Origin of the sequence: Mycobacterium sp. IS-1496 (assembly GCF_001499995.1) — a bacterium.
GTDB lineage: Bacteria > Actinomycetota > Actinomycetes > Mycobacteriales > Mycobacteriaceae > Mycobacterium.
Genome location: NZ_LQIU01000016.1, coordinates 1 through 85,982 on the forward strand (window position 1 = coordinate 1; position 85,982 = coordinate 85,982).

The 85,982-nt window shown below is 68.8% G+C and carries 76 protein-coding genes and 1 pseudogene; 29 read left to right on the forward strand and 48 right to left on the reverse strand.

Features of this window, described 5'->3' with window-relative positions; translation table 11 throughout:
• A partial coding sequence (locus AU195_RS10605; protein ID WP_157531103.1) for a maleylpyruvate isomerase family mycothiol-dependent enzyme occupies positions 1-352 on the reverse strand: 352 nt, incomplete at its 3' end.
• A 10-nt stretch (positions 353-362) separates the two neighbouring features.
• Positions 363-1,643, reverse strand: coding sequence for an MFS transporter (locus AU195_RS10610; RefSeq protein ID WP_059159032.1), 1,281 nt, complete (start codon positions 1,641-1,643; stop codon positions 363-365).
• A gap of 127 nt (positions 1,644-1,770) precedes the next feature.
• Between AU195_RS10610 and AU195_RS10615 the strand changes: the two genes are divergently transcribed.
• Positions 1,771-2,385: a YqgE/AlgH family protein gene (locus AU195_RS10615; RefSeq protein ID WP_172800542.1), complete on the forward strand. Its 615-nt coding sequence runs from the start codon at positions 1,771-1,773 to the stop codon at positions 2,383-2,385.
• 1 nt (position 2,386) lies between these two features.
• Here AU195_RS10615 and AU195_RS10620 read toward each other — a convergent pair whose 3' ends face one another.
• Both AU195_RS10620 and AU195_RS10625 read right to left on the reverse strand, forming a co-directional pair.
• Positions 2,387-2,737 (reverse strand): hypothetical protein, encoded by a 351-nt coding sequence (locus AU195_RS10620; RefSeq protein WP_059159033.1) that lies wholly within the window; start codon positions 2,735-2,737, stop codon positions 2,387-2,389.
• 70 nt (positions 2,738-2,807) lie between these two features.
• Positions 2,808-3,710 (reverse strand): LpqN/LpqT family lipoprotein, encoded by a 903-nt coding sequence (locus AU195_RS10625; RefSeq protein ID WP_059159034.1) that lies wholly within the window; start codon positions 3,708-3,710, stop codon positions 2,808-2,810.
• A gap of 221 nt (positions 3,711-3,931) precedes the next feature.
• Between AU195_RS10625 and leuS the strand changes: the two genes are divergently transcribed.
• Positions 3,932-6,796, forward strand: coding sequence for a leucine--tRNA ligase (gene leuS, locus AU195_RS10630; protein WP_059159035.1), 2,865 nt, complete (start codon positions 3,932-3,934; stop codon positions 6,794-6,796).
• A gap of 54 nt (positions 6,797-6,850) precedes the next feature.
• Here the strand turns inward: leuS and AU195_RS10635 are convergent, their stop codons facing one another.
• Positions 6,851-7,516, reverse strand: coding sequence for an SDR family oxidoreductase (locus AU195_RS10635; RefSeq protein WP_059159036.1), 666 nt, complete (start codon positions 7,514-7,516; stop codon positions 6,851-6,853).
• Between the two features lie 54 nt (positions 7,517-7,570).
• On the opposite strand from AU195_RS10635, the gene ggh reads away from it, so the two are divergent.
• Complete coding sequence (gene ggh / locus AU195_RS10640; RefSeq protein WP_059159037.1) at positions 7,571-8,911, forward strand: glucosylglycerate hydrolase; 1,341 nt, start codon at positions 7,571-7,573, stop codon at positions 8,909-8,911.
• Positions 8,912-8,914: 3 nt separating this feature from the next.
• On the opposite strand, the gene AU195_RS10645 is transcribed toward ggh, so the two are convergent.
• From AU195_RS10645 to AU195_RS10675, 7 genes are read right to left on the reverse strand one after another with little or no spacing between them, the layout of a single operon-like run.
• Complete coding sequence (locus AU195_RS10645) at positions 8,915-9,373, reverse strand: MarR family winged helix-turn-helix transcriptional regulator (RefSeq protein ID WP_059159038.1); 459 nt, start codon at positions 9,371-9,373, stop codon at positions 8,915-8,917.
• Positions 9,374-9,425: 52 nt separating this feature from the next.
• Positions 9,426-10,169 carry an amino acid ABC transporter ATP-binding protein gene (locus tag AU195_RS10650; RefSeq protein WP_059159039.1) on the reverse strand — a complete coding sequence of 248 codons (744 nt, stop codon included), beginning with the start codon at positions 10,167-10,169 and terminating at the stop codon, positions 9,426-9,428.
• Positions 10,169-11,944, reverse strand: coding sequence for an ABC transporter substrate-binding protein/permease (locus AU195_RS10655; protein WP_059159040.1), 1,776 nt, complete (start codon positions 11,942-11,944; stop codon positions 10,169-10,171). The genes AU195_RS10650 and AU195_RS10655 overlap by 1 nt, the downstream gene beginning before the upstream one ends.
• A 10-nt stretch (positions 11,945-11,954) precedes the next feature.
• Positions 11,955-12,617 carry a GntR family transcriptional regulator gene (locus AU195_RS10660; protein WP_059159041.1) on the reverse strand — a complete coding sequence of 221 codons (663 nt, stop codon included), beginning with the start codon at positions 12,615-12,617 and terminating at the stop codon, positions 11,955-11,957.
• Positions 12,618-12,633: 16 nt separating this feature from the next.
• Entirely contained in the window at positions 12,634-13,431 is a 798-nt protein-coding gene (locus tag AU195_RS10665) for an LLM class F420-dependent oxidoreductase (protein ID WP_059159042.1), read from the reverse strand.
• A gap of 44 nt (positions 13,432-13,475) precedes the next feature.
• Entirely contained in the window at positions 13,476-14,552 is a 1,077-nt protein-coding gene (locus AU195_RS10670) for a hypothetical protein (protein WP_059159043.1), read from the reverse strand.
• A 25-nt stretch (positions 14,553-14,577) separates the two neighbouring features.
• Positions 14,578-16,677 (reverse strand): PhoX family protein, encoded by a 2,100-nt coding sequence (locus AU195_RS10675; RefSeq protein WP_059159044.1) that lies wholly within the window; start codon positions 16,675-16,677, stop codon positions 14,578-14,580.
• Positions 16,678-16,885: 208 nt separating this feature from the next.
• Between AU195_RS10675 and AU195_RS10680 the strand changes: the two genes are divergently transcribed.
• The gene (locus AU195_RS10680; RefSeq protein ID WP_059159045.1) at positions 16,886-18,631 is read left to right on the forward strand and encodes a cadherin-like domain-containing protein; all 1,746 of its coding nucleotides are present in this window, start codon (positions 16,886-16,888) and stop codon (positions 18,629-18,631) included.
• Here AU195_RS10680 and AU195_RS10685 read toward each other — a convergent pair.
• The 4 genes from AU195_RS10685 to AU195_RS10700 all read right to left on the reverse strand — a co-directional run bounded on the left by AU195_RS10685 (position 18,622) and on the right by AU195_RS10700 (position 22,327).
• Positions 18,622-19,518, reverse strand: coding sequence for an Rv0045c family esterase (locus AU195_RS10685; protein WP_059159046.1), 897 nt, complete (start codon positions 19,516-19,518; stop codon positions 18,622-18,624). The two genes, AU195_RS10680 and AU195_RS10685, sit on opposite strands and share 10 nt — an antisense overlap.
• Before the next feature lie 98 nt (positions 19,519-19,616).
• Complete coding sequence (locus AU195_RS10690) at positions 19,617-20,696, reverse strand: inositol-3-phosphate synthase (protein WP_059159047.1); 1,080 nt, start codon at positions 20,694-20,696, stop codon at positions 19,617-19,619.
• Positions 20,697-20,765: 69 nt separating this feature from the next.
• A complete protein-coding gene (locus tag AU195_RS10695) occupies positions 20,766-21,311 on the reverse strand; it encodes a PadR family transcriptional regulator (RefSeq protein ID WP_059159093.1) in 546 nt (181 codons plus the stop codon).
• A gap of 134 nt (positions 21,312-21,445) precedes the next feature.
• Positions 21,446-22,327, reverse strand: coding sequence for a DUF1707 SHOCT-like domain-containing protein (locus tag AU195_RS10700; RefSeq protein ID WP_059159048.1), 882 nt, complete (start codon positions 22,325-22,327; stop codon positions 21,446-21,448).
• Positions 22,328-22,438: 111 nt separating this feature from the next.
• On the opposite strand from AU195_RS10700, the gene AU195_RS10705 reads away from it, so the two are divergent.
• The 8 genes from AU195_RS10705 to dnaB all read left to right on the forward strand — a co-directional run bounded on the left by AU195_RS10705 (position 22,439) and on the right by dnaB (position 31,935).
• On the forward strand, positions 22,439-22,864 hold the full coding sequence (locus AU195_RS10705) for a DUF5318 domain-containing protein (RefSeq protein ID WP_011562743.1): 426 nt from the start codon (positions 22,439-22,441) through the stop codon (positions 22,862-22,864).
• A gap of 151 nt (positions 22,865-23,015) precedes the next feature.
• Entirely contained in the window at positions 23,016-25,451 is a 2,436-nt protein-coding gene (locus tag AU195_RS10710) for a transglycosylase domain-containing protein (protein ID WP_059159049.1), read from the forward strand.
• A gap of 38 nt (positions 25,452-25,489) precedes the next feature.
• Positions 25,490-27,106, forward strand: coding sequence for a glycosyltransferase family 87 protein (locus tag AU195_RS10715; protein WP_059159094.1), 1,617 nt, complete (start codon positions 25,490-25,492; stop codon positions 27,104-27,106).
• 129 nt (positions 27,107-27,235) lie between these two features.
• Complete coding sequence (gene rpsF / locus AU195_RS10720; RefSeq protein ID WP_011562740.1) at positions 27,236-27,526, forward strand: 30S ribosomal protein S6; 291 nt, start codon at positions 27,236-27,238, stop codon at positions 27,524-27,526.
• 75 nt (positions 27,527-27,601) lie between these two features.
• On the forward strand, positions 27,602-28,093 hold the full coding sequence (locus AU195_RS10725) for a single-stranded DNA-binding protein (RefSeq protein WP_059159050.1): 492 nt from the start codon (positions 27,602-27,604) through the stop codon (positions 28,091-28,093).
• 48 nt (positions 28,094-28,141) lie between these two features.
• Positions 28,142-28,402: a 30S ribosomal protein S18 gene (rpsR, locus tag AU195_RS10730; RefSeq protein WP_059159051.1), complete on the forward strand. Its 261-nt coding sequence runs from the start codon at positions 28,142-28,144 to the stop codon at positions 28,400-28,402.
• Between the two features lie 29 nt (positions 28,403-28,431).
• The gene (gene rplI, locus AU195_RS10735) at positions 28,432-28,890 is read left to right on the forward strand and encodes a 50S ribosomal protein L9 (protein WP_059159052.1); all 459 of its coding nucleotides are present in this window, start codon (positions 28,432-28,434) and stop codon (positions 28,888-28,890) included.
• A 450-nt stretch (positions 28,891-29,340) separates the two neighbouring features.
• Positions 29,341-31,935 (forward strand): replicative DNA helicase, encoded by a 2,595-nt coding sequence (dnaB, locus tag AU195_RS10740; protein WP_059159053.1) that lies wholly within the window; start codon positions 29,341-29,343, stop codon positions 31,933-31,935.
• 279 nt (positions 31,936-32,214) lie between these two features.
• Here dnaB and AU195_RS10745 read toward each other — a convergent pair whose 3' ends face one another.
• The 9 genes and pseudogenes from AU195_RS10745 to AU195_RS10785 all read right to left on the reverse strand — a co-directional run bounded on the left by AU195_RS10745 (position 32,215) and on the right by AU195_RS10785 (position 45,827).
• Positions 32,215-32,901 carry a TetR/AcrR family transcriptional regulator gene (locus AU195_RS10745; RefSeq protein WP_059159054.1) on the reverse strand — a complete coding sequence of 229 codons (687 nt, stop codon included), beginning with the start codon at positions 32,899-32,901 and terminating at the stop codon, positions 32,215-32,217.
• A gap of 62 nt (positions 32,902-32,963) precedes the next feature.
• Positions 32,964-34,451, reverse strand: a complete 1,488-nt coding sequence (locus tag AU195_RS10750) for a sodium:solute symporter family transporter (protein ID WP_059159095.1) — start codon at positions 34,449-34,451, stop codon at positions 32,964-32,966.
• Between the two features lie 88 nt (positions 34,452-34,539).
• Complete coding sequence (locus AU195_RS10755; RefSeq protein WP_059159055.1) at positions 34,540-35,568, reverse strand: isopenicillin N synthase family dioxygenase; 1,029 nt, start codon at positions 35,566-35,568, stop codon at positions 34,540-34,542.
• 2 nt (positions 35,569-35,570) lie between these two features.
• Entirely contained in the window at positions 35,571-38,027 is a 2,457-nt protein-coding gene (gene atzF, locus AU195_RS10760) for an allophanate hydrolase (RefSeq protein ID WP_059159056.1), read from the reverse strand.
• Complete coding sequence (gene uca / locus AU195_RS10765) at positions 38,024-41,614, reverse strand: urea carboxylase (RefSeq protein ID WP_059159057.1); 3,591 nt, start codon at positions 41,612-41,614, stop codon at positions 38,024-38,026. Before uca ends, atzF begins: the two co-directional genes overlap by 4 nt.
• Complete coding sequence (locus AU195_RS10770; RefSeq protein WP_059159058.1) at positions 41,611-42,261, reverse strand: urea amidolyase associated protein UAAP2; 651 nt, start codon at positions 42,259-42,261, stop codon at positions 41,611-41,613. Before AU195_RS10770 ends, uca begins: the two co-directional genes overlap by 4 nt.
• On the reverse strand, positions 42,258-43,145 hold the full coding sequence (locus AU195_RS10775) for an urea amidolyase associated protein UAAP1 (RefSeq protein ID WP_059159059.1): 888 nt from the start codon (positions 43,143-43,145) through the stop codon (positions 42,258-42,260). Before AU195_RS10775 ends, AU195_RS10770 begins: the two co-directional genes overlap by 4 nt.
• A gap of 169 nt (positions 43,146-43,314) precedes the next feature.
• Positions 43,315-43,743, reverse strand: a pseudogene (locus AU195_RS10780) (leucine zipper domain-containing protein); the annotation flags it as partial.
• A gap of 470 nt (positions 43,744-44,213) precedes the next feature.
• Complete coding sequence (locus tag AU195_RS10785; RefSeq protein ID WP_059159060.1) at positions 44,214-45,827, reverse strand: HNH endonuclease signature motif containing protein; 1,614 nt, start codon at positions 45,825-45,827, stop codon at positions 44,214-44,216.
• 681 nt (positions 45,828-46,508) lie between these two features.
• Between AU195_RS10785 and AU195_RS10790 the strand changes: the two genes are divergently transcribed.
• Together AU195_RS10790 and AU195_RS10795 are read left to right on the forward strand one after the other, a co-directional pair.
• Positions 46,509-46,979, forward strand: coding sequence for a hypothetical protein (locus AU195_RS10790; protein WP_286149217.1), 471 nt, complete (start codon positions 46,509-46,511; stop codon positions 46,977-46,979).
• 93 nt (positions 46,980-47,072) lie between these two features.
• The gene (locus AU195_RS10795; RefSeq protein WP_059159062.1) at positions 47,073-48,173 is read left to right on the forward strand and encodes a coiled-coil domain-containing protein; all 1,101 of its coding nucleotides are present in this window, start codon (positions 47,073-47,075) and stop codon (positions 48,171-48,173) included.
• Here AU195_RS10795 and surE read toward each other — a convergent pair.
• From surE to AU195_RS10810, 3 genes are all read right to left on the reverse strand, one after another.
• Positions 48,151-48,930: a 5'/3'-nucleotidase SurE gene (surE, locus tag AU195_RS10800; protein WP_059159063.1), complete on the reverse strand. Its 780-nt coding sequence runs from the start codon at positions 48,928-48,930 to the stop codon at positions 48,151-48,153. The two genes, AU195_RS10795 and surE, sit on opposite strands and share 23 nt — an antisense overlap.
• A gap of 19 nt (positions 48,931-48,949) precedes the next feature.
• Positions 48,950-49,942: a 1-phosphofructokinase family hexose kinase gene (locus AU195_RS10805; protein ID WP_059159064.1), complete on the reverse strand. Its 993-nt coding sequence runs from the start codon at positions 49,940-49,942 to the stop codon at positions 48,950-48,952.
• An 83-nt stretch (positions 49,943-50,025) separates the two neighbouring features.
• A complete protein-coding gene (locus AU195_RS10810) occupies positions 50,026-50,733 on the reverse strand; it encodes a DUF1906 domain-containing protein (protein ID WP_082703031.1) in 708 nt (235 codons plus the stop codon).
• Positions 50,734-51,097: 364 nt separating this feature from the next.
• On the opposite strand from AU195_RS10810, the gene AU195_RS10815 reads away from it, so the two are divergent.
• Complete coding sequence (locus AU195_RS10815; protein WP_059159096.1) at positions 51,098-51,535, forward strand: hypothetical protein; 438 nt, start codon at positions 51,098-51,100, stop codon at positions 51,533-51,535.
• 754 nt (positions 51,536-52,289) lie between these two features.
• Positions 52,290-53,774, forward strand: a complete 1,485-nt coding sequence (locus AU195_RS10820) for a hypothetical protein (protein ID WP_082703032.1) — start codon at positions 52,290-52,292, stop codon at positions 53,772-53,774.
• Between the two features lie 24 nt (positions 53,775-53,798).
• On the opposite strand, the gene AU195_RS10825 is transcribed toward AU195_RS10820, so the two are convergent.
• From AU195_RS10825 to AU195_RS10845, 5 genes are all read right to left on the reverse strand, one after another.
• Complete coding sequence (locus AU195_RS10825) at positions 53,799-55,289, reverse strand: flavin-containing monooxygenase (protein ID WP_059159067.1); 1,491 nt, start codon at positions 55,287-55,289, stop codon at positions 53,799-53,801.
• Between the two features lie 73 nt (positions 55,290-55,362).
• Positions 55,363-56,280: an NADP-dependent oxidoreductase gene (locus tag AU195_RS10830; RefSeq protein WP_059159068.1), complete on the reverse strand. Its 918-nt coding sequence runs from the start codon at positions 56,278-56,280 to the stop codon at positions 55,363-55,365.
• A gap of 58 nt (positions 56,281-56,338) precedes the next feature.
• Positions 56,339-57,034 (reverse strand): DNA alkylation repair protein, encoded by a 696-nt coding sequence (locus AU195_RS10835; RefSeq protein ID WP_059159069.1) that lies wholly within the window; start codon positions 57,032-57,034, stop codon positions 56,339-56,341.
• A 1-nt stretch (position 57,035) separates the two neighbouring features.
• Positions 57,036-58,460 (reverse strand): GntP family permease, encoded by a 1,425-nt coding sequence (locus AU195_RS10840; RefSeq protein ID WP_059159070.1) that lies wholly within the window; start codon positions 58,458-58,460, stop codon positions 57,036-57,038.
• Between the two features lie 36 nt (positions 58,461-58,496).
• Positions 58,497-59,012 (reverse strand): gluconokinase, encoded by a 516-nt coding sequence (locus AU195_RS10845; RefSeq protein ID WP_059159097.1) that lies wholly within the window; start codon positions 59,010-59,012, stop codon positions 58,497-58,499.
• 124 nt (positions 59,013-59,136) lie between these two features.
• Between AU195_RS10845 and AU195_RS10850 the strand changes: the two genes are divergently transcribed.
• Both AU195_RS10850 and AU195_RS10855 read left to right on the forward strand, forming a co-directional pair.
• Positions 59,137-59,844, forward strand: coding sequence for a FadR/GntR family transcriptional regulator (locus AU195_RS10850; RefSeq protein WP_059159071.1), 708 nt, complete (start codon positions 59,137-59,139; stop codon positions 59,842-59,844).
• Between the two features lie 89 nt (positions 59,845-59,933).
• Positions 59,934-61,070 carry a glycoside hydrolase 5 family protein gene (locus AU195_RS10855; protein WP_059159098.1) on the forward strand — a complete coding sequence of 379 codons (1,137 nt, stop codon included), beginning with the start codon at positions 59,934-59,936 and terminating at the stop codon, positions 61,068-61,070.
• A gap of 10 nt (positions 61,071-61,080) precedes the next feature.
• Here AU195_RS10855 and AU195_RS10860 read toward each other — a convergent pair whose 3' ends face one another.
• Together AU195_RS10860 and AU195_RS10865 are read right to left on the reverse strand one after the other, a co-directional pair.
• Positions 61,081-62,112: a fused (3R)-hydroxyacyl-ACP dehydratase subunits HadA/HadB gene (locus AU195_RS10860; RefSeq protein WP_059159072.1), complete on the reverse strand. Its 1,032-nt coding sequence runs from the start codon at positions 62,110-62,112 to the stop codon at positions 61,081-61,083.
• A gap of 90 nt (positions 62,113-62,202) precedes the next feature.
• A complete protein-coding gene (locus tag AU195_RS10865; RefSeq protein ID WP_059159073.1) occupies positions 62,203-62,631 on the reverse strand; it encodes a MarR family winged helix-turn-helix transcriptional regulator in 429 nt (142 codons plus the stop codon).
• A gap of 91 nt (positions 62,632-62,722) precedes the next feature.
• Between AU195_RS10865 and AU195_RS10870 the strand changes: the two genes are divergently transcribed.
• Positions 62,723-63,580 carry an oxidoreductase gene (locus tag AU195_RS10870; protein WP_082703030.1) on the forward strand — a complete coding sequence of 286 codons (858 nt, stop codon included), beginning with the start codon at positions 62,723-62,725 and terminating at the stop codon, positions 63,578-63,580.
• Between the two features lie 3 nt (positions 63,581-63,583).
• Here AU195_RS10870 and AU195_RS10875 read toward each other — a convergent pair whose 3' ends face one another.
• Positions 63,584-64,696 carry a YVTN family beta-propeller repeat protein gene (locus AU195_RS10875; RefSeq protein ID WP_059159074.1) on the reverse strand — a complete coding sequence of 371 codons (1,113 nt, stop codon included), beginning with the start codon at positions 64,694-64,696 and terminating at the stop codon, positions 63,584-63,586.
• 19 nt (positions 64,697-64,715) lie between these two features.
• On the reverse strand, positions 64,716-65,396 hold the full coding sequence (locus AU195_RS10880) for a DUF305 domain-containing protein (RefSeq protein ID WP_059159075.1): 681 nt from the start codon (positions 65,394-65,396) through the stop codon (positions 64,716-64,718).
• Positions 65,397-65,567: 171 nt separating this feature from the next.
• Between AU195_RS10880 and AU195_RS10885 the strand changes: the two genes are divergently transcribed.
• Positions 65,568-67,637, forward strand: a complete 2,070-nt coding sequence (locus AU195_RS10885; protein WP_059159100.1) for a heavy metal translocating P-type ATPase — start codon at positions 65,568-65,570, stop codon at positions 67,635-67,637.
• 11 nt (positions 67,638-67,648) lie between these two features.
• On the opposite strand, the gene AU195_RS10890 is transcribed toward AU195_RS10885, so the two are convergent.
• Genes AU195_RS10890 through AU195_RS10905 form a run of 4 tightly spaced genes read right to left on the reverse strand, consistent with a single transcriptional unit; the run spans position 67,649 to position 70,180 of the window.
• Positions 67,649-68,392, reverse strand: coding sequence for a hypothetical protein (locus AU195_RS10890; RefSeq protein WP_059159076.1), 744 nt, complete (start codon positions 68,390-68,392; stop codon positions 67,649-67,651).
• A 37-nt stretch (positions 68,393-68,429) separates the two neighbouring features.
• The gene (locus tag AU195_RS10895; RefSeq protein WP_059159101.1) at positions 68,430-68,699 is read right to left on the reverse strand and encodes a metal-sensitive transcriptional regulator; all 270 of its coding nucleotides are present in this window, start codon (positions 68,697-68,699) and stop codon (positions 68,430-68,432) included.
• A 5-nt stretch (positions 68,700-68,704) separates the two neighbouring features.
• Positions 68,705-69,580, reverse strand: coding sequence for a sulfite exporter TauE/SafE family protein (locus tag AU195_RS10900; RefSeq protein WP_059159077.1), 876 nt, complete (start codon positions 69,578-69,580; stop codon positions 68,705-68,707).
• A 6-nt stretch (positions 69,581-69,586) separates the two neighbouring features.
• Positions 69,587-70,180 (reverse strand): rhodanese-like domain-containing protein, encoded by a 594-nt coding sequence (locus AU195_RS10905; RefSeq protein WP_059159078.1) that lies wholly within the window; start codon positions 70,178-70,180, stop codon positions 69,587-69,589.
• A gap of 201 nt (positions 70,181-70,381) precedes the next feature.
• Between AU195_RS10905 and AU195_RS10910 the strand changes: the two genes are divergently transcribed.
• Together AU195_RS10910 and AU195_RS10915 are read left to right on the forward strand one after the other, a co-directional pair.
• Complete coding sequence (locus tag AU195_RS10910) at positions 70,382-71,761, forward strand: MBL fold metallo-hydrolase (RefSeq protein ID WP_059159079.1); 1,380 nt, start codon at positions 70,382-70,384, stop codon at positions 71,759-71,761.
• Positions 71,762-71,775: 14 nt separating this feature from the next.
• The gene (locus tag AU195_RS10915; RefSeq protein WP_059159080.1) at positions 71,776-72,972 is read left to right on the forward strand and encodes an NAD(P)/FAD-dependent oxidoreductase; all 1,197 of its coding nucleotides are present in this window, start codon (positions 71,776-71,778) and stop codon (positions 72,970-72,972) included.
• 15 nt (positions 72,973-72,987) lie between these two features.
• On the opposite strand, the gene AU195_RS10920 is transcribed toward AU195_RS10915, so the two are convergent.
• Positions 72,988-73,422 (reverse strand): EVE domain-containing protein, encoded by a 435-nt coding sequence (locus AU195_RS10920; protein ID WP_059159102.1) that lies wholly within the window; start codon positions 73,420-73,422, stop codon positions 72,988-72,990.
• 253 nt (positions 73,423-73,675) lie between these two features.
• On the opposite strand from AU195_RS10920, the gene AU195_RS10925 reads away from it, so the two are divergent.
• Both AU195_RS10925 and AU195_RS10930 read left to right on the forward strand, forming a co-directional pair.
• Positions 73,676-74,434 carry an SCO6745 family protein gene (locus tag AU195_RS10925; RefSeq protein ID WP_059159081.1) on the forward strand — a complete coding sequence of 253 codons (759 nt, stop codon included), beginning with the start codon at positions 73,676-73,678 and terminating at the stop codon, positions 74,432-74,434.
• A 1-nt stretch (position 74,435) separates the two neighbouring features.
• Positions 74,436-75,092, forward strand: a complete 657-nt coding sequence (locus tag AU195_RS10930; protein ID WP_059159082.1) for a biliverdin-producing heme oxygenase — start codon at positions 74,436-74,438, stop codon at positions 75,090-75,092.
• On the opposite strand, the gene AU195_RS10935 is transcribed toward AU195_RS10930, so the two are convergent.
• Positions 75,041-75,883: a TspO-related membrane protein gene (locus tag AU195_RS10935; RefSeq protein ID WP_059159083.1), complete on the reverse strand. Its 843-nt coding sequence runs from the start codon at positions 75,881-75,883 to the stop codon at positions 75,041-75,043. The two genes, AU195_RS10930 and AU195_RS10935, sit on opposite strands and share 52 nt — an antisense overlap.
• A 26-nt stretch (positions 75,884-75,909) precedes the next feature.
• Positions 75,910-76,506, reverse strand: coding sequence for a TetR/AcrR family transcriptional regulator (locus AU195_RS10940; RefSeq protein WP_059159103.1), 597 nt, complete (start codon positions 76,504-76,506; stop codon positions 75,910-75,912).
• A 78-nt stretch (positions 76,507-76,584) separates the two neighbouring features.
• Here AU195_RS10940 and AU195_RS10945 point away from each other — a divergent pair, with 78 nt between their 5' ends.
• Positions 76,585-77,409, forward strand: coding sequence for an alpha/beta fold hydrolase (locus AU195_RS10945; RefSeq protein WP_059159084.1), 825 nt, complete (start codon positions 76,585-76,587; stop codon positions 77,407-77,409).
• A gap of 28 nt (positions 77,410-77,437) precedes the next feature.
• Here AU195_RS10945 and AU195_RS10950 read toward each other — a convergent pair whose 3' ends face one another.
• Both AU195_RS10950 and AU195_RS10955 read right to left on the reverse strand, forming a co-directional pair.
• Complete coding sequence (locus AU195_RS10950) at positions 77,438-78,265, reverse strand: MOSC domain-containing protein (protein WP_059159085.1); 828 nt, start codon at positions 78,263-78,265, stop codon at positions 77,438-77,440.
• A gap of 75 nt (positions 78,266-78,340) precedes the next feature.
• Complete coding sequence (locus AU195_RS10955) at positions 78,341-79,294, reverse strand: pirin family protein (RefSeq protein ID WP_502687331.1); 954 nt, start codon at positions 79,292-79,294, stop codon at positions 78,341-78,343.
• Positions 79,295-79,351: 57 nt separating this feature from the next.
• On the opposite strand from AU195_RS10955, the gene AU195_RS10960 reads away from it, so the two are divergent.
• Positions 79,352-80,344: a glycoside hydrolase family 6 protein gene (locus tag AU195_RS10960; RefSeq protein WP_059159087.1), complete on the forward strand. Its 993-nt coding sequence runs from the start codon at positions 79,352-79,354 to the stop codon at positions 80,342-80,344.
• Positions 80,345-80,356: 12 nt separating this feature from the next.
• Here AU195_RS10960 and AU195_RS10965 read toward each other — a convergent pair whose 3' ends face one another.
• Positions 80,357-81,040 carry a cutinase family protein gene (locus AU195_RS10965; RefSeq protein ID WP_059159088.1) on the reverse strand — a complete coding sequence of 228 codons (684 nt, stop codon included), beginning with the start codon at positions 81,038-81,040 and terminating at the stop codon, positions 80,357-80,359.
• Between the two features lie 129 nt (positions 81,041-81,169).
• Between AU195_RS10965 and abc-f the strand changes: the two genes are divergently transcribed.
• From abc-f to AU195_RS10980, 3 genes are all read left to right on the forward strand, one after another.
• Positions 81,170-82,831, forward strand: coding sequence for a ribosomal protection-like ABC-F family protein (gene abc-f / locus AU195_RS10970; protein ID WP_059159104.1), 1,662 nt, complete (start codon positions 81,170-81,172; stop codon positions 82,829-82,831).
• A 121-nt stretch (positions 82,832-82,952) separates the two neighbouring features.
• Complete coding sequence (locus tag AU195_RS10975) at positions 82,953-83,687, forward strand: GAF and ANTAR domain-containing protein (RefSeq protein ID WP_059159089.1); 735 nt, start codon at positions 82,953-82,955, stop codon at positions 83,685-83,687.
• Positions 83,688-83,957: 270 nt separating this feature from the next.
• A complete protein-coding gene (locus AU195_RS10980) occupies positions 83,958-84,311 on the forward strand; it encodes a hypothetical protein (RefSeq protein ID WP_059159090.1) in 354 nt (117 codons plus the stop codon).
• Between the two features lie 38 nt (positions 84,312-84,349).
• Here the strand turns inward: AU195_RS10980 and AU195_RS10985 are convergent, their stop codons facing one another.
• Entirely contained in the window at positions 84,350-85,903 is a 1,554-nt protein-coding gene (locus tag AU195_RS10985; RefSeq protein ID WP_059159091.1) for an FAD-dependent monooxygenase, read from the reverse strand.
• Positions 85,904-85,982: the final 79 nt, after the last annotated feature.

The following is an 85,982-nucleotide window of genomic DNA, read 5'->3' on the forward strand; positions in this document are numbered from 1 at the left end:
TGCGACCGTCGGCGACGGTGAGCAGGGCGTCGTGCAGCAGACCGCGGGTGACCCGCCAGTCCGCCAGGAGTTCCGCCGGCGGCGTGGTCGCCAGGTCTTCGGCGGCGCGGTCGACGAATCCGGAGGGATCCTCGGCGGCCTCACCGAGTACGACGTTGAAGCCGGCTTCGTCACGCACCGACAACAGCGCTACGCGGTCGGTCCACAGCAGGTGGGCGATCTGATGGGCGATGGTCCACCCCGGCGCCGGGGTCATCGTCGACCACGCCGAGTCGGGGAGGCCGGCGACCAGCGCGTCGAGGTCGTCGCTCTCGGCCCGCAGGTCGGCGACGATGGAGTCAGCGGCGGCCATGGAGTGCAGACTAATTGCGCGGCGTCTGTCGGCCCAGTGCGGCGTGCAGCGCCAGTCCGGCGAGGTAGACGCCCGCCCCGGCGGCGGCCAGGCCGGGGGCGTGCCCGTCGGGCGGGATGATCCCCGCCGCGGCGGCGATGGCGCCGATGAACGCGATCCAGAACAGCGAATCCTGAACGGTGAAGACGTGCCCGCGCAGGGCGTCGTCGACGTCGATCTGCATCGCGGTGTCCGCGCAGAGTTTGACGACCTGCCCGGCCGCGCCGAGCAGCGATCCGCAGATCACCATCACGGGTAGGTGCAGTCCGACCGCGGCCAACTGGATGGCGGCCGCGGCGACGAGCGCGCCGTTGGCGGTGCGGTATCGGCCCCATCGGGTGATCAGCGACGGCGTCGCGATCGTGGCGAGGAACGAGCCGGCACCCGTGGCGGCGACGAACAGCACCGCGGTGCCGAGACCGGCGACGGCTGTGGTGTCACTGTGCCGCACGATCACCAGCACCAGCAGCGTGTTGATCCCGAACACCACGCGGTGGGCGCCGAGTCCGGACAGTGTGGCCGCGACCGTGGGCACCGACAGCACGGTCCGCAGACCGTGCACCCATCCCGTCGCGACCGCGTAGACGACCGAACCGTGCACGGCGCGCACGCTGTCGTCCGGGCCTAGCACGTGCGAGCCGATGCGCACCGACAGCAGCAGCGCCAGCGCCACCGGCAGCGCGACGATCAGGATGATCACCGAGGCACCGGTGTCGTCGTCGCCGAACACCCAGCGGGGCAACAGCATGAAGTTCGCGCCGAGGAACGCCGCGACCGCGCCGGTGGCGGCCGCGACGGAGTTCATCGCCACCACCTGCTCGCGCGGCACGACATGCGGTAGCGCCGCCGACAGCCCCGAGGACACGAAGCGGGTGAAACCGTTGACGATCAAGGCGCCCAACAGGATCGGAAGGTCACCGACCCGGGCGGCGAGTAAGCCGGCCACCCCCAGGACCAGGATCAGCCGCGCCGAGTTCGCCCCGATCAGAACGAGCCGCCGGTCCCACCGGTCGAGCAGCGCGCCGGCGAACGGCCCCAGCAGTGAGTACGGCAGGAACAGCACCGCGAACGATCCGGCGATCGCCCACGGCCCGGCCGCGCGGTCGGGGTTGAACAGGATGGCCCCGGCCAGACCGGCCTGGAACAACCCGTCCCCGAACTGGCTGACGGCCCGCAGTTCGAGCAGCCGCCGGAATTCGGTGAGTCCACGCACCGACCGCCAGACCGCGACGAGTGCGCGAGCGTCAGCCACGAGAGATCACGTCCTGTTCCGGCGGAATGGATGCCCGAGGCGCTGAGGTGCGCGGCACCGCATCCACAGTACAAATGTCTGCGCGGGCCTGGCTTGTCCGCCACATCGGCACCGAGCCGGTGACATGATGGTGAACGTGGCGCAGTCAGAGGATCCCGAGGACTTCATCGCCCCCGCGGCACAGCGGGTGCGGGCGGGAACGCTGCTGCTCGCCAACACCGATCTCCTCGAGCCGACGTTCCGGCGCAGCGTCATCTACATCGTCGAACACAACGACGGCGGAACCCTCGGAGTGGTCCTGAACCGGCCGAGCGAGACCGCGGTCTACAACGTGCTGCCGCAGTGGGCGAAACTGGCCGCCAAACCCAAGACGATGTTCATCGGCGGGCCGGTGAAACGCGACGCCGCGCTGTGCCTGGCCACGTTGCGCGCCGGCGTGGCGGCCACCGGTGTGCCGGGCCTGCGGCACGTGCAGGGCCGCATGGTGATGGTCGACCTCGACGCGGACCCCGAACCGCTGGCGCCGGTGCTCGAGGGAGTGCGGATCTTCGCCGGGTACTCCGGCTGGACCATCGGCCAACTCGAGGGTGAGATCGAGCGCGACGACTGGATCGTGTTGTCGGCGTTGCCTTCTGACGTGCTCATCGAATCCCGGGTGGATCTCTGGGCGCGCGTGTTGCGCCGTCAGCCGCTACCGCTGTCGCTGTTGGCGACCCATCCGATCGACGTCAGCCGCAACTAGCTCACCGGCAGGACAGCACGCAACTGGCGCACGAGCCGGCGCAGTCCGCGTCGGCGGCCACCGCGGCTTCACTGCGGGCGACCACCTTCGCGCTCTGCCAGCAGCCGGCGGCGACCGTCGCGACGGCCCCGACACCGCAGGCGGCCACCGCGAGCACACCCGTCTCGGACGGAGCGGCCAGCGCCACCACGCCACCGGCCGCCAGCATCACCGCTGCCGCGAGTTGAGTGGGGGCCACCGCCCGCAGGATCTGCTGACGGGGATCGGCCGAACGCGGCCGCGTCAGCAGCCACATCCCGAGGGCGCCGACCGCGACGGCGGCACACAGGCACAGCACCGCTACGAAGACCATGGGTCACAAGAATACGAGGCGCGGTTATTGGGCGCCCCCCGGGCGCCAGGCACGCCCGGGGGACGTCGTATCAGGGCAGCCCGAGGGGCTGCGGCAGCGGTGCCAACCCGGGTGCCGGCGGCGCCGCGGGTGCCGGCGGGGGCGGTGCGACCGCGGGCTGCGCGGTGGGTGAGGTCACCTTGAACCCGGTCACGATCGCGTCGGTGGCGTCCGCGGCCGGGACGGCCTGGTCGACGGTGGTGGTGACCGCCAGGGACACCAGGTAGCGGTCCGGCCCGGACGACGCGATCAGGTGCCTGCGCGAGGTGTTGAGCGTCATCGAGTTCTCGCGGTAGGTGCCCTCGATCAGCGAGGACGGCATCCCGTTGTAGGGCGCCAGCGACGCATCGGTGGACCGCCACGCCGGCAGCATCTGGCTGTCGATGAAGCCGTGGCTGATCGCCTCGTCGGGGTTGAAGGCGCCGATCAGCTTGTATACCTTGAGCTGCGCGTTCGACGAGTACAGCCCATCACCACCGACACGGTCGGCGATCACCGCGAACGCCTCGGGGACGTTGGGGTCCGGGATGTAGGCCCAGCCCCGGGGCATCGGCAGCGTGATGTTGAGCGCGTTGAAGTCGCGCGCCACCTGCGGCTGCATGGCGACGCCCTTGGCGCGGAAGAACTCGGCGATCGTGCCGGACGAGGCGGGCAGGATGGCCGGGGCCGGCGGCGCGACGCCCGCGGGCGCCGTGCCCGCGCTGGGGCTGATCACCGCACCGGTGAGGCCGGGGAGCGTCGCCGACTCCGGCACCGCGGCGGGCGCCGCGGCAGGGGCGGCGGGGGCGGCGCCCACCACGGCGGGGCCGGGTACCGGGGGTTGGGGGAAGACGGGTTCTGCCGTGGCGGTTGCACCGGCGAAGCCGACCAGTCCGGCCACGCCCGCAGCCACACCTCCTGCCAGAACCCGCCAGTGGCGGGCTTTCTCGATCATCGACGCTGTCCTTCTGCCGTGGTGGTCGGGCTCGTCACGCCCTGAGGTCAGGCGCCGACTGTAACCACGGGCCGATGGCGCTCACCAGGGCTGGAACCGACCTGGGATCAACCCCTGACTTCGCCGCAACGGAACCGATACCGAGACGTGTCCTGCGTGGGCGTTCACCGCGGTCACGTGGGCCCGCATGGGCGGCAGAACTCTCCTTATACCCTGGTGAGGTGACCGAAACCCCGACCGCCCGGCCCGACCGGGCCGCTGATGTCGACCTCCCGCAGCACCGCTACACCGCTGAGCTCGCGGGGCGGATCGAGGACGCGTGGCAGCAGACGTGGGCGGCCCAGGGCACCTTCAACGTGCCGAACCCGGTCGGTGAGCTGGCCCCGCCGGACGGCGCGGTGCCCGCCGACAAGATGTTCGTCCAGGACATGTTCCCGTACCCGTCGGGTGAGGGGCTGCACGTCGGACATCCGCTGGGCTACATCGCCACCGACGTGTACGCGCGGTACTACCGGATGACGGGCCGCAACGTGCTGCACGCCTTGGGTTTCGACGCGTTCGGTCTGCCCGCCGAGCAGTACGCCGTCCAGACCGGCACCCATCCGCGGATCCGCACCGAGGCCAACATCGTCAACTTCCGTCGCCAGCTGGGTCGGCTCGGGCTGGGTCACGACACCCGGCGCAGCTTCTCCACCACCGACGTCGACTTCTACACCTGGACGCAGTGGATCTTCCTGCAGATCTACAACGCCTGGTTCGACCGCGACGCCAACAAGGCGCGCCCGATCGCCGAGCTGATCGGTGAGTTCTCCTCCGGCGCCCGCGCACTCGACGACGGCAGGCAGTGGGCGGACCTGAGCGCCGGCGAGCGCGCCGACGTGGTCGACTCCCACCGGCTGGTCTACCGCGCCGACTCGGTGGTCAACTGGTGCCCCGGGCTGGGCACCGTGCTGGCCAACGAAGAGGTCACCGCCGACGGGCGCAGCGACCGCGGCAACTTCCCGGTGTTCCGGAAACGGTTGCGGCAGTGGATGATGCGCATCACCGCCTACTCCGACCGCCTGCTCGAGGACCTGGACGTCCTCGACTGGCCGGACAAGGTGAAGACGATGCAGCGCAACTGGATCGGCCGCTCCACCGGCGCGGAGGTCCTCTTCGGCACCGACGCCGGCGACATCGAGGTGTTCACCACCCGTCCCGACACGCTGTTCGGCGCGACGTATCTGGTGTTGGCGCCCGAGCATCCGCTGGTCGAGCAGTTGACGGCCGCCCAGTGGCCCGACGGGGTGGACGACCGCTGGACGTTCGGGGCGGCGACACCGGGGGAGGCGGTCGCCGCCTACCGCGCGTCGATCGCCGCCAAGAGCGATCTGGAGCGCCAGGAGAACAAGACCAAGACCGGCGCGTTCCTGGGCGCATACGCGACGAATCCGGCCAACGGGCAACAGGTTCCGATCTTCATCGCCGACTACGTGCTGATCGGATACGGCACCGGCGCCATCATGGCGGTGCCCAGCGGCGACCAGCGGGACTGGGAGTTCGCGACCGAGTTCGGGCTGCCCATCGTCGAGGTGGTCGCCGGCGGCGACATCACCCAGGCCGCCTACAGCGGTGACGGCACGATGGTGAACTCCGACTATCTCGACGGGATGGACGTGGCGACCGCGAAGGCGGCCATCACCGAACGGCTGGTCGCCGACGGCCACGGCCGGGCCCGCGTCGAATACAAGCTGCGCGACTGGCTTTTCGCGCGCCAGCGGTACTGGGGTGAGCCGTTCCCGATCGTCTACGACAGCGACGGCCGTGCCCACCCGCTGCCGGAATCCGCCCTGCCGGTGGAGCTTCCGGACGTCCCGGACTACTCGCCGGTGCTGTTCGACCCGGACGACGCGGACAGCGAACCGAATCCGCCGCTGAACAAGGCCACCGACTGGGTGCACGTCGAACTCGACCTCGGCGACGGTCTGCAGACCTACACCCGCGACACCAACGTCATGCCACAGTGGGCGGGCAGCTCCTGGTACGAGCTGCGCTACACCGATCCGCTGAACAAAGAGGCGTTGTGCGCCAAGGAGAACGAGGCGTACTGGATGGGTCCGCGGCCGGACCTCCACGGGCCGCAGGACCCCGGCGGGGTCGACCTCTACGTCGGCGGCGTCGAGCACGCCGTGCTGCACCTGCTGTACTCGCGGTTCTGGCACAAGGTGCTCTACGACCTGGGCCACGTGAGTTCGCGGGAGCCCTACCGAAGGCTGGTCAACCAGGGCTACATCCAGGCGTTCGCCTACACCGACTCGCGCGGGTCCTACGTCCCGGCCGCCGACGTCGTCGAGCGCGACGGCAAGTTCTGGTACTCCGCCCCAGAGGGCGAAATGGAGGTCTTCCAGGAGTTCGGCAAGATCGGCAAGAGCCTGAAGAACTCGGTGTCGCCGGACGAGATCTGCGACAACTACGGCGCCGACACGCTTCGCGTCTACGAGATGTCGATGGGTCCGCTGGAGGCCTCGCGGCCGTGGGCGACCAAGGACGTCGTGGGGGCGCACCGGTTCCTGCAGCGCGTGTGGCGGCTGGTGGTCGACGAGCAGACCGGCGCGGTCCGGGTGGCCAACCACGAGGCGCTCGACACCGACACGCTGAGAGTCCTGCACCGCACGGTCGCCGGCGTGTCGGAAGACTATGCGGCGCTTCGCAACAACACCGCGGCGGCCAAGCTGATCGAGTACACCAACCACCTCACGAAGGAGGGGGTGACCGCACGGGCGGCCATCGAACCGCTGGTGTTGATGGTCGCGCCGCTGGCGCCGCATCTGGCCGAGGAGCTGTGGCGGCGGATGGGCAACGACACGTCGCTGGCGCACGGTCCGTTCCCGGTGGCCGATCCGCAGTATCTGGTCACCGACACGGTCGAATACCCGGTGCAGGTCAACGGCAAGGTGCGCAGCCGGATCACCGTCGAGGCCGACGCCGGTAGGGACACGCTCGAGGCGGCGGCGCTGGCCGACGAGAAGGTGCTGGCGTTCCTCGACGGCGCGACGCCGAAGAAGGTGATCGTGGTCCCCGGCCGCCTGGTCAACCTCGTCCTGTGATTTCGGCGCGCAAACGTACGCTCACCGCACGTGTGCGCACCGAAATCGCGGAACTCAGCGGGGACGGACGATCACCTCGTGGATGTGCGCATCGGCAGGCGCGGTGATCGCGTCCGCCGTCACCCGGGCGACGGTCTCCGCGCTGAGGAAGTCGGCCGGGTCGTAGTCGCGGCCCTCGTACGCCCGCAGATCCTGCTGCATCTCGGTCGCGATGCGGCCCGGGTGCACGGAGGTGACCCGTAGGCCGGCCTCGTCGTTGCGCAGCGAGTCGGCGAACGACCGCAGCGCGAACTTGCTCGCCGAATACGACGCCAGGCCCGGGGAGGCGTTGATCCCCGACCCGGAGTTGATGAACACGACCTGACCGTCCGCCGCGCGCAGCGCAGGCAGCAGGGCCAGCGTGAGCGCGACGGCGCCGATCACGTTGACGTTCATGGTCGCTCGCCACTCGTCGACGGTGGACTCGGCGACCCGCGCCGGATAGGCCACCCCGGCGTTGTGGACGAGCACGTCGAGTTCGACGATCGGTTCGACGGCGGCCGGGATCGCGTCGACGTCGTCGAAGTCGATCTCCCAGGTGGTGGCGCCGAGCCGCTGGGCGACCTCGTCGAGTTGCGCCGACGCCCGCCCGGCCAGGAACAGGGTGTGCGTGGGCGCGAGCGCGGTCGCGATGGCCGCCCCGAGCCCGCGCGAAGCGCCAGTAATCATCGCGGTCGGCATGTCGCCAACCCTACCGACCTGCGCGAAACGCCCTGCGGTCGCATGATTGAACGGATGCCACACGATCCCAGCTTCGCGCCCACGCAACTCGCGGCCCGCGCCGCGTACCTCCTGCGCGGCAACGACCTGGGATCCATGACCACCGCGGCGCCCCTGCTGTACCCGCACATGTGGAGTTGGGACGCGGCGTTCGTGGCGATCGGGCTGGCGCCGCTGAGCGTCGAGCGCGCCGTCGTCGAACTCGACACGCTGCTCTCGGCGCAGTGGCGCAACGGGATGATCCCGCACATCGTGTTCGCCAACGGGGTGGACGGCTACTTCCCGGGCCCGGCGCGCTGGGCGACCTCCGCCCTGGCCGCCGACGCGCCGCGCACCCGGCGCACCTCGGGTATCACGCAGCCGCCCGTCCACGCGATCGCGGTGCAGCGCATCCTTGACCACGCGCGCACCCGCGGCCGGTCGACCCGCCAGGTGGCCGAGGCGTTCCTGGACCGCCGCTGGGGTGATCTGGTGCGCTGGCACCGCTGGCTGGCCGAATGCCGCGACCAGAACGGCCGTGGGCGCGTCACGCTCTACCACGGCTGGGAGTCCGGCATGGACAACTCCCCGCGATGGGATGCCGCCTACGCCAAGGTGATTCCCGGTGCCGTGCCGGAATATCAGCGCGAGGACAACAAGATCAACACCGACGCCACCCAGCGGCCGTCCGATCACGAATACGACCGGTATCTCTGGCTGCTCGAGGAGATGAAGTCCGCGCGCTACGACGACCACCTGCTCCCGAAGGTGATGAGCTTCGCCGTCGAGGACGTGTTCGTCTCGGCGATCTTCTCGGTGGCGTGTCAGGTGCTCGCCGAGATCGGGGAGGACTACAAGCGCCCGAACGCCGACGTGCGCGACCTGTACTCGTGGGCCGAGCGGTTCCGCACCGGCGTCATCGAGACGACCGACCAACGCACCGGTGCGGCAAGGGATTTCGATGTCCGCGCCGACAAGTGGGTGGCCACCGAGACCGTCGCGCAGTTCGCGCCGCTGCTGTGCGGGGGCCTGCCGCACAACCGGGAGCGGGCCTTGCTGCGCCTGCTGGAGGGGCCGCGGTTCTGCGGGCACCCCGACCTGAAGTACGCCTGCATCCCGTCGACGTCGCCGGTGTCGCGCGACTTCCGGCCCCGGGAGTACTGGCGCGGTCCGATCTGGCCGGTGATGACGTGGCTGTTCGCGTGGTGCTTCGCTCGGCGCGGGTGGGCCGAACGCGCCCGGGTGCTGCGGCACGAGGGGTTGCGCCAGGCCAGCGACGGGTCGTTCGCCGAGTACTACGAACCCTTCACCGGCGAACCGCTGGGCAGTATGCAGCAGTCGTGGACGGCCGCGGCGGTGCTGGACTGGCTCGGGTGACGCCTAGTCCTCGTGCTGTTCGGCGAGGCGTTCCAGCGGTGCCAGCGCCTTGGCCAGCGTGTCGAGTTCCTCGTCGCTGAGCTTCGCCAGCAGCGTGGCCAGGTGGGCGCGACGCGTGGCGAGCGCCTCCCGGTGCTGCACCAGGCCTTCGGGTGTGACCTCGACCAGCACGGCCCGCAGGTCCGAGGGGTCCCGGGAGCGCTTGACCAGGCCGAGTTTCTCCAGCCGGCGGATCGCGACGGTCGTGGTGGGCGTGCGGACGCGTTCGTGGGCGGCCAGCTCGGTCATCCGGATCGGGCCGCAGTCGAGCAGCGTGAGCAGGATGGACAGCTGGGCCAGCGTCAGATCGCCGCCTTCGGTACCCCGGTTGGCGTCGCCGCGGCGCAGGACGGAGAACACCTTCGACAGCACACGCTGCAGCTCACCTGCCAGCTCGGTGACCTGCGCCTGCGTCTCGACCATAGTTCGCCAGTCTAACGTGTCCGGGCCTGCCGATTTGGCTTTGGCCGTTAATTCACAGCACCTGTGACAGGAACCGCTGCAACCGGTCGGTCTGCGCCGCGTCGAAGATCTGCTCCGGCGGCCCGGCCTCCACGACCTGCCCCTGATCCATGAACACCACCGAGTCGGCGGTCGACCGCGCGAAGCCCATCTCATGGGTGACCACCACCATGGTCATCCCGTCCGCGGCCAGCTCGGCCATCAGCGCGAGGATGCCCTTGACCAGCTCCGGGTCCAGCGCCGAGGTGGCCTCGTCGAAGAACATGATCTGCGGTGACATCGCGAGCGCGCGGGCGATCGCGACCCGCTGCTGCTGACCACCGGACAGCGTGCCGGGCCGCACCTCGGCCTTCTGCCGCAATCCGACGCGGTCGAGTTGGGCCAGGCCGAGTTCGCGGGCCTCGTCGGCGGGCAGCCGTTTGAGCTTGCGGGGGGCCAGCGTCACGTTGTCGAGCACGCTGCGGTGCGGGAACAGGTTGAACTGCTGGAACACCATCCCGATCCGCTGCCGCAGCTCGTCGGGGTTGTCCTCGAGCACCGAGCGTCCGTCGAGCAGGATGTCGCCGCGGTCGGGTTCGTAGAGCCGGTTGAGGGTCCGCAGCAGCGTCGACTTCCCCGAGCCCGACGGCCCGATGACCGCCGCGGTGGTTCCGGCCGGGACGTCGATGTCGACTCCGCGCAGCACCTTGTTGGGTCCGAAGGCGACGTGAATGTCGCTGGCGCTCAGCGAAACCGGGTCGACCGATGCGTCGGCCATCAGATCATCTCCTGGGTCGCCGCGGGTTGGAGGGTGGGCGGATCCTCTTCGGTGGGTCGCCGCCCGCGGCGCAGCCGCGCGTCGACGTAGTTCACCAGGTGGGTCAGCGGAATGGTCAGCAGGAGGTAGAACAGGCCCGCCGCGACGAGCGGCGACAGGCTCCCGGTCTGGGCGTTGAGGTCACGGCCGACCTGGAACAGTTCGCGCTGGTCGGCCACCAGCCCGAGGAAGTACACCAGCGAGGACGCCTTGAGCAGTGAGATGAACTGGTTCATCAGCGCGGGCAGCACGCGCCGCACGCCCTGCGGGATCACCACCAGCCGCATCGACGACGAGTAGCTGAAGCCCAGCGCGCGGGACGCCTCGAGCTGTCCGGTCTCCACACTCTGGATGCCGGACCGGAAGATCTCGCCGATGTAGGCCGCGGCCATCAACCCGAGCGCCGCGATGCCGAGCGGAAACGGGTTGTTACCGGTCAACCCGCCGACGATCGGTCCGACGCCGAGGCCGATGAGCAGGATGATCACCACTTCGGGCAGGCCGCGGAAGATGTCGGTGTAGATCCGCGCCGGCCACCGCAGCAGCCGGGACCTCGAGATCCCGGCGACCGCCAGCGCCATCCCGAGCACGAGGCCGATGATCGCGGCGCTGACGGTGAGGATCAGCGTGTTCGGCAGGCCGGTCTTGAGCAGGTCCGGGATCGCCTGCTTGTAGAGATCCCAGTTGAGGAACGAGTCGGAGAGTTGGCGCAACGTCGATTTCGGCGCGGCGGGGCCGGCATCGGTCTCCTGCTGCTGCGCGGCGATCGCCTGGAAGTCCGGCAGCTCGGGTGCGGGCGCCGCCTTCGAACCGGGCTTCCACCCGGGCGGCAGGGCGCGCGGCACCCAGTCCGAGTACAGCCGCGCCCAGGTCCCGTCGGCGATCACCGCGTCCAGCCCCGAGTTGAGCGCGTCGATCAGCGGCTGGTTCTCCTTGGCGACGGCGTAGGCGATGAAGTTGTCGAGGCTGAACGTGTTCTCGATGATCTGGGCCGGGTCGCCGGCCTGGACCGTGCCTTCGGCCTGCGCCGACGGCGCCACCCACGCATCGATCTGCCGGGTCTTGAGGCTGGCGTAGACGGTGTTGTAGTCGGGGAAGATCACCGGCTGCAGGCGCAGCGTGTCGACGACGTAGGCCTCCTGCACCGTGCCCTGGACGACGCCGATGCGCTGGCCCGGCCCCAGTTTCCCGAACCCGTCGATCGGTGAACCGCTGGGCACCACCAGCGAGAAGTAGCCGAAGTCGTAGCCGTTGGTGAAGCCGACGGTGCGCCTGCGCGCGTCGGTGGTGGTGATCGACGACGAGCCGACGTCGAAGCGCCGCGCCGCGGTCTGCGCGAGCAGCCCGGAGAACTCGGTACCGACGAAGTTGACCTGCAGGCCGAGTTTCCCGGCGATCGCGCGCAGCAGTTCGTTGTCGAATCCGGTGAACTGACCGGCGGAGTCGATGCAGATGCTGGGCGGCGCGTCGGACAGTGTCCCGACGGTCAGCACACCTGGTGTGCCGAGCCCCAGCGCGTCGACGTCGACGCTGTCGAGCGGCCGCACGGTCGGGGTGGTGTAGCGGTCGGCCTCCGGCCCCTGTGCGGCGGCCGCGAGGTTGGTCGGCAGCGCGCTGGCGCTCTCCACACCCGGCGGCGCACATTGGTCGACCTGCGCGCCCGCCGGCGCGGCGCCACACAGGGTGATCACCATCAGCATGGTCGTGATCAGTGCGGCGATCCGTCCGACGTTCATGGGTCTGAACCTAACCACCGGGGCTTGCCAGCACACCCCGGCGGGTCAGCTCGGCGACCATGATCGTGGCCATGAGGTCGGACCGTTCGAGGCAGGCGGTGCGCGCGCCGGCCGGGTCCCGGTCGGCGATGGCCGTCGCCTCCTGCTGATAAAACGGCAGGAACTCCGCCCGCACCCGCGGATAGGAGAGCCAGAAGTCCGACGCCGCGAAACACTGCGACGCGCGGATCGCCGCGTGCAGTCGCGGACCGGCGTGCGCGTTGTTGACGACGTCGCGGAACCGTTGGCAGCTCTCGTGGAAGGTCCTGCGGTCCTTACCCTTTCGCATGTGCTGCAGCGCGTCGTCGAGCTCGGCGAGCAGGTCCGGGCCGGGGTCGGCGGCCGCGCGGGCAGCGGCGATCCCGTTGAGCACGCCGTACAACTCGTGGTGTTCGTGCAGCGTCGCGGCGTCGAAGCGTTCGACGAACGCGCCCCGGTGATATCGCGTCGACACGATTCCGTCGTGTTCGAGCTGGACCATCGCCTCCTGGATCGGCACGCGGCTCACCCCGAGTGTCTCGGCGATGGCGTTGCGGTCGATGCGGTGGCCGCCGCGCAGTCGGCCGGTCATCACCAGGTCGACGACGTGCGCGACGACCTGGTCCTTCTCCTTGACTCCGTAGCGTTTCGGCATCCGCGCGTGCGGATCGTTATCGGCTGTCCCGCCAGCGGCACAGCGCTTCGGCGGCGGTCAGGTCGTAGTCCGGGCCGTTGACACCGACGGTTAGCAGGGTGACGCCCAGACCGACGAGCGCATCCGCTTCGGCGAGCATCGCGTCCTTCCCGCTCTCGGGCACGCCCGAGGAGCGTTCGACGGCCGAGGGGTCGCGGCCGACGTCGGCGCAGTGCCGGTCGAGAACCTCGGCCTTGGCGGGATAGGTGGTGCGATCGGTGAAACCGTGCCAGATGTCGGCGTATTCGGCGACCAGACGCAACGTCTTGCGCTCACCCTGGCCGCCGATGAGGATGGGGATCTCGCGCGTCGGCGCGGGATTGAGCTTCGCCAACCGCGCCTTGATCCGCGGCAGCGCCTGCGCCAGATCGTCGAGTCTGCTTCCGGCCGTGCCGAATTCGTAGCCGTACTCGTCGTAGTCCTTCTGCTTCCAGCCGGAGCCGATACCCAGGATCAGCCGCCCCTCGCTGATGTGGTCGACCGTGCGGGCCATGTCGGCCAGCAACTCCGGGTTGCGGTACGAGTTGCAGGTCACCAACGCACCGATCTCGATGCGCGAGGTCTGCTCCGCCCACGCCGCCAACATGGTCCAGCATTCGTAGTGGGCGCCGTCCGGATCACCGTAGAGCGGGAAGAAGTGGTCCCAGTTGAACGCGACGTCGACGCCGAGGTCCTCACAGCGGCGCACCGCGTCGCGGATGTGACGGTACTCGGATGAGTGCTGGGGCTGCAGTTGGACACCGATGCGCACGGGGAAGGCAGTGGGGGAGGTCACGCAAACCACCGTAGTCCGCCGGTCGCCGAGGCGGTTGCCGATCTTCAGCCGAATCGCACCTGGATGCGGTGGTCCTCGTCGGTGACGTAGAACGCCTGCCCGGATTCGACGGCGATGCCCTCGACATTGCGCAGGCCGGGGAAGTCTCGGACCATCTCGGCCGGCACGCCGGTGTCGCGGTGGTCGTCGGCCGGCAACGTGAAACGCCAATGTGAGCAATGTTCCGCGGCGCCCTCGGGGTGGTCCTCTAGCAGAACCGAACCCTTGTCGGAGGCGTCGATCGAGCCGATGATCGCGTGGTAGGTGTCACCGCCCGAATGCGAAAGAGCGCGGAAGCCGACCAGAGCGCCAGGCGGCGACACGCCGGTCAACTCCCACACGTGCTCGACGGTCGGCCACGTCTCGTCCGCCTCGAACATGGCGGGCACGCCGGACATTTCGACCAGGATCGGCTCACCGTCCGCGGTGGTGGGAAACCGCAACGCGAGCAGCAGATTCCCGTTGGGGCGGAAGGCGGCACCCTCGATGTTGATCGGGACGTCCCGCTCGGTCAACCGGTCGGTCCAGGTCTTGCTGCGTTGGGTGCCACGCTCGATGGTGCGCGCGATGAAACGGGTGCGCACGCTGTCTCCGGGCGTGATCGCGACGACCCGCGAAGCGTCCAGCGCGTCGTTGATCAGCCGGTGCAGGCGGAATCGGTTGCGGCGGATCTCGATCGCCAGCTCCGCCTCGGGCACCCTGCGGTCGATCGACTGCTCGTCGAATCGGGCGATGAAGGCGCGCTTGGCCTGCAGCGGACCCGCCTTGGATCCGTAATGCGAACCCACCACGTAGAGCCAGCCGTCGTGCCGCGCGACCGCCTCGGCGTCCTCGGTCCGACCCGTCTCCGCACCGGCTCGGGCAGGCAGGGGGTGGATTTCCCAGCCGCTGTCGGGCGCCGCCCCTGCGGCATGGCCGAGTACCGCGATCGAATCCTCGACCGAACCCTCGTCGAGCACCGTCCAGAACCCGAGATCCCACCCGTGTGCGTCGAGCAGCGCCTGGTTGTCGACGTGTACCAGGTCTGAAGCCTCGTTGCCCGAGTGGGCGAGATCAACAGTGGTAAGCGCCGACGACGTCACCCGGAGATGCTAGCGGTCACCGCGCTTAGACGCCGATCTGCCCGTCGTTCTTCCACACCGCCACCATCGACGGCCGCGCGGTTCCGTTGCCGCCCTCGGGCCATCGCGACAGCGGGTTGTCGATGCTGTTGTCGTCGTTCTCGCCCGGATGTTGGACCGCCACCATCACCACGTCGTCCCTGACGATCGGCCCACAGGTCTCCGCGCCCAACGGCACGGTGAGGAACTGCTTGGTCTCGCCGCGGTTCGGGCCGTCCAGCGCGACGGCGAACAGGCCGTCGTTGGAGTCGAGCGCGTTGCCGTCGGTGGAGATCCACAGGTTGCCGTGACCGTCGAACGCCAGGTTGTCCGGGCAGGAGATCGGGCTGACCTTCGTCTTGTCGAACCCGGCGAAGTAGGTGTCGGCGGCCGCCGGGTCACCACAGACGAGCAGCAGGTCCCACGTGAAATCGGTGCCGGCGGGGTTGTCGGTGATCTCGAGGACCTGCCCACTCTTGTTGTCGTTGCGCGGATTGGCCGCATCGGGCGGCGCCTCGCCGTCCGCGCCCCGTTCGTCGTTGTTGGTGAGGGCGACGTAGACCTTGCCGGTCTTGGGGTTGGCCTCGAAGTCCTCGGGCCGGTCCATCTTCGTGGCGCCGGCCTTGTCGGCGGCCATGCGGGTGAACACCGCGGCTTCCTGGGCGGAGATCCCGGCGACCAACGACTCGGCCTGACCGCCGGGGCCCGAACGCAGCAGCGGGATCCAGGTGCCGCTGCCGGTGAACGAACCCTTCGACGGCAGCTTGCCCGAGCCGTCGATCTCGTTGGCCGGGATGTCGCTGGTCAGCTTGGCGACATACAGCGTGCCCTCGTCCAGGATGGTCATGTTGTGCGCCATCGCGGCCGGGTCGTATCCATCCCCCATCGCTCCGCTCGCCCTGGTCCCCGGCTGCATCTTCTTGCTGGAGACGAACTTGTACATGTAGTCGAAGCGCTCGTCGTCACCGGTGTAGGCGATCACGGTGCCGTCGTCGGTGACGTAGATGTTGGCGCCCTCGTGCTTGAGCCGGCCCATTGCGGAATGCTTGACCGGGACCGAGTCGGGGTCCCACGGATTGAGTTCGACGACGTAGCCGAACCGGTTCGGCTCGTTGGGCGTCTGCGTCAGGTCGAAGCGAGGGTCGAAGGTCTCCCACAGCAGGGCGGTCGGTTCCAGCGAGACGCCGTAGCGGTCGAGGCGGTCGGCGTCGACTGGAGCCGGCGGCGGCGCGCCCTCGGCGGCGCCGAAGTAATCCTGGAAGTTTTCCTCACCCGAAAGCACTGTGCCCCAAGGCGTTACGGCGCCCGCACAGTTGGCGAAGGTGCCGGCGATGGTCCGTCCCGTCGGGTCCGCGGCCGTCTTCGCGAAGTCGGTTCCGGCGGCGGGGCCCGTCAGGGTCATCGGGGTGTCGGCGGTGATGCGACGGTTGTAGCGGCCCATCACCGGCCTCAACCCCTGCGGCGTGCGCTCTACCTCGACGACACCCATGCCGACCGCGGCGATCTCGACGTCGAAGTGCTCGCGGGTCGGGGCGTCGGGGTTGTAGCCGGGGAACATGAACACCGGGTCCACGTACTCGAAATTGGTCACCAGCAGGAAGCGGTTCTGCTGGCCCTCTATCGGCAGCAGGCCGGCGAAGTCGTTGTTGAAGCCGAACTGACCGCGCTGCGCGGCGCCGGTCTGCTTGGTGACGTCGAACTTCGGCGCGTTCGGCAGGATCGGGTCGCCCCAGCTGATGACGACCGCCTGCTGGTATCCCTCGGGGATGACGACCGCGTCCTCGCTGTTGGGGGCGACCGAGGTGAACTTCATACCCGCCGGCGACTCCGCCGGTGCGTCCGACGTCGTCGGCGTGGCGGCGGGTTGCTCGTCACTCCCGCACGCGGCGAGCACCGATCCGGCGCCGACGGCCAGCACGGTGACGCCGGTGGCTTGCAGCATCGACCGGCGGGACACCGCCTTGGCGACGTCGCCGAAGTACGCATTGTCGCTGGTGTTGGGCACCGGCTTCCAACAGGCGTCACCGCACTTGTAGCGGCAGGTGATGTGCTGTCGCTTCGACCTACCGTCATGCGACACAAGGAGATTCAGCGGCACTAGCGCCATGGCAGGCAGGTTCCTTCCCTCCACACGGCCGCGGGCTGAGCGGCCGATCGCGCGAAACCTACGGCAGGCGGGCGTGCAGCAGGCGATCAACAGGTGAACAACCGGTTGTCCGGCGGGCGACACACGGTTGCGATTTCAACGAATTTGCTGTCGTCGTCCCTTCGCACGGTATACGTTTCCCGCACATAAATAACGGAGGGGTCAAATCATGGCGGGTCATCGGGGGGTGCGTCGATCGGAGAGCTTTGCGGTTCGGCGTTGGCTGCAGCTGGGGGCGGCGTCGGCAGGCGTCGGGGCGGGGTTGCTCGGCTTCTCGCTGCTGGGTCCGCAGGTCGGTACGGCCGCCGCGGACACCGCGGGGGAGACCTCGACTTCGGCGAGCGCATCCGCCTCGGACGACAAACCCGCGCCCGCGTCGTCTGCGGCGGAGGACACCGACGCGGACGCTGACGAGAGCGACGACGCCGACGACGCCGAAGAGGCGGACGCCGATGAGGGCGACACCGACGATCTCGACGACGACTCGACCGACGAAGACCTCGACGAGGATGTCGAGGACGACGACGTCGAGGACCCAGCGGACGTCGAGGTGGCGGACGACGCCTCGGACGACGCGTCGGACGACAGGGACACCACATCGGCCGTGCGCACCATCACCGAAGCCGTTGTCCCCGAGGCGACGTCGCAACCGCAGGCGCGGTCGCTGGCACCCAAGGCGCCGTCGTCGGGCAGCTGGAGCGATGTCACCGGACGGGCGATCTCGACCTGGACCGACGACTCGCGGGGCTGGATCAATTCCCTGCCGGTCGACAACCAGGCCAAATACCACCTCGAGGGTGCGCTCTGGGCGACCCGGCGCACCTTCTTCAACCAGGCGCCGAACGTCGCGCCGATCCAGATCAGCGGCAAGGTCGACGGCCCGGTCGTCGGAACGATCGGCGCGGTCGATCCCGATGGCGACCGGCTGATCTACGTCGTCACCCGGGGGCCGCAATCCGGGTCGGTGCATGTCAACGCCGACGGCACCTATACCTACACGCCCGGAACGGATTTCGACGGTGTGGACACCTTCCGCGTCGTCGCCGTCGACGTCGGGCCGCATGTCAACCTGCTCGACCCGTTCCGTCGGGTCGGCACCAGCGCCGACAACCTGGTCAACCAGCGTGCGATCACGTTCGCGTTCGCCTACACCACGGGGGCCGACCACTGGACTCCTGAGCGGCGCGAGGCGCTGGGCAGAGTGGCCGACGAATTGGTGGAGTACTTCATGGTCACGCGAGCAGTGACCGTCACCTACAACGTCATGGGGGAGGACGACGCGGAGTCGACGACCCTGGCGTGGGCCGACAGCGACCTCACGAGCGAGGAGGCGGGTTACTGGCGGACGGTGGTGCAGAACAAGTTGCAAACCGGAATCGATTCGAACGGTGCCGCGGCCGACGGCGAGATCGCTTTCAATTTCGGCAATGCGTGGGCTCTGGGCGATACGGTCGGCAGCGACGAGTACGACTTCACCTCGACCGCGATCCACGAGATCCTGCATTCGCTCGGCTTCATGAGCACGGTGACCCGGCCGGGCACGAACAGCGGGGGCAACCGGGTGATCTACGACCGCTTCATCGTGACGGCTGACGGCGTCAGACCGATCGGCGCCGACTATGTCTGGGACAGTCAGTACGACCCGAATCTGGTCGGAGAGAACGGCGGCCTGTACTTCGGCGGATCCAACGCCGTTGCGGCCTACGGCGGTTTCGTCCCGCTCTTCACGCCGGCGCCGTGGCGGCCCGGCAGCTCGATGCACCACCTGGACGACTTCACGTTCACCGGTCCCGACCAGAAGGTCATGAACGCCATGTCCGGTACCGGGTTCATCGTGCGGGCGTTGAGTCCGGTCGAACTCGGGATGCTGAGGGACCTCGGATACCGGGTGAGCGCACCGCTCGTTCAGCTCTGACCGGCGAGCACTCCGCGCAGGATGTCGACCAGCGCCCGCGGCTGATCACCCTGGACGGAGTGCCCGGAGTTCTCGACCACGTGGGTCCGCCGAAAGCCGGGCGCGCCGTTGGCGAATGCCTCGGCGTCCTCGTCGTTGACGAAGAACGACTTGGCGCCGCGCACGAGCGTCGTGGGCATGGTGATCGAGGGGACGTCGTCCCATAGCCCTTCGAACCCGTCGCCTTTGCGGAACGAGTCGTAGCGCCACGTCCAGGTGCCGTCGTCGAGACGCTTGGAGTTGTGAAAAACCCCGCGGCGCAACGAGTTCCGGTCACGGTGCGGGGAGGCGGCGACGGTGACGTCGAGCATCGCCTCGAACGAGGGGAAGGTGCGGTCGCCCTGTACCAGCGCGACGGCGCCGAGCTGGGCCTTGGTCATCTGCTCGTGGCGTTCGGGCGCCGACGGGGTGACGTCGACGAGCACCAGTTCGGGCACCAGCGCGGGTTCGGTGGCCGCGATGCGCAGGGCGGTCAATCCGCCCAGAGACATTCCGACGACCAGCCGCGGCTGCGGCGCCCACCCCCGCAGGACGGGCCGCAGCGTCTCGGCGTTGAGCTTCGGTCCGTAGTCGCCGTCCTCCCGCCACGCCGAGCGGCCGTGGCCGGGGAGGTCGATCGCGAGCGCGGGCATGCCCAGGCCGAGCACGACGGTGTCCCAGGTGTGCGCGTTCTGTCCGCCGCCGTGCAGGAACACCACGCGCGGATCGTCGTCGCCCCATTTGATGGCGCTGATCGGTCCGGCCTCGATGCGCGCCGCCGGCGGGATCTCGGAGACGCCGATCTGCTCGGCGTTCTCGTGGAGCAGGGCGAATTCGTCGAGGTTCGGCAGTTCGTCGTCGGAGATCACCCGTCCATCTAATCGCGTCGCCGAGATCGACGAAATGGCGGACCGCACTCACACAAACGCGCCCAAACGTTCGTTTGGGCGCGAAAGTGTAGGAGGGATCAGCCTTCGATGAAGGTCTCCAGCTGCGTGCGGGCGACGTCGTCGGGCAGCTGCTGCGGCGGGCTCTTCATCAGGTAGGCCGACGCGGCGACGACGGGGCCGCCGACACCGCGGTCCTTGGCGATCTTCGCCGCGCGGACCGCGTCGATGATGACGCCGGCCGAGTTCGGCGAATCCCACACCTCGAGCTTGTACTCCAGGTTCAGCGGCACGTCACCGAAGGCACGACCCTCGAGGCGGACGTAGGCCCACTTGCGGTCGTCGAGCCAGCCGACGTGGTCGGACGGGCCGATGTGGACGTCCTTGGTGTTGAACTCACGCTGCAGGTTGCTGGTGACGGCCTGGGTCTTGGAGATCTTCTTCGACTCCAGCCGCGAACGCTCGAGCATGTTGAGGAAGTCCATGTTGCCGCCGACGTTGAGCTGCATGGTGCGGTCGAGCTGCACGCCGCGGTCCTCGAACAGCTTGGCCATCACGCGGTGGGTGATGGTGGCGCCGACCTGGCTCTTGATGTCGTCGCCGACGATCGGCACCCCGGCGTCTTCGAACTTCTTGGCCCACACCGGGTCGGACGCGATGAACACCGGCAGCGCGTTGACGAAGGCCACGCCGGCGTCGATCGCGCACTGGGCGTAGAACTTGTCGGCCTCTTCGGAACCCACCGGGAGGTAGGACACCAGCACGTCGACGTTGGCGTCCTTGAGCGCCTTGACCACGTCGACGGCGTCGGCGTCGGACACCTCGATCGTGTCGGCGTAGTACTTGCCGATGCCGTCGAGGGTCGGGCCGCGCTGCACGATCACGTCGCTGGGCGGCACGTCGGCGATCTTGATGGTGTTGTTCTCGGAGGCGAAGATCGCCTCGGACAGGTCGAAGCCCACCTTCTTGGCGTCGACGTCGAAGGCGGCGACGAACTTGACGTCGCGGACGTGATACGGCCCGAAGCGCACATGCATCAGACCGGGCACGGACGCGTTCTCGTCCGCGTCCTTGTAGTACTGGACGCCCTGTACCAGCGAGGACGCGCAGTTGCCGACGCCGACGATGGCGACCCGGATGTCTCCTGCGTGCTCAGTCATGGCCGTTCTCTCCCTCTCGTACTGAAATTCGGTGGTGCTGTCTGTGGTCGCCCCGGTTCAAGGCTGTGCTCACGAGTTGTCCGGACTCCCCTGCCCGAGACGTTCCGCCGCGATGAGTTCGTTGAGCCACTTCACTTCGCGCTCGCTGGACTCCAACCCCAACTGGTGCAACTGCCGGGTGTATCGGTCGAATGAGCTGCTGGCCCGCGCAACTGCTTCACGCAGACCCTCGCGACGTTCCTCCACCTGACGACGGCGACCCTCGAGGATCCGCATCCTGGCTTCCGCCGGAGTGCGGTTGAAGAAGGCGAGATGCACACCGAATCCGTCATCGGAGTAGTTCTGCGGGCCGGTGTCCGCCACGAGTTCGGCGAAGCGCTGCTTGCCGGCGTCGGTGAGCTGGTAGACCCGCCGGGCCCGTCGACGCGTCACCGTGCCCGCGGGCGCGGCGTCCTCGACGATCAACCCGTCGACCTGCATGCGGCGCAACGCCGGGTACAGCGAACCGTACGAGAAGGCGCGGAACGCACCGAGCAGACCGGTCAGGCGTTTACGCAGTTCATAGCCGTGCATCGGGGATTCGAGCAGCAGACCGAGAATGGCGAGTTCCAGCACCCGGAACCACCCCCTCACGATCTGCACCGTCGCTACGACGCATCGACACCTCGTTGAATAGTATCGCGCCGATATATTCGACGCCACATCGGGCGTTGCCTGCTGTTTGCCTGCCGGTCACCTGGACCGGCCGCTCAGCTGCTCGGCGGCCAGATCGCCTTGGTGGTGCCGTCCGGGAACAACTCGATCCGCCCGGTGCCGAAGTCGCTGTTGGCGATGATCTCGACGGCCACGAGATCGGGGGTCGCCGGGTCGCCGGACGGTCCGACGCGTACCCAGGTGTCGGTGACGTCGGCGCGGTTCATGCCGAGGGTGTCGGGCGCGCCCCGCATCACCGCGAGGGTCTTCTCGTAGTCGAACCTCGCCAGGTCGACGAGCCGGTCGTCGCTGCTCAGGGTGCTGGGCGAACCCCACGGGTCGCCCCAGCCGCCGCGGTAGTCGTAGTTCTGCTGGCGCCGGTTGTCGGTCGGGTCCGGCCGGTCCAGCGACGCGTAGTCGGGGTGGATGTCCAGTTCGTAGCCCATCGTGCTGCCGAACCGCTGCCGCATCTGCTCGAACAGCCCGGTGAATCCGTTGAGGGACTGCAACTGCCGCGGCGGGGTGAGCACCACGGGTTCGATGCCGTCCGATTTGGCGCCCGGGTCGCTCTGGAAGTCCAACGGCGAACTGGTGTTGCCGTAGAGCCCCCAGCCGATGCACATGCCGAGCACGACGAGGACGACGGCCATCGCCGCCTTCACCCCCCAGCCCGTCGGCGCGGAGATGCGGCGCGGTGGCTTGGGCCTGCTCAGGTCGGGCAGTTGTACCGGTGCGTTGCCGGTCTGCAGATCCGACACCAGCGCCTGCAGATCGCCCAGCGTCGCGGCGTGGGTCGCGGCCTTGACCCGCTCCCCGTGCTCGGCCATCGACAGCTGGCCCTCGCTGAGCGCGGTGTCGAGCACCTGGCACGTGTCGTTGCGGTCGCTGTCCTTCGCCCGGGTCCCCGCGGTCGGCCGCCCTGAGCTGCTCACTGCCACGCCGAGATCGTAAGAGTTCGGTGGGCGATACCGCAGACCAGACACGGAATCGGCGGTGACGTTGCGGCGTCTCACACTCGGCCCCGAGTGGGCCGACGTACTCTGGTCACCGTGCGATTGCAGAGACAGGTGGTGGACTACGCGCTCCGGCGCCGGTCCCTGCTGGCCGAGGTCTACTCGGGGCGCACCGGCGTCTCGGAGGTCTGCGACGCCAACCCCTACCTGCTGCGCGCCGCGAAGTTCCATGGCAAGCCCAGTTCGGTGATGTGCCCGATTTGCCGTAAAGAGCAGTTGACGCTCGTGTCGTGGGTGTTCGGTGACCACCTCGGCCCGGTGTCGGGGTCGGCGCGCACCGCCGAGGAGCTGGTCCTGTTGGCCACCAAGTTCGACGAGTTCTCCGTACATGTGGTGGAGGTATGCCGAACCTGTGAATGGAATCATCTGGTGAAGTCGTATGTGCTCGGCGCGGTGCGGCCGCCCAAGGCCCCGCGCGGTACCCGGCCGGCGCGCAAGAGCGCGCGTACGGCGAGTGAATAGCGAAGGGCGCCACGAACGGCCGGTCGACGATGTCCGCAGGGGACATTCGGCTGACCGTGTCGGTGCGCCGCCTCCAGGATCCGACCGCGGCCCACGGCACGCGGATCGGGGCCGTCCGCCCCGTCCTGCTCAGGGTCCGGTGCAGGGTCGGATGCAACGCCCACCCGAACCGGCTCCCCGCAACCGTCCGCCGCGGGCGCCCGACGACAACCGCACGGCGATCCTGCCGCAGATCCGCGACGAACCGCCGCCACATCTGCGTGATCCGATCGACGTGGTCAAGGCCGCACTCGAAGGCACCCCGCCGCAGAAGCCGCCGCCACCGCGCGGCCCCGGTGGCGGTGGTGACGGACCGTCCGGTCCGCCGCCGGGCGGGCGTCCGCACTGGCGTCAGCGCGTCAACTGGAGGTGGGTCCGCCGCGGCCTGATCGCCGCGGCCGTAGCGCTGATCGTGCTGCCACTGGTCACGTTCGGGATGGCGTACATGATCGTCGACGTCCCCAACCCGGGCGACATCCGGACGAATCAGGTGTCGACGATCCTCGCCAGCGACGGCAGCGAGATCGCGAAGATCGTTCCGCCCGAAGGCAACCGCGTCGACGTCAACATCGACCAGATCCCGGTGCACGTTCGCGACGCCGTGATGGCCGCCGAGGACCGCGACTTCTACTCCAACCCGGGTTTCTCGTTCACCGGCTTCGCCCGCGCGTTCAAGAACAACCTGTTCGGGGGCGACCTGCAGGGTGGGTCGACGATCACGCAGCAGTACGTGAAGAACGCGCTCGTCGGTTCCGAGCGCGGGGGCCTGGGCGGCATCACCCGTAAGGCCAAGGAACTGGTCATCTCGACGAAGATGTCCGGCGAGTGGTCCAAAGACCAGGTGATGCAGTCGTATCTGAACATCATCTACTTCGGTCGCGGCGCCTACGGCGTGGCCGCGGCGTCGAAGGCCTACTTCAACAAGCCGGTCGAGCAGCTCACGGTCGCCGAGGGCGCTCTGCTGGCGGCGCTCATCCAGCGCCCGTCCGCGCTCGACCCGGCCGTCGATCCCGAGGGCGCGGCCGACCGGTGGAACTGGGTGCTCGACGGGATGGTCGAGATCGGGGCGCTCTCGGAGGCCGACCGCGCCGCGCAGGTGTTCCCGCCGACGGTGCCGCCCGACGTCGCGCAGACCCAGAACCAGACGACGGGCCCCAACGGCCTCATCGAGCGTCAGGTGCAGCGCGAACTGCTCGAGCTGTTCAACATCAGCGAGCAGCAGCTCAACACCGAGGGTCTGCAGATCACCACGACCATCGACCCGAAGGCGCAGCGGGCGGCCGAGGAGGCCGTCGCCGAGTACCTGGACGGTCAGGATCCCGACATGCGCACCGCGGTGGTGTCGATCGATCCGAAGACCGGCGGGGTGAAGGCGTACTACGGCGGTTCGGACGCCAACGGGTTCGACTTCGCCCAGGCCGGCCTGCCGACGGGTTCGTCGTTCAAGGTGTTCGCGCTCGTGGCCGCGCTGCAGCAGGGCATCGGCCTGGGATACCAGGTCGACAGCTCTCCGCTCGAGGTCGACGGCATCAAGATCAGCAACGTCGAGGGCAACAGCTGCGGCACCTGCAACATCGCCGAGGCCTTGAAGCGGTCCCTGAACACGAGCTACTACCGCCTGATGCTCGACCTCAACAACGGTCCGCAGGACGTGGCCGATGCCGCTCACGAGGCGGGTATCCCCGAGAGCTTCCCGGGCGTCGAGCACACGTTGTCCGAGGACGGGCAGGGCGGACCGCCGAACAACGGGATCGTCCTCGGCCAGTACCAGTCCCGGGTGATCGACATGGCCTCGGCGTACGCCACGCTGGCCGCCTCCGGCGTCTACCACAAGCCGCACTTCGTCCAGAAGGTCGTCAACTCCGAGGGTGACGTGCTCTTCGACGCCTCGCAGGAGGACAACACCGGAGAGCAGCGCATCGACAAGAACGTGGCCGACAACGCCACCGCGGCGATGCAACCGATCGCCGCGTACTCGAACGGTCACGCGCTGGCGGGCGGGCGGCCGTCGGCGGCCAAGACCGGGACCAACCAGCTCGGCGACACCGACGACAACCGGGACGCGTGGATGGTCGGGTTCACCCCGTCGCTGTCCACCGCGGTGTGGGTCGGCACCGTCGAGGGCAACAAACCGCTCGAGAACAAGTGGGGCTCGCCGGTGTACGGCTCGGGTCTGCCGTCGGACATCTGGAAGGCCACGATGGACGGCGCGCTCGAGGACACCGACACCGAGTCGTTCCCCGAGCCCGAGGAGATCGGCGGGTACGCGGGTGTGCCGCAGGCGCCGCCGCCGCGTCAGACCTACACGACCACCGCACCGCCGACACCGTCGCAGACGGTCATCCAACCGACTCTCGAGGTCGCGCCCGGCATCACGATCCCGCTGGGCCCGCCGACGACGGTGCCGGTGGGGCCGCCACCACCGATCGGTCAGCCGGTGCCCGCGCCGGGAGTGCCCGCGCCCGCACCCGTCGTGCCCGCACCCGGTGTGCCGCCACCGCCGCCCCCGGGTGTGCCCGTAGCGCCCGGTCCGCCGCCGCCTCCGTGACGGCGCCCGAGGAGCGGGCGGAACCGGAGAACCGGTGGGTGTCGCCGTCGCCACTGGCGCACGACCTGCGCAGCGCCGACGACCGCGATCTGCCGAGCCGCACCGACCGCATCGGCGCGGCCCTCGCGGAGACCGTCGGCGGTCCGGTGGGCCGGCACGCGCTGATCGGCAGGCAGCGGTTCCTGACCCCGCTGCGTGTGATGCTGATCATCGCGGTCGCGTTCCTCGCACTGGGCTATTCGACGAAGGCCGCGTGTCTGCAGACCACCGGCACCGGGTCGGCCGATCAGCGGGTCGCGAACTGGGACAACAACCGCGCCTACTACCAGCTCTGCTACTCCGACACCGTGCCGCTCTACACCGCGGAACTGCTGAACCAGGGCAAGTTTCCGTACAAGTCGAGCTGGATCGAGGTCGACGGCAGCGGTGATCCGCGCATCACCCACGACGGCGAGGTCGCCGTGCGGTACATGGAGTATCCGGTGCTGACCGGGCTGTACCAGTACGTGTCGATGGCACTGGCCAAGACGTACTCCGCTGTCACGCGCGCGGTGTCGATCCCGGTGGTCGCCGAGGTGGTGATGTTCTTCAACATCGCCGCGTTCGGGCTGGCGCTGGCGTGGCTGGCGACGGTGTGGGCGACGGCGATGCTGGCCGGCCGCCGGGTCTGGGATGCGGCGCTGGTGGCCGCGTCACCGCTGGTGATCTTCCAGATCTTCACCAACTTCGACGCGCTGGCAACGGCTTTCGCGGTCGGCGCGATGCTCGCCTGGGCGCGGCGAAAACCGGTGCTGGCCGGTGCGTTGATCGGCCTCGGGGTGGCGGCCAAGCTGTATCCGCTGCTGCTGCTGGTGCCGTTGGTGCTGCTGGCGGTGCGAACCGGAAGGCTGCGGGAGGTGGCCAAGACGGCGGCCACGGCGTTCGTAACCTGGCTGCTGGTCAACCTGCCGATCATGGTGCTGTTCCCGCGCGGGTGGTCGGAGTTCTTCCGGCTCAACACCCGTCGCGGTGACGACATGGACTCGCTGTACAACGTCGTGAAGTCGTTCACCGGGTGGCGGGGGTTCGACGCCGGCCTCGGCTTCTGGCAGCCGCCGACCATTCTCAACACGGTCACCGCGGTGCTGTTCGCCTCCTGCTGCATCGCCATCGGGTACATCGCGCTGACGGCCCGACAGCGCCCGCGGGTGGCGCAACTGGCGTTCCTGGTGGTCGCGGCGTTCCTGCTGACCAACAAGGTGTGGAGCCCGCAGTTCTCGCTGTGGCTGGTGCCGCTGGCCGTGCTCGCGCTGCCGCACCGGCGGATCCTGTTGGCGTGGATGACGATCGACGCGCTGGTCTGGGTGCCCCGCATGCTCTACCTCTACGGCGAATCCAACCGGGGGCTGCCCGAACAGTGGTTCACCGCGACGGTGCTGCTGCGTGACGTCGCGGTGATCACGTTGTGCGCGTTGGTGATCCGCCAGATCTACCGCCCCGAACTGGACCTGGTCCGCTTCGGCGGGCGCGTCGACGATCCGGCGGGCGGCGTCTTCGACCGGGCTCCCGACGATCCGCCGCGCTGGCTGCCCGACTGGCTGCAGCCCGCCGCCCGGCGGGTGCGGGTGAGCGCCGCGCCCGCACCCGAGCACGAACCCGCCGAGCTCACGCGGTAGCGCCACGACGACGGATTTCGCAGCTCAGACCCGTCTCCTGTAGCCTGGGCAGGTTGCCGACGCAGGCGACCCTCCTGCCACGGAATTCGCCGTGGCCGCACTACGACCATAGGAGGTGATGAGGTTCTAATGCGTCCATACGAAATCATGGTCATTCTCGACCCCACACTTGACGAGCGCACCGTGGCTCCCTCGCTGGAGACGTTCCTGAACGTCATCCGCAAGGACGGCGGAAGCGTTGACAAGGTGGACATCTGGGGCCGCCGCCGGCTCGCCTACGAGATCGCCAAGCATGCCGAGGGCATCTACGCGGTGATCGACGTCAAGGCCGCCCCGGCCACGGTGACCGAGCTCGACCGTCAGCTCAGCCTGAACGAGTCGGTGCTGCGCACCAAGGTCATGCGGACCGACAAGCACTGATCACCGAACGGCTCCGGGTGTCATCTGCCTTGCGTAGGCTCGCGCCCAACATGCCGTCCATTTCAGGAGGACCCAGTGGCTGGTGACACCACCATCACCGTCGTCGGAAACCTGACCGCCGATCCGGAATTGCGGTTCACGCCGTCCGGTGCGGCCGTCGCCAACTTCACCGTGGCGTCCACGCCGCGGATCTACGACCGCCAGAGCGGGGAGTGGAAGGACGGCGAAGCGCTGTTCTTGCGCTGCAACATCTGGCGCGAGGCCGCCGAGAACGTGGCCGAGAGCCTGACCCGAGGGTCTCGGGTCATCGTGACCGGTCGACTCAAGCAGCGGTCCTTCGAAACCCGTGAGGGCGAGAAGCGCACCGTCATGGAGGTCGAGGTCGACGAGATCGGCCCCTCCCTGCGGTATGCCACGGCCAAGGTCAACAAGGCCAGCCGCGGTGGCGGCGGGGGGGGATCCCGTGGCGCCGGCGGTGGTGGACAGGCGGCCGCGGCCGAGGACCCGTGGGGCAGCGCCCCGGCGTCGGGTTCCTTCAGCGGCGCCGACGACGAGCCCCCCTTCTGAGTCGCTCCCAGAGCACTCCCGAAGAAACATTGAGAAAGAGATAGAGATATGGCCAAGTCCAACAAGCGGCGGCCGGCACCGGAAAAGCCGGTCAAGACCCGTAAGTGCGTGTTCTGCTCCAAGAAGGGCAAGGGGCAGGACATCGATTACAAGGACACCGCGCTGCTGCGCACCTACATCAGCGAGCGCGGCAAGATCCGTGCCCGCCGGGTGACCGGCAACTGTGTCCAGCACCAGCGTGACGTCGCGGTCGCGGTGAAGAACGCCCGCGAGGTGGCCCTGCTGCCGTTCGGTTCGTCGACGCGGTAGACCGCCACCGGAAACGAGAGATCAACGAGATGAAACTGATTCTGACCGCCGGCGTGGAACACCTCGGCGAGCCCGGTGACACCGTGGAAGTCAAGGACGGCTACGGCCGCAACTACCTGCTGCCGCGCGGGCTGGCGATCGTCGCCAGCCGGGGCGCCCAGCGCCAGGCCGACGACATCCGTCGCGCCCGTGAGCTCAAGACCGTCCGCGGTCTGGAGCACGCCAACGAGATCAAGACCGCGCTCGAGGCGCTCGACACCGTGGAGCTCGCGGTGAACGCGTCGGCCGACACCGGCAAGCTGTTCGGTTCGGTCACGTCCACCGATGTGGTTGCCGCGATCAAGAAGGCCGGCGGACCGAACCTCGACAAGCGGACGGTGCAGCTGCCGAAGGCGCACATCAAGAGCCTCGGCACGCACGCGGTTTCGGTGCGGCTGCACCCGGGTGTGGAAGCCTCGGTGTCGCTGAACGTCGTCGCCGAAAGCTGACACCAGCGTCAAATACGCCCGGGTAGGAACTGATCTTGTTCCCACCCGGGCGTTGCTGTGTCTTCTGGCGAACATTCCCGGCCGAAGTTTGCACAGCGAACGTTATCTGGTGTTAATCTGCCCGGCGCTGCCTCGCTACTCAACACGCCCGACTCGTCAACCCGTCACGACACGCCGAAGAAGTTTCTATCCACAACGATTTACCGGCGCTGTGATGCGCTTATCTGCGGTGATATCCACATAACGAACCTTCATCCACAGGTTCTCCCCAACGCCTCAACATGCGCGGCCTGATCTATCCACATTCGATCCACAGGGTTGTCCACAGGGCCGGTTCCCGGCCGTGCCAGCAACGTCTAACGTTGGCCCTCGCGCGGAGTTGTCGGTGGGGGTCCCTACAGTCGCAACGAGCGGAAACCGAACTGACGTTCGACAGATTGAGGGGGTCTCGTGGCTGTCGTGGACGACCGTGGTCATCCGGACATGGACGCTCCTCCGCCCAGCGAGGATTTCGGCCGTCAACCTCCGCACGACGCCGCGGCGGAGCAGGCCGTTCTCGGCGGCATGCTGCTGAGCAAGGACGCGATCGCCGACGTGCTCGAACGGCTGCGTCCCGGTGACTTCTACCGGCCGGCACACCAGAACGTCTACGACGCCGTCCTCGACCTGTACGGCCGCGGTGAGCCCGCCGATGCGGTGACCGTGGCCGCCGAGCTGGACCGGCGCGGGCTGCTGCGGCGGATCGGCGGGGCGCCGTATCTGCACACGCTGATCTCGACGGTGCCCACGGCGGCCAACGCCGGCTTCTACGCGGGCATCGTGGCCGAGAAGGCGCTGCTGCGCCGGTTGGTGGAGGCGGGCACCCGCGTCGTGCAGTACGGCTATGCGGGCGCTGACGGGGCGGACGTGGCCGATGTGGTCGACCGGGCGCAGGCCGAGGTCTACGACGTGGTGGACCGGCGGTCGTCCGAGGACTTCGCGGTGCTGGAGAGCCTGCTGCAGCCCACGATGGACGAGATCGACGCCATCGCCTCCCAGGGCGGTATCTCGCGCGGTGTGCCAACGGGTTTCACCGAACTCGACGAGCTGACGAACGGGCTGCATTCGGGGCAGATGATCGTCATCGCGGCACGTCCGGGTATGGGGAAGGCGCTGGCGCTCGACACGCCGCTGCCCACGCCGGACGGCTGGACCACCATGGGCGAGGTCGCGGTCGGAGATCTGTTGATCGGTGACGACGGCAAGCCCACCCGGGTGGTCGCGGCGACCGACGTGATGGTCGGCCGGCCCTGCTATGAGGTCGAGTTCTCCGACGGCACGGTCATCGTCGCGGACGCCGAGCATCAGTGGCTGACGGATACACGAGCGTCACGCAGGTCGGTGCGGGCGGAGGCTGCGGTACGCACGACCGAGGAGATCGCGGCGACGCTGCGGTGCCAGACCGCAGATCGCCGGCTCAATCACTCGGTCGCCAACGCGGCGGCGCTCCAATCGCCCGACCGCGACCTGCTCGTGCCGCCGTACACGCTGGGCGCCTGGTTGGGCGACGGCACCACCGCCGCCGCGCAGATCACCACGGTGGACCCCGAGATTCTCATGCGCATCGAGGGGGAGGGGGTCGAGGCACACCAGTCGGCCAGCGCTCCATACCGGTACCAGTTGCGTCTGCCTGCCCCGGAGGCCGTCGCGCCGCGCAAGTGCGAAGTGTGCGGCACCGAGTTCGTTCCCCAGACGAGGCAGGTGCGTACCTGCGGGCGATCGTGTGGCGGCCGGGCGCGATTCGTGTCCGCGCCGGTGCCGGCACCCACATGCGAGCGCTGCGGTGGGCGGTCCTGCGGGCTGCGTCTGTGCCAGCGCTGCCACAACGAGGTGGGGACTCTGCAGGGTCGGCTCCGCACGATCGGCGTACTGGGCGACAAGCACATTACCGCGGACTACCTGCGGGGTTCCGAGTCGCAGCGGCGCGCATTGCTGGCCGGTCTGCTCGACACCGACGGCACGGTGACCGTTGGCGGCGGTGTCCAGTTCAGTGTGACCAACAAGCGGTTGGCAGCCGATGTCGCTGAGCTGGTCGTCAGCCTCGGGTACCGATGCCAAACGTCAGCCAAACGAGTCCACGGCCGGAGCGATGACTCGTCGGTCGCGTACACACTGAACTTCTCCACCGACGACGACGTGTTCGGGTTGAGTCGAAAGGCGTTGCTGCACAAGGAACGACGTGGCGCCACGAGCACCGTTCGATCGGGGTCGCGGTTCATCGTGGATGTGCGGCCGGTGCCCAGCGTTCCGGTGCGGTGCGTCGAGGTGGACAATGAGAGCCACATGTACCTGGCAAGCCGGTCGATGGTGCCGACGCACAACTCGACCCTCGGTTTGGATTTCATGCGGTCCTGCTCGATCAAGAACCAACTACCGAGCGTCATCTTCTCGCTCGAGATGAGCAAGTCCGAGATCGTCATGCGGTTGCTGTCGGCCGAGGCGAAGATCAAGCTCGCCGACATGCGTTCCGGGCGGATGAGCGACGACGACTGGACACGGTTGGCGCGGCGGATGAGTGAGATCAGCGAGGCGCCGCTCTACATCGACGACTCGCCGAACCTCACGATGATGGAGATCCGGGCCAAGGCGCGCCGGCTGCATCAGAAGGCCGGGCTGCGGCTCATCGTCATCGACTACCTGCAGCTGATGACGTCGGGCAAGAAGGTCGAGTCACGCCAGCAGGAAGTGTCGGAGTTCTCCCGAAACATGAAGCTGTTGGCCAAGGAACTCGAGGTTCCGGTGATCGCGATGAGCCAGCTCAACCGTGGTCCGGAGCAGCGGACGGACAAGAAGCCGATGTTGTCCGACCTCCGTGAGTCGGGTGCGATCGAGCAGGACGCCGACATGGTGATCCTGCTGCACCGGCCGGACGCCTTCGAGCGGGACGATCCGCGCGGCGGCGAGGCCGACCTCATCGTGGCCAAGCACCGTAACGGCCCGACGAAGACGATCACCGTGGCCCACCAGCTGCATCTGTCGCGTTTCGCGAACATGGCCCACGCGTAGGGATTCTGTGACTTCCGCCGTGGAACGTGCTCAGAACGCCGAGGTCGTCTCATTCAGACCATGTGTCGCCCCAACGAGGCGGCGCGCTGCGGTCGGCGCACCTTCCCGGGCGACACGTGTGAAACCCCCCCGCAGAGACACGTTGACACCAGCGCGGCCTGGCATCGTTCGCTCGGTGGAACAACCCCGAGATCGAAGCTTGAGGACCCGCGACGATCGGCGGACCTGTCGGTTTCTGGATTCCGACGTCGGCGAGGACGAACCAGACCCGGGATCGTTTTACCTCGAGGCCGCCGGGGACACCTCGTCGGCGACAACCTGCGATGCAGCGCGCAGACCGTCCCAGTCCCCGCGCCAGCCGAGCAGGTGCACCGCCAGGTCGGCGGTACACCGTGGCTGGTCCGGCGCGCCGAGGCCGTCGGCGCGCAGGTTCGGCAGACTCTCCACCAGACGGAACACCGCGTCGGCGTCACAACCGACGTCCAGCGTGCCGGGGGCGGGTGGCGCCGTGTCGATCACCCGATGCGACAACCGACGGTAGGCCTCCCGCAATTGGGCCCGCTGGCTGTGGAATTGGCCGAACTGCGGGTCGCGAACCTCCGGCAGCAGGTACAGGATGCCCAAGTTCCACGGGCTGTCCCACAACAGTCGGCAATCCAGGTAACTCAGCGCGTGCAGCAGGACCACCGGCGGTTCGGGTCGATCGCTGAGCCGGTGCGCCGCGGTCAGTGAGGACATCACGGTGCCGCTCAGCAGCGCAGCCAGGATGTCGTTCTTGGTGCGGAAATGGTGGTACAGCGAAGCCTGCCGGATCCCCACCGCCTCGGCGATCTGCCGCGTCGTCGTGGCCGCGACTCCCAGGGTGGTGAACAGTTCGGCGGCCGCGTCCAACACCTCGTCGCGGGCGGTGTCACCCGGTCTCTTACGACGCTCGAGCCGGGGCCGGCCGCTCGCGGTGGTGCGCACGGGTCGATCCTGCCAGTCCGGCAGGCTCGACACGTGCGCAACCGTGACCTCGTGCCGGGCGCTCAGGATCGCGCCGCGGTCAGTACCTCGGGCGCCGGTGCCGGCTCGACTTCCTCGGCGAGGGAGACCGGCCGCGGCGTCACCGCGGCAACCACCAGGTACGCGATCAGGGAGGCGGCACCGGCCAGCAGGGTGCTCCACCCGTCTACCGCCGTGCTCATCCATTCGTTGGCGATGTAGAACAGCGTGTTGTCGACGCCGTAGATGGTCGGGGTGAGCACGAAGAAGGTCATCCGCACCCCGATACCGACGAGGATCGCTGCCCACACCGCCGCCGCCCCGCCACGCGACCAGTAGAGGCCGAGGATGAACGGCACCACCAGGCTGGCCAGCAGCAGGTCGAAGGCCAGGGTCAACAGGATGCCGGTCTGCGGCACCCGCAGTGCCACGACGGCAGCCAGCACCGCCATCGGCAGTGTGGCCCACCGGGTGGCCTTCAGCACCCGCGGTGTCATGATCACCGCGTCGGCGTCGATGCGGAAGATGTTGCGTATCAACACCGCTGCTGTTGACAACAGGATGCCGCTGATGGTGGTCAGCGTTGCGGCCAGCAGGCCGGAGATCACCACGATGGCCAGCCACGAGGGTGCGTACTGGCCCAGCAAGGTGTAGAGGATCGGTCCGTCAGCGGCGGCGTCGCCGACGATGCTGACCGCTGCCAGTGCCACGAACGACAGCGGGATGCACAACATCAACAGGCCGGCCGCGGCGGCGAAGCAGGCCTTCTGGGCACCCCCGGGGGTACGCGCGGAGAACACCCGTTGCATGAGATCGATGGCGACCAGATTGCCCAAGCCGAGCGCGATGATGGTCGCCCAGTTGATGACCGCGCCGGAGTCACTGGAGGTCAGCTGGGCCAGATCACCGGCGCCCATGCCCTCGGGGGCGCTGAATCCGTGGGTGGAGGCAACCCAGATCACCAGCGAGACAACACCGATGACGTTGACCAGCACGCACGCCACCCCGGTGTAGACCGAGGCGAACATGCCCCCGCTGATGGTGTAGAGCAACGCCAAGGGGACCGTGAGCAGAATGCCGAAGGCGTAGGAGACACTCAGGAAGCGTTCGAGCAGGAATCCGACGGCGACCAGGTTGCCGGCCAGCAGGATGATGAAGCTGGCGATGGTCAGGAAGGACGAGGCGACCTCGGTGCTGCGACCGAAGCGGTTGCGGAAGTACTCGGGCAGCGTCACCACGTCGGCCGCCCGCATGCGCTTGGCGAAGAACAGCCCCATCAGCACCAGGCACAGGGCCAGGCCGATCGGCAGCGCCGCACCGGCCCAGAAGCCGAACGCCGCCGACAGGTCGGCATTGCCGATCGTGGCGTTGGAGTCGACGGGCTGGGCGATCAGGACCGCGGTGACGAGCACGGCGGGCAACGCGCGCCCGGCGACCAGATAGTTCGAGCAGTCGCCGCGCACTCGACGCGCGGACACGACGCCGCTGATGGTGAGAATGAGCAGGAATATGGCAACGCCGGTGATGATCATGGCGGACTCCATCGGGGGAGTAGGAGTTATCAGGGAGTCCCGGCGACATTGCCGGAGAAAGAGTTCGGATCCGCGTCGGTGCGGTGACTCAGCCGGCGATCAGGGCCTTTCGGCCGAATGTCGCCAGGGGATGGGCGCCCTCGGGCAGTGTCACCTCCCCCCGGGCGAGGCGCTCTTGCAGGTAGCGGAAGCTCTGCGCGGTCTGCGCGAAGAGATGCTCGCCGGCGATCACCGGGCTGCGGGCGGGTGCGCCGTCGCCGACGAACGCCGGCAGCGGCGCCACCTCGGTGTCGTCATCGACGTTGACGAACAGCGGGAAGGAGTAGCGCTCCTGCGTCACCTTGCGGACCCGGTGGGTGGTGGCGACGAACTCGCCGTTGGTCCAGATCTCCAGCAGGTCACCGATGTTGAGCACGAATGCCTCCTCGATGAGCGGAACGTCGATCCAGTCGCCGGCGGCGTTGAGGACCTCCAGACCGGGAGCGGTGGGGCGCAGCAGGGTGAAGCACTCGTAATCGGTGTGCGCACCGATACCCGGCCGGTCTGCGGCCATGGGGTCGTACGGGTAGTGGATCAACCGCAGCTGCGAGGGCGGGGCGGTGACGTATCGGTCGAAGCGGTCACCCGGTTCGCCCAGCGCCAGCGCGAAGGCCCGCAGCAATCGCCGGGAGAGCGCGAAAACAGCGTCATACCATGCTGTTACGGCCTCCCGGAATCCGGGCAACTCGGGCCATTGGTTCGGTCCGAGCAATGGATGGCCGGCCAGATAGCGCGGATCGTCGGCGGGCAGCTCAACCGACAGGTCGAAGGCCTCCTTGGCGTCCACGGTGCCCGAGGCGAACACCTCCTCGCCGGGTGGGACATAGCCGCGATGGTTGCTGGACAGCCCGATGTAGACCTTGCGCTTCTCCTCCTCGGGGAGTGCGAAGAAGGCGCGGGTGTGGTGCAGCAGATCGGCGTACAGGTGCGGGTCGATACCGTGCCCGACGACCTGGGCGAACCCGACGCGGCGGGCTGCGTCACCGAGCGCGGCGACGGCATCGTGGTAGCTGGGGTCGGTCTCGTCGAGCAGCGCCGAAATGTCCAGCACGGGAACGTTGGTGAAATCAGCAGTCATCGTCAGTCCTGGAGTGCGAGTGCATGGTCGAGGGTGGTCACGGTCCAGTTCCGCCGGGCGTTCGCACCCGACCGGTCCCGGTCGGAGGTGCTCACCCGAGTGGCGCCGAGGTCGGGGGCCAGGTCGTCACCGACCCGGAACGGCAGTGTCGACCTGGTGATGCGCCAGCCGGTTTCGTCGATCACACCGAGCGAGATCTCCACATCCAGCAGCGCGCGGGCATCGTCGAGTTCGGCTGCGGCGACGGCCTCGGCCAGCGAGTCGGCTTCCAGGTCCACGCCACGTCCGCGCGCGTAACCGAAATGATCCCCAACCCGTAGCAGCATGCCGTAGCGACCCGCCTCGTCGCGCAGCCACAGCTCGACGGCGGGCCCGTGGATGCGCCGGGCCGACCAGTCCTCGTGGTAGTCGCGGCCGATGCCGGTCTCGACCAGGACATCACCGGCCAGATGGAGGCGGCCACGGTCGGGCAGGACTTCGGCCGGATGCAGATCGATCTCACGCTGCCATGTCCAGGTCCCGTCGTCGGCGACCAGGCGGCCGGCGAAGCCCTGCTGAGCGCACAGCGCGGCCAGGTCGGCACGGGTCAGGGTGTCCAGCGAGGTACCGGCGATCACCGGCATGTCCGCGGGCGTACGCAGGTCGATGTACAGGTCACCGGCCTGCAGCCACTCGACATCGCCGCTCACGTCAACAGGACTGCCGGGCAACGCGATTGCGCTTCGACGCCAGCTGCGATACCTCACATCGGACCAGGTCGCCGCAGGGCCCGGGGTCACCCGGCGCAGGTATCCGGGCCAGTCGCCGTGGTGGGTGATGTCGGTGCCGGACTGCCAGGCCTGCAGGCTGCACCCGAAGCCGACCACCTCGGAACCGTCCGCGAGCTCAACCCGCCCCAGCGCCATCGGCGCCGGCAGCTCGGCCAGGAAGTCACCGAGCATCGCCGTACCGATGAGCCACAGCTCTCCGCCGATGACGGTGCCCTCACCCGCACAGACCCGCACCAGCCCGGGCTTCGGCGGATCGGTGTCCAGCCGGGCCAACCGATAATGCGGTGCGGTACGTACGGGTCCGATCCAGCGGGCTCCGCGGTCGTCGAGCTGCCAAGCCAATGGCTGCCCGCGCAGATGGGCGCCCACCACCAGTAGCCGCGTGGTGTCCAGCCCGGCGCGCGACGGCCAGGACGCATCCGAAGCCGGTGACTGTGTCAGCAGCCGCGCGATATCCATGGCCACGGCATCGTGGCCGGCACGCGCTACCACGCTGACACCGAATTGCGCTCCGACGGAATCGGCTCCGGCCGGAATGGCGACGGCGCACAGGTCCATCAGATTGCAGAAGTTGGTATAGGTGCCCAGCCGGGAATTGACCCCCACGGGGTCGGCGGCGACCTCCGCAATCGTCGGATGCTCGGTGGTCGTGGGAACAAGCAGTGCATGGCAGCCATCGAGTCCGGCCATCGCGACGGCGGTCATCTCGGCCAGCCGGGTGCGGTCGTGCAGCAGCCGGGTCGCCGGAACCGAACCGGCCGCCCCGATGATGGTCGCGACGGTCGGGTCCAGATCCGCCGCACCGCGGTGGCCGTCGATGAAGGCACCCACGGCCTCGTGCCGTTCGGCGACCAGGCCACCGTCGTAGAGCAGCCGGGCCGCCTCCAGGAAGGGGTCCAGATCGATCTCGACCAGTTCGACTGCGTTGCCCGCCAATCGTTCACGTGCGGTCCGGAACAGTTGCGACCACTCCGGCGACAATCCGGGCAGCGTGCGCGGCACCGCGACCCTGGTGGCCGGCGGAGCCGCCAGCGGAGCATCCGGCGGGAACTCCCTGGCACCCCCGGCGATGACCCCCATGGCGGCATCGGCGGTGTCGAGGTCGCGGGCGAACACGGTCACGCAGTCATACGACCGGCAGGCCGGCACCACGCCGTCGGTAGGCACCACCCCGAGTGTCGGCTTGATCCCGACAATGGCCTGCAGGGCGGCCGGCACCCGGCCGGACCCGGCGGTGTCGGTGCCCAGGGCGATGTCGACCAATCCGAGGGCGACGGCCACCGCCGATCCGGAACTGGAGCCGCCCGAGATGTATTCGGGCCGACGCGAATCGCGTACCGCACCATAGGGGCTGCGGGTGCCGACCAGGCCGGTGGCGAACTGGTCCAGGTTGGTCGCCCCGATGATCACGGCGCCGGCGGCGCGCAGCCGGGCCACCGCCGTCGCGTCGGTGGCTGCCGGACCATCGGAGTAGCTGGGGCATGCCGCGGTGGTGGCGATGCCGGCGACGTCGATGTTGTTCTTCACCGCCGCGACCATCCCGGCCAGCGGCAGATTCGGACCGGCATCGTCCACGGCCCGCGCGTCGGCAAGCGCATCGGTCAACGGCCGCAGGGTGATCCAGATCTGCGGACGGTCGGCGGCCTCGATGGCGGCGTAGGCCGCGCGGACCCGATCGGCGGCTCTCACGCGGCACCGCCCGTCCCGACGACCACCAGCGGGGTGCCCGGATCCACCAGATGTCCGGCGGACACCAGGATCTGGGTCACCACACCGTCCGACGGTGCCCGCAGCACGGTCTCCATCTTCATGGCCTCCAGCGCCAGCAGCGGTTGGCCGGTGACGACCTGCTCACCGACGGTGACGTCGACCTTCCACACACTCGACGAGAACGGTGCGTCGACGCGATGGTCTCCGTCGGCCAGCTGGAGCTCGTCGGCGGTCACCGCGACATTGGAGGCGGCCCGCTCGGCGCGGTCGAACTCCCCGGCACGTTCCCACGCCGCGCGCTCGGCGGCGAAGGCCGCCGACTGGCGGTCCCGGAACGCCGCGATGTCGGCGGCATTGTCGGCCAGGAACCGGTCGTGCTCGGCCAGGGAGAACGTGTCCTCGGTGATGTCCACACTGCCGCGGCCGGCGGCCATGTCGGCGCGCAACTCCAGCAGTTCCTCGGCCGAGACCGGGTACCACGAGATCCGGTCGAAGAACCGCAGCAGCCAGGGGCTGCCGGGCTCGAACGGCGCGGTGTGGCGGTAGCGGCTCCACACCTGAGTGGTGCGCCCGACGAACTGATAACCGCCGGGTCCCTCCATCCCGTAGATGCACAGGTATGCGCCGCCGATGCCGACCGAGTTCTCCGCGGTCCAGGTACGGGCCGGGTTGTACTTGGTGGTGACCAGTCGGTGCCGCGGATCGAGCGGAGTGGCCACCGGCGCGCCGAGGTAGACGTCGCCGAGTCCCAGCGTGAGGTACTCGGCGGCGAACACCGTGTCGTACACATCGGCCTGGCTGTCCAAACCGTTGATGCGACGGATGAATTCGATGTTCGACGGGCACCACGGTGCGTCAGCACGAACACCCGAGGTGTACCGGGCGATCGCTTCCCGGGTGGCCGGGTCGTCCCAACTGAGCGGTAACCGGACCCGGCGGCTGGGCACCACCAGCTCCGAGGAGGCCGGCAGCTCGTCCTCGATCTCGGCCAGCTGACCGAGCAACCGCGACACCGGCAGCACGTCCGGGTCGACGTGCACCTGCAGCGAGCGGATACCCGGCGTCAGATCCAAGATTCCGTTGACGCTGCCGTCGAGGCGGGTGTGCAGGGCGTGCACACGTGCCCGCAGTGCGAGATCGAGCACGATATCGCCGTATTCGACGAGGACGTTGTCATCACCGCTGCGGCGGTAGGTGACCGCGGGAGCACCACCGATCCCGTCACGGCGGGCCAGCACACCGTCGTCACCATCACCGCTGCGGGGCAGCGTGGCGACGCGACGGGGACTCAACTCGGCCCGCGACGGAGCGTCGGCGGCCCGCACCGGCACGAACCGGACGGTGTCTCCGGGTCGCAACTGCCCGAGTTTCCAGCGCTGCGCGGCGATCACCGTGACCGGACAGACGAAACCGCCCAGGCTCGGGCCGTCGGGACCCAACAGGATCGGGGTGTCACCGGTGAAATCGAGGGCGCCGACCGAGTACGCGTTGTCGTGGATGTTCGACGGATGCAGACCGGCCTCGCCGCCGTCGGGACGCGCCCACTGCGGCTTCGGGCCCTCCAACCGCACCCCGGTGCGCGCGGAGTTGAAATGCACGCGATACGACGCCTCGAAGAGAGTGTCGATGTCCTTGCGGGTGAAGAACTCCGGGGCACCGTGCGGCCCCTCGGTGACCGCGAGCTCCCATTCGGTGGTGAACGCCGGACGGGATGCGGCCGGCACGGGACCGACGGGATGCACCTCGGCGGCGTGTGTGCGCAGCACATCTCCGGCGTGCAATTCGCGGCCGCCGTGTCCGCCGAACCGGCCGAGGGTGAACGTCGAGGCGCTACCCAGGTAGGTCGGCACGTCCAGCCCGCCGGCCAACAGTACGTAGGCGCGCAAGCCCACGGTGTCGGCGGCACCGATGTCGAGCACACCGCCGGCGGGGACGTCGACCGGTTCCCACATCGGCACGGGCACACCGTCGACGGTGACCAGGCATTCGGCTCCGGTGATGCAGACCGTGGTGGGATGGCTGAAGCGCAGGGCCGGACCGCTTGCCGTGCATTCCAAACCGGGCGCGTGCTCGGGGTTGCCCAGGGCTCGGTTGCCGAGTCGGAAGGACAGATCATCCATCGGTCCGCTCGGCGGCACCCCCACCTGCCACAGGCCGATCCGGCCGGGCACATCCTGCACGGTGGTCAGCAGGCCGGGCCGTTCGACGGTGATGCGCGGGCGGGGATCGGTGACCTGGGCCAGTGTCGCGGTGCTGTGCCGGGCGGCCCGCACATCCGGGTGGTCCAGTGCGGCGCCGAGCATGCCGATGTTGACCTCGATGCCGTGCAACTCGGTTTTGACCAGCGCTTCGGCGAGACGGTCGAGCGCCGCGTCGCGGTCATCGGCCTGGGTGATCACCTTGGCCAGCAGCGGATCGTAGGAGGCGGTGACCTCGGTGCCGTCCTGCACCCACCCGTCGACCCGGACGTCGTCCGGGAAGCTGACGGCGGTGATGGTGCCGGTGCTGGGCCGGTAGTCGCGGGTGGGATCCTCGGCGTAGACCCGGGCCTCGACCGCGTGGCCGGTCACTGCGACGGTACCGCCGGGGTGCTGGTCGAACATGGCGGCGTCACCCGTGGCCAGCCGCATCATCCAGCCCGCCAGGTCAACGCCGGTGACCGCCTCGGTCACCGGATGCTCGACCTGCAGCCGGGCGTTGACCTCGAGGAACGACGCCTCCTGGCGGGCTGCGTCGTAGACGAATTCGACGGTGCCGGCCGACCGGTAGTGCATCGAGGCCGCCAGCGCCCGCGATGTCGCGTGCAGGTGCTCGCGAACGGGCTCGGGCAGTGCGGGTGCCGGCGCCTCTTCGATGACCTTCTGGTGGCGGCGCTGCAGCGAGCAGTCCCGGTCACCCAGCGACAGCACGCGGCCGGTGCCGTCGCCGAAGATCTGCACCTCGACGTGGCGGGCGTTGTCGACATACCGCTCCACGAACACCCCGGCCGATCCGAAGCTGCGTTCGGCCTGCGCGACCACGCGATGGTAGGCCGAGCGCAAGTCATCGACGTTGCGGCACACCTGCATACCGATACCGCCGCCACCGCCGGTGGCCTTGAGCATCACCGGATAGCCGATGGTCTCGGCGGCGGTCACGGCGTCGTCGAGGCCGTTCAGCAGGTCGGAGCCGGCGAAGATCGGGACCCCGGCGGCGCGGGCGGCGGCGCGTGCGGTGTGCTTGGTGCCGAACGCGCGCAGCTGCTCCGGGGTGGGGCCGGCGAAGGCGATACCGGCGACTTCGACGGCTGCTGCGAAATCGGCGTCCTCCGAGAGGAATCCGTAGCCAGGATGCACGATGGTGGTGCCGGTGGTGGCGGCGGCATCCAGGATGGCGGCGGTGCGCAGATAGCTGTCGCGGGGTGCTGCGGGGCCGATCCGGACCGCTCGGTCGGCCAGCGCGACGTGCGGTGCACCACGATCGGCGTCGGAGAACACCGCGACGGTCTGCATGCCGAGGTTACGCGCGGCGTGGATCAGCCGGACCGCGATCTCACCGCGGTTGGCGATCAGAACGGTGTGGTTCATGCCTGGTCTTCCGATCGCGTGACGATCATCCGTACCGGGGTGGGGTCGAAAGCGTTGCAAGGGTTGTTGATCTGCGGGCAATTCGACACCAGCACCAGGGTGTCGATGTCGGCGCGCAACGCGACACGCTTACCCGGTCCGGAGAGCCCGTCGACGATGCCGAGTGCCCCGTCGGGGTCCACCGGCACGTTCATGAACCAGTTGATGTTGCTGGCCATATCGCGCGCGCCCAACCCGTGGCGGGAGCCTTCGATGAGGAAGTTCTCCAAGCAGCCGTGCTGGGCGCGGGTGTGCTGGCCGTAGCGCAGGGTGTTCGACTCCTTGGAGCACGCCCCGCCCAGAGTGTCGTGCACGCCGACCTCGTCGGCGACGACGGTCATCAACGCATCACCGGTGTCGGCGCGCAACACCGATCCGGTGGTCAATGCGATACGCCCCTGGCGCCGAACGGTTTCCGGTGCCGAGTACCGCACACCGGTGTCGACCGCGGAATACAGCAGGCAGTCCACGGCCTGGTTGCCGGCCAGGTCGACGATGGTCAGCACATCCCCGGCGGAGATCACGGCCGACCAGGATGCGCGGGCGGCAACGTACTCGTCGAGCACGACGGTTCCGGGGACCAGGGCGGGAATGTCGAGTGTCGTCACAGTTGCCCCCTCGCGGCAAGATCGGCGTCGGTGTTGACAATGGCCTGGGTGTGCTCAGGACCCAACGGCCCCAACAGTTCTCCTGCGGTCAGCCGATCCAGATCGGCCCTGGCGGGCCAGGCGTGCACCCGCAGCGGAGAGCAGGTGTAGTCCGCTCGCGGGTCCAACGGGTGCGCGGTGTTGGCCAGCATCACGATCGCGCCGACATGCAGCAGCAGGTCGACCGTCGTCGAGGGACCGGCGGAACCGAGCCAGCGGAACGCACCGTCGGGGTCGACGCGAACGCCCTGGAAGAACGACACCGACGGCGGCAGGTCACGGCGGTCGAGCCCGTGTTTGAGCGCGGCGAGGGTGAACAGTTCACGCCCGGCGGGTGACGCGGACTCTGGGGCGGCGGCCCCGTACCGTTCCAGGTTCCCCGCGCGGGTGGATGTTCCGGTCAGCGCATCATGATGGGTGGAGGTGTCGGCGACGACGGTGGCCAGCACCCGGCCGAACCCGCTGAGCAGCGGATGACCCGCGCCGAGGTAGGCCTGCCAAGGCACCTTGACGGTGTCGGCGACGTTGAGCCGTTCGTGCGGGGCGTCGGCGCGGTGCAGCACCACATGCGCACAGGCGTCACCGAGCAGGTCGGTCAGCCGGATGCGGGTGCCGCGAGCCAGTACAGCGCTGGTGTATCCGCCCGGTGCAACGGTTTCCGACCACACCAGCTGCGAGGCGGGTACGTCGTCTGGCGCGGTCGGGGAGGACGACGCCGGTTGGTGGCGCATGAACTCCGCCGTGCTGCCGTGCTGGGCACGGGCATGCGCCCGGGCGCCGGCCGTGGTGGCCGTCTCGGATGTGGGGATGTCGGCGGGCCGACCATCGGAAACCGTGCTGCTCACTGATCACTCTCACCCAGTAGTGAGTCCACCTCTTGGCAGCGGACTTTCTGTCGGATGACAGTTTTCGCGGTGAACGCGGTGTGGTGGTTGCGGTGATGTAACCGATGATTCGGGCGCTGTTAACAACGCGCGTCGATTGTTTCTGTCAGGTGACAGGTATTGGTGGGCTGCGAGCGTCGAGTCTGGTGGGCGGTGAGACGCGCGTGGACTCCATCCGGCGGATCACCCGTCCGGTCGGGCGGTCGAGCCACCGCAGTTTGGCCAGGCCGTAGGGGGTCAACACGCGGTGCACTGTGGAGGGATGGATGCCGAGTAGGTAGCCGATCCGCGCCGGCCCCCAGCGGCGCAGCACCCGTACTTTGATGATGCGCCGTTCGGTGCGCGTTGGTGTCCGGTTGGGTCTGCGATGGGGTCGCGAGCTGCGGTCGACCATGCCGGCCGAACCCTCGAGGCGGTAGCGGTCGACCCAGCGGCGCACGGTGCTGACCGAGACCTAGGAGCGCTCAGCAGCTCGCCGAAGCGACCAACCCCGATCGACAACACACTGAGCCAGCCGCAGACGACCCGTTTCCGACAAAGGGGCATTACGGTGAACCACGAAGACCTCCGAGATCGGTGAGCGTTCCTAGACAGCTCGCACTCCACTCGGAGGTCTTCGTCACGTCACGACGCCACGCCGTACCTAACGTCCGTGGTCAGTACAACTAGGCGGCACAGGGCGTACGACCATAGCCGGCCTCGGTGCGACACATCGCTTCGTCGCCGGTGCTCTGTCACCTTTTGTGCGCGCTCCTCCGACTGTTGGCGATAGCGCTGCAGCAGAGGGGATTTTGTGCAAATCGGGTGTCGCGTCCTACTCGCACGGAGCCTCCGCGACACCAGTGGATGGCTGAGGAGGATGCGGCCGTCGTCGTTCTCCCGCAACATGAACCGCCTATATGGGTGGTCCGTGAGGACGACGCGTTCCTCACGTCGGTATCGGCCTGTCGGAGTTCACCATTCGGATTGTCAGACAACGAGTTGAACGTCGCAGCGTGTTGCGGATGCGGTGTCGACGATCTGGGACGGTCAGGCCGCCCGGCCTTTTGGTGGTGCGGGGCCGCCGGGCTCACCGGCGTCGGCTAGCGGTCCGGTGGCGTTGTCGGAGCGAACGGTCTGGGGGACTTCGTCGGCCACCGGGGCAGCGGTCTTCACGTGACCGGTCGTGTCGCGGTCGGCAGCCGGCTCGGCGTTGAGCTGTGTGTCGCCGGTGTCGTCAGCGACAGCGGGCTTTGTTGATGCAACGGTGTCGCCGCGGACGTCGGGGTCGTCGGGCGGGCGCAGGAGGCGTTCGGGTCGGTGGTGGTAGTTCAGCCGGGCCTGGCCGGTATCGAGTCGTGGTGGCGGGATCCATTCGACCTCGCACTGGTCGGTCATGCGGGTGGACCAGCCGCCGTCGTTGTCGACGCTGCGGTTGTGCGGGCCGCAGGCGAGCCCGAGTTCATCGGTGTTGGTGTTGCCGCCGTCTTTCCAGTCGGTGTTGGCGTGATGCACTTGGGAGCCGTAGGCGCCGATGGTGCAGCACGGTTTGGTGCATCCGCCGTCGCGGGCGATGAGCATGATGCGCTGGGCCGGGGAGGCGGTGCGTTTGGCGCGGAACAGATCGAGGGCTGATCCGGTCGCTTTGTCGAACACCGCGAGGTAGTGGTTGGCGTGGCCGGCCATCCGGATCACCTCCTTGATCGGGATCACGGTGCCGCCGCCGGTGGTGCCGACCCCGGCGCGCGATTCCAGGTCTTGGAGGGTGGTGCGGATGATGATCGAGACCGGCAGTCCGTTCAGTTGCCCGAGTTCGCCGCTCATCAAGGCGATGCGTCCGACGGCGACCATGGCGTCGTGTTGGCGCTGGGCCAGGGTGCGGTGGTCGTTGTCGATCTGGGCTTGGGTGGGGGTGCCTGAGGTGCAGGGTTCGGGATCGTCGGGATTGCACATGCCCGGCGCGGCGTATTTGGCGAAGAGCACCTCCCACACCGCCCACGCTTCCGGGGTCAGATGACCGGACAGGTCGACCATTCCGTCGTCGCGTTGTTTGGACCTGGATAGCCCGCGTTTGCGGGCGCGTTCGGTGTCATCGGGTTCGGGTCCGTCCTGGTCGAGCAGGAACAGGGTGAGGTCCGCGGTGTCCTTGAGTTCCTTGGGGCCCACACCCACCGCGGTGCGGACCAGGGTGACCTCGAACTGCTCACGGGTGGCCGTATCCACCCATGCGGGCAGTTTGTCGACCGCTTTGCGGATGACCTCGACGTGTTCGCCGGTGATGCATCCGAGCGCTTGGGCGGCCGCGGTCGCGGGCAGCAGGGGTGGCAGCGACGGACCGGTCAACGCCTGGCGCGGCGCCAACAAGGCGGCCTCGGTGAGGCGGCGGTGAGCCTCGCTCCCCGAGATCCGCCACCGCACCGTGAGGACCTCTTTCCACGATGTGGCGCCCAGCTGCTGCGGTGTGGCCTCGGTTTGCAGCCGGGCCAACAACCGGTGGCTCACCGCAGGAAGCTGGCACCCCAGGGTCTCGAGATCGTCGAGCGCGGCGACGAGTTCGGGCCGATCGAGCAGGGCGACATCACAGGAGGCCACCGCCTCGTAGGCGGCGCGCAGCGCGCTCACCGCGCTCTGGAGGTCGCTGCTCGACATGATTCGAACATACATTCGGCCACCGACAAATCGGGCGGTCGATCCGCGATCCGCACCGTAGCCATCGTCTCGTCGGCCCGGTCCGCAACGGGGCAGCGATCCATGCCTTCTATGCGCCATATACCTGGCGTTTTGTGCGAATCGCAGCGGTTCTATTAAAGTCGGCGGCTAACTCTGACAGGGCAGTGACCCCAGAACAACGCAATGTAGGCCACTCCGCCGAACAGTGGCAGTAGTCGTTCCGGGTGAACTATCGGCGCCGCGTCAACCGCGCGTCGCCTGAGCTGTCCTGCGCGTAGCGATCGTTCGTTGCCGGCACGCATCTGGCCGTGTCGGCAGTCAGTCGCTGCCTACCAGTCGGAGTCCAACGCCGTTTCTCAGCGCCTGAGTGTCGGGTTGGCGGGGAGGGGAGCCCTGTCCGCGGGGAGCGAAAACCTTCACAGAAGAGAGACCATGCCGAAGCACGCCCGAGTGACGAAGACTTCAGATCAGAGACAACGAAAGCCGCTCGTCGCCACAGTTCTCATCGCTGCCGGCTTCGGGGGTGCTGCTCTCGTCGCTTCGCCGGACCACCCGAGTACAGCCGCCCCGGTTGCGCAGCCGGCGGCAAGCGATGCGGCCACTGTCGACGCCGCGCCCGCCGCCTCCGCCCCCAAGCCGGTGCTCGCGGCCGCCCCCGCCCCAAAGCCGGTGGTCGTGGCCAAGGACTCCAGCCCGCAGGACATCGTCAGCGCCATCGTGAGCCAGGGCCGGGCCGCCGGGATGACCGAAGAGCAGATCAAGACCATCATCGCCACCGCGAAGATCGAATCGTCCTTCCGCCCGACGGTGTCCGGCGGTGTGCAGGCCTACGGGGGCCCGGGGAGCGCGGCCGATGAGGTCTTCGGCCTGTTCCAGGAGAAGGCCAGCTTCGGCACCGTCGCCGAACGCCAAGACCCCAACCAGGCGATCGCCCGGTTCATCACCCGGTACACCGAGGCGTTCAAGAAATACGGCATCACCGACGACACCGTGCAGGCCGCCACGCTCGCCCAGAACCCGCAACTGCTCGAGCACCGGCGCGGGATCGGAACCGGCTACTACAACACCGTCAAAGCCGCGATGGGCGAAGCCGTCGACCTCTACAACCAGGCAGCCGCACCCCCGCCGCAGGTCGTCGTCCGCTAGCTGGACATCCTCGGTGTCAATTCGTAGCCTTGCCCGGGACATCGACAGCCGGACCATGATCGGTCCTCGACGCCAAGGATCGTGGCAATCCGTATGACCCGGGAGCGCCCCCTACTTCGGCGAATGGCGTGCGGATCAGCTGCTGTCGTCCTGGTGCTGACCCTGTCGATCGGCGGCGTGAAGGCGGACCCGGCGGCTGACGCACTCGCCAAGCTCAACGAGTTGTCCAGTCAGGCGCTGCAGACGCGCGAGGCCGTCACCGCCGCTCAACGCGATGCCGACGCCAAACTGGCTGCCCAAACAGCGGCCGAAGACCGCCACCGCACCGACGCCGAAGCCCTTGCGGTCGCGAACGACCAGCTCGCGCCCTATCAGGCGGCGGTCGACCGGATCGCGGCAATGAACTACATGAGTGGCCAGGACGGTCAGATGGCGGCGGTGCTGACCGCGGCCTCGCCGCAACAACTGATCGACAGGCTGTCGGTGCAGAAGGTCGTCGCCGCCACCACGGCCGACCAGATGAAGGCGTATCGAGCAACGAAGGAGCGCGCGGCCGCCGCCGCCCAGGCCTCCGGGAGATCCGCCGCGGACGCCCGTGCCGCAGCCGAGAAGGCCGCCAAGGTGCGCGCGGACCTGCAGGCCAAGTGGAAGGAACTGCTGCGCCAGATCGCCGCCGCGGAAGCGCAGTACGCGGCGCTGACCCCGCAACAGCAAGCGATCGTCGACAGCGCTCCGCCGCCGAGCGCGCCCCCTCCGGCAGGCCCGGCGATCGCCGCGCTTCCCGGCATGCCTCCCGGCGACGTCGCACCGCCCCCCGCAGCTGCCGTGCCGGAGCTCCCCGAAGCACTGCCCATGGGTGTCGCATCAGAGGCCGGATTGCAGCCGAACACCATCCTGGCCGCCAGGGCTGTCAGCCGGCAGTTCCCTCAGATCGCCGACATCGACGGGGTGCGGCCGGATTCGAAGCCGTGGCATCCGAGCGGTCTGGCGATCGACATCATGATCCCGAACCCCGAGAGCCCCGAGGGCATCGCGCTGGGCGACCAGATCCTGGCGTTCGCGATGGCCAACGCCGCCCGCTTCGGGTTGCAGGACGTGATCTGGCGCGGCACGTACTACACGCCGGCTGGTCCGCAGGCGTCAGGCTACGGCCACTACGACCACGTCCACATCACCACGACCCCCCGCCGCTAGCCAGCCACCTACGCACGAACTCGCCCTCGTCCGCCTCGACCGACCGCAGCTCCGTCAGTGTCGGGTGCCCGGCGTCGAGCAGTGCGCTGTCGGTGTCGTCCTCCGGCTCGTCGGACACCTCGACCTCGCCCAGGCGCACGCCCCCGTCGCGCACCTCTTCCACCCGCGTCTGCACCGCCCCGCTCCGGGCCAGCCGCGCGTGGCGGATCGGACCCAGATCCGCCGCAGGCCGATCCGGGACGTTGAGGGACAGCACGGTGCCGTCGGGGGCGTCGAACAGCAAGTCCAGCACCGGCGCGAGCAGGCCGGCGGCCGTCTTCCAGTACCGCTCACCGGTCGGATGGAGCGCGACGTCCAGGGAAACCGCCAGCGCGCGGGTGTCGCTGATCTTCGCGGTGAGTGCCGCGCCGACGGTGCCGGAGTGCAGGACGGCGCGACCGACGTTGGCGCCGTGGTTGATACCGGACAGCACGAGGTCCGGACGGGGATCGAACCACCCGTTGAGCGCGGCGGCGACGATGTGTCCCGGCTGCGCCTGGACCGCCCATGCCTGCACGTCGAGGTCGTGCAGGTCTCGCTGCTCGACGATCGTGTGGCCGTCCTGGCGGACCGCGCTGAGCGCGGCGCTCGCTCCGCTGGCCTGCTCGGCCGGGGCGGCAACGATCACGTCCAACCCGGCCTCCAACGCCGCGATCACCAGTGTGTGCAGACCGGGGGAGTCGATCCCGTCGTCGTTGGTCACCAGAGCGAGTGGCACGCGTCAACCTCCATCAGCGCTATTTCCATGGGTGCAGCTCCACCCGCTCGGCGAGCGTCTCGACGGCCCGTGCGCCACCGGTACCCAGCCCGTGTCGCACGACGTTGAGCGCCCCGCAGGCCGCGCCGATCTGCAGCGCCCGGCGCAGCGGGCGACCGCTCGCCAGCGCGGACACGATGCCTGCGGTCATGGAATCTCCGGCGCCTGCCGAATCGGCCGGCTCCAACGCCGGCATGCAGATCTCGACGACGTCACCGCCCCGGGTCCCGTCGCCGTCGGGGTCGCGGTCGTCGAGCAGGGCCAGGGCCGGCGCGGATCCGGACCGGGACACCACGATGGTGCCCGCACCGTCCTCGCGGATGGACCGCATCGCTTTGACGAGGTCTTCGGGGTCCTCCGACTTCGCCCGGCCGTCGTCGAGGAGCTCCTCGTGGCTGACCTTGATCAGGTCCGGCTTGCCGGCGAGCACCGCTTCGAGCCGCTCGCCGGAGAGGTCGGCGGCCACCTTGCAGCCGTTGGCGCCGAGGTCGGTGGACAGCCGCCGATAGAGATTGGCCGGCACCACGTCGTCCTCCTGTGGCCCGGACAGCAGTACCCGGCCGTGGGTCAGTCCCTCGGTGAGGGTGAGCTCGTAGAGGGAGTCGAGCTCGTGGCGGTCCAGCGGGCTGCCGTCGGCCTCAGCGATGACCTCACGGCTGCCCGAGCGGCGGTCGTGCACGTAGGAGCCGTTGCGTGCGCTGACCGGCACGGCCCGCACGGTGACGTCGCGCATGGGCAGCAGGTGTCCGAGCACGTCGCCCGTCTCACCGCCGAGTGCCGAGCACAGCACGACCGGAACCCCGAGCGAGGACATCATGCGCGACTGCCAGACACCCTGACCCCCGGCGTGGACGTGGATGTCGGCCGTCCCCGAGCGGTCCTCGACCGTCACGGTGAGAACGGGCAGCGGGGCGAAGATGACGACGGAATCGCGGCCATCGGGGTTGTCGTCGCGGGGTTTCTTGTCTGCCATGGGCTGGGGGGTACCCACCCGGACATCGACCCATCCGCTGAGCACCTGGCCGGTTCGACGGCCGCTTCAGCGGGGATAGGACCTCACGGATGCAGGTTCCACTGGCCGCAATCCTGGGCCAGGACGTCGTTGACGTCGACTTCGTACCCGCCGACCAGCGGGCCCGGATTCGACTTGGTGGCCACGATGCGCTGGTAGAGAACGGCGTTGGGGTGGATCCGATTGCCGGACCACGCCTTGGTCTGCCACGCCCACACGCGTCCGGGGGTGCGCGAGTTCCCGATCACGCCGTCGACGGCAGCCCAATGACACACGTCGATACCGCCGTAGACACCAGTGCGTTGCACGCCGAGCACGGAGTTGATCCCCCGAAACCACTGCAGCGCAACGGTTTGCCACGTTTCACGGCTGATGTCCTCGTCGATGGAGAAGAAGATCGGTGCGCTACGACCGCCACCTGCCGCCGTGTGCAGCTGCCACGCGGCGCGGGCATCCGCGACACCGCCGGCGTACCCCCGCGTGAAGTCCGACGGTGCGCTGCCGCCGGGCTTCCCGTATTGGTAGTTGCTGATGATCACGAGTCCGGCCTTGGTCAGCGATTCGGCGTAGGGCCTGGTGATCGGTTTGGCGCCGAAGTTCGTACCGGGACGCGACATCGAGACGTAGTTCACCACCCCGGAGTAACCCGCGGCGCGGATGTGCTCGGCGGGAATCTGGTGCGCGGCGAAGTCGATCAGTCGTGGTGCGGCAGCCGCCGCCGTGGGTACTGACGCCGCGCCCAGCCCGGCCATCGCCGACGCGGCAGCCGCATAGCGCAGCGCGTCGCGCCGGGACACCGGACGCGAATGCCGAAGACCGGACTTCTCCGGCGAGTGATGCACGGCCCGATGTTAACGATGAGACTGGAGTTGACGGTGATGCCTCGCCGAGCCGATTGCGCTCGAGGTTGCCTTGCGTGGGCGTGTCGATGTCACCGCTCCGAGTACGTCGAGAGCGACAAGCGGCCGCTCGCCTGTTCTCGGTGTCCGTGCCGACTGGCCGAGTTCGGCCGCCTAGCGCTGTCATCGGATGCCGCCCTTCATCAACTGCCGGGTCGTCAGGACCTCGTGGCCCGCCATCGCTAACGTCACCGTCCTGGCCGCCGATAACGAAGGCATGACCGTGTCCCGTGCTGTCGGCGCGTTCGCCGTCGCGCTGTCTGCGCCCTGGTGGTGCATGGCGCCGGCCCACGCCGAGGGCTTCGCGCAACTCGGAGCGGTTCCGGTGGTGGCATCGTCGACGTGCGCCGGGAGCGTCAGCGCCGAGGCGCAGGTGACGCCGGTCCAGGTCGACGATCGGGTCGAAGACGGCGTCCGCGTGGCGATCCACTACGACGCGGGCATCTACGACGGATCCTGTGCGCTCACCGTGACCGCCGCGTGGACCAACCTCGACACCGGCGCCTCGGGAAGCGGCGACATCACCGCGGTGTCGACGATCGACGGGCACTACGGCTTCATCGGCTACGCCAACACCACGTTCGGAACGGGCAGCGGCACCGTGGTCATCACGCTCAGTTCGCATCCGGGTGCCGACATGCGGATCACGGCCTGAACGGTCCTCGTCTCGAACGCCGAACCGGTGCGTGCCGGGAGGACCGGTGCCGTGATCTGGCGGCGCGCAGGCCGAGTCCACCGGCCTGCTCAAAGACATTGCGCCTCAACCGCTTCCGAGAACTCGCAGGTTGTCCAGCTCGGTCCTGATCGGATCTCCGGGACGCGGGGTGGTGTCGAGGCCGGATGCGCGCACCCGCGTCCCTTCCACCGCCTGCCGTAGTCAGACTTCTCGACAACGAACACACGATCCGTGTGACGGCCCTCACAAGACAATGTACGTTGTCAGAGTTCATGTCCGTGTCGAGAGGGAGCCGTCGGCGGTGGAAGACGTCAAGCGCGCAAGAAGCCGCACCAACAGCTGGTCGATCCGCTACGGCATCGCGGCGATCGCGCTGTGCGCGGCGGTCGCCGGCGCGCCTGCGCCCGGCGTGGCGTGGGCCGACGACACCGTTTCTGACAAAACCTCGAATGCGACCGCGCAGACGAACCAGGGGTCCGCCGACCGCGCCGACGCCGACAAGCCGCTCGGCGGCGGCGAACCCGAGACCGCCGACCCGCGCCCGGCGGACCCACCCGGTACAGAGACCGAGCACGACAGCGCCGAGGTCACCGAGCATGGGCACGATCTCGACGCCGATCTCGGCGACCCCGTAGGCGACGGGTCGTCGGACACGACCACACCGGCCGAGGAGATCAGCGGCGGGGAGGCAGCACCGCCGGCGCAGCCCGGGGATGCCACCACCGTCCCGGAAATCGCCGTCCCGGGAATCGTTGTCCCGGAACCCGTCGTCCCAGAACCCGCCGTCCCGGAACCTGTTGTCCCTAAACCAGACCCGGTCACCGGATCTAACGCCGCGCCGGAAGTGGAACCCCTCCGCGACACGCAGGCCGCCGACCAACCGGTGGCGAACCATGGTCACGCGGCGGACGAGAAGGACTTCGCAGCGGTGGCGACACTCACCCCGCCGACCGAGGTCATCACTGTAGAGGCCCCACGCGAAAAGAAGACCTACCTCGTGGCGGCCACACTGGTCGATGCTGCGGCGCCCGCGCTCGCCGCTGTCGTCGACCCCACGGTCGACACCGCGCCCAGCCCGCCGCAGCCGTTGTCACCGATCGCCGAGTTGCTCGAGCTGCCGGGCCGGTTGGTCAACGCCGTGCTCGAGATCCTGGACTTCACCTCGTCGGCGAACAGCCCCAGCCTTCCGATCAGTTTCGCGCCCATCAACGACGCGATCTTCGGCGCGTTTCGCGAGCTCGAGCGGCAGTTGGGTCTGTGGCGAACGCCGGCCCCGCAACCCGTGGTCCCGACCCTGACGTACACCGGCCCGACGGACCGGCCGACTCCGACCGTGGCGCAGTTCCTCAACGCGTCCGCGGCCGGATATGTGCTCGGGGCGACGCCCGGCGGGTTGGTGCCGCTGACCGTCGACGGGTTCCAGATGTCGTCGACCAACGTCTTCTCGGGCATGGTGGGCCGGGCGTGGGTGACCCCCGAGGGGCAGGTGATCATCGCCTACCAGGGCACGACGGGCGGATCGCATCTGCTGTTCAACCCGCTCACCACCATCGCTCAGGTGCTCGCCGACCTGCAGGTGGTGTTCACGGGCACAACGCCGTTGGCGTTCCACGACGCCCTCGACTTCGCCGAAGAGGTGCGCGCCGAGGCTGCCCTGCAGGGCTACAGCGACGAGGACATCTTCGTCACGGGTCACTCGCTCGGCGGCTGGGAGGCGCAGTACGTCGCGCAGCAGACGGGCCTGTCCGGCATCGGCTTCGAGGCTCCCGGAATCAACACCGTCGTACCCGGCAACGGCGCCGACTCGATGTTCGTCAACATCGGGACGTACGGCAGCTCCGCGCCGTACATGGCGACGGATCTGCCTGGCCTGCAACCGTTCATGCCGCCGTACGTGCCGGGCGGGGGAAGCAAACCGCATTTCGGTCCCATCGTGATGATCGGCGACCCCGCCGCGATGACGCCGTTGTACAACGCCTCTCAGCTGTGGGGGACGAGCCCGATCGGCAGCGTCGTCTTCCTCGTGGACTACCTCATGAACTTCTTCCAGTACCACCTGCCCGGCGTCCAGGCCTACCACCTCGACGTCACGCCCGACCCCGGCATCGTGCTGTGGCTCGGCACCGCGCGGGGACCCGTCCACACCGGCTACGGAACCCTGACCATCCCGCAGCTGATGAAGGCCGCGTCGGACGACGGCATTCTCTTCCTGCCCTGAGGGTCAGGAGGATCCGGTCGCTGATCAGCCTGTGCCGGGCCGTTCGACCAGCGACCAGTACCGCGCTTCCCGCGGCGTCATGTCGGCCGACGTGATGGCACCGAACACGGCCGCATCGCTTTCGAATCGGCGGGCGGCGTCCGGGAGCGCGTCGGGGCCTTCCATACGAAAGCAACTGGGCGCCAATGGCCCGAACAGCAGCGCGCGCCTCAGCTGCGGCCACCGGTCGAGTCGCGGCTCGACCCCGGCCGCGCGCGCGAAGGTGAGAGCCGCCAGGTTCATCCGTGTCTTCTGCGGCATGCCCCGTCGCGCACGGTATGCGGCGATCCCCGAACGTTGTTCGGCCTCGGTCGGCGGGGCCACGGCGCCGCCCCACGTGTATGCGATCCACCTGGCCTGCAATTCGAGCGGGACGAAGTAACCACCAGACTGATCCCACATGCCGAGGAACGCCAGCCCCGGCAGGTCGGGATGAAAGGTGTGACGATACGAATCCATGTGCACTGCATCGAGGTTCACGACCGAACGGATGTGGTCGCTGAGAAAGGGCATGTGCAACTCGAAGCCCGTTCCGAACACGATCCCGTCGACGTCCTCGGCGGACCCGTCGGCGAACGTCACGCGGGTCCTATCGACGCTCGCCATCCACGGTCGGATCGAGATGCGCCCCTCCGCCACCAGCGGGAGATAACCCTGGTTGAGGGTGACGCCCGCGGCGAAGAGGGACGGATCGGGTGCGGGTGCGCCGTACTGGTCCGGCGTGCCCGCGGCCTCGACGACGATCTCCCTCAGCTGCCGGTCGACCTCTGGTGCCGGAAGTGCCTCGGCGGCCAGTGTCGCGTACCGGGTGAACATCCGGTGGTCAGAGGGCACGCCGGCGGCGAACTTCGGGAGCACATAGCGCTGTCTGCGCTGGGCCACGACGACACGCGCGGCGCCCGAAAGCGCGACCTCCGCGGCGATCTCGAGGGCGCTGATCGCGCAACCGGCGACGAGGATGCGCTGGCCGGCATACGGCAGGGGTCCGCGGTAGTCGTAACTCGACACGGCCGCGGCCGACCCGGTGAAGGTCGCCAGACCGGGGACCGGGGGAATGGCCGGACGATGAAACCGCCCGGTGGCCACCACCACCCAGTCGAACCACTCGCTCTGGCCGTCACCGCTGATCCGCCAGCCGGCCCCGTCCTGCTCGAGCCGGTCCACCCGAGAGCCGAAGCGGATGTGTGGGTACAGACCGAACATGTCGGCGTAGCGGTGCAGGTAGTCGAGGATGTCCCGGTTCGACGGGTACACGGGAGCGCGGTCGTTGTCGAGGTCACTGAAGGCGGTCATCACCCGACTGGTGTTGGTGTGCATGGCCGGCCACACACCGCTGCGTCCCGCGATCCCCGCCCACTGCCCTCCGAGCGTGGGACTGCGTTCGAAGATCGTCGGGGTGAACCCCTCAGCCTGCAACCACCGCGCGGCGACCAGCCCGCCCGGGCCGGCTCCGATCACCGCGACACGTCGCCCCATCCCGGGAACTGTTGCACGGCCGGTTCCCGCAGGGGACAGATCCGCGCACCCGGCGCGGAAATGCGGGGGACCGCTACGGCACGATCACGATCTTCCCGTTCAGGTGTCCGGCGCGGCTCTCGTCCAGGGCGGCGACCACCTCCTCCAACGGGTAGGTGCGGCTGATCGAGACGCTGAGGCGGTCCTGCTCGATGAGTGCCAGCAGTTCGCCAAGAGCCTCCCCGAGCACGCCGCCCGCACCGCCGACATGAAGCCGGATGCCGGTGTCGGCGGCGTCGAACGCCACCAGTGAGAGGACCCGGGCGGGGTCTCCGGTGAGTTCGATCGACATCGGGATCTCGCCCCGGCCCGAGGCGTCGAGCACGGCGTCGACTCCCTCGGGAGCTGCCGCACGGACCCGCTCGAGCAGTCCGTCGCCGTAGGTGACCGGCGTCGCGCCGATCGACCGCAGATAGTCGTGGTTGCGTTCGCTGGCCGTACCGATGACGGTGGCGCCTCGGGCGGTGGCCAGCTGAACCGCGAAAGTGCCGACACCGCCCGCGGCCGCGTGGACCAGCAGCGTGTCACCGGCGCCGACGCCGAGTTCCTGTAGCACGACATAGGCCGTGCCGCCCGCACCGGCAAGGGAACCGGCCACTTCCCAGCTCATGCCCTCGGGCTTGCGGACGAGGTCACCCGCGTCGGCCAGGGCGTAGTCGGCGAAAGCCGGTGTCGCCGAAACGCCCAGCACCGCGTCGCCGACCGCCCATTCCGTCACCCCGGAGCCGATTTCGTCGACCACGCCGGCCACATCGGATCCGGTGCCGGCGGGCAGTCGCAGCGGGATCTGTTCGCGCATGAAACCCGCGACGATCTTCCAGTCGATGGGGTTGACGCCCGCGGCTCGCACCGCGATGCGGACCTGACCGGGGCCGGGCGCCGGGGGCGGCGCATCGACCACCTTCAGGACGTCGGAGTCCCCGTATTCGGCGAATTGCGCGGTGCGTGACATCTGCCTGTCTCCCATCGGTCGAGGTGGTCCACGCGGTGCAACCACGGCAGGCGGCGTGTTACTCCGCGGGAGGCCGGAGATGCTTGCGCGCCTCGCGTTTGGAGAGACCGCTGAGCCGGTCCTCTCGTTCATCGACGAACGTCCGAACCCACTGCGGGTCGGTGCGCGCGTACTGCCGCAACGCCCAGCCGATCGCCTTGCGGATGAAGAACTCGGTGTCGCCGGCATTGGCGTCGATGGCCGACGTCAGCAGTTCGAGGTCGGTGCCGTCCTTGGCGCCCAACTGGGCGATGATCGCAGTCCTGCGCAGCCACAGGTTCCGATCGGTCGCCCAGCCGAGCACGATCGGCCGTACCCGCGCGGGATGCGACGCCAGTATCGGGCCGACCAGGTTGGCGGCGATCTCGTCGACGGTGTCCCACCAACCACCGGCGATGATCAGTCGGCGATACATCGGGATCCGGTCCGCACTCTGGTACGGGCGGTAGCGCCGGTGGCGCGCGAGTTGGACTGCGGCGTAACGCTCTTCGCGGTGTGTCGCCTCGGTGAACAAGCGCTCGACGGCGGCGTCGAACGCCTCCGCGGAGCCGAGGGGATGCGCGTCGAAGATCGGCGCGCAGATCCGGCGCACGTCGGGGAGGCGCACACCGTGGTACGGCATCTCCGACCTCATGTAGGCCTGCATGGCCGGTGCGCGGGCCGGATCCGCTGCCGCGGCCAGAGCGCCGCGGACGTCGGCGATCAGCCCGGCCATGTCAGGCGATGGCCCACAACCCGAGGCTGATGACGAAGGCGGTGAGCCCGAGCGTCGTCTCCATGACCGTCCATGTCTTGAGGGTCGTTTTCACGTCCATGCCGAAGAACCGGCTGACCAACCAGAAGCCCGAGTCGTTGACGTGTGAGAGGACCGTCGCGCCGGCCGCGATGGCCATCACCAACGCCGTGAGCTGGACACTGCTCAGGCCCGCCGCGGCGACGGCTGCGCTGAGGAGGCCCGCCGTCGTCGTCAACGCGACGGTCGCCGAACCCTGCGCGACGCGAAGCAGCGTGGAGATCAGGAACGCCTGCAGGATCAACGAGATACCGAGGTTCGACAGTGAGCTGCTCAGCGCGTCGCCGATACCGCTCAGCCGCAGCACGCCCCCGAACATCCCGCCGGCGCCGGTGATGAGGATGATCGCGCAGATGGGGCCGAGGGCGTTGTCGAGGATGTCGGTGACCGCGGCCATGGACCGGCCGCGCAACCCCAGGACAAGAGTCGCCACGATCACCGTGATCAACAGCGCAATCGAGGTGTTGCCGAGCAGTTTGAGGTACTCCGCCCACGTCGCACCCTCCTCGATCACGCCGGCGGTCATCAGCGTGTCGAGCACGGTGTTGAAGGAGATCAGCACGAACGGCAGCAGCAACACCCCGAGCACGGTGAGGAACGCCGGCGGGGTCCGGGTGAGCGTGCGTGTCGTGCCGGCCGCGGAGGTGTCGGCTTCGTCGACGTCTCGGCCGCCGTTCATCTCACCGAACAACGTGGCGGGGATGTCGACGTGCACGCGTCGTCCGATGACCTGGGAGACCAGGAACGCCCCGACGTACCAGGACACGATGGCGACCGGGACGCCGATGATGAGGGTGAGACCGATGTTGGCGCCGAGCAGTTCGGCGGCCGCGACCGGGCCGGGATGCGGCGGGACCAACGCGTGCATGGCCGCGAAGGCGCCGGCGGCCGGGAACGCGTAGAGCAGCATCGAGCCGCCGAAGCGCCGCGCGACCGTCATGATGATCGGGAGGAACACGACCAGCCCGGCGTCGAAGAAGATCGGGAACCCGAACAGCAGGGCGGCCACGCCGAGCGCGAACGGTGCACGCTTCTCGCCGAACCGGCCGATCAGGGTGTCAGCGAGAACCTGTGCGCCGCCAGTGATCTCGAGAAGCCTGCCGATCATGACGCCGAACCCGACGAGCAGTGCCACCGAGCCCAGCGTGTTCGAGAAGCCGTAGGCCAGCGCGTCGGGCACATCGGCCACCGGGATGCCCGCGGCGAGCGCCGTGAGCGCACTCACCAGCACCAGGGAGAGGAAGGCGTGGAGCTTGACCTTGATGATGAGGAACAGCAGTAGCGCGACGGCGCCCGCGGCGATCAGCAGCAGCGTGGCAGTGCCGTACGCGGGATCAATGGCCTCCACGCGAACCCCCGACCACAGTGACGTCCATACCCCGACTCATCTGTCCTCCTTCTCGGCTGTGTGGGAATCTCGTGTGCTGACGTAACTCTCGATGATCGAGTCGATGCTCTGGTCAATATCGATGGCGACGCCGCGCTCATCGGAATCGAGGGGCTCCAGCGTCTCGAACTGCGACGCGAGCAGCGTCGCAGGCATGAAGTGGCCCGGCCGGCTGGCCTGCCGTCGACCGATGGTCTCGACAGAACCCGCCAGATGGAGGAACTCGACCTCGGCGCAATGCCGCCGCAGTTGGTCTCGGTACTTGCGCTTGAGCGCGGAGCAGCTCATCACTCCACCGTCGCCGTGCGCCGCCAGCCACTCACCGATCGACTCCAGCCAGGGATGCCGGTCGTCGTCGTCGAGGGGATGTCCGGCCGTCATCTTCGCGATGTTCTCCGCGGGATGGAAGTCGTCGGCGTCGGCGAAAGGCACCCGCAGGCGCTGCGCCAACGCCGCGCCGACGGTCGACTTACCGGACCCCGAAACCCCCATGACGACGATCGGTGCTGCCATACCCTCCACCCACCTCGTGTGTGCGACGTCACATAGCCTGCATCAATAGTCATACTTTTACAAGTGGCAAGTGCGAAACAGGCTGTTCCTTCCGTGGGGTGCGTGGGTCTGACATGATTTAACTATGCTCGATCGGCCGTACGCCGGCGCTCTTCACGGCAGCCTTCTGACTGCCCTGGGGACCGCGATCGTGTCGGGTCGGTACGCCCCCAGTGCGATCCTCACCCTGGACGGAGTGAGCGCTGAGCACGGCGTGTCGCGCACCGCCGCCCGCGAGGCGATCCGCGTGCTGGAATCCCTGGGGATGGTCGCGTCGCGGCGTCGGGTCGGGATCACGGTTCAGCCGGCGGAGAAGTGGAACGTCTTCGACCCGATGCTGATCCGGTGGCGGCTGGACGTCGGGAACCGCACCGCCGTATTGGTGTCGCTGTCGGAGTTGCGCCTGGGCTTCGAGCCGGCCGCGGCGGCGTTGGCGGCGCGGCGGGCCACCCCGCATCAGTGCCGGGTCATGGCTTCTGCGGTGTCCGACATGGTCGTACACGGACGCGCGGGAGATCTCGACGCGTATCTGCTGGCGGACAAGCTGTTTCATCAGACACTGCTGGAAGCCAGTGGCAACGAGATGTTCCGGGCGTTGGCCGGCGTGGTCGCCGAAGTGCTCACCGGCCGCACCCACCACGGCATGATGCCGGAGAAGCCCAACCTCGCGGCGATCGCGTTGCACGACGAGGTCGCGCGCGCGATCAGGATGGGCGAGGAGAAGCAGGCCGAGCAGGCGATGCGCGCCATCATCGACGAGGCGGCATCCGCCGTCGTCAACGAGTCGCAGTAGTCCGGCTCTCGATAACGATTCGAAACCCGTTGTGTTGCGGGATGACACAAGCGCGCTGACAGCGCGGCGACGAACACTATGGTCACGTGGTGCACCGGCGAACGGCCCTCAAGCTCCCGCTGTACCTGGCCGCAGCCGCGGCACTGACCCGAGTACCTGTGGTCTCTGCTGCGCCGAGCCGATGGACGGCTGACCGCGCCAATGCCTGGTACGCGGCGCAGGGATGGCTGCTCGGCGCCAACTACGTCACCTCCACCGCCGGGAACCAGATCGAGATGTTCCAGGCGGGCACTTACGATCCGCGTCGCATCGATGCCGAACTCCGGCTGGCACAGCAGATCGGATTCAACACCGTGCGGGTGTTCCTCCACGATCTGCTGTGGGCCACCGACCGGGTGGGCTTCAGCCACCGGCTCGCCCAGTTCGTGGGCATCGCGGCGAGGCACAACATCAAGCCGCTCTTCGTCCTGTTCGATTCGTGCTGGGATCCGCAGCCGAAGGCGGGTCGTCAGCGGGCCCCGATCGCCGGAGTGCACAACTCCGGTTGGGTGCAGAGCCCGGGGGCCGCACGTCTGCAGGACCCGGGCTACACCCGTGTCCTGCAGAGTTACGTCACAGGTGTGGTCGGCCAGTTCCGCGACGATCCTCGTGTACTCGGCTGGGACGTGTGGAACGAACCGGACAATCCGGCGCGCGACTACCGCAAGGTGGAGCACGAGGACAAGCAGGAACTGGTCGAGGCGTTCCTGCCCCACGTCTTCCAGTGGACCCGGGCCGTCAATCCGGTGCAGCCGTTGACCAGCGGTGTGTGGCAGGGGCATTGGAGGGATCCGGGAAGCCGCAGCGCGATCTGCAGCCTGCAGCTCGAGCATTCGGACGTCATCACCTTCCACAGCTACGGCGATCCGGGCGAGTTCGAGGCCCGCATCGACGAACTCACTCCGCTGGGACGGCCGATCCTGTGCACCGAGTACCTGGCGCGGGGCTTGGGCAGCACCGTGGAAGGAATTCTCCCGGTTGCCAAGCGGCGCAACGTCGGGGCGTACAACTGGGGCTTCGTCGCCGGGAGGACGCAGACGTATCTGCCGTGGGATTCGTGGAAGGAGCCCTACACCTCGCCTCCCGATCCGTGGTTCAGCGACCTGCTGCACCCGGATGGGCGGCCCTATGCGGAGGACGAGATCCGCGTCATCCGGAAGCTCGCCGGAGCCGGCACCGCGAACTGAGGCAGAAGTGTCAGCTGAAGCGGACGTTCATCGTCGCGAGGCCGAAGATCTTCTTGCCCTGCGATTTCGCCGCGACCACGATGACACCGGAGCGGGTCGCCGGGTCCAATGACTTGATGCGCCCGCTGAATTCGATGTCGGCGCCCTCCTTGGCCGGCACGACCGCGGGGGCGGACAGCCGCACGGCGTAGCGGGTGACCGCGCCGGGGTCGCCGGTCCACGCGGAGGCGAATCCGGCACCGAGACCCATTGTGAGCATGCCGTGGGCGATCACGTCGGGGAGCCCGGCCAGTTTGGCGATGTCCTCGTCCCAGTGGATCGGATTGGCGTCACCGGCCACGCCGGCGTAGTTGACCAGGTCACCGCGCGACAGTCGGGTGTGGCGCACCGGCAACTCGTCGCCGACTCTCACGTCGTCGAACGAGGGCGTCGCGGGTGTGCGCGTCAGGCCACCGTCGGCGATCCGGATCTCACCCTCGGGGCGCACCGTCTTCTCGTAGTGGCCGTCCAGGCTGCCGACTCCGGAGAAATCGACGTCGTGCATCATCGCGTTCTGCACGGCTGTCTTGACGTCAGGGTTGAGGTCCTCGGCGGTGACGCCGACGACAGTGGTGTGCAGGGTGTGCACCCGTTCGCCTGCCGCGTCGGTGAAGGTGTTGGTCACCGTGATCATGTCGCGGCCGGCGATCCTGCGCACCGAGGTCAGCTCGACGTCGACGTGGAGTTCGTCGCCGGACACGATCGGCCGGTGCTGCTCGAAGACCTCCTCGGTCTGCAGATAGGTGTCGTACCCGACGACGATCTGCTCGAACATGCGGCGGTTGCAGGACATCCCCGGGGCCGAGGTGAAGGTCAGCGGTGCCACCAGACCCGAATAGCCCAACGCGGCGGCGGCGGCGACGTCCCAGTGCGCCGGGTGGTAGTCCTGAACGGCCCGGGCGTATTCGCGGACCTTCTCGCGGCCGACCAGGTAGGTGTCGTCCATCTGGTAGTAGTGGCCGACCCGGGCTTCGAGCGGCGACGCTTCTGGTGCTGCGGTCATCGATTCACTCAACTCTTCTGCCGGCTTGTCGCGGAGACCGACCCAAGCACAGTAACCGGCGGCGACCGTCGACCGACAAACCGACGGGTGTCAGGCCAGGGCGTCACCGAGCTTGGTGAGCAGTTCGGTGAGCAGCTTCTTCTCGTCGTCGCTGAATCCGGCGAACATCGCGTGCGCGGCCCGGGTGTACTGCGCCCGCCATTCCCGCGCCTGCTCGCGGCCCGGCTCCGTGGTGGTCAAACGCACTGCCCGACGGTCGTTCTCGTCCGGTGCGCGCGCCACGAGCCCTTCCCGCACGAGCGCGTCCACCAGGGTCGACGCGGTCGCCTGGGTGATCCCCACCGCCCGAGCCACATCGGCGGACCGAACCGGTTGCAGCCGGTCGATCTCGGCGAGGAGTTTCGACCGGGGAGTCGAGACGCCACGGTCGCCGAGATGTTCGTCGAACGCTCTGACAACCGACTTCGCGGCGCGGCCGAATGCGTCGGCGAGTTGCGCAGCGACCTGCTGGTCTTCCACGAGAGATCTCCTCAGAACGGTTGACCAGAATATCAGCATTCATATAGTTTGATAGCAGATAGTTAGAGACCTAATGAAAGGCTGACGCCTCGTGACCACGACGTTCCCCCTCGGCCCGTACACCGTCCGACGCGTCGGATTCGGCGCCATGCAGCTGCCCGGACCCGGAGTGTTCGGCCCGCCGCGCGACCACGATCAGGCGATCGCGGTGCTGCGGCGCGCGGTCGAACTCGGTGTCGACCACATCGACACCGCACAGTTCTACGGACCGAACGTCGCCAACGAGCTGATCCGCGAGGCGCTGCACCCGTACCCCGACAACCTCGCCCTGGTCAGCAAGGTGGGCGGCAAGCGGGACGACCAGGCCAACTGGCTGCCCGCCCAGGAACCCGAGGACCTGCGCCGCGACATCGAGGCGAACCTGCAGACCCTCGGGGTGGACCGGCTGGCGGCGGTGAACCTGCGGGTGTTCGGGGACGACATCGGCGGTCCCGCGCGGGTCGACCGTGGGCTGTTCGAGCGGCAACTCGACACGATGATCGCCGCCCGCGACGAAGGACTGATCGCCGGGATCGGCCTGAGCAGCGTCTCACGCGAACACCTCGAGATCGCGCTGGAGCGCACCGAGATCGCCTGCGTGCAGAACGCGTACAACCTCGCCGACCGCACGTCTGCGCCCGTGCTCGACCTGTGCGTCGAACGGAACATCGCGTTCGTGCCGTTCTTCCCGCTCGGTTCGGGGTTCGTCGCCGACAACCCGGTGCTCGGCAACCCGACCATCAAGCGCGTCGCCGGCGAGCTGAACCGGACTCCGGCGCAGATCGCCCTGGCGTGGACGCTGAACGTGGCCCCGAACGTGCTGCTGATCCCCGGGACGTCGTCGGTCGCGCATCTCGAGGAGAACCTGGCAGTCGCCGACATCGACCTGCCGGTGGACCTGCCGCTGTAGTGGTCACCGGTGGCCCGGTTGGTGCGACGGTTCGGGTGCGGGGAGGTTCAGTGCGACGGTGGGTGGGCCTGCCGCGGGCGGGCGAGGTGAGTAGCTCAGGCCGTTGGGTCCTTCACCCACCGGGATCGTGGCGGAAACCCTCTGGCCGGCCAGGTCGATGACCGAGACGCTGTCGTCGTAGCTGTTGGTCACCCACCCCAGCCGGCCACCGGGATCGATCACCACCCCGTGCGGACCCGCCCCGGTCCCGACGGTGGCACGTACCGACATCGTGCCCGTGTCGATCAGCGACGCAGCATGCCCGGGGACGTCCGGGGTGCCCTGGTCGGCCGACAGCACCAGGGTGTCGTCCGGTGTGAGGTACAGCTGCACGGGTGCCGCGGACACCGTCACCCTGCCGACCACTGTGCGGGTGCCGAGGTCGACCTTGACCACTGCCGCCGGCTCCGTGACACCGGTGTAGGCGTGACGTCCGTCGGCACTGACCGCGACCTGTGCGGGTCCCTCACCCACGGGCACCGAGAACGCCGCCCGACCGGTGCGGGCGTCGATGACATCCAAGGCTCCGGTCATGTGGTTGGCGTCGACGATCACCGAACCGTCGGCCGCCGCGCGTAACCCGTGCGGCATCCCGCCCAGCTGAATGCGACCCAGCGCCTGCAGGTTTCGCCCCTGGAACACCGACACGGTGCCGTCGTCGGAGTCGGCCACGTAGACCCTGCCGTCGGGCGCCTCGATCACGTGCGCCGGATGGGAGCCGGTTCGGGCGGTCGCGGTCACGGCATGGGTCTCGGCATCGATGGCCACGACCATGTCGGCGTCGCCGCTGGTCGCGTACACCAGGGTGGCGTCCCGGCCGACCTGGACGTTGTGCGGTGCCTGGATGCCGGTCAGGGTGGACGTCACCGCGTTGGTGTTCGTGTCGACGATGGTCAGGCTGTCCCCGTCCTCGTCGGCCACCCACAGCGACCCGGCCACCCCGGCCGACGGTACGGACTCAGCCGGGCCGGGCGGTGTCTGCTCGGCAGTCCCGGTGTCGCCGCCGGCGCAGCCCACGAGCGCCGTGGCCAGCAGCACGGCGGCCGGCAGCGCATCGACCCTGAACCAGGGAGCCATGGTGAGCCGTGGGCGCAGACTAGAGGGAACCCAGGATCTGGTTCATCGTGTCGATCTCCTTTCGCTGGCTACTCACGATCGACTCGGCCAACGCGATCGTGTCCGGGAACTGGCCGTTGTCGATCTCGTTCTGCGCCATCGTGATCGCACCCTCGTGATGCCTGATCATCTGGGTGAGGAACAATCTGCTCGCCTCCACGCCCCTGGCGTTCTGCAGCGCCTGCATCTCGGCCGGGGACATCATCCCGTCCATGCCGGGCATCCCGTTCATCGCAGGCATTCCAGGCATTCCAGGCATCATGGATCCGCCGGGCATACCACCGTGATGTGGCCCCATGTCCGTGCGCGGGGCGTTCGGCCCCGGCATGCCCCACTGATCGACCCAGCCCTGCATCTGCTCGATCTCCGGGCCCTGCGCGGCCTTGATCTGCTTCGCCATCTCGACTACTCGCGGATCGACACCCGGCTTGGCGGTGACCATGTCGCTCATCTCGATCGCCTGCCGGTGGTGCGGGATCATATGGTGCGCGAACATCACGTCGGTCTGGTTGTGCGCCGCGGCGGGGGCCACGGACGACGTCTGAACGGGTGCCGGCGACGGTGCCGCGGCCTGCTCGTTGCCGGAATCGCCACACGATGCGAGCACCGTCACCAGCGCCGCCGCAGCCGCTCCGAACACACGACTTCTGTTGCGGTTCAAGCTCTTCCCTCCATCGTCGGACAGTCGACACAAGCCTGACCGACGGACGTGGAGCCGCGCTGGTGGTTCTGTGAAGATTCTGTATAGAAACGCGTGACCGGTCTGGCGCCGCTCCGCCCTCCCGCATACTCGACCGAGGTCGTCACCGAGTCTGCGGCCCTGAGGAGCAGCATGACAGACCCGCACCACCACGGCTCCCCTGTGAGAGCGGACGTCCGTCACGACCGCGCCGGAGCGCACGGCGGTCACGACGGCCATGGCGGTGATCACGTCGGTCAGTTCCGGAGGTTGTTCTGGGTCAACCTGGTCGTCGCGGTCCCCGTCGTGGCGTTCTCGACGATGTTCGCGACGCTGATCGGCTACCGGCTGCCGGACTTTGCAGGCGCCCAGTGGATCGCCCCCGTTCTCGGCACGGTGATGTACGCCGTCGGCGGGCGGCCCTTCCTGACCGGCGCCGCCGGCGAAATCCGTTCGCGCAAGCCAGGAATGATGCTGCTGATCGGGCTGGCCATCACCGTCGCGTTCCTCGCGTCCTGGGGCGCCAGCCTGGGTCTGCTCCACCACGAACTGGAGTTCTGGTGGGAACTGGCGCTGCTCATCGTCATCATGCTGCTCGGCCACTGGGTCGAGATGCGGTCCCTGGCTCAGACCACCTCCGCTCTGGATTCGCTCGCCGCGCTGCTCCCCGATGAGGCCGAGAAGGTCGACGGCGACCACACGGTCACCGTGTCACCGGCCGATCTTCGTGTCGGAGACCTCGTGGTGGTCCGGCCGGGCGGCAGTGTCCCCGCCGACGGCAGGATCGTCGACGGCCGCGCGGACATGGACGAGTCAATGGTGACCGGCGAGTCCAGACCGGTCCCCCGCGGCGTCGGTGAGGCCGTCACGGCGGGCACCGTCGCCACCGATTCCGGGTTGCGGGTCGAGATCACCGCCACGGGCGACGACACCACCCTGGCCGGGATCCAGCGTCTGGTGACCGAGGCGCAGAACTCGTCGTCGCGGGCCCAGCGCCTCGCCGACCGGGCGGCCGGATGGCTGTTCTGGTTCGCCCTGGTCACCGCCGCGATCACCGCCGTGGTGTGGACGCTGGCGGGCAGCCCCGACGCGTCGGTCGTGCGATCGATCACGGTGCTGGTCATCGCATGCCCACATGCGCTGGGGCTGGCCATCCCCCTGGTCGTCTCCATAGCCACCGAACGGGCCGCCCGAGGCGGTGTGCTGATCAAGGACCGGCTCGCGCTGGAGAGTATGCGCACCGTGAACGCGGTGCTGTTCGACAAGACCGGCACGCTGACCAAGGGTGAGCCCACCCTCATTGCGATCGAGCCCGTCGGCGATGTCGACGCCGACGGTGTGCTGGCGCTGGCGGCCGCCGCGGAGACCGACAGCGAACACCCGTTGGCTCGGGCGATCGTGCGCGCCGCCGAGGAGCGCGGACTCACCGTGCCCCGTGCGGGCGGGTTCTCCTCCGACCCGGCAGTCGGCGTGACCGCGACCGTCGACGGACGCGAAGTCCGGATAGGGGGTCCCCGCCTGCTCGAGGAGGTCGGCGGCGAGGAGGTCGGGGCCGCCGCCGCATGGCGCGACGAGGGCGCGATCATCCTGCACGTGGTCCGCGACAGTGCGGTCCTCGGCGGCCTCCGCCTCGCCGACGAGATCCGTCACGAATCCCGCGAAGCCGTGGCTGCTCTGCACAGGCTCGGCGTCGAGGTCGTCATGATCACCGGTGACGCCGAAGCCGTCGCCCACTCGGTCGGCGACGAGCTCGGCATCGACCGGGTGTTCGCCGGTGTGCGCCCGGAGGACAAGGCGGCCAGGGTGGCCGGGCTGCAGAGCGAGGGTGTGAAGGTCGCCATGGTCGGTGACGGCGTCAACGACGCCCCCGCACTGGCGCAGGCCGACGTCGGTATCGCGATCGGTGCCGGAACCGACGTGGCGATCGCGTCGGCCGGTGTCATCCTGGCGAGCTCGGACCCGCGGTCGGTCCTGTCGGTGATCGAACTGTCTAGGGCCGGCTACCGGAAGATGAAGCAGAACCTCTGGTGGGGTGCGGGATACAACCTCGTCGCGGTGCCATTGGCCGCCGGAGTCCTGGCGCCTGTCGGCGTCGTCCTGCCGATGTCCGTGGGGGCCGTCCTGATGTCGTTGTCCACGGTGGTCGTGGCGCTCAACGCCCAGCTACTGCGGCGGATCGACCTGCGACCCGAGGCCGGGACCCGCGCCATTCTCGCCCGTTGAACCCGCCGACGCTAGTGGGCGTGATCGCCGTGACCGGTGTCGAGCGGCGTCGGGACCTCGGCCGGTGCCGGTGCCTCGGGTGCGCCGGCCGGCTCGGGGTTCGGCGCTGGGGCGGCCGGCGGTTCACGATGGTGATCCTGGTGACCCTCAACATGTTTGACGATCGGCCCATGGTGGTGCGCTTCGGCCTCGGCCGGTGCGTGGTGGCCGTGCCGAAGACCCGAGGCCACTCCCACGGTGGACGCCAGCGTGACGACGCCTGCGGCGCCGAGCAGCACCAGCGCGTTGGCGAATGCGGGGATCGGCTGACCGTAGCGGCCTCGGTACACGACCCAGCCGGCTCCCATGACGACGTAGATCTGCAGCAGCAGGGCGCAGAGGTCCGCGGCCTGTGCCAGTTCGGCGTCGCCGGCGTGCGGGCCGAACGGCGCTCCCGCAGTCCTCGACACCGCCCACAGGGCGACCGCTCCGACATTGAGCAGGATGCCGGCGGCGAGCACCGACGTGGTGGCCAGGCCCAGCACGACGAACGCCCAGATCAGTTGGAAGACCGCGATCGCGACGAAGAACAGGCCTGCCGGCGGCCACTCCTGCCAGTGCGCCGGCACGACGGCGAAGTGGATGACCGCCGCGCCCAGCGAGGCGAGCGCCGCCAGACGAGCCGCCAGCTTGCTGTCCGTCTTCGTCGCTGCTCTGGGTGACACCCGTCCGATGGTGACAGCCCCGTCGGGTTTTGCAGTGGTGTGACACCACATCTCAACCCGACCGAGATTCGCCTGTCATCCGGCCGGGTCAGGCCAGGGCCAGGAACAACTTCTCCAACTCGGCCTCGGTCATCGGCCGTTGGCCGCCGGCCGCCTCTGCCGAAACGCATTCGCGCAATCCCGTTGCGACGATCTTGAACCCGGCCTTGTCCAGAGCGCGGGAGACCGCGGCCAGCTGGGTGACGACGTCTGCGCATTCGCGGCCCTGCTCGATCATCGAGATCACTCCGGCCAGCTGACCCTGCGCCCTGCGCAGCCTGTTGAGCACCGCGGCGATCGCATCCTCGTCACCAGCCATCGCGGTCATGCGGCGACTCCTCCGGAGGCGGAAACACCGGTGAAGCGGCGGAGCGGGCAGTGCACGTACCGGGTACACGCGACCGACATCGCCCCGGCCGCCGCGGTGAGTGCCGCTGCGGCGATCCCGACACCCAGGTGGATCTCCTGCGCGAGGATGACCGACGACATCGCAAGCACGAACCAGCCGAAGGCCTTTCGCAGGGAATCGGGATTGACCATCGCGGTCAGGCGGGCGCCGGCGAGTGCACCCACCACGGCCGCGGCCGTCACCGCCAGTGCCACCGGCCAGTCGATCTGGACGCTGGACAGATAGCCGCCCAGGCCCGCGAACGACTTCATCGCGATCACGATCAGCGAGGTGCCCACCGCGACCGGCATGGGCAGGCCGCCGAGCAGCGCGAGGGCCGGCACCACCAGGAAGCCGCCGCCGGCCCCGACCAAGCCGGTGACCAGCCCGACCACCAGGCCCTCCGCGATGATCTTCGGAACGGGCAGGCGATGGGTGCCCTCGACGGTCTCGACGTTCTTGCGTCCCCGCAGCATCGCGATGGCGGTGGCGACCATCATGACGGCGAAGCCGATGAGCAGCACCGTGCCCGGGATGAACTGGGCCAGCAGACCGCCCGAGTAGGCGCCGGCCATCCCCGCGCCGCCGAAGATCAGCCCCGTGCGCCACTGCACCCGGCCGGCGCGAGCGTGCGAGATCGCGCCGATCGCGCTGGTGACGCCGACGACCAGCAATGAGGTGGCGATCGCCTGTTTGGTGTCCATCCCGGCCACGTACGCCAGCAGCGGCACGGTCAGGATCGAGCCTCCGCCGCCGAGCAGTCCCAGTGAGATTCCGACGAAGACGGCAAGGCCGATGGTCAGGGCAATCATGATCGACTACCCCACTTTCTCGGGCGTGGGAGCGGATTCGACCAGCTGGGACACGATGGACTGGGCGTCGCAGCCCACCCCGCGGTTGTAGGGCAGCTTGGCCAGCATCATGCCCATCGCGCAGGTGTTGGACAGCGCGGCGAACGTCAGACCACCGCCGATGGCGCCGGCCACCCACTTGAGCTTGGGGGCGGCGATGCTGCCGAGGATGCTGGTCAGCACGACCGATCCGGCGACGAGGCGGACCTGGCGTTCGAGGTCCCAGCGCTGGGCGCCGCGGTTGACCGCGAAGCCCTTGGCCTCCCAGTCGCTGATACCGCCGGCGAGGATGTGCACGTTCGACAGTCCGGCGTTGCGCAGCGTCTCCTCGGCCTGCGTGGCGCGCTGGCCGGAGCGGCAGACCAGGACGACGTCCTCATCGAGGTGCTCGATGATCTCGTCGCGATGTTCGCGTAGCAGGTCCAGTGGCACGTTGTAGGCGCCCGCGATATGGGCGGTCTCGAACTCGGCCGGCGTGCGCACGTCGATCACGCGCGGCGGGGTGGGGGATCCGAGCCTTCGGCGCAGGTCGTGCGAATCGATGGTGGCCGGTGCGGTCATCTCCGCGTCCTTTCGATGGGGTGGCTCGACAATTCGCCGATACCACGGGGGGTATATTGGCGCCCATCGTACACATACCCCAGGGGGTACATGCAAGGAGGAATTTTTCTACCCCATCCTGCCCTTGACATACCCATAGGGGTATAGCCAGGCTGTGAAGCAACAGCCCTCACCCACCGCCCGAACGGAAGGACCGTCACCATGAGATTCACCCAGTACTACCTGGACTGCCTGTCGCATGCGTCGTACCTGATCGCCGACGAAAACACCGGCCGCGCAGTCGTTGTCGACCCACAGCGGGACGTCTCGGAGTACCTGGCCGACGCCAGGGAGGCCGGCTACACGATCGAACTGGTCATCGAGACCCACTTCCACGCCGACTTCCTGTCCGGCCACCTGGAGCTGGCGAAGGCCACCGGCGCGAAGATCGTGTACTCCGCCGTCGCCGAGACGGAGTTCGAGTCGATGGGGGTGGCCGACGGCGAGCGATACTCATTGGGTGACGTGACGCTGGAGTTCCGGCACACCCCCGGCCACACACCCGAGTCGATGAGCATCGTGGTCTACGAGCACGCCGACGACGAGGTTCCCTACGGCGTGATGACCGGCGATGCGCTGTTCATCGGCGACGTCGGCCGGCCCGACCTGCTGGCCTCGATCGGCTTCACCCGCGAGGAACTGGCCGAGAAGCTGTACGACTCGCTGCACAACAAGCTGATGACCCTGCCCGACGCCACCCGGGTGTACCCGGCGCACGGTGCGGGCTCGGCCTGTGGCAAGAACCTCTCCACCGACCTGTGGTCGACCATCGGCGACCAGAAGGAGACGAACTACGCGCTGCGCGCTCCCGACAAGGCCACCTTCATGGACCTGGTGACCGAGGGGCAGCCGCCGGCGCCGAGCTACTTCGTCTACGACGCGGTCCTCAACCGCAAGGAGCGCGACCTGCTGGACGAGACCAAGATGCCGCCGGCGATGACCTATGAGCAGGTGCGCGATGCGATGAAGGCGGGCGCGATCCTGGTCGACGGGCGCGGGCCCGAGGAGTTCGCGCTGGGCCACCTGCGTGGCGCCGTCAACATCGGGCTGGAGGGCCGCTACGCCGAGTTCGCCGGATCGGTGGTGCCCACCGACGTCGACATCGTGCTGTTCACCGAGCCGGGCCAGGAGCTGGAAGGCAAGAACCGGCTCGCCCGAATCGGTTTCGACCGGGTGATCGGCTACGTGGAACGGCCGTTCGAGGTGATGTTCGACCATCAGGACGAGGTCCAGATGGCGTCCCGGTTGACGGCCAAGGCGTTCGACGAGCGCATCGCGGAGCTGTCCGATCTGCAGATCGTCGACGTGCGCAATCCGGGTGAGGTCGCCGCGGGCACCATCCCGAACGCCCTCACCATCCCGGTGGGTCAGCTGCCCGCCCGGCTGAACGAGCTGGATCCGGCCAAGCCGACCGTCGTGTACTGCGCCGGCGGGTACCGATCCTCGGTGGCCGCAAGCCTGTTGCGGCAGAACGGCTTCGGCGACGTCAGCGACATCCTGGGCGGTTTCAACGCCTGGGACGAATCGCACCAGAGCGCCTGAGGGGAGACAAGACCATGACCGACAAGCACCGGATCGTCATCGTCGGCGGGGGAACCGCCGGCATCTCGGTCGCCGCCCGCCTGCTGCGCAGGAGCCACTCCGACGTGGCCGTCATCGAACCGTCCGACACGCACTACTACCAACCGCTGTGGACGCTCGTCGGGGGCGGGCAGGCGAAGGCGTCGACGACCGCTCGCCCCGAGGCCTCGGTGATGCCCGACGGCGCGACATGGATCAAGAATGCGGCGGCGTCGGTCGATCCGGACAACAACGCGGTCACCTGCGTCGACGGGGCGGTCTACGAGTACGACGTGCTCGTCGTCAGCCCGGGCATCCAGCTGGACTGGAACCGCACCGAGGGGTTGGAGGACGCACTCGGCAAGGACGGGGTGTCATCGAACTACCGATACGACCTGGCGCCCCGCACCTGGGAGTTCATCCGCGACCTGCGCTCCGGCAGTGCGGTGTTCGCGATGCCGTCGGGTCCGATCAAGTGCGCGGGCGCGCCCCAGAAGATCGCCTACCTGGCGGCCGACCACTGGCGCAAGCAGGGAGTGCTCGACGACATCGACGTGCACCTGGTGGTGCCCACCCCACGGTTGTTCGGCATCCCCGCCATCGCCGACAACCTCGACGCGATCGCCGCCGACTACGGCATCACCGTGCACACCGGAGCCGAGGTGACCTCCGTCGACGCCGCGGCGCACAAGGTGCGCCTCACCCACGCCGGCGGCGGGGGAGCCGACACCGTCCTGGCGTACGACGTGTTGCACGCCGTGCCCCGCCAGTCGGCACCGGACTGGATCAAGGCCGGCCCGCTGTCGACGGGCGATGCGAACGGATACGTCGAGATCGACAAGCACACCATGCAACACGTGCGGTATCCCAACGTGTTCAGCCTCGGCGACGCGGGATCGTCCCCGAACTCCAAGACCGGTGCCGCGATCCGCAAGCAGGCCCCGGTGGTGGTCGACAACATCGAGTCGTTCCTGGGCGGCCGGCCGGTGACCGCCTCGTACAACGGTTACGGCTCGTGTCCGATCGTCACCTCGTCGCACGCCATGCTGCTGGCGGAGTTCGACTACGACTTGAACGTGACGCCGTCGCTGCCGCTGCTCGACCCGACCAGACCGCATCGCAGCTACTGGTACCTCAAGAAGTACGGGCTGCCGTGGATGTACTGGAATCTGATGCTCAAGGGCCTCGCCTAGCGATCCGCCTGCACGTCAACGGGTCCCGGGGCTCGGCAGCAACGGGTCGAGGAGCCTCAGCTCCGCTCTGCTCACCCAGGACGGATTGGACTGCTGGGGGGACCGGAAGACCTCCATCGACTGCAACCCCGGGATCGCGAGGAGTTCGGTGGCGGTCACGGGCGTCGCGAACAACGGGATGTGCACGGGTAGGTGCAGCCGGCCGTCGCCCGTTGTCGGCTCGCCGGTGACGTGGCCCGCACCCCAGAAGCCTCGCTGCGGGTGCGCGGACACCCAGAACAGGGCGCGCTGACCGGGCCGGATGAGCTGTGACCGGTAGTTGTCGGCGACGCACCAGTGCGGTGTCGTCTCGCCCGCCGTACGCATGGCGTCGAGGGGTGTCTTGTGCGGATTGCACTTGATCACCCAGGCGCCCAGGGCCTCGAGGGTCACGCTGCGTTTCGTGGGCACAGGTCGATCCTCCTGCCGGACGGTGCGGTCGCAGACCGAGTAGGGTTCGCCTGCGATGCCCGAACTCGACGGATACAAACGGTGACGAGTCGACTCGACGTCCTGATCGCCTCCCACCTCGACGGCGGGGAGCTGCGCAACCGATACGACCACGACGCGGGGTACTGACGCAGCGCCGAAGATCGTCGCGGCTACCCTTCCGGGTGAGTGCCAACCGCTCGACGGCGCCGGCCCGACCCAGGAGAAGTTCGATATGAGCGTTGACGATGTGCTCGATGCCGCCGCAACCGCCGGAGCGGCGATAGAGCAGGCGGTGGCGGTGTTCATGCTCCACCCGGAGACCTACGGTGGGAGCGTCGCGGCCGGTTACCAGAACCCGTTGGCCGGTTACGTGGCCGGCCGGGGCGGCGTCCTCGGTGAGGCCACCGGGGCGACCGTCAGCGCGGTGTTCGCGGTGTTCGAGCCGACGGGCCTGGCGGCGCTGTGGGACGAGGGCGTCGCGGTGCGCGGAGCGGCCGGTGCCGCGGAGGTGTACTGGAATCAGACCGCGGAGTTCGGCCGCAAGTACCTGGCCGGTGCCGAGGGACTGGAACGCCTCGCCGCGCTGGGGGAGAAGCTCATCGCGGCGACGCCGATCGGGGGACTACCGCTGTTCGCCGGCTGGCGTGCGATGCCGCTGGCCGACGACGCCCCGGCCCGGGCGCTGCAGGTGATGTTCGTGCTGCGGGAACTGCGCGCCGGACTGCACTTCAACGCGTTGTCGCTCACGGGTGTCACCCCGATCGAAGCGCACATGCTCAACAAGGGGCCGAAATACGCCGCGATGTTCGGCTGGCCCGAACCGTTCGCCGACGGTGCGGACAAGAAGGACCGCTACGACGAGGCCGAGCAGGCCACCAACCGGCGGATGGCCGAGATCTTCACGGCTGGACTGGATTCCACCGAGGCCGAGGAGCTCGCCCGGCTGAGCACTGCGGCCCTGGCGTCGTTGAAGGCGAACGTCCCGCGCTGAGATGAACCGCGCCGACCACCCGAACCGCACCGCGTGGCCGTTGTCCGTCGCGATCAAGGAGGGCTCGGCTGCCGAACACGCCGCCGCCGAGCAGTCACCGTTCGTCACGGAACTTCTGGCCGGCCGGGTCAATGAGGCCGGTTACGCCGAGTACCTGGTGCGTCTGCGGGTGATCTACGAAGCCCTGGAGGACGCCGTCCGCGCCCGTCGCGACGACCCGCTCGTCGCCGCCATCCACGATCCGGTGCTCGAACGCCTACCGGCCATCGACGCGGATCTCGAGCACTGGGCCCCCGGTACGCGCCGCGACACCGATTCGCCTGCCGCACAACGCTATCGGAATCGTATCGTCGAATCATCGTGGGGCGGTGCGCTACTGGCCCACCACTACACCCGATACCTCGGCGACCTGTCCGGTGGGCAGGCCATGGGCAGGATCCTCGACCGCGAATTCGGTCTCGGCGGTGCGGGGCTGGCCTTCTACGACTTCGGCCTTCGGGTGAAGCCCTACAAGGACGGATACCGGAACCGCCTCGACGGGCTGCGGCTGGACGCCGCGGACACCGAGCGGGTGGTGGACGAGGTGAAGGTGGCCTTCGGCCTCAATCAGGCGTTGTTCGACGAACTGGCCGCTGAGCTACCGAGGTTCCGCCGCTGACCGGTCCGATTGCGCCGCATGACGACGAGCAGGCTCACGGCCAGCGCCGCCGCACCGGCCAGTGACACGATCAGGATCGACGTGGTCTCGTGCAGGCGCACCGCGATGCCGATCAGCGCCCAGATGAGCACCAGCGCATAGGCGATGTCGCGCTGCAGGAACGTCATCGTCAAGCCGAGCGCGGCCGCCACCAGCACCATGATGGTGCCCCATGTCGGCTCGGCGAGGCCGAATCCGTTCCAGCCCGCGTCGTCGAGCGTGATGGTGGCGTTGGCGATCGTGGCGACCGAGATCCAGCCCAGATACACCCGGAACGGGATGTGCACCGTCCAGCGCTCGACCGTCGAAGCCGGCGGACGGGCGGCCTGCAGGCGGTAGATGACGATCAGCGTGCCCAGCAGCACCAGCATCAGCAGCATGCTCAACGGAAAGAGGTTGTAGTGCCACGCGAACAGCCACGAGCAGTTGGCCGCGGCGGTGAGCAGATACCACGGAGCGATCGCCCGCGCCGCGCCGCTGTCCGGCCGCCCCCGGGCCAGGGTCAGGCTCAGGTAGACGCTGTATGCGATGAGCCCGAGATAGATGACGCTCCAGATCGAGAACACGTACCCGGCGGGGACGAAGTAGACCTCGAAGCGGCGGGTGACATCGCCGGTGGTCTGGCCGTTGATCGGCAAGCCGTTGGCGAGATAGTTGACGAACAGCGTGGCCGCCGTCGCCAGGCTGACGGCGACCGGCAACAACAACGTCGACGCCGTTGTCGACCGGCTGTCGACGGTCCGACCGGACATGGGTGAGCTCCTCTTCAGGTGGGGTGTCAGGGAGATGCCCGTTGGGGGCGATTTCGAACCGCCGCGTGCACCGCCGCCTGCACCCCGTGGCCGGCGCACACGATGGGTTCGACGGAGCGCAGCGTGCGGCACAGGACGAAGGCGCCCTCGAGGGCGGTCAGCGTGATGGTCGCCAACCGGCGGCACTCCTCCTCGGAGATGTCGAGCCTGCCGAACCACGCCGCCAGGCCGGTGAGCCAGTTCTCGAAGACCTCCGCCGCCTCGATTCGGAGTCGCTCGTTGGTGCTGGCCACCTCCAGCGCGATGGTCTCGATCGAACACGCTTCACCGTAATCCTGGGCCTCGAGGTCCTCACCCGCCTTCTCGAACAACTGGGGGATACCGTCGAGCGGGTCGATGTCCGCCAACTGCGCGCCGACGAACTCGCCGTACCGAATGCCTTCGCGGCGAATGACTTCCACACTGATGGCCTCTTTGCCGCCGGGGAAGTGGTGGTAGATCGATCCGAACGGCGCCTGCGCCGCGGCCGAGATCTGCTTGAGGCCGGTGGCCGGCATGCCCTGACGTCGGTACAGCTCGGCCGTCGCGTCGAGGATCCGGCTGCGGGTGGACGGATCTGCCATGGCGTCTCCTTCTTGCGCTTCGTGCCCCGACAGCATATCGTCCGGGTAAGTAGAACGATCTATCTAGGAGGCGACGACGTGCTTTCCGTGGATCTGCCGTCCGGACCCATCTCCTACGACGACACCGGTGGCGACGGGCCCACGCTCGTGTTCGGTCACGGTCTGCTCATGGATGGCAGGCAGTGGCGCAAGGTCATCCCGCTGCTGCCCGGGTATCGATGCCTCACACCGACTCTGCCGCTGGGCGCGCACACCGCGCCGATGCGCGACGACGCGGACCTCACCCAGACCGGGGTGGCGAACATCCTCGCCGACTTCCTCGACGCCCTCGACCTCGACGATGTGACCCTGGTCCTCAACGATTGGGGCGGTGGCCAATTCGTCATCTCCGAGGGCCGCGACAAGCGCATCGGCAGGCTCGTGCTCGCGTCCTGCGAAGCCTTCGACAACTTCCCGCCCAAGCCGGCCCGGCCCGCGGCCCTGCTGTGCCGGCTACCGGGCGGCGGCTGGGTCCTCAGCCGGATGCTGGGGACGCGGTTCTTCCGCCACAGCCGGCAGGCCTACGGCGGGATGGCCAAGTCCGGACTGCCCGACGAGTTGTTCGACGAGTGGTTCCGGCCCGCCGTCGAGAACGCCGCGATCCGCCGCGATCTGGTCAAGTTCGCCACCGGCGCACCCCCGCGCCGCCGGCTGCTCGAATTGTCCGGGAAGCTGGCCGCATTCGACCGCCCGGTACTCGTCGTCTGGGCACGGGAGGACCGGATGATGCCCCTGGAGCACGCCGACCGCCTGGTCGGGCTGTTCCCCGACGCCAGGAAGGTCATCGTCGACGACTCCTGGACGCTGATCCCCGAGGACCAACCGGAGGCCATGGCGCAGGCACTGCGCGACTTCGTGGGCTGAATTCTCTCGCGAGAAGGGAAGGCGCGGGTCAGCCGATGCGGACGTCGGCGCCTTCGGCGACGGTGCCGGTGGTGACAACCGATGCGTAGAGACCCGCGCAGGGGTTGACGCCGAATTCGCCCGCCTGGACACGGTTGTGCTCGAGCGGATACCGCACCGATTGTGGCGACCGGCCCAGAGCGCCGTGCTCGAGGGTCGGTACGGAGCAGCGCGGCGTGGGCATCGTGCCGCGCAACTCGACATCGCCGAGGCGGATCGTCGCGCCGACCCAGTCGTTCTCGATGAACGGCGACGTCCCGGCGGGCGTCTCGATGACGATGTTGGGGCGGTAGCGCACCGCCTCGCCCCGGTCGAGCCCGACCGCGTCGAGCGTCGCGGTGGTGATCAGGTGCACCGGCGAATCGTCGACGAAGGCGCCGCCGGGCGTGCTCTGTGCGATCTCGAGCAGCGCGGCCTCGATCTCCGCGTCGAGGCCCTGGGTGAGCACGTCGATCGGATCGGAGCGCTCGACCACCGCACCCGCCGAGCGCTCGTCGGCCAGGTGCACGCGCCGGCCCACCAGTTCGGACACCGGCCCGGCGGACTCCTCGACAGGTACCCGGCGTCCGTCGGGCAACGTCACCACGACCCCGCCGGCCTCCGTGGTCGCCGAGCACTGCAACAGCTGACGCCAGAGGCGGGGGTTCTTCGCGGTCGCCACTCGGCCGGTCTCGTCGTCGAGGTAGGCATAACGCCGGTCACCGGCGACGCCGAGCGGACTCACGGCGATCGCTTCGCACGGTTCGCCCAGCATCGACTTCACCGGGTAGCGCCGCAGCGCGCCCACCCGTCCGGTCACCTCGACACTCGTCGTCATCGTCGCCTCAGCCTACGTGGGTGAGTCGCGGTGCCCTGGAGCCGTCCGCGCGGGGGAATCCCTCCCGGCGCACCACTATCCCCAGGCGCTCGGATCGCCACCGACCGGCGGGGACAGCCGTGGCTTGAGCCGCACGGTGGGCATCGGCGGGGCCGGGAGATGTTGCACGGGGCCGCGGTAGCCCTCGACGCGGCCGAAGCGTTCGGACTCCGCCGCCCAGTCCGCCCGGAAGCCGGCGATCTCCTCGTGGCTGCGGCCGACGAAGTTCCACCACATCACCAGCGGCTCGCCGAACGGCGCGCCGCCGAGCAGCATGACCCGGGCCGGGCGGTCCCCGGGATTGGCCAGTGTCAGGTGGTCCGCACCCGGTGCGCGGTAACCCAACTCGGCGCGAGCCAGAGGCGTGCCGTCGAGCACCACCGGGCCGATGTCGACGAGTACGCCGTGCTCGAAGTCCGCTGCCACGTCGACGGTGAGTTCGGCGCGCGGGTCCAGCACGAGTTCGGCGCCGACGAGGGGGCTGTGCACGGCGACCGGCGAGCTGTGGCCCGCCAACGCGCCGAGAAGCACCCGGGCCGTCGCACCGCCGAGGCGCACCGGTGCGGGCGTCGCGTGGTCGAAGCGACGGGGGAGGTGGCGGGCGTGCTCGGGCAGCGCCACCCACAGCTGGACGCCGTGCAGTGTGGCGGTGGTCGCGGTGGACACCTCCGAGTGCGCGACACCGGACCCGGCCGTCATCAGGTTGAGCTCGCCCGGCCGGACCAGCGCCGACACGCCACTGCTGTCCCGGTGTTCGATCTCGCCGTCGAACAACCAGCTCACCGTCTGCAGGCCGGTGTGCGGATGCGGCGGCACGTCCATGCCGCCGGTGCGGCCGACGTCGTCCGGTCCGTAATGGTCGATGAAGCACCACGCGCCGATCAGGGAGCGTGCCCGTTGCGGCAGGGTACGTCGCACCGTCATCGCCCGCGGCCCACCGAGGGGCACCGCGCGGCTGGTGATGACGTCGATGCCCACAGCTCCCATCATCGCTGTCCACCCCTGAATTGGAACCGTTTGCCGAGCGCCGCTAAGTTCCCTGGGGTGATGTCCTCAGCTGCAGGTGCAGTCGCGCGGTGGTTCGCTCCCCTCCTGACGGTCGCGGCCGTCGCAGGCACCGGTGCCCTCGTCGCACCCGTGCCCACCGGCCCCGCTCCGGCGGTGCGCCTGGCCGCCGACGCCAACCCGCTGGTCGGACGGCCGTTCTACGTCAACCCGGCGTCCAAGGCCAGCCGTGCCCTGCAGGGCAATACGGATCCGCTGCTGGCCGCGGTCGCCAATACGCCCACGGCGTACTGGATGGACAACATCTCCACGCCGTCGATCGACGCGAAGTACATCGCCGACGCGCAGGCCGCAGGCACCACGCCGATTCTCGCGCTGTACGGCATCCCCAACCGGGACTGCGGGAGCTACGCCGCAGGCGGGTTCGGGTCGGCCGGCGCCTACCGGGGGTGGATCGACGGCGTCGCGGCGGCCATCGGCACCGGACCCGCCGCGGTGGTCCTCGAACCCGACGCGCTGGCCATGATCGACTGCCTGTCGCCCGGCCAGCAGCAGGAACGGCTCGACCTGATCCGCTACGCGGTGGAGACGCTGAGCCGCAACCCGGCGACCGGCGTCTACGTCGACGCCGGTCACCCGCGCTGGGTGGCCGCCGACGTGATGGCCGGCCGGCTGAACCAGGTCGGCATCGAGAAGGCGCGGGGCTTCAGCCTCAACACCGCCAACTTCTTCACCACCGAGGAGTCGGTCGGCTACGGGCAGGCCGTCTCGGGGATGACAGGCGGGAAGCCCTTCGTCATCGACACGTCGCGCAACGGCGCCGGACCGGTCGAGGGCGACCCGCTGTACTGGTGCAATCCAAGTGGACGGGCGTTGGGTGTGGCGCCCACCACCAACACGGGTAACCCGCAGATCGACGCGTTCCTGTGGGTCAAGCGGCCCGGCGAGTCCGACGGAGCCTGCCGCGGGGCGCCCAGCGCGGGCACGTTCGTCAGCAGCTACGCCATCGATCTGGCGCGTAACGCGGGCTGGTGACGGCTCGCCCGTTCACCCACTGGTGGGTGAACGGGTGCCGGGTGGCCGGACGTGAGCGGCCACCCACTGGGCGGCCAGCTTGACCAGTCCGGATTGCGGATAGCGCACGTGCGCGTCGAAGTCCCGCCCCAACGAGCACACCGGATCGTTGGTGTTGCACAGGTCTGCGGTGCGGGACCCGAAGACCGGGCTCAGGCGGGTCAGCGGTTGACCGACCCTTGCCGACGGGTTGCCGAAGACGGTGACGGCGGCGATGCGCGGAACGACGGCGGCCGGCATGGGCGCGGCGTACCCGAGCCCGGCCACCGGCGACGTCGTGACGATGTCCATGACCGCTGCCCCCTGCGAGTAACCGCCGAGCACCATCTTGGTGTCGGGGCACTTCGCCGCGGTCGACTGGACCCGCAGGCTGGCGTCGGTGGCGCCGGCGCCGACCTGCAGGAAGTCCCACGACGCCGGGTACTTCACGGCGTACGTGCCGACCGTCTGCCCCTTCACCATGGGGCGCAGCGTCTCGACCAGGGCCTTGCCGACCACTCCGATGCCCGGCGGCTCGTCGGTGCCGCGGGCGAAGATCACCTCGATGTCCGGACAGCTCGGAGCGGCCGACGCGGTCGGTGCGACGACCGACGCGAGGACGGCGAGCGCCGCTGCCACCGCCGGCCACACGCGGCGGGTCACCATGTCAACGGTCACGGCCTCTCCTCGACCGAAAGCTACGTTGGACTGTCGTCCTGTACCCAATCGTCCCACAAGTCACTCCAGTAACACCGCTGTGCACCGGCGCCACCGAGGCGGGCGGTGTTCGATGCGACGATGGTCGGCATGACCGCAACGCTCGTCGCGAAGAACGTGGCGGGTGGATTCGCCCACCGCACCCTCTTCGAGGGGCTGGACCTGACCGTGGCGCCCGGCGATGTGGTCGGAGTCGTCGGCGCCAACGGGGCCGGAAAGAGCACATTCCTGCGGATCCTGGCGGGCGATCTCGCGCCACTCGACGGCATGGTCAGCCTCGCACCGGCCGATGCGTTCGTCGGGTGGTTGCCGCAGGAACACGAACGGGTCCCCGGAGAGACCGTCGCCGCCTACATCGCGCGCCGCGCGGGCTGCACCGCGGCGACCGCGGCCATGGAGGCAGCGGCCGCCGCACTGGCCGAGCCCGAGGCCGCTCCACTCGCCGACCCGGCCGCCGCATACTCCGCGGCGCTGGATCACTGGCTGGCCACCGGCGCGGCCGACCTCGACGAACGGCTGCCCGCGGTGCTGGCCGACCTGGGTCTCGACACCGACGCCGTGCGACCGGACTCGACGCCGATGACCGCGCTGTCGGGTGGACAGGCGGCGCGGGTGGGGCTGGCCGCGCTCCTGGTGTCGCGATTCGACCTGGTCCTGCTCGACGAGCCGACCAACGACCTCGACCTCGACGGCCTGGCGCGGTTGGAGCAGTTCGTCCGCGATCTGCGGGGCGGGGTGGTGTTGGTGAGTCACGATCGGGAGTTCCTGGCTCGCAGCGTGACTCACGTGCTCGAGTTGGATCTGGCCCAGAACACCACCACCGTCTTCGGCGGCGGGTACGAGAGCTACCTCGAAGAGCGTGAGGTCGGCCGCAGGCACCGGCGCGAACAGTACGAGGAGTTCGCCGAGAAGAAGGCCGACCTGGTCGCCCGGGCACGCGTGCAACGGGAATGGTCGAGCCAGGGTGTCCGCAACGCCATTCGCAAGGCTCCCGACAACGACAAGTTGCGGCGACGTGCGGCAGGCGAGTCCAGCGAGAAGCAGGCGCAGAAGGTGCGTCAGATGGAGAGCCGGATCGCCCGCCTCGAACAGGTCGCCGAACCCCGTAAGGAGTGGACGCTGCAGTTCACCATCGGGTCCGCACCACGGTCCAGTTCGGTCGTCGCCACGCTCGACAAAGCCGTTGTGCGACAGGGTGATCACGTGCTGGGTCCCGTATCGCTGCAGGTCGATGCCGGCGAGCGGATCGGGATCACCGGCCCCAACGGCGCGGGCAAGTCGACACTGTTGCGGCTGCTGCTGGGACGACGCAGGCCCGACGAGGGGCGCGCGAGCGTGGGCGCCAACGTCGCCGTCGGGGAGATCGACCAGGCGCGTGCTGATTTCACCGGTTCGGAGCGACTCGTCGACCGCTTCGAAAAGCGGGTGCCGGGCTGGACCACCGCCGACGTCCGCACCCTGCTGGCGAAGTTCGGTCTGCGCGCCGACCACGTCGAACGTCCGGTGGACGACCTCTCGCCCGGGGAGCGCACCCGCGCGGGCATGGCGTTGCTGCAGGCGCTCGGTACCAACGTGCTGGTCCTCGACGAGCCGACGAACCATCTGGACCTGCCGGCCATCGAGCAGCTCGAACAGGCTCTCGAAACCTACGACGGCGCACTGCTGCTCGTGACACACGACCGTCGCATGCTGCAGAACGTGCGGCTGGACCGCACGTGGCGGGTCGACCGTGGGCGCGTCGTGGAGGTGTAGACGCCGCTGCCGGCCCGCTCCCTACGAAAGAGTGACGGCGTGTCCCGGAACTTTCGTCCGCGTCAATCCGTCATTACGCTCCAAGAATCGGTCGGCGGAGCGAGAGGACGGGGGCCCGGTCATGACGGATGAGCGTCCGGACGAGACGGATCGGCTCGCGAGTGTGAGCGAGGCCATCGAGTCGCTGAAGTCGTTGTTCGCGGACGGGCGGCCGCTCGACGAGCTCCTGGAGCGCGTGGCGGCGTCCGGAGTCGAAGCGATACCGGATGCGCACGCGGTGAGTATCACGGTGCTGGCCGAACCGACTCCGCGCACCGCCGCGTGCACCGACAAGCGTGTGCTCCGCCTGGATCGCGAACAGTACGAGTCGGGCCGGGGCCCCTGTTTGGAAGCCGCCGACGTACGACGGCCGGTCCGTGCCGTGATGAGCCGTGACGAGCAACGCTGGCCGGAGTTCGTCGCGGCGGCGAGCGCTTGCGGCATCACCGCGACGCTGTCGGCGCCCCTTCTCGCTGACCGGGTGGGCCATGAGCCCGAACTCGTGGGATCACTGAACATCTACAGCACGACCGCGACGGCCTTCGACCCCTTCGACGAAGCCCTCATGCGGTTGTACACGCTGACTGCCGGGCTCCTCATCACCAACGCCCGGCATTGGCAGCGGTCGCTCGAGACGATCGGTCAACTCAGCGAGGCACTCACCTCGCGCTCCGTCATCGATCAGGCCAAGGGTGCACTTCGGGCAGTACACGGCTGCTCGGAGGAAGAGGCGTTCCAGCGCCTGGTCAAGGAATCGCAGAACAGCAACACCAAGGTCCATACCGTCGCGCGTGACTTCCTCGCGTCGCTCACCTGAGCGCGCCGGTCAGCACCGCGTCAGTTCGCGCTCGACGACGGAGACGTCGTCCGGGGTGATCTCGTCTTCGGGTGACCGGTGGGCCGGCCTCCGTCGCACGGTCACGTCGAGCGCGCGGTGAACACGGCGAAGAAGACGCTCGGGGGATGTGATCGGCAAACTTCGCATACGCCCAGGATACCCAAGTGCTAACAATTGTTAGCACCCAGCTAGCAGTGAGAGCCGCAACAGTGCGCCGGTCCGCCGACCTGGCGAAGGTAGATTCCGGGCATGCAGCTCTTGCGCGACGCGGTCGTGCTCCTCCACATCGTCGGTTTCGCCGTCACCTTCGGCGCCTGGGCCGCCGAGGCGGTCGCCCGTCGTTTCCGCACCACCCGGCTGATGGACTACGGCGTGCTGCTGTCCCTGGTGACCGGCCTCGCGCTCGCCGCCCCGTGGCCCGCGGACGTCGTGCTCAACTATCCGAAGATCGGCGTGAAGCTCGCCATCCTGATCGTGTTGGGCGGCATCCTCGGCATGAGCAACGCGCGTCAGCGCAAACGCAACCTCCAAGTGCCGCGGCCACTGTTCTACGCGGTCGGCGTGCTGTCCTTCGCCGCGGCCGCGATCGCCGTGCTGTGGTGACCGGCACCGGTCGACGAGCCCCGTAGCGGTTGATCCGGCTAGGGCCGCGAGGGACCGATTCCGTGGGCCGTCAGCGCATCCCGTAGTCGTGTCTCGTCGACACCATTGCCGCGCAACGGAATCGACGCGGCGACGAAGTGGTCGGGCCGCACGAGGTAGAGATGGTCGGAGCGGAGTCGACCGCGCGGATCGGCGCCGAAGTCCCGGGGGCCGTCGATCCACGCCGGCACCTCGGGACGGAGGATCCGCCCTGCGCCGTAGGAGTGCAGCTGCCAGGTCATCGTGTCCAGCGCCCGCTGATTGCCCGCGACCGGGGGCAGCCGCAGACCCACCGCCGGATCGTGTGCCCAGTCGGGACGATCCGCGCCCACGGCGTAGCGGTAGCGGATGCGGTACTGCCCGATGTAGCCGCCCAGGCGGGTGCCCAGTGGTGTGCGGGTGATCAGCGGGAACACCCCGAACGCCACGCCGCCGATGGCTCTGCGCACCAGCCCCGCCGACGAACCGCGGCGGCCGATGACGGTGAAGGCGCGGTCGGTGACGTTGACCAGGGTCAGCGCCACCGGACGCCGTTCCCGTTCGTAGCGGTCGAGTGCGCGTCCGTCCACGCGGTTCTGCGCGACGTCGGCCAGCAGCATCGCCAGATTGTGGGCGTCCTGCAGTCCCGTGTTCATCCCCTGACCGCCGACGGGGGAGTGCACATGTGCGGCGTCCCCGGCCAGGAAGATCGACCCCACCCGGAAGCTCGCCGCCACGCGGTGATGGACCCGGTACGTCGAGAACCACTCCACCGGACCGTGTGTCAGCCCGAACTCGGCGCGTACGGTGGCGAGCGCCTCCTCCTGGGTGATCGTGTCCTTGGCGGCCAGGCCCAGCAGCCTCACGTGGCCACCCGGCCCCAGCGGGAACACCGCCGTGAAGGTCCGCCGGCCCGGCCTGATGTTGACCGCCTCGTCGGGCACACCACGCACGTCGCGGACGTCGGCGACCCAGAACGTCGCATCGTCGGTCCGGCCCTCGAAGGGCAGGTTCAGCGCGCGCCGTACCGCCGAAGCCGCGCCGTCGGCTCCGATGCACCAGCGGGACCGCACCCGTAGCAGGGCGCCGTCCGGTCCTTCGAGCAGTGCCTCGACCCGGCCGTCGGGCGCCGCGGTCCGGTCCTGCAGATCGACCAGACGGTGCCGCCAGCGGACGTCGCCGCCGTCGGCGCTCAGCGCGCCGGCGAGCAGTTCCTCGTTGTGGCTCTGCTCGAAGATCTGGATGCCCGGGAACCGGGTGAACCCGTTCTGTAGCTCCGCCACGTTCGGACCGATTCCGCGGGACGAGCCGCCGACCTGAATCCGCAACGCCGCATGGGCTTTCGCGAGTACCGAATCGGCCAACCCGAGCTGATCGTAGACCTCCATCGTGCGGGCCTGCACAGCCAGTGCGCGGGATTCGCGGGTCGGGCCTGCCTTCCGGTCGACGAGGACCGCGGGGACGCCACGTCGCCCGAGCGCCAGCGCGGCCAAGAGGCCGGTCGGCCCGGCGCCGACGATCAGGACGTCGGTGTCGACGACGGGGAGGTCGTCCACGCGGAAGGTGGGCGGCATGCGTCTCTCCTATGTCAAGCCGCTGCCATTTGGCAAGGCTTTTGACGGTGGTTGTGGTCTGTCTGCAAATGGCCGAAGA

Bases quoted from the DNA above. Each gene is read 5' to 3' on its own strand.
- AU195_RS10960 (WP_059159087.1), top strand. From the start codon at position 79,352: ATGTCCTCAGCTGCAGGTGCAGTCGCGCGGTGGTTCGCTCCCCTCCTG.
- rpsF (WP_011562740.1), top strand. From the start codon at position 27,236: ATGCGTCCATACGAAATCATGGTCATTCTCGACCCCACACTTGACGAG.
- AU195_RS10795 (WP_059159062.1), top strand. From the start codon at position 47,073: ATGACCCGGGAGCGCCCCCTACTTCGGCGAATGGCGTGCGGATCAGCT.
- AU195_RS10890 (WP_059159076.1), bottom strand. From the start codon at position 68,392: ATGTGGTGTCACACCACTGCAAAACCCGACGGGGCTGTCACCATCGGA.
- AU195_RS10930 (WP_059159082.1), top strand. From the start codon at position 74,436: ATGAACCGCGCCGACCACCCGAACCGCACCGCGTGGCCGTTGTCCGTC.
- AU195_RS10625 (WP_059159034.1), bottom strand. From the start codon at position 3,710: ATGATCGAGAAAGCCCGCCACTGGCGGGTTCTGGCAGGAGGTGTGGCT.
- AU195_RS10805 (WP_059159064.1), bottom strand. From the start codon at position 49,942: ATGGCAGACAAGAAACCCCGCGACGACAACCCCGATGGCCGCGATTCC.
- AU195_RS10875 (WP_059159074.1), bottom strand. From the start codon at position 64,696: ATGGCTCCCTGGTTCAGGGTCGATGCGCTGCCGGCCGCCGTGCTGCTG.
- AU195_RS10650 (WP_059159039.1), bottom strand. From the start codon at position 10,169: ATGGCCGACGCATCGGTCGACCCGGTTTCGCTGAGCGCCAGCGACATT.
- AU195_RS10750 (WP_059159095.1), bottom strand. From the start codon at position 34,451: ATGATCATCACCGGCGTTGCCATATTCCTGCTCATTCTCACCATCAGC.
- rpsR (WP_059159051.1), top strand. From the start codon at position 28,142: ATGGCCAAGTCCAACAAGCGGCGGCCGGCACCGGAAAAGCCGGTCAAG.
- AU195_RS10615 (WP_172800542.1), top strand. From the start codon at position 1,771: ATGGTGAACGTGGCGCAGTCAGAGGATCCCGAGGACTTCATCGCCCCC.
- AU195_RS10815 (WP_059159096.1), top strand. From the start codon at position 51,098: ATGACCGTGTCCCGTGCTGTCGGCGCGTTCGCCGTCGCGCTGTCTGCG.
- uca (WP_059159057.1), bottom strand. From the start codon at position 41,614: ATGAACCACACCGTTCTGATCGCCAACCGCGGTGAGATCGCGGTCCGG.
- AU195_RS10905 (WP_059159078.1), bottom strand. From the start codon at position 70,180: ATGACCGCACCGGCCACCATCGATTCGCACGACCTGCGCCGAAGGCTC.
- AU195_RS10835 (WP_059159069.1), bottom strand. From the start codon at position 57,034: ATGGCCGGGCTGATCGCCGACGTCCGCGGCGCTCTGGCCGCGGCAGCG.
- AU195_RS10910 (WP_059159079.1), top strand. From the start codon at position 70,382: ATGAGATTCACCCAGTACTACCTGGACTGCCTGTCGCATGCGTCGTAC.
- AU195_RS10710 (WP_059159049.1), top strand. From the start codon at position 23,016: ATGCAACGCCCACCCGAACCGGCTCCCCGCAACCGTCCGCCGCGGGCG.
- AU195_RS10895 (WP_059159101.1), bottom strand. From the start codon at position 68,699: ATGGCTGGTGACGAGGATGCGATCGCCGCGGTGCTCAACAGGCTGCGC.
- AU195_RS10925 (WP_059159081.1), top strand. From the start codon at position 73,676: ATGAGCGTTGACGATGTGCTCGATGCCGCCGCAACCGCCGGAGCGGCG.
- AU195_RS10675 (WP_059159044.1), bottom strand. From the start codon at position 16,677: ATGGCGCTAGTGCCGCTGAATCTCCTTGTGTCGCATGACGGTAGGTCG.
- AU195_RS10900 (WP_059159077.1), bottom strand. From the start codon at position 69,580: ATGATTGCCCTGACCATCGGCCTTGCCGTCTTCGTCGGAATCTCACTG.
- AU195_RS10655 (WP_059159040.1), bottom strand. From the start codon at position 11,944: ATGAACGTCGGACGGATCGCCGCACTGATCACGACCATGCTGATGGTG.
- AU195_RS10620 (WP_059159033.1), bottom strand. From the start codon at position 2,737: ATGGTCTTCGTAGCGGTGCTGTGCCTGTGTGCCGCCGTCGCGGTCGGC.
- ggh (WP_059159037.1), top strand. From the start codon at position 7,571: ATGCCACACGATCCCAGCTTCGCGCCCACGCAACTCGCGGCCCGCGCC.
- AU195_RS10690 (WP_059159047.1), bottom strand. From the start codon at position 20,696: ATGACTGAGCACGCAGGAGACATCCGGGTCGCCATCGTCGGCGTCGGC.
- AU195_RS10845 (WP_059159097.1), bottom strand. From the start codon at position 59,012: ATGGCAGCACCGATCGTCGTCATGGGGGTTTCGGGGTCCGGTAAGTCG.
- AU195_RS10950 (WP_059159085.1), bottom strand. From the start codon at position 78,265: ATGACGACGAGTGTCGAGGTGACCGGACGGGTGGGCGCGCTGCGGCGC.
- AU195_RS10940 (WP_059159103.1), bottom strand. From the start codon at position 76,506: ATGGCAGATCCGTCCACCCGCAGCCGGATCCTCGACGCGACGGCCGAG.
- AU195_RS10935 (WP_059159083.1), bottom strand. From the start codon at position 75,883: ATGTCCGGTCGGACCGTCGACAGCCGGTCGACAACGGCGTCGACGTTG.
- AU195_RS10825 (WP_059159067.1), bottom strand. From the start codon at position 55,289: ATGGGGCGACGTGTCGCGGTGATCGGAGCCGGCCCGGGCGGGCTGGTC.
- rplI (WP_059159052.1), top strand. From the start codon at position 28,432: ATGAAACTGATTCTGACCGCCGGCGTGGAACACCTCGGCGAGCCCGGT.
- AU195_RS10660 (WP_059159041.1), bottom strand. From the start codon at position 12,617: ATGCCGAAACGCTACGGAGTCAAGGAGAAGGACCAGGTCGTCGCGCAC.
- AU195_RS10645 (WP_059159038.1), bottom strand. From the start codon at position 9,373: ATGGTCGAGACGCAGGCGCAGGTCACCGAGCTGGCAGGTGAGCTGCAG.
- abc-f (WP_059159104.1), top strand. From the start codon at position 81,170: ATGACCGCAACGCTCGTCGCGAAGAACGTGGCGGGTGGATTCGCCCAC.
- AU195_RS10915 (WP_059159080.1), top strand. From the start codon at position 71,776: ATGACCGACAAGCACCGGATCGTCATCGTCGGCGGGGGAACCGCCGGC.
- AU195_RS10680 (WP_059159045.1), top strand. From the start codon at position 16,886: ATGGCGGGTCATCGGGGGGTGCGTCGATCGGAGAGCTTTGCGGTTCGG.
- AU195_RS10830 (WP_059159068.1), bottom strand. From the start codon at position 56,280: ATGTCACGCACCGCGCAATTCGCCGAATACGGGGACTCCGACGTCCTG.
- AU195_RS10850 (WP_059159071.1), top strand. From the start codon at position 59,137: ATGCTCGATCGGCCGTACGCCGGCGCTCTTCACGGCAGCCTTCTGACT.
- AU195_RS10810 (WP_082703031.1), bottom strand. From the start codon at position 50,733: ATGGCCGGGCTGGGCGCGGCGTCAGTACCCACGGCGGCGGCTGCCGCA.
- AU195_RS10635 (WP_059159036.1), bottom strand. From the start codon at position 7,516: ATGCCGACCGCGATGATTACTGGCGCTTCGCGCGGGCTCGGGGCGGCC.
- AU195_RS10785 (WP_059159060.1), bottom strand. From the start codon at position 45,827: ATGTATGTTCGAATCATGTCGAGCAGCGACCTCCAGAGCGCGGTGAGC.
- AU195_RS10955 (WP_502687331.1), bottom strand. From the start codon at position 79,294: ATGATGGGAGCTGTGGGCATCGACGTCATCACCAGCCGCGCGGTGCCC.
- AU195_RS10980 (WP_059159090.1), top strand. From the start codon at position 83,958: ATGCAGCTCTTGCGCGACGCGGTCGTGCTCCTCCACATCGTCGGTTTC.
- AU195_RS10885 (WP_059159100.1), top strand. From the start codon at position 65,568: ATGACAGACCCGCACCACCACGGCTCCCCTGTGAGAGCGGACGTCCGT.
- AU195_RS10975 (WP_059159089.1), top strand. From the start codon at position 82,953: ATGACGGATGAGCGTCCGGACGAGACGGATCGGCTCGCGAGTGTGAGC.
- AU195_RS10985 (WP_059159091.1), bottom strand. From the start codon at position 85,903: ATGCCGCCCACCTTCCGCGTGGACGACCTCCCCGTCGTCGACACCGAC.
- AU195_RS10860 (WP_059159072.1), bottom strand. From the start codon at position 62,112: ATGACCGCAGCACCAGAAGCGTCGCCGCTCGAAGCCCGGGTCGGCCAC.
- AU195_RS10755 (WP_059159055.1), bottom strand. From the start codon at position 35,568: ATGACTGCTGATTTCACCAACGTTCCCGTGCTGGACATTTCGGCGCTG.